Annotated in this window: 103 protein-coding genes, 2 pseudogenes and 2 riboswitches (1 of these 107 cut by a window edge); of the genes and pseudogenes, 44 read left to right on the forward strand and 61 right to left on the reverse strand. The window is 62.2% G+C overall.

Translation table 11 applies throughout. The features are described from left to right. From QM596_RS18380 to dacB, 7 genes are all read right to left on the reverse strand, one after another. The coding region (locus QM596_RS18380) for a DUF7937 domain-containing protein (protein WP_283309613.1) at positions 1 to 1,538 on the reverse strand (1,538 nt) is incomplete at its 3' end. A 46-nt stretch (positions 1,539 to 1,584) separates the two neighbouring features. After that, positions 1,585 to 3,915: an outer membrane protein assembly factor BamB family protein gene (locus tag QM596_RS18385; RefSeq protein WP_283309614.1), complete on the reverse strand. Its 2,331-nt coding sequence runs from the start codon at positions 3,913 to 3,915 to the stop codon at positions 1,585 to 1,587. 22 nt (positions 3,916 to 3,937) lie between these two features. Further along, positions 3,938 to 4,609 carry a DUF4190 domain-containing protein gene (locus QM596_RS18390; RefSeq protein ID WP_283309615.1) on the reverse strand — a complete coding sequence of 224 codons (672 nt, stop codon included), beginning with the start codon at positions 4,607 to 4,609 and terminating at the stop codon, positions 3,938 to 3,940. Positions 4,610 to 4,732: 123 nt separating this feature from the next. Then, positions 4,733 to 5,287, reverse strand: a complete 555-nt coding sequence (gene hpt, locus QM596_RS18395; RefSeq protein WP_019746778.1) for a hypoxanthine phosphoribosyltransferase — start codon at positions 5,285 to 5,287, stop codon at positions 4,733 to 4,735. A 3-nt stretch (positions 5,288 to 5,290) separates the two neighbouring features. Further along, positions 5,291 to 6,268: a tRNA lysidine(34) synthetase TilS gene (tilS, locus tag QM596_RS18400; RefSeq protein ID WP_030534815.1), complete on the reverse strand. Its 978-nt coding sequence runs from the start codon at positions 6,266 to 6,268 to the stop codon at positions 5,291 to 5,293. Continuing rightward, complete coding sequence (locus tag QM596_RS18405) at positions 6,269 to 7,342, reverse strand: Rv3626c family coenzyme F420 biosynthesis-associated protein (protein ID WP_003941120.1); 1,074 nt, start codon at positions 7,340 to 7,342, stop codon at positions 6,269 to 6,271. It lies immediately after the preceding gene. Next, positions 7,342 to 8,751: a D-alanyl-D-alanine carboxypeptidase/D-alanyl-D-alanine endopeptidase gene (gene dacB, locus QM596_RS18410; RefSeq protein WP_029254401.1), complete on the reverse strand. Its 1,410-nt coding sequence runs from the start codon at positions 8,749 to 8,751 to the stop codon at positions 7,342 to 7,344. The genes QM596_RS18405 and dacB overlap by 1 nt, the downstream gene beginning before the upstream one ends. A gap of 103 nt (positions 8,752 to 8,854) precedes the next feature. Between dacB and QM596_RS18415 the strand changes: the two genes are divergently transcribed. Further along, positions 8,855 to 9,346, forward strand: a complete 492-nt coding sequence (locus QM596_RS18415; protein WP_003941181.1) for an inorganic diphosphatase — start codon at positions 8,855 to 8,857, stop codon at positions 9,344 to 9,346. A 108-nt stretch (positions 9,347 to 9,454) separates the two neighbouring features. Here QM596_RS18415 and QM596_RS18420 read toward each other — a convergent pair whose 3' ends face one another. The 3 genes from QM596_RS18420 to QM596_RS18430 all read right to left on the reverse strand — a co-directional run bounded on the left by QM596_RS18420 (position 9,455) and on the right by QM596_RS18430 (position 12,201). Continuing rightward, positions 9,455 to 10,285 (reverse strand): crotonase/enoyl-CoA hydratase family protein, encoded by an 831-nt coding sequence (locus QM596_RS18420; protein ID WP_021333819.1) that lies wholly within the window; start codon positions 10,283 to 10,285, stop codon positions 9,455 to 9,457. Positions 10,286 to 10,331: 46 nt separating this feature from the next. Further along, positions 10,332 to 10,538: a hypothetical protein gene (locus QM596_RS18425; protein ID WP_124568973.1), complete on the reverse strand. Its 207-nt coding sequence runs from the start codon at positions 10,536 to 10,538 to the stop codon at positions 10,332 to 10,334. Between the two features lie 133 nt (positions 10,539 to 10,671). Next, on the reverse strand, positions 10,672 to 12,201 hold the full coding sequence (locus tag QM596_RS18430; protein ID WP_283309616.1) for an LCP family protein: 1,530 nt from the start codon (positions 12,199 to 12,201) through the stop codon (positions 10,672 to 10,674). A 122-nt stretch (positions 12,202 to 12,323) separates the two neighbouring features. Between QM596_RS18430 and QM596_RS18435 the strand changes: the two genes are divergently transcribed. From QM596_RS18435 to QM596_RS18445, 3 genes are all read left to right on the forward strand, one after another. Further along, positions 12,324 to 13,142, forward strand: coding sequence for a polysaccharide deacetylase family protein (locus tag QM596_RS18435; RefSeq protein ID WP_020968335.1), 819 nt, complete (start codon positions 12,324 to 12,326; stop codon positions 13,140 to 13,142). 4 nt (positions 13,143 to 13,146) lie between these two features. Next, positions 13,147 to 15,126 (forward strand): amino acid permease, encoded by a 1,980-nt coding sequence (locus QM596_RS18440; protein ID WP_283309617.1) that lies wholly within the window; start codon positions 13,147 to 13,149, stop codon positions 15,124 to 15,126. Positions 15,127 to 15,211: 85 nt separating this feature from the next. Beyond that, positions 15,212 to 15,646, forward strand: coding sequence for a hypothetical protein (locus QM596_RS18445; RefSeq protein WP_283309618.1), 435 nt, complete (start codon positions 15,212 to 15,214; stop codon positions 15,644 to 15,646). A gap of 613 nt (positions 15,647 to 16,259) precedes the next feature. On the opposite strand, the gene QM596_RS18450 is transcribed toward QM596_RS18445, so the two are convergent. Next, positions 16,260 to 17,156 (reverse strand): SDR family oxidoreductase, encoded by an 897-nt coding sequence (locus QM596_RS18450; protein WP_113682058.1) that lies wholly within the window; start codon positions 17,154 to 17,156, stop codon positions 16,260 to 16,262. 140 nt (positions 17,157 to 17,296) lie between these two features. Between QM596_RS18450 and QM596_RS18455 the strand changes: the two genes are divergently transcribed. The 3 genes from QM596_RS18455 (at position 17,297) to QM596_RS18465 (ending at position 21,000) form a co-directional block, all read left to right on the forward strand. After that, positions 17,297 to 17,890 carry a TetR/AcrR family transcriptional regulator gene (locus QM596_RS18455; protein WP_113682057.1) on the forward strand — a complete coding sequence of 198 codons (594 nt, stop codon included), beginning with the start codon at positions 17,297 to 17,299 and terminating at the stop codon, positions 17,888 to 17,890. A 525-nt stretch (positions 17,891 to 18,415) separates the two neighbouring features. After that, positions 18,416 to 20,017: an ABC transporter substrate-binding protein gene (locus QM596_RS18460; protein WP_113682056.1), complete on the forward strand. Its 1,602-nt coding sequence runs from the start codon at positions 18,416 to 18,418 to the stop codon at positions 20,015 to 20,017. Positions 20,018 to 20,637: 620 nt separating this feature from the next. Beyond that, positions 20,638 to 21,000, forward strand: coding sequence for an ASCH domain-containing protein (locus tag QM596_RS18465; protein ID WP_113682411.1), 363 nt, complete (start codon positions 20,638 to 20,640; stop codon positions 20,998 to 21,000). Between the two features lie 137 nt (positions 21,001 to 21,137). Here the strand turns inward: QM596_RS18465 and QM596_RS18470 are convergent, their stop codons facing one another. Then, entirely contained in the window at positions 21,138 to 21,278 is a 141-nt protein-coding gene (locus tag QM596_RS18470; RefSeq protein WP_154606704.1) for a hypothetical protein, read from the reverse strand. Positions 21,279 to 21,620: 342 nt separating this feature from the next. Here QM596_RS18470 and QM596_RS18475 point away from each other — a divergent pair, with 342 nt between their 5' ends. Further along, entirely contained in the window at positions 21,621 to 22,169 is a 549-nt protein-coding gene (locus QM596_RS18475; RefSeq protein WP_113682055.1) for an AAA family ATPase, read from the forward strand. Between the two features lie 636 nt (positions 22,170 to 22,805). Next, on the forward strand, positions 22,806 to 23,627 hold the full coding sequence (locus tag QM596_RS18480; protein ID WP_283309619.1) for an HAD-IIB family hydrolase: 822 nt from the start codon (positions 22,806 to 22,808) through the stop codon (positions 23,625 to 23,627). Here the strand turns inward: QM596_RS18480 and QM596_RS18485 are convergent. Beyond that, positions 23,627 to 23,833, reverse strand: a pseudogene (locus QM596_RS18485) (lipid-transfer protein); the annotation flags it as partial. The gene QM596_RS18480 and the pseudogene QM596_RS18485 sit on opposite strands and share 1 nt — an antisense overlap. A gap of 307 nt (positions 23,834 to 24,140) precedes the next feature. On the opposite strand from QM596_RS18485, the gene QM596_RS18490 reads away from it, so the two are divergent. Together QM596_RS18490 and QM596_RS18495 are read left to right on the forward strand one after the other, a co-directional pair. Further along, positions 24,141 to 25,367 carry an MFS transporter gene (locus tag QM596_RS18490; RefSeq protein WP_070387118.1) on the forward strand — a complete coding sequence of 409 codons (1,227 nt, stop codon included), beginning with the start codon at positions 24,141 to 24,143 and terminating at the stop codon, positions 25,365 to 25,367. A 118-nt stretch (positions 25,368 to 25,485) separates the two neighbouring features. Further along, entirely contained in the window at positions 25,486 to 25,977 is a 492-nt protein-coding gene (locus tag QM596_RS18495; protein WP_020968329.1) for a DUF6301 family protein, read from the forward strand. 745 nt (positions 25,978 to 26,722) lie between these two features. Here the strand turns inward: QM596_RS18495 and QM596_RS18500 are convergent. Further along, positions 26,723 to 27,853 (reverse strand): lipase family protein, encoded by a 1,131-nt coding sequence (locus tag QM596_RS18500; RefSeq protein WP_283309620.1) that lies wholly within the window; start codon positions 27,851 to 27,853, stop codon positions 26,723 to 26,725. Between the two features lie 216 nt (positions 27,854 to 28,069). Here QM596_RS18500 and QM596_RS18505 point away from each other — a divergent pair, with 216 nt between their 5' ends. After that, positions 28,070 to 28,201, forward strand: a complete 132-nt coding sequence (locus QM596_RS18505; protein ID WP_283309621.1) for a hypothetical protein — start codon at positions 28,070 to 28,072, stop codon at positions 28,199 to 28,201. A 3-nt stretch (positions 28,202 to 28,204) separates the two neighbouring features. Here QM596_RS18505 and QM596_RS29805 read toward each other — a convergent pair whose 3' ends face one another. Beyond that, on the reverse strand, positions 28,205 to 28,615 hold the full coding sequence (locus QM596_RS29805) for a YunG family protein (protein WP_019746764.1): 411 nt from the start codon (positions 28,613 to 28,615) through the stop codon (positions 28,205 to 28,207). A gap of 138 nt (positions 28,616 to 28,753) precedes the next feature. Between QM596_RS29805 and QM596_RS18510 the strand changes: the two genes are divergently transcribed. Then, positions 28,754 to 29,230: a DUF5956 family protein gene (locus QM596_RS18510; RefSeq protein WP_134932037.1), complete on the forward strand. Its 477-nt coding sequence runs from the start codon at positions 28,754 to 28,756 to the stop codon at positions 29,228 to 29,230. 207 nt (positions 29,231 to 29,437) lie between these two features. Here the strand turns inward: QM596_RS18510 and QM596_RS18515 are convergent, their stop codons facing one another. Continuing rightward, complete coding sequence (locus QM596_RS18515; RefSeq protein WP_283309622.1) at positions 29,438 to 30,133, reverse strand: hypothetical protein; 696 nt, start codon at positions 30,131 to 30,133, stop codon at positions 29,438 to 29,440. A gap of 517 nt (positions 30,134 to 30,650) precedes the next feature. Here QM596_RS18515 and QM596_RS18520 point away from each other — a divergent pair. Further along, complete coding sequence (locus tag QM596_RS18520) at positions 30,651 to 30,839, forward strand: hypothetical protein (RefSeq protein ID WP_042953701.1); 189 nt, start codon at positions 30,651 to 30,653, stop codon at positions 30,837 to 30,839. Between the two features lie 296 nt (positions 30,840 to 31,135). On the opposite strand, the gene QM596_RS18525 is transcribed toward QM596_RS18520, so the two are convergent. Beyond that, entirely contained in the window at positions 31,136 to 31,585 is a 450-nt protein-coding gene (locus tag QM596_RS18525; protein ID WP_283309623.1) for a hypothetical protein, read from the reverse strand. Between the two features lie 566 nt (positions 31,586 to 32,151). On the opposite strand from QM596_RS18525, the gene QM596_RS18530 reads away from it, so the two are divergent. Beyond that, entirely contained in the window at positions 32,152 to 32,673 is a 522-nt protein-coding gene (locus QM596_RS18530; protein WP_003941084.1) for a 2-oxo-4-hydroxy-4-carboxy-5-ureidoimidazoline decarboxylase, read from the forward strand. Between the two features lie 56 nt (positions 32,674 to 32,729). Here the strand turns inward: QM596_RS18530 and QM596_RS18535 are convergent, their stop codons facing one another. From QM596_RS18535 to QM596_RS18575, 9 genes are all read right to left on the reverse strand, one after another. Continuing rightward, entirely contained in the window at positions 32,730 to 33,185 is a 456-nt protein-coding gene (locus QM596_RS18535) for a tellurite resistance TerB family protein (protein ID WP_003941110.1), read from the reverse strand. 84 nt (positions 33,186 to 33,269) lie between these two features. After that, the gene (locus QM596_RS18540) at positions 33,270 to 34,826 is read right to left on the reverse strand and encodes a TerD family protein (RefSeq protein ID WP_283309624.1); all 1,557 of its coding nucleotides are present in this window, start codon (positions 34,824 to 34,826) and stop codon (positions 33,270 to 33,272) included. Positions 34,827 to 34,866: 40 nt separating this feature from the next. Then, positions 34,867 to 35,760, reverse strand: a complete 894-nt coding sequence (locus QM596_RS18545; protein WP_283309625.1) for an SGNH/GDSL hydrolase family protein — start codon at positions 35,758 to 35,760, stop codon at positions 34,867 to 34,869. Positions 35,761 to 35,918: 158 nt separating this feature from the next. Further along, positions 35,919 to 37,313, reverse strand: coding sequence for a TerD family protein (locus tag QM596_RS18550; RefSeq protein WP_019746739.1), 1,395 nt, complete (start codon positions 37,311 to 37,313; stop codon positions 35,919 to 35,921). A gap of 27 nt (positions 37,314 to 37,340) precedes the next feature. Continuing rightward, complete coding sequence (locus QM596_RS18555) at positions 37,341 to 38,198, reverse strand: HAD family hydrolase (RefSeq protein ID WP_259117750.1); 858 nt, start codon at positions 38,196 to 38,198, stop codon at positions 37,341 to 37,343. Further along, positions 38,195 to 39,304: a cysteine protease StiP family protein gene (locus QM596_RS18560; protein ID WP_020906052.1), complete on the reverse strand. Its 1,110-nt coding sequence runs from the start codon at positions 39,302 to 39,304 to the stop codon at positions 38,195 to 38,197. Before QM596_RS18560 ends, QM596_RS18555 begins: the two co-directional genes overlap by 4 nt. Next, positions 39,301 to 40,590: a phosphoribosyltransferase family protein gene (locus QM596_RS18565; protein WP_030534831.1), complete on the reverse strand. Its 1,290-nt coding sequence runs from the start codon at positions 40,588 to 40,590 to the stop codon at positions 39,301 to 39,303. Before QM596_RS18565 ends, QM596_RS18560 begins: the two co-directional genes overlap by 4 nt. Continuing rightward, positions 40,587 to 41,744: an HpcH/HpaI aldolase/citrate lyase family protein gene (locus QM596_RS18570; RefSeq protein ID WP_042950575.1), complete on the reverse strand. Its 1,158-nt coding sequence runs from the start codon at positions 41,742 to 41,744 to the stop codon at positions 40,587 to 40,589. The genes QM596_RS18565 and QM596_RS18570 overlap by 4 nt, the downstream gene beginning before the upstream one ends. Before the next feature lie 92 nt (positions 41,745 to 41,836). Then, positions 41,837 to 42,982 (reverse strand): hypothetical protein, encoded by a 1,146-nt coding sequence (locus tag QM596_RS18575; protein WP_007727045.1) that lies wholly within the window; start codon positions 42,980 to 42,982, stop codon positions 41,837 to 41,839. Positions 42,983 to 43,225: 243 nt separating this feature from the next. Here QM596_RS18575 and QM596_RS18580 point away from each other — a divergent pair, with 243 nt between their 5' ends. The 5 genes from QM596_RS18580 to QM596_RS18600 all read left to right on the forward strand — a co-directional run bounded on the left by QM596_RS18580 (position 43,226) and on the right by QM596_RS18600 (position 47,605). Continuing rightward, positions 43,226 to 43,801 (forward strand): TerD family protein, encoded by a 576-nt coding sequence (locus tag QM596_RS18580; RefSeq protein WP_020906049.1) that lies wholly within the window; start codon positions 43,226 to 43,228, stop codon positions 43,799 to 43,801. A gap of 137 nt (positions 43,802 to 43,938) precedes the next feature. Then, positions 43,939 to 45,060 (forward strand): DUF475 domain-containing protein, encoded by a 1,122-nt coding sequence (locus QM596_RS18585; RefSeq protein ID WP_020906048.1) that lies wholly within the window; start codon positions 43,939 to 43,941, stop codon positions 45,058 to 45,060. A gap of 174 nt (positions 45,061 to 45,234) precedes the next feature. Further along, a complete protein-coding gene (locus tag QM596_RS18590) occupies positions 45,235 to 45,711 on the forward strand; it encodes a GNAT family N-acetyltransferase (protein ID WP_283309626.1) in 477 nt (158 codons plus the stop codon). A gap of 18 nt (positions 45,712 to 45,729) precedes the next feature. Beyond that, on the forward strand, positions 45,730 to 46,179 hold the full coding sequence (locus QM596_RS18595; protein ID WP_024487568.1) for a GNAT family N-acetyltransferase: 450 nt from the start codon (positions 45,730 to 45,732) through the stop codon (positions 46,177 to 46,179). A gap of 64 nt (positions 46,180 to 46,243) precedes the next feature. Next, positions 46,244 to 47,605, forward strand: a complete 1,362-nt coding sequence (locus tag QM596_RS18600; RefSeq protein WP_283309627.1) for a lipase family protein — start codon at positions 46,244 to 46,246, stop codon at positions 47,603 to 47,605. Between the two features lie 19 nt (positions 47,606 to 47,624). Here the strand turns inward: QM596_RS18600 and QM596_RS18605 are convergent, their stop codons facing one another. From QM596_RS18605 to QM596_RS18615, 3 genes are all read right to left on the reverse strand, one after another. Further along, positions 47,625 to 48,329, reverse strand: a complete 705-nt coding sequence (locus QM596_RS18605; protein WP_003941187.1) for an MgtC/SapB family protein — start codon at positions 48,327 to 48,329, stop codon at positions 47,625 to 47,627. Positions 48,330 to 48,338: 9 nt separating this feature from the next. Then, positions 48,339 to 51,032 carry a magnesium-translocating P-type ATPase gene (mgtA, locus tag QM596_RS18610; RefSeq protein WP_283309628.1) on the reverse strand — a complete coding sequence of 898 codons (2,694 nt, stop codon included), beginning with the start codon at positions 51,030 to 51,032 and terminating at the stop codon, positions 48,339 to 48,341. Positions 51,033 to 51,377: 345 nt separating this feature from the next. Continuing rightward, positions 51,378 to 51,551, reverse strand: a riboswitch (M-box (ykoK) riboswitch). Between the two features lie 45 nt (positions 51,552 to 51,596). Beyond that, positions 51,597 to 52,181, reverse strand: coding sequence for a TetR/AcrR family transcriptional regulator (locus tag QM596_RS18615; protein ID WP_283309657.1), 585 nt, complete (start codon positions 52,179 to 52,181; stop codon positions 51,597 to 51,599). Between the two features lie 126 nt (positions 52,182 to 52,307). On the opposite strand from QM596_RS18615, the gene QM596_RS18620 reads away from it, so the two are divergent. From QM596_RS18620 to dszD, 3 genes are all read left to right on the forward strand, one after another. Next, on the forward strand, positions 52,308 to 53,411 hold the full coding sequence (locus QM596_RS18620) for a membrane protein (RefSeq protein ID WP_003941129.1): 1,104 nt from the start codon (positions 52,308 to 52,310) through the stop codon (positions 53,409 to 53,411). 15 nt (positions 53,412 to 53,426) lie between these two features. Next, a complete protein-coding gene (locus QM596_RS18625; protein WP_019746727.1) occupies positions 53,427 to 53,900 on the forward strand; it encodes a YbaK/EbsC family protein in 474 nt (157 codons plus the stop codon). A 208-nt stretch (positions 53,901 to 54,108) separates the two neighbouring features. Further along, on the forward strand, positions 54,109 to 54,687 hold the full coding sequence (gene dszD, locus QM596_RS18630) for an NADH:FMN oxidoreductase DszD (RefSeq protein WP_003941189.1): 579 nt from the start codon (positions 54,109 to 54,111) through the stop codon (positions 54,685 to 54,687). Positions 54,688 to 54,739: 52 nt separating this feature from the next. Here the strand turns inward: dszD and QM596_RS18635 are convergent, their stop codons facing one another. Further along, a complete protein-coding gene (locus tag QM596_RS18635; protein WP_283309629.1) occupies positions 54,740 to 56,185 on the reverse strand; it encodes an NAD-dependent succinate-semialdehyde dehydrogenase in 1,446 nt (481 codons plus the stop codon). Between the two features lies 1 nt (position 56,186). Beyond that, on the reverse strand, positions 56,187 to 57,551 hold the full coding sequence (gene gabT / locus QM596_RS18640) for a 4-aminobutyrate--2-oxoglutarate transaminase (protein ID WP_007727077.1): 1,365 nt from the start codon (positions 57,549 to 57,551) through the stop codon (positions 56,187 to 56,189). A gap of 128 nt (positions 57,552 to 57,679) precedes the next feature. On the opposite strand from gabT, the gene QM596_RS18645 reads away from it, so the two are divergent. Next, positions 57,680 to 59,197 carry a PucR family transcriptional regulator gene (locus QM596_RS18645; protein WP_283309630.1) on the forward strand — a complete coding sequence of 506 codons (1,518 nt, stop codon included), beginning with the start codon at positions 57,680 to 57,682 and terminating at the stop codon, positions 59,195 to 59,197. Here QM596_RS18645 and QM596_RS18650 read toward each other — a convergent pair. The 4 genes from QM596_RS18650 to QM596_RS18665 form a co-directional block, all read right to left on the reverse strand. Then, positions 59,174 to 62,380, reverse strand: a complete 3,207-nt coding sequence (locus QM596_RS18650) for an NAD-glutamate dehydrogenase domain-containing protein (protein WP_283309631.1) — start codon at positions 62,378 to 62,380, stop codon at positions 59,174 to 59,176. The genes QM596_RS18645 and QM596_RS18650 overlap by 24 nt on opposite strands. Before the next feature lie 127 nt (positions 62,381 to 62,507). Further along, positions 62,508 to 64,196, reverse strand: a complete 1,689-nt coding sequence (locus tag QM596_RS18655) for a flavin monoamine oxidase family protein (RefSeq protein WP_283309632.1) — start codon at positions 64,194 to 64,196, stop codon at positions 62,508 to 62,510. Then, positions 64,193 to 65,038, reverse strand: a complete 846-nt coding sequence (locus QM596_RS18660) for a carbon-nitrogen hydrolase family protein (RefSeq protein ID WP_256065486.1) — start codon at positions 65,036 to 65,038, stop codon at positions 64,193 to 64,195. The genes QM596_RS18655 and QM596_RS18660 overlap by 4 nt, the downstream gene beginning before the upstream one ends. A gap of 133 nt (positions 65,039 to 65,171) precedes the next feature. Continuing rightward, positions 65,172 to 65,807 (reverse strand): helix-turn-helix domain-containing protein, encoded by a 636-nt coding sequence (locus QM596_RS18665; RefSeq protein WP_020968310.1) that lies wholly within the window; start codon positions 65,805 to 65,807, stop codon positions 65,172 to 65,174. A gap of 146 nt (positions 65,808 to 65,953) precedes the next feature. On the opposite strand from QM596_RS18665, the gene speB reads away from it, so the two are divergent. Next, positions 65,954 to 66,910: an agmatinase gene (speB, locus tag QM596_RS18670; protein ID WP_003941134.1), complete on the forward strand. Its 957-nt coding sequence runs from the start codon at positions 65,954 to 65,956 to the stop codon at positions 66,908 to 66,910. Here speB and QM596_RS18675 read toward each other — a convergent pair. Continuing rightward, positions 66,874 to 67,548, reverse strand: coding sequence for a class I SAM-dependent methyltransferase (locus tag QM596_RS18675; RefSeq protein WP_283309633.1), 675 nt, complete (start codon positions 67,546 to 67,548; stop codon positions 66,874 to 66,876). The genes speB and QM596_RS18675 overlap by 37 nt on opposite strands. 111 nt (positions 67,549 to 67,659) lie before the next feature. Here QM596_RS18675 and QM596_RS18680 point away from each other — a divergent pair, with 111 nt between their 5' ends. Both QM596_RS18680 and QM596_RS18685 read left to right on the forward strand, forming a co-directional pair. After that, complete coding sequence (locus QM596_RS18680; RefSeq protein WP_269577553.1) at positions 67,660 to 68,097, forward strand: hypothetical protein; 438 nt, start codon at positions 67,660 to 67,662, stop codon at positions 68,095 to 68,097. A 168-nt stretch (positions 68,098 to 68,265) separates the two neighbouring features. Then, positions 68,266 to 69,867 carry an ABC transporter substrate-binding protein gene (locus QM596_RS18685; RefSeq protein WP_283309634.1) on the forward strand — a complete coding sequence of 534 codons (1,602 nt, stop codon included), beginning with the start codon at positions 68,266 to 68,268 and terminating at the stop codon, positions 69,865 to 69,867. Between the two features lie 41 nt (positions 69,868 to 69,908). Here the strand turns inward: QM596_RS18685 and QM596_RS18690 are convergent, their stop codons facing one another. The 3 genes from QM596_RS18690 to QM596_RS18700 form a co-directional block, all read right to left on the reverse strand. Continuing rightward, complete coding sequence (locus QM596_RS18690; protein ID WP_223257977.1) at positions 69,909 to 70,175, reverse strand: 6-carboxytetrahydropterin synthase; 267 nt, start codon at positions 70,173 to 70,175, stop codon at positions 69,909 to 69,911. 159 nt (positions 70,176 to 70,334) lie between these two features. Beyond that, positions 70,335 to 70,700, reverse strand: coding sequence for a metal-sensitive transcriptional regulator (locus QM596_RS18695; protein WP_020968305.1), 366 nt, complete (start codon positions 70,698 to 70,700; stop codon positions 70,335 to 70,337). Positions 70,701 to 70,898: 198 nt separating this feature from the next. Continuing rightward, positions 70,899 to 71,705 (reverse strand): DUF8832 domain-containing protein, encoded by an 807-nt coding sequence (locus QM596_RS18700; protein WP_024487558.1) that lies wholly within the window; start codon positions 71,703 to 71,705, stop codon positions 70,899 to 70,901. 251 nt (positions 71,706 to 71,956) lie between these two features. Here QM596_RS18700 and QM596_RS18705 point away from each other — a divergent pair, with 251 nt between their 5' ends. Both QM596_RS18705 and QM596_RS18710 read left to right on the forward strand, forming a co-directional pair. Next, entirely contained in the window at positions 71,957 to 73,387 is a 1,431-nt protein-coding gene (locus QM596_RS18705) for an MFS transporter (protein ID WP_283309635.1), read from the forward strand. A 232-nt stretch (positions 73,388 to 73,619) separates the two neighbouring features. After that, positions 73,620 to 73,742, forward strand: a pseudogene (locus QM596_RS18710) (carboxymuconolactone decarboxylase family protein); the annotation flags it as partial. A gap of 102 nt (positions 73,743 to 73,844) precedes the next feature. Here the strand turns inward: QM596_RS18710 and QM596_RS18715 are convergent. After that, positions 73,845 to 74,012: a hypothetical protein gene (locus QM596_RS18715; RefSeq protein WP_283309658.1), complete on the reverse strand. Its 168-nt coding sequence runs from the start codon at positions 74,010 to 74,012 to the stop codon at positions 73,845 to 73,847. On the opposite strand from QM596_RS18715, the gene QM596_RS18720 reads away from it, so the two are divergent. Continuing rightward, on the forward strand, positions 73,972 to 75,294 hold the full coding sequence (locus QM596_RS18720; RefSeq protein WP_283309636.1) for an MFS transporter: 1,323 nt from the start codon (positions 73,972 to 73,974) through the stop codon (positions 75,292 to 75,294). The two genes, QM596_RS18715 and QM596_RS18720, sit on opposite strands and share 41 nt — an antisense overlap. A 79-nt stretch (positions 75,295 to 75,373) precedes the next feature. Here the strand turns inward: QM596_RS18720 and QM596_RS18725 are convergent, their stop codons facing one another. Then, complete coding sequence (locus QM596_RS18725; RefSeq protein ID WP_020968300.1) at positions 75,374 to 75,652, reverse strand: YHS domain-containing protein; 279 nt, start codon at positions 75,650 to 75,652, stop codon at positions 75,374 to 75,376. A 272-nt stretch (positions 75,653 to 75,924) separates the two neighbouring features. On the opposite strand from QM596_RS18725, the gene QM596_RS18730 reads away from it, so the two are divergent. Further along, the gene (locus QM596_RS18730; RefSeq protein ID WP_283309637.1) at positions 75,925 to 76,884 is read left to right on the forward strand and encodes a DMT family transporter; all 960 of its coding nucleotides are present in this window, start codon (positions 75,925 to 75,927) and stop codon (positions 76,882 to 76,884) included. Here QM596_RS18730 and QM596_RS18735 read toward each other — a convergent pair. Continuing rightward, positions 76,874 to 77,548, reverse strand: coding sequence for a TetR/AcrR family transcriptional regulator (locus QM596_RS18735; RefSeq protein WP_283309638.1), 675 nt, complete (start codon positions 77,546 to 77,548; stop codon positions 76,874 to 76,876). The genes QM596_RS18730 and QM596_RS18735 overlap by 11 nt on opposite strands. Positions 77,549 to 77,706: 158 nt before the next feature. Here QM596_RS18735 and QM596_RS18740 point away from each other — a divergent pair, with 158 nt between their 5' ends. Continuing rightward, positions 77,707 to 79,209: an MFS transporter gene (locus QM596_RS18740; RefSeq protein WP_283309639.1), complete on the forward strand. Its 1,503-nt coding sequence runs from the start codon at positions 77,707 to 77,709 to the stop codon at positions 79,207 to 79,209. A gap of 341 nt (positions 79,210 to 79,550) precedes the next feature. Here the strand turns inward: QM596_RS18740 and QM596_RS18745 are convergent, their stop codons facing one another. Both QM596_RS18745 and QM596_RS18750 read right to left on the reverse strand, forming a co-directional pair. Further along, positions 79,551 to 81,158, reverse strand: a complete 1,608-nt coding sequence (locus QM596_RS18745) for an ABC transporter substrate-binding protein (protein WP_283309640.1) — start codon at positions 81,156 to 81,158, stop codon at positions 79,551 to 79,553. Between the two features lie 159 nt (positions 81,159 to 81,317). Next, positions 81,318 to 81,896: a CGNR zinc finger domain-containing protein gene (locus QM596_RS18750; RefSeq protein WP_283309641.1), complete on the reverse strand. Its 579-nt coding sequence runs from the start codon at positions 81,894 to 81,896 to the stop codon at positions 81,318 to 81,320. A gap of 63 nt (positions 81,897 to 81,959) precedes the next feature. Here QM596_RS18750 and QM596_RS18755 point away from each other — a divergent pair, with 63 nt between their 5' ends. Together QM596_RS18755 and QM596_RS18760 are read left to right on the forward strand one after the other, a co-directional pair. Continuing rightward, entirely contained in the window at positions 81,960 to 82,337 is a 378-nt protein-coding gene (locus QM596_RS18755; protein WP_020906022.1) for a hypothetical protein, read from the forward strand. Between the two features lie 93 nt (positions 82,338 to 82,430). Then, complete coding sequence (locus QM596_RS18760; protein ID WP_019746690.1) at positions 82,431 to 82,775, forward strand: PH domain-containing protein; 345 nt, start codon at positions 82,431 to 82,433, stop codon at positions 82,773 to 82,775. Here QM596_RS18760 and QM596_RS18765 read toward each other — a convergent pair whose 3' ends face one another. Next, a complete protein-coding gene (locus tag QM596_RS18765; RefSeq protein ID WP_283309642.1) occupies positions 82,776 to 83,987 on the reverse strand; it encodes a saccharopine dehydrogenase family protein in 1,212 nt (403 codons plus the stop codon). Further along, entirely contained in the window at positions 83,980 to 84,978 is a 999-nt protein-coding gene (locus tag QM596_RS18770; RefSeq protein ID WP_070387090.1) for an alpha/beta hydrolase family protein, read from the reverse strand. The genes QM596_RS18765 and QM596_RS18770 overlap by 8 nt, the downstream gene beginning before the upstream one ends. Before the next feature lie 143 nt (positions 84,979 to 85,121). Between QM596_RS18770 and QM596_RS18775 the strand changes: the two genes are divergently transcribed. Next, positions 85,122 to 86,000, forward strand: coding sequence for a DNA-binding transcriptional regulator (locus QM596_RS18775; protein WP_060939660.1), 879 nt, complete (start codon positions 85,122 to 85,124; stop codon positions 85,998 to 86,000). Here the strand turns inward: QM596_RS18775 and QM596_RS18780 are convergent. The 8 genes from QM596_RS18780 to QM596_RS18815 all read right to left on the reverse strand — a co-directional run bounded on the left by QM596_RS18780 (position 85,979) and on the right by QM596_RS18815 (position 95,921). After that, positions 85,979 to 86,593 (reverse strand): LLM class oxidoreductase, encoded by a 615-nt coding sequence (locus QM596_RS18780; RefSeq protein ID WP_060939646.1) that lies wholly within the window; start codon positions 86,591 to 86,593, stop codon positions 85,979 to 85,981. The two genes, QM596_RS18775 and QM596_RS18780, sit on opposite strands and share 22 nt — an antisense overlap. Positions 86,594 to 86,803: 210 nt before the next feature. After that, entirely contained in the window at positions 86,804 to 88,129 is a 1,326-nt protein-coding gene (locus tag QM596_RS18785; RefSeq protein WP_019746685.1) for an aminotransferase class V-fold PLP-dependent enzyme, read from the reverse strand. Between the two features lie 53 nt (positions 88,130 to 88,182). Then, positions 88,183 to 88,297, reverse strand: a riboswitch (SAM riboswitch). A gap of 60 nt (positions 88,298 to 88,357) precedes the next feature. Beyond that, positions 88,358 to 89,893, reverse strand: coding sequence for a PucR family transcriptional regulator (locus QM596_RS18790; protein WP_283309643.1), 1,536 nt, complete (start codon positions 89,891 to 89,893; stop codon positions 88,358 to 88,360). Beyond that, positions 89,890 to 90,948: a DUF917 domain-containing protein gene (locus QM596_RS18795; protein ID WP_283309644.1), complete on the reverse strand. Its 1,059-nt coding sequence runs from the start codon at positions 90,946 to 90,948 to the stop codon at positions 89,890 to 89,892. Before QM596_RS18795 ends, QM596_RS18790 begins: the two co-directional genes overlap by 4 nt. Before the next feature lie 6 nt (positions 90,949 to 90,954). Continuing rightward, entirely contained in the window at positions 90,955 to 92,064 is a 1,110-nt protein-coding gene (locus QM596_RS18800) for an S-methyl thiohydantoin desulfurase family protein (RefSeq protein ID WP_020968290.1), read from the reverse strand. Further along, on the reverse strand, positions 92,061 to 93,641 hold the full coding sequence (locus QM596_RS18805; protein WP_283309645.1) for a hydantoinase/oxoprolinase N-terminal domain-containing protein: 1,581 nt from the start codon (positions 93,639 to 93,641) through the stop codon (positions 92,061 to 92,063). Before QM596_RS18805 ends, QM596_RS18800 begins: the two co-directional genes overlap by 4 nt. A gap of 30 nt (positions 93,642 to 93,671) precedes the next feature. Further along, entirely contained in the window at positions 93,672 to 95,039 is a 1,368-nt protein-coding gene (locus QM596_RS18810; RefSeq protein WP_070387086.1) for a purine-cytosine permease family protein, read from the reverse strand. A 150-nt stretch (positions 95,040 to 95,189) separates the two neighbouring features. Further along, a complete protein-coding gene (locus tag QM596_RS18815) occupies positions 95,190 to 95,921 on the reverse strand; it encodes an SDR family oxidoreductase (RefSeq protein WP_070387085.1) in 732 nt (243 codons plus the stop codon). Between the two features lie 244 nt (positions 95,922 to 96,165). Here QM596_RS18815 and QM596_RS18820 point away from each other — a divergent pair, with 244 nt between their 5' ends. After that, positions 96,166 to 96,306, forward strand: a complete 141-nt coding sequence (locus tag QM596_RS18820) for a hypothetical protein (protein WP_003941170.1) — start codon at positions 96,166 to 96,168, stop codon at positions 96,304 to 96,306. Between the two features lies 1 nt (position 96,307). Here QM596_RS18820 and QM596_RS18825 read toward each other — a convergent pair whose 3' ends face one another. Continuing rightward, positions 96,308 to 96,634 carry a hypothetical protein gene (locus QM596_RS18825; RefSeq protein WP_029254362.1) on the reverse strand — a complete coding sequence of 109 codons (327 nt, stop codon included), beginning with the start codon at positions 96,632 to 96,634 and terminating at the stop codon, positions 96,308 to 96,310. A gap of 39 nt (positions 96,635 to 96,673) precedes the next feature. Here QM596_RS18825 and QM596_RS18830 point away from each other — a divergent pair, with 39 nt between their 5' ends. The 6 genes from QM596_RS18830 (at position 96,674) to QM596_RS18855 (ending at position 106,936) form a co-directional block, all read left to right on the forward strand. Then, positions 96,674 to 97,081, forward strand: a complete 408-nt coding sequence (locus tag QM596_RS18830) for a hypothetical protein (RefSeq protein WP_283309646.1) — start codon at positions 96,674 to 96,676, stop codon at positions 97,079 to 97,081. A gap of 425 nt (positions 97,082 to 97,506) precedes the next feature. Then, entirely contained in the window at positions 97,507 to 99,360 is a 1,854-nt protein-coding gene (locus QM596_RS18835; protein ID WP_054187858.1) for a BCCT family transporter, read from the forward strand. A gap of 122 nt (positions 99,361 to 99,482) precedes the next feature. Next, positions 99,483 to 103,376 carry a Pls/PosA family non-ribosomal peptide synthetase gene (locus QM596_RS18840; RefSeq protein ID WP_047269705.1) on the forward strand — a complete coding sequence of 1,298 codons (3,894 nt, stop codon included), beginning with the start codon at positions 99,483 to 99,485 and terminating at the stop codon, positions 103,374 to 103,376. Between the two features lie 11 nt (positions 103,377 to 103,387). Then, positions 103,388 to 104,689, forward strand: a complete 1,302-nt coding sequence (locus QM596_RS18845; RefSeq protein WP_050655931.1) for a M1 family metallopeptidase — start codon at positions 103,388 to 103,390, stop codon at positions 104,687 to 104,689. 148 nt (positions 104,690 to 104,837) lie between these two features. Continuing rightward, entirely contained in the window at positions 104,838 to 105,353 is a 516-nt protein-coding gene (locus QM596_RS18850; RefSeq protein WP_283309647.1) for a hypothetical protein, read from the forward strand. Between the two features lie 11 nt (positions 105,354 to 105,364). After that, on the forward strand, positions 105,365 to 106,936 hold the full coding sequence (locus QM596_RS18855; RefSeq protein ID WP_003941083.1) for a flotillin family protein: 1,572 nt from the start codon (positions 105,365 to 105,367) through the stop codon (positions 106,934 to 106,936). A gap of 49 nt (positions 106,937 to 106,985) precedes the next feature. Here QM596_RS18855 and QM596_RS18860 read toward each other — a convergent pair whose 3' ends face one another. Both QM596_RS18860 and QM596_RS18865 read right to left on the reverse strand, forming a co-directional pair. Next, positions 106,986 to 108,260, reverse strand: coding sequence for an MFS transporter (locus QM596_RS18860; protein ID WP_029254359.1), 1,275 nt, complete (start codon positions 108,258 to 108,260; stop codon positions 106,986 to 106,988). Next, complete coding sequence (locus tag QM596_RS18865; protein WP_020968281.1) at positions 108,260 to 108,904, reverse strand: GntR family transcriptional regulator; 645 nt, start codon at positions 108,902 to 108,904, stop codon at positions 108,260 to 108,262. Before QM596_RS18865 ends, QM596_RS18860 begins: the two co-directional genes overlap by 1 nt. A gap of 175 nt (positions 108,905 to 109,079) precedes the next feature. Here QM596_RS18865 and QM596_RS18870 point away from each other — a divergent pair, with 175 nt between their 5' ends. Further along, complete coding sequence (locus QM596_RS18870) at positions 109,080 to 110,201, forward strand: GGDEF domain-containing protein (RefSeq protein WP_030534865.1); 1,122 nt, start codon at positions 109,080 to 109,082, stop codon at positions 110,199 to 110,201. A gap of 14 nt (positions 110,202 to 110,215) precedes the next feature. On the opposite strand, the gene QM596_RS18875 is transcribed toward QM596_RS18870, so the two are convergent. The 4 genes from QM596_RS18875 to QM596_RS18890 form a co-directional block, all read right to left on the reverse strand. Beyond that, complete coding sequence (locus QM596_RS18875; protein ID WP_269577545.1) at positions 110,216 to 111,013, reverse strand: SDR family NAD(P)-dependent oxidoreductase; 798 nt, start codon at positions 111,011 to 111,013, stop codon at positions 110,216 to 110,218. Positions 111,014 to 111,090: 77 nt separating this feature from the next. Next, on the reverse strand, positions 111,091 to 111,789 hold the full coding sequence (locus QM596_RS18880; RefSeq protein WP_134998487.1) for a class F sortase: 699 nt from the start codon (positions 111,787 to 111,789) through the stop codon (positions 111,091 to 111,093). A 129-nt stretch (positions 111,790 to 111,918) separates the two neighbouring features. Further along, positions 111,919 to 113,379: a hypothetical protein gene (locus tag QM596_RS18885; RefSeq protein WP_283309648.1), complete on the reverse strand. Its 1,461-nt coding sequence runs from the start codon at positions 113,377 to 113,379 to the stop codon at positions 111,919 to 111,921. Positions 113,380 to 113,997: 618 nt separating this feature from the next. Continuing rightward, complete coding sequence (locus QM596_RS18890; RefSeq protein ID WP_069147323.1) at positions 113,998 to 114,456, reverse strand: carboxymuconolactone decarboxylase family protein; 459 nt, start codon at positions 114,454 to 114,456, stop codon at positions 113,998 to 114,000. 49 nt (positions 114,457 to 114,505) lie between these two features. On the opposite strand from QM596_RS18890, the gene pdxR reads away from it, so the two are divergent. Next, on the forward strand, positions 114,506 to 115,343 hold the 5' portion of the coding sequence (pdxR, locus tag QM596_RS18895; RefSeq protein WP_283309649.1) for a MocR-like pyridoxine biosynthesis transcription factor PdxR. It continues 554 nt past the right edge of the window; 838 of the gene's 1,392 nt are visible here — the first part of the coding sequence; the start codon lies at positions 114,506 to 114,508; its stop codon lies beyond the right edge, outside the window.

Below are 115,343 nucleotides of genomic sequence, written 5' to 3' on the forward strand. Positions count from 1 at the left end.
CGCAACTCCGGCGAACTCGATGCGATCTCGAACAGCACCGCCGCCGGAGTCCGCGAATCCGCAGCCTCGAGAGCACGCCTCGAAGGCTGAACGGGCTGTCCGAGATTCGGTACCGCAGCTGTAACCGTGGTGGCCGACGCGAACAGTTGCACCCCCGCATACAAATTCCGAACAGCCGGTGAGACTGTGAGAGCGAGAGCAACCAGAACCACCAGCACCGCCATGGCGAGATCGAATATCCATGCACTGTAATATATTTCGCCATACATGGCCGACTGCACCACGAGACGAGCGATCATCAGGACGAGCAAGCCGACACAGACTCCAAGACCAACCTCGCGTGACGGGCGAGGGTCGAGCGAAGAATACCGAAGCGACAGTGATCTGACTCCGACGACGGCAAGAATCCCGAAGAGTATCGCGAGAACAGCGAGCACCAACGCATCTCCCCACGGCACGATGCCAAATTGCGTTGCTGCCATTGCGATCTGAGAGAATCCAACACCGAAGCTCCACACCGCGATCAACAGCATGCCGTTTCGTGCCGCTGCGAGCCAGACGTATCCGGGGTGCGTCCCGTCGCCGACGGATGCAACACCGAATGGAATGAATGTAATTGCAGCTGCGGCAATCAAGAACGTGATGCCGTAGTACGGACTAGCCGTGACCGTGTGGAACAGCTCGACACTTGTGCCCTCGCTGATCGAGTGGAGTAATCCGGCTGCGAGGAGAGCGATGCCGAGCGCGGCGATGGTGAGGCGCCAGGACGCAAACCGTCTGGCGAGACCGACTGCCGCAACAACCACCACGACGATCGGAACGGCCGACGACACGAAGAGAACGATCAGGCTCTCGAATGTCTGCGGCCCGTCGTAATATCGGTAGCGACTGGCGGAGACCAGGATGTAGATCAGCGCGAGTAGCGCCGAGGCCACTGACGACCCCCAAGCCACAAACACAAGCGGCTTCACCAACGCCAACCATCGCGGCGCGGTTCGAGGGTCGATGCGAATTTCGGCCGCTCGCGGTTGAGCTGCGAGCAGGGCGCCGGCAAGCCCGAACCACGCTCCAGCGCCGACCCCGTTGCCGGTGAAAACACTCGAGCTCTCACTGAATCGGAACATTCCACGAATGACGTCGTAGACGACAAGACCCACGACAGTGGCAATGAGGGGTCCGTTGGCCACCAGACGCAGCACACGTATCTGCCCGACATTCCAATTCGGCCCGAGCATTCCGAGTCGCGCCACGTACGGCAGAGACAGGGACACCAGTGACAGCAGTGTCGGCAAAACCAGAAGCACCACAAGAGCACTCGAACCGACGCGGGTTATTGCGACGGTCGCACTCCACGGCAAGAAGAACGACACGCACAGTAGTACCGCGGCTGTCCCGTCGCGGGTGTAGTCACCGATCCGAATATCCTCGAACGCAGATCGCGCCGGTGAATAGCCCTGCGCCGGTGGGTACACGCCGTGTGGCTGGGGCAAACCGTCTATTGATGGTTCGCTGTGTTGACGCGAGTTGTCTTCGGTCATTCGCCAAGCTCCTCAGATGTGGGAAGTGCGCCGAACGGCTCAGGCACTATCGCCGATATTTGGTGGTCCCCGACGAATCGCGATCGTTGCTGACGATCTTGGCGAAGCATTGATCGTTGGCAATCCGCTTCGAATCGCACCACCCGTTTGCCGCATCCGCATCCGCAAACGTCAAGCCTGCGACGGTTATCCACCAACCCCGGAGATCGAAGGTCCGCCATTCGTCACTCCAGAGCAGACGCACCTCCGGATACATGAGACGAAGTTCGAGATGCTGTCGCAGGATCTGGGCAGCAGTCCAATGCACCTGAGCGCCATTGATATCCGCCGCATCGAGTCCGACCCGCTTGGAGGAGATCTGAGCCACCCACCTGTTCGCGAGGTCACCGATCACAAAGGGGCGATCGGCGTCGGCCTGAGCCCGGAGGGCGTCAAGACTCGCAGATTCGACGTCGCCCGTTGTCGGCTGCGCGCTACGTGTGGGTCGGATCGGCGTATTGGTGTCACTTCGCGATGCCGGCCCGGATGTCAGGCTGGTATCACTCGTCCCCTCGTCCTCGCATTCGACGAGTTGAGCACCTGACGCTCTCGAATTGGTCAGACTCGAAGACTCACCGAGAGTGTTCGGCAGCCTCCAGAAGCTACCGAGGTCGTACAGGAACTCGCGCTGGATCGAGTTCGTCGTGTTCGTCCCATCGGTTCGGGGAAGATAGATCGGCGCATCGGAGAAGTCGAACACCGCCGATGCAACGCTGTGGCCGGTGTCGGTGATCGACACACGAAGCGCGTCGGTGGAGACGATGTCTCCGCCGGGACATGATGCTTTCATTTCCATTAGAACGACGAGACCCTCTGCCTGCGTGCGGTATTCAACCGGCGTCAGGGTCGGTGTCCGTCCGCATTTCGTGACGTACTCGTTGCCTCCGTCGAATTCAGGGACAGCGGGCAGCCTGCCCGGTGTCCCTGACGGTCCGCCGGTCGGTGGGTAGTAGAGGAATTCGTCATTGGAGATCGAGGCGAGTCCGTCGTGGGCCTTCGACCAAGACCAGTGGTTGGTGTGGGAATCGAGTGACCAGCTGATGGAGCCGTCGTCGAGTTCAACGGCTAGTACCCTGCCGTCGTTAGGATGGACGAGAATTCGCTCACCGTCCGAGACCGAGTAAGAGAAGTAGTCGCCGATCTTGGTCGACCACAACTGTTCCCCGGTGTCGATTCGGTAGGCCGAGAGCGTGTCCGAGTCGTTGCCCAACACGATGTCGCCGACGATCCGGCGTAGCGAGAAGTGGTCTCCGCCGATGACCGACCACAACTCGGTGCCGTCGTTCATGTCGTAGGCACCGTGCGAGCCGATGTACGGACGAGAGTTCGATGCCGAGACAAGCCACGGTGCTGCCGGTGCGTCTTCGTCAACTCTAAATCTCTCGGCACCGTCACGGTCGGACACGATGCTGGAGTATCCGTCCGACGGAAATGGCATCGCGCAGAGGACGCCGGCAAAACCTTGTCCTGGAAGTGCCTCGTAGCCACCCAGATTCGGATTCGAAAGCAGTGCGCCATCGACCGCGTTGAGCGCCGTAGATCCGATGCTCGAGTAATAGACGATGCCGTCCACGATCTCGAACGAATGCGAATCGCCGGATCCGACGCAGTCGGTTTCCGGTGGAGTTGTCGTTGTCCACGCCGCGTCGAGATCGTTAGGCGTACCGCGCGAAATCACCAGCCCGGACTGGCTACCGCCGACAGTGAAGACCGCTCCGTCGGAAACCTCGACCAAGGTGGCTGTATCGGTGTCGACACTCGAACGAATCGCCCCCGAGTCGAGCGAGAAGGAAATGACCCGAGCTGTTCCACCAGGGTTCCTGACGACACAAGGTAGGGCTGCATCGATCGCGGCGGTCGCACACGACACCGTGCCGGCGACCGGCGTTTGCCATCGAATGGATCCGCTCTCGGCGTCGACTGCTACAAGTTGGGACTGCTGGCCCTGCTGTGGACCGACCGTAGTGATCAGAGTCTGTCCCACGTCGATGAATCTCGCCGTTCCATAGCTCGCACCGAGCGAATCCGGCCACAGAAATCTTCCGCCCGGCAGAACCTCGTCAACGTCCAACGACCACCCTGGCGTCGGCTGCGTGGGGTAAGTGTTGACCAGCTGGCCTGCCACCGGTCCATCGGTGTCTCCCGACCGGAGAATCGTGACAACGGTGACGGCGCCTGCGGCGAGGGCCGCGACGGCGGTAAGGGATGCAACGGCAAGAATCCATCCTCGGCCACGAGATCGAGAGGGCGGAGGATGTCCGGCAACCGGAGCCTGCGGTGGTGAAGGCGGGGGTGGTGGTGGAGGTGGGGGAGGTGGGGGCGGGGGCGGCAACGTCATCGGTTGTGTCTCCCTCTGTCGATCATTCGTCCGCTAGGCAAAGCACTACGACAGGACTCTCTTTGCGAACCCAATCGGCGGTACACGAAGATGTGGACGTGCCGCGGCTGACTACCCGGTGAGTGGCGCTGCTCGAGCTGCATGAGACCGGACTGACGTATGTCTCGCTGGTCCCGTCGCCCTTGTCTGCCCCGAGCCTTCGTACGATGCAGTCACCTACCGAGGCATTGGCGATGACCGACGCCGTGTCGCTTCCGCTGTACGTCGGCGCCACCGTCCGGGATGTGGTGGTCGCATACGTCGGATAAGTCGTACTCGACGATTCAGATGTGTAGTAGAGAGAAGACGCGCTGTCGTAGTCGTCGAACGCGCGGGTGACTGCATTGGCAATGAGAAACATCCACACAATCGACAGCACCAGAAGCGCGGTGAAGATGTAGCCGATGACCAGACCGGCGATTGCAAGTCCTCGCCCCTGCTCACCGGTTCGTTTGATCTGCGCCAGCGAAATGTGGCCGAGCACAATGCCGACCGGCGCCAGCACGAGCGCCCCGACCAGGGCGGCAATTGCGAGGCCGTTCGTGGTCGGAGGTTGGTACAGAACGCCCTGCGGTTGGGCACTCCAGTACTGCTGCTCCCCACCAGGCGGGGGCGGTGGTGGCGGTGGCGGTGGCGGTGGTGGCGGAAGGGTCACCGAATAAGCCGTCGATAGCGCATTCCGTGAATCTAGCGACGCCTCGGAGACCTGTCTGTCGTCCGTTCGGCGGACTGATGCAGAGGTTGCCGAAATGTGAAGAGTTCTAACCGGCGAGCGGGCTCAGCCGCCGTAGACCTCGGGGTCCAGGGTGCCGATGTACGGCAGATCGCGGTACCGCTCGGCGTAGTCGAGGCCGTAACCGACGACGAACTCGTTGGGGATGTCGAAGCCCACGTCGCGGACGTCGACGTCGATCTTGACGGCGTCCGGCTTGCGGAGCAGGGTGACGACCTCGAGCGAAGCGGGATTACGCGTCTTGAGGTTGCGCATCAACCACGACAACGTCAGGCCCGAGTCGATGATGTCCTCGACGATCAGCACGTGGCGACCGGCGATGTCCTTGTCGAGGTCCTTGAGGATGCGGACGACGCCCGAAGACGAGGTCGAGGATCCGTAGGAGCTCACCGCCATGAATTCCATCTGCGACGGGATCGGCAGGGCGCGGGCGAAGTCGGTCATGAAGAAGACCGCTCCCTTGAGGACGCCGATCAGCAGGAGATCCCCTTCGGGGGCGCCTGCCGGGTAACGCTTGGCGATTTCCTCAGCCAGTTCCGCCGTTCGTGCACGGATCTGTTCTTCGGAGATCAGTACCGATGCGATGTCGCCCTCGTACACGCGTCAAACCCTTCGTCGGTCTTCGAATCCGAGGATCAGCCTGCCACGTCGCCGGGCCGCCACCAACCTCGCCTCCGGTGTTCCGCCCCCGATCGCGACGCCGCCTTGCCCCCGCCAGTCGATCACCAGGGCGTCGACTGCCCGTAACTGTTTGTCCGTCAATGCTTTTGCGCCGCCCTGCAGCAGCCAGGCCCGCAGAGCGCGTCGGCGGATTGCGGTGGGCGCTTCGGCAAGTGTGTCCACTTCCACTTCCCCGTCGACAACAGTCCGTAGAAGTAGTGCCTCGGCGTACTCGTCGAGCGCCTCGCCGTCCTCACGCAACTGCGTCGCGGTTCGGGCCAACGCCTCGGCAACTCCCCCGCCGAGAATTTCTTCGAGCAGCGGCAACGCCTCGTGCCGCAGACGCACGCGAGTGAACTCGGGATTGTTGTTGTGCGGGTCCTCCCACGGCGTGATGCCCAGGTCGACGCAGGCCGCCCTGGTCACCGACCGACGGATGCCGAGTAGCGGCCGTCCCCAGGGGGCGTCGAATGCAGCCATACCCTGAATCGATCGCCCACCGGACCCGCGGGACAGTCCGAGAAGGACGGTCTCTGCTTGATCGTCGAGCGTGTGTCCGAGTAGAACCGGGAGGTCAGTCCTGGCGTCGCGCAGAGCGCTGTACCGAGCCTCACGCGCGGCGGCTTCGAGACTCCCACCTTCGGCTACGTCGACGGTCAGCACCGTCGCGGTCCGGCAACCCAGCGCCAGCGCCTGGTCTGCGGCCGAGCTCGCGACGGCATCAGAACCATCTTGTAACCGATGGTCCACGATCAATGCGTCGACAGAATCGGTTTCCGCCACGGCTGCTGCGGTCAGCGCCAACGAATCGGCTCCCCCGGACAGGGCGACGACCACCCGGCGCCGTGGCTCGAATGCGACCGTCCACGCCCGCACGGCCTGTCGCAGCGCCAGGAGGGCAGGCGTCTCAGGCAGCAGCATCTAGCCGAGAACGCGCTTTACCCACGCGTCGGGATTGTCGATCTCGTCGAGCAACGGCAAGGTCTCGGGCCCGGCCCAGATGGTGTTGAACTGCTCCATACCGACCTTGAGAACTACCGCGTCGACGAAGGCCTTGCCACGCACGTACTGCGCCATCTTGGCGTCCATGCCGAGAAGCATCTTGATGATCCGCTGCACGGGGTTGGACTTGCGTTGCCGACGCTTGTCGAAGGCCGCGCGGATAGTTGCCACCGACGGCACCACGGCGGGGCCGACGGCGTCCATCACGTGGTCTGCATGCCCTTCGAGGAGGGTGCCGAGTACGAGCATCCGATCCAGCGCGTCACGCTGAGGTTCTGCCTGCGAAGCACGCAGCAGGCCGATGATCCCGCCCGCCGTCGCACCGTCACTGGAGTCGGGTTCCTTCCGCGAGCGCAACTCTGCAGCAAGGCGCCCGACAACGTCGGTCATCGACTCGTCCACCGTCGCACCAAGCGTTTCGACGGATTCCTTCATGTACTCCGCTAGCCACGGCGAGGACGAGAACTGAACCCGGTGAGTGACCTCGTGCAGGCAGACCCACAACCGGAAGTCACTCGGGTTCAGCCGAAGGGACCGTTCGACGGAGACGATGTTCGGTGTGACCAGAAGCAGGGTGCCGTGCTCGCCGGTGAACGGGTCGTACTGCCCGAGGATCGCCGAAGACAGGTACGCCAGCATGGCGCCGGCCTGCAAGCCCGCCGGCTTTCCGACGATGAGATTGCCACTGCCGTCAGGGTCGGCGCCGGTGAGATGCGCCATCGACCGCGAGGCTGCCGTGATCCACCCGGCCCGGTCAAGCACGTCAGCGGCCGGGACCGGTAGACCGTCGGCCAAACCGGTCACTTCACGAACCGGCAGTTCGGCACGCTTGGACGCTTCGGCGAGTTCTGCGGTTGCCGTCTCGGCCGTGTAGCGAGACATCGCGGGGCCGCCGCGCGCCAGTTTTATCCCGGCTTTGGCGGCAAGACTCCAGTCGACGGCACCACCGAGCGGAGCCGAGGCTTCATCATCTTGTGGAGTCTTTTCGGCCACTATTGGCACCCGCAATTCCTCAATGCTCCGGCAATCGCGTCCAGGGCAGGACGGCTCACTTCTGGCGGCCGGTCATTGGACATCAGTGCGAAGGTGAGCACTCGCCCGTTCTGATCGACCACGAACCCTGACAACGCGCTGGCCGTCGAGAGAGTTCCCGTCTTGGCCCGTACCCAACCCGCACCGGTTCGGTTTCCGGACGCGTAGCGGTCGGACAAACTTCCTGTTCCGCCGGCCACCGGAAGGTAGTCCAGCAGCGGACGCAGTTTCGGATCACCGTCACCGGCCGCCGCCGTCATGACGCGATCGAGTACCTGAGCGGGAATGAGATCGTCGACGGAAAGTCCGCTGGAATCGTGCAGCGAAACTCCGGTGTAGTCGAACCCGGCGGCCTGCAAGGTCTTGCCGGTCGCGTCGACGGCTCCGGTGAACGAGGCTTCGATTCCGGAGGCAATCGCGACCTCACGCCCGATGGTCTCGGCGAGCACGTTGTCGGAATGTTCCATCATCTGCAGCAGTCGGTCGCTCAGCGGTGCCGACTGCACGGTGGCGATCGGCTTGGCACCGGCAGGCGCCGCGCCGAGACTCACGTTGGCGGGATCGACACCGAGGGCCTGAGCGAGCACCTTGCCCGCGTCCAACGCGGGCGTTTCCGAACGCGGCGACTCGTCTTGAGTGCCGTCGTACCGACCGCCTTCGATCATCACCGATTCGATCGGGGTGATGTAACCGGCCGCGATGTCAGCGGGGAACCACCCGGTGGCCATGTTGTCGCCCTTGAACAAGCTCGAGTCCACCACGACGCTGGTTACCGGCGTACCGGCAGCCTTGATCTGGTCGACGAGATCCGCGATGTGCGCTGCGTTGGCGTAGTACCCGCTCTGCCCCTTCGGCGTCGCCGTCAGCGTCGGGTCACCGCCGCCGACCAGAACGACCTGCCCGGGGCTCGCTCCGGGGACCACCGTCGTGGCCAGCCGGTGGTCGAGCGGCAGCTTCAGCAGTGCCGCCGATGCGGTCAGCACCTTCGTCGTGGACGCAGGCGTCATCGGCGTCGACGGGTCTGCGCTCCACAGAATGTTTCCGGTGAGCGCATCAGCGACTACTCCGGTGAACTTCCCCAGATCCGGGTTGGCCACGGCCGGGCCGATCGCCGCTGCGATTCCCGACGCGCTCGGGATCGGTGCGTCCGTCGGGACGGGCACCACCTGAGGTGACGGCGTCACGAGCGCAGGCTGCGGCGACGTAGTCACGGTCGCGCTGCCGGCTGTGTCGTTCGACGTACCGAGTTTCACGACGACAACTCCGGCGACGGCCAGTACAACCACTGCACCGACCGCCAGAAGGATGCGGAAGTTACGCCGTCGACTCTCTTCCAACGAGCCGATCTTCTTCTTTCCTTGGCCCGCCAACGCCCCTCCGTCTGTGCTCTGCCTACTGGGTGGTCAGGCAACCTTATCCTTGACCCGATATCCTTCCGACGAATCATTACCGACACGACAGCGAGGAATCGGCGTGGAGTTCGACGTCACCATCGAGATCCCCAAGGGTCAGCGCAACAAGTACGAGGTCGACCACGTAACCGGTCGCGTCAAACTCGATCGCTACCTCTACACAGCTTTCGGCTACCCGGCCGACTACGGCTTCATCGAAAACACCCTGGGTGAGGACGGCGATCCGCTCGACGCCATGGTCCTGCTCCCCGAGTCGGTCTTCCCCGGCGTCATCGTCGAGGCTCGCGCAGTCGCGATGTTCAAGATGGTCGACGAGGCCGGCGGAGACGACAAGGTCCTCTGCGTTCCGGCCGGCGACCCCCGCTGGGATCACATCCAGGATCTGGGTGACATCTCACAGTTCGAGCTCGATGCGATCAAGCACTTCTTCGTCCACTACAAGGACCTCGAGCCGAACAAGCACGTCGAGGCAGCCAACTGGGTCGGCCGCGCCGAGGCAGAGGCCGAGATCGAGGCTTCGATCAAGCGTCTCGCTGCCAACGGCGGTCACTGAGCTCGAGTTCTCAGGCCTTACGAAAATCCCCGCACATCGGAAGATGTGCGGGGATTTTTGTGTGCTGTTTTTACTCACCCTTGCAGTTTCTACTCACCCTTGCAGTTTCTACTCACCCTGGAAGACTGGCGGGCGCTTCTGGAAGACGGCGGTGATGGCCTCGGTCAGATCCTGCGACGGCAGGAACGCCGCGTTCCAGGCTGCGACGTAGCGAAGGCTGTCGTTCACGCTCGCGCTGCGGGTGTGATCGAGCACGTCCTTGATCCCGTGGACCACGAGCGGCGGATTGAGCGCAATCTCCTTGGCGGTCGCGCGCGCCGCGGCCAGTACCGCGTCGGCATCTTCGAAAACGTCGTTGACGAGACCGATCTTCTCGGCGCGCGCTGCGTCGATGTCCTTGCCGGTCAGAGCCAATTCACGCAGGTGTCCGTCACCGATGATCGCGGGCAGACGCGCGAGGCTGCCCATGTCTGCGACGATCGCGACCTTGACCTCGCGGATGCTGAACTTGGCATCGGCACTTGCGTAGCGGATGTCCGCCGCCGTGATGAGGTCGACGCCGCCGCCGATGCACCAGCCCTGCACAGCTGCGACGACGGGCTTGCGGCAATCTGCGACGGCATTGATGCCCGACTGCATGCGCTTGATCATGTCGTGGAACTTGGTGCGCGGGCCTGCCTGAGCCTTGTCCGCGAGGACGGCACCGAATTCACCGCTCATCGCCGGCAGGTCCAGGCCGAACGAGAAGTGCTTGCCGGAACCGGCGATGACGATTGCACGCACCTCGGGATCGGCGTCGAGGTCGGCGAAGATTTCGGGGAGTTCATTCCAGAAATCCGGCCCCATCGCGTTGCCCTTGCTCGGCCCGATCAGCGTCACCTGGGCGATGTTGTCTTCGCGCTCGACGGTGAACGCATTCCAGCTCTTCTGTTCAGTCATTACTCAAGAGTAACTAAAGGTCGGGCTCAGCCGAAGACCGCTGCCTTCATCCGAAGATTCCTGCCTCGTCAAGTACCAGTACGACGAGGGTGACGGCCATCAGGGCGAACATGATGAGCATCGCCATCCTGGCCGCCCGCTCACTCGTGGGCGGGAAAACGCGCTGCGCCGGATGCTCTGCCACGTACTCGGACAAGGACATGGTCCTGGCACGTGAGCGTGTCGGATTCTGTACCGCTGCTGTTGTAGCCATGTCGGTGATCCTTTCAACTACGCAATCTCAGTCAGGTACCCCAAAGGTGAAGTACCCGACTGAGTTCGACTTCTCCAATGTAGACCCGCAGACCGAAGAAGTCAGCGTGAGTTTCGTGCGAATTACCTGAGAGTTAGTCCACACAGGGAATGCCGCCATTCGCGTCCGCTCGGATAGGTGATCCCTGTGCTCCCGTGTCGGGAACTGTGCCGGCGGATACCGAGGAGTCCGACTGCGCCGGCGCGGCCGAGAACACGGTCTGCGCATTGTCCTCACCGATCAGTACAGACACTGATTCGGCCGCTGCCTGCTCGTTCGGCACTGCGGCCACGCCCAACTGCTCGGCCAGCGCCTCTGCGACGGCTTTGGCGCCGGCTCCATAGCTGACCACCGACTTTGCCGTCGGAGCTGCAGTGCTCACCTCTCCGACTTCGACTCCCGACGCTTTCATCGCCGCTGCCAACGCGGCGCCCAACCCGTCCGTCGCGGTTCCGTTGCGGATGTCCACAACTTCGTTCCCGGTCGAGATCGCGGTGTCCATCGCAGGTGCAGATGCCGAGTCACCTCCCGCGAAGATCCGCGACACTTCACTACGCAGACGCGCCGGATCGACCATGTTGACGTCCTGGCCGTCGACGGTCTCGTATCCCTCGATGGGCAGGGTGTAGAAGTCGATGTTCCCACCCGCGAGAGCGCTTGCCTGAGAAGCGAATCGGACGGGATCCATGGCGGAATCGATCACCACGTCCTTCTTCACCACGTCGGCCAGTGCCGTCATCTTCGGAATGTTTCCGATGACGCCGGAGCCCTTCAAGTTGGCGATCACCGCGCTGATGAAAGCCTGCTGCCGGTGGGTGCGATCCAAGTCCCCGTTGTCCAGGCCGTGGCGTTGACGGACAAACGAAAGTGCCTGTGACGCATCGAGAGTCTGAACCCCCGCCGGGAAGTTGGCGCCCGAGAAGTCATCCTGAACCGGATTGTTGAGGCACACCTGAACAGGGCCGATAGCCGAGACGACGTCATAGAAGCCCATCAGGTTCACTTCGGCAAAGTGATCGATCGGAACCTTGAGCAGATTCTGCACGGTGGTCAGTGTCGACCGCCGACCGACTTCACGCGCTTGCTGTTCTCGTGCAGCAGGATCCGTCACACCGTCCGCTACGAGTTTGGCGTCCGCATCAGCCTTCGCCATTCCGTAGGCTTCCTTGATCTTGGCCATTCCATAGCCGGGTACAGAGACGTAATCGTCGCGTGGAATCGCCACTGCACTGGCCTTGCCACCATCGCCCGGAACATGGAGCAGGATAAGCGTGTTCGTGTTGTACCCACCCACATCGCTATCCCCTGCGTGCAACTTGTCGGTGACGAACTCTGCCGGCAGGTCACTGCCGTCCATCGCCTTGCGACTGTCGAGACCGATCAACAAGATGTTGGTATCCCCGTCGAGAGAACTGCCGGCGTCGTCACCGAGGGCGGAGAGCGCATCCGACCGGTACAGCCCCGACGTCAGATCCGACTGCACGTACCACCCGATTCCGACGCCCACCAGAATCGTCGTCGACAGGGACGCCGCCGCCAGCTTGCGCCCTACCGAGAGCGTCGACCGCTGCGGTTGACGCCTACGCCTGTGCCTGGTTGCCGAGTGTCGAGGTCGCGGTTCCACGGCCGACACGCTATCGACCGTTCCTGAGTAGAACCTGTCGATACCGGACACAGCTGGTCATTCGCTGAAAGAACGCTGAGAATGAAGTCCGAATTGGGCAAATCTGCTCTAGGCTCCGCCCTGTGGACCGCCGACGCTTCCTCAGCGCCCTCGCAGCAGCAACTCTGACCGGAACCGCCGCAGTGACCATGGGAACCGCTTGTTCGTCACGTTCCGTCGGGACGGCGGTCGCCGCAGCCGACGAGCCAGCAGACCCCGCCGCTGTTCCGAATCTCCCGCCTGCCTTGCTGCCGCCTCCACCGCCGTCTGCCCGGGTGCCGCTGCCCGCCGGCGGATCGTTGACCGCCCTGCCCGGCGGCGGGGATCTGTTGGCCCTGACGGTTGACGACGGGGCCAGCTCCGAAGTCGTGCGCCTCTACACACAGTTCGCAAAAGACACCGGCATCCGTTTGACGTACTTCGTCAACGGGCAATACAACTCGTGGACCGAAAACGCCGGACTTCTCAGACCTCTTGTCGAGAGCGGACAAATTCAGCTCGGCAATCACACCTACTCGCACCCGGATCTGACGTCAGTGTCGAAGCAGCAGATCGCCGACGAGCTGACGAAGAACGGCACGTTCCTGCGCAACACCTACGGCGTGGACGCGGCGCCGTACTTTCGGCCGCCGTACGGAAGGCACAACGCGACAGTCGATTCCGTGGCCGCGAGCGTCGGCTACACCGTGCCCACCCTCTGGTACGGGTCGCTGTCGGATTCTTCGTTGATCACCGAGGAGTACATCCTGCAGATGGCGAACCAGTACTTCAATCCGGGGGCCATAGTGATCGGACACCTCAACTATCTGCCGGTGACCCACGTGTATCCGCAACTGGTGGACATCATCCGAAGCCGGAACCTGCGGACGGTCACGCTCAACGATGTCTATCTGAAGCCGTGACGCCGTGGTGACCGCAGCCGACAACGAGGTTCCGGCCGACAACACGGCTCCGTCTGTGAAACAACGCACCGAGGCCTGGCTGCTCGCGGACATCACCGAGGAACCAGCCGGACATCTGGGGCCACACCGGATGGCGCCGAAGAAGGAGAAGCGCCACCCGTGGTGGAAGGTGATGTGCCTGACGGGTGTCGATTACTTCTCCACTCTCGGTTACCAACCCGGTATCGCGGCACTGGCGGCCGGCACGTTGGCTCCCATCGCGACAGTCGTGTTGATTCTGCTGACGCTGTTCGGTGCGCTCCCGGTCTACCGGCGAGTGGCTCGCGAGAGCCCGCATGGCGAGGGTTCGATCGCCATGCTCGAGAAGTTGCTGCCCAAGTGGCGCGGCAAGATCTTCGTTCTCGTGCTTCTCGGCTTCGCGGCCACCGATTTCCTCATCACTATGACGCTCTCGGCTGCCGATGCCACGGCGCACCTCGTCGAGAATCCTTTTGCTCCAACCTTTCTCTCCGGACACACCGTCGCCGTCACCCTGGTTCTGCTCGCGCTCCTCGCTGCGGTATTCCTCCGCGGATTCACCGAAGCGATCGGTATCGCGGTCGGATTGGTCGCCGTCTACCTCGCCTTGAACGTGGTGGTCATCTCCGTAGGTTTGTGGCACATCGCGACCGCGCCGTCGTTGGTCACCGACTGGACGCGCGCCATGACCACCGAGCACGGAAACCCGGCGATGATGATCCTGATCGCGCTGATCGTCTTCCCGAAGTTGGCGCTCGGCTTGTCCGGCTTCGAAACCGGGGTCGCGGTCATGCCGCAGATCAAGGGCGAGCCGCACGACACGGAACAGAATCCACGTGGCCGCATCAAAGGTGCGCGGCGCCTGCTCACCACGGCGGCGCTGATCATGAGCGGATTCCTGCTGACGTCGAGCCTGGTCACCACCATCCTGATCCCAGAAAACGAGTTCCAGCCCGGAGGCGCTGCCAACGGTCGCGCGCTTGCCTTCCTCGCGCACGACTATCTGGGTGAGATCTTCGGAACTGTCTACGATCTCAGCACGATCCTGATCCTCTGGTTTGCCGGTGCGTCGGCAATGGCAGGGTTGCTCAATCTTGTTCCGAGGTATCTCCCCCGCTACGGCATGGCGCCGTCGTGGGCCCGCGCCGTGCGTCCGCTGGTCCTCGTGTTCAGCGTCATCGCCATCACTGTCACGATCTACTTCGACGCCGGTGTCGACGCTCAGAGTTCCGCGTACGCAACCGGTGTCCTCGTGCTCATCTCGTCGGCGACCGTCGCCGTTGCACTGTCCGCTCGTAAGCACGGTCAGCGAAAACTGTTCGTGGGGTTCAGCTTTGTTGCAGTTTTGTTCGTCTACACGACGATCGCGAACATCTTCGAACGTCCAGACGGTGTGAAAGTGGCGTCGTTTTTCATCGCCGCGATCATGGTGGTGTCCTTCCTTTCCCGGATCTCGCGAGCCTTCGAACTACGGGCAACCTCTGTCGAATTCGACGAGACTGCACTGCGATTCATCGCCGAGGCAGCCGAGAAGGGTTACCTCGCGATGGTGGCGCACGACGTCGATCGTCTCGACGAGGACGAGTATCGGCAGAAGGAATCGCAGCAGCGCGCCGAAAGCAACATCCCGGAGGCGGAGTCGATCATCTTCATCGAGGTCAACGTCACGGACTCCTCCGAATTCAGCACCGACCTCCTCGTCCACGGCCGACAGCGCGGTGAGCACCGGATCCTCTGGGTCGACAGCCCTGCCGTCCCCAACACCATTGCGGCGGTTCTCCTGCGGACGAGAGACATCACCGGCGTGATTCCCGACGTCTACTTCGAGTGGACCGAGGGAAACCCGATCATGTACCTGCTCCGCTTCCTGTTCATCGGCGAGGGCGAAACCGCTCCCGTGACCCGTGAGGTTCTCCGCCGAGCCGAACCCGACCAGTCCCGACGGCCACACGTCCACGTCGGTTGACGCGGCAAACGACGAGCAGAGGGATGGTCCAGGCCATGCCGATGGACGACACCAGCAGCGCCGGCTACTGGAACGGAAAACCGCAATGCTCATGCGCGGTTACCCCTACTCCGCGGCCGTCAAGGACAAGGACTTGATGGACCTGCGGATCTGGGCGTCCTCCGGCAACGTCAAACTGGTGCGCACCGTCTTGCAAAGGGATCTGCCGGACTGGCACGCCGAACGGCCAGGCGTCGGACTCGAAGTCCGACTCCTCCGACGACGTGGTCAGCGCATGTGCCGGATGCTCGAGCCGTTGGCGTCCCCGAAGTTGATGGGCGCAATCAACGTCCCTCGTAGCGAGTCCGCTGATCTTCATGCGCTGATGACCGAAGGCAAGAACACCGTCAAATCGCGTCTCGAAGGGCACAGCGCATCGGCGGCCGCGTTCACCACCGTCCTGTCCGCCGAGCTCTATCCCGTGGCGAAAACGCACTGCCTGACCAGGCCGGACGAAAAATCGATCCTCCGCTACGGATGAACTGATGTTCGCTCGGTCCTGAAAGTCACGACCCTACTTGAACGAGAGTGATCGTATGATCATCGCCGATCGACCGTGAATTGCGCAGGAACGCGCATCCGGAGACCGGCCGCGTGCCGCCCGCACGATGCCAACAACCGAGCCGCTTCATAGAATTCGACCAAAGACAGGGAAGATCGCACAGAAAGAAGTGCTGCGTGCCTATATTCAGGCGAAACTCGCGAATATCACATCTTGCGTGCGAGGCTCGCCCTGAAATCCATTGCGATGGTGCGGATCTATAGGACGATCGGCCCCCGCTGCACCCACACGTCGAAGCGACTGGCTATCGCAGGTTCGATTCGTCTGTCACCAAGCGATAAAGGACGTATCCAGAAAACACTATTATGGAGACGACGCAGAGTACGAGCATGATGTCGAAGAAGATAGTCATGTTTCCCCTCATGGGTTCGACCAGGATCGATTCGTTTATCCCCGCGAAAGTTTCTCCGCGAAAATGTCCTGTTCCGCAGCTCCAATCGTGTGAAGGCGATAGTGCCTCACCACCCGAGGCACGGCTCAGCACTACTCAGAGTGAGGGCTTGGCAGTGTCATGCGCTGCGCGAAGGGTCACTTACGATTCCTGATCCGCTGACACGAGGTCGCGGAAGTAGTCGGAGAGACGGTGAGTGCCAGTCCGCTCGCCCACCGACTCACGTTGGAGCCCTTCGATGAAGAATCGAGCCAGCGACGACGGGCGCGGCCCCAGGCGATCCGCGGTCCAGATGACAGGCCGGACGAATCCGGCAGGGACCGAGACCATTCGGGGCCGCTTGTCCACCGCGGCGAACGCCAAGTCCACGATGTCGCGATACCTGTAGATGTCCGGGCCACCGACATTCCACTCACCGGACTCGTCCCCGAGTCGGTCGACACAGAAGGCTGCGAGGTCGGCGCCGTGGATCGGGTTCAGTCGCGCAGTTCCGGCACCGAGGCCGAACGCAAGGCCGCGACGGGCCATGTCGAGGAACTCGGAAGCGTCCGAGAAGTACCCCGAGGGATTGACGATCTGCGAAGCCGCCTCGCTCCGCCGCAGCGCCTCCACGAACGCCGCCTTCGACCGCATCACCATCGAGGTGCCCTCGTGGACATGCATGACGTTGACAAACAGAAACGACGACACCGAGTCCAGCTCCGCCAACTGCAGCAGACGCAAGTTTGCTTGAAAATCGATGTCCCAGGGGTCAGCGTGTTGCCTCGTCACACCCAACGCTGAAACCACCCGGTGCACACCGTGACACAAATCTGGAATCGTACTGCGATCGCCGATGTCTCCGATCACCCACTCGTCTACCAGGCCGCTTAGAGATGGAGCTCCGAACGCCCCCGAGCCCTCCGCCCGATCGCGTGAACGCACCAGCGCTCTCACCCGATAGCCGCGTTGATGGAGCTCACGCACCAGGTACCTACCCATATACCCCGTCGCCCCGGCAACTAGTACGGTCTGCGCTTCCACGTGCACCCCTTCCATTCATGTACTGCCTAGTCCAAGAATACAGTACTGCCATGCGATGACTTCGACACGCCAAAGGAGGTCCTGTCGGCCCACCTGGACAATGGGAACGTCGGGCCACCTCGGATAGCCGGCAACAATGAGATGGAGGAAACGTGATGGCGCGTCCCGCACGACCGTTGGACCCGGCGCGCTCTCGCGCGCTACTCGATGCCGCCGGCGTCGCATTCGCAACACACGGTTTCGAGCGGGCCTCGCTCAACTCGATCCTGGCCGAGGCGCGATTCCCGAAGAGCTCCTTCTACCACTACTTCGGGGACAAGACGACACTGTTCGAGCGCGCCGTGGAAGCCGGAATGGACGCGCTGCGCGCAGCGGTGACACCACCGAACATCGACTCACTCGATCAGCACAGCTTCTGGCCGCAGATACGTCAACTCGGTGATCAACTCCAGATCGCCGCCACCTCGGACCCACGCACCCAGATTGCCGGACGCCTGCTTCACGCCGCCGACGTCCCGCCCTCACCCACGCTCGACGCTCTTCGCCACTCGATAACGAACTGGCTCACACACGCACTCGAAAGAGGCCGCGACCTCGGCCAGATTGACCTCGACACCCCCCTGGAGCTTCAACTACACCTACTGATCGCCGTCCTCACGGAAGTCGACCGATGGGTGCTCGCCCACAACGCGCACACCGACTCCACGTCCGCGGCACTGCGCGTACTCGAACGCTTGCTCGTCGCGTGATCATGACTCCCGCACCGCCGCCGATATGTTGCAACGACCAATGGAATCTACCAACAGACTTGGGGGCCAAACCTTTTACCTACGGACTAGGGCTTATCCGACATATTTGAGGTCGAACACCGAAATGAAATCCCACTCGAACTGCCTTGTTCTCGGTGACGGTGGCTCGTATTCCGCGCTCGTGTAACGCCGCCGCCCTGAATTCGCGACCGCTGGCTCGATGCGACTCTGTTTCAGGTCCACGCCCATGCAGAAATCTTCATTTCCATATAGGTCGCTTCTGTCTCGCACCTCTACCAGCGGGCGGCGGCAACCGACTTAACCCGCCTGTTTCACCGGTCGCTGCCCGATTGTCGACAGGTAATTACTTGTCAATTCAATTCTCGTGGGAACGGACAAAAACCGACCGGATTCTTGTGAGAATCGACTGAGATGGGCGTCACGTCATGCGTCAAGATTTAGCGGTCAACACTTAACCGCGCCCTCATCTTTTTGCTCGGGCCCCGGCTCCATCACGGAGGCACCATGAAACACCGCTCCTATCCAACACTTGCAGCGGCCGCAGGGCTCGCTCTCGTGTTGTCCGCCTGCGGCTCGGGAGGCACTTCCTCGGGCCCCGGCGGCGGTGACCCCCTCATTGACGGAACCTTCCGATTTGCACTGGAGGCCGATCCAGGCGCACTCAACCCGGTCATGACGGCATCCTCTGCTACCGGCGAGATTTCGCGGTTGGCTTACGACTCCCTGGTTTACCAGGATCCCGATACCAGCAAAGTCGGACCGTGGTTGGCAGAAAAGTGGGATGAAACCCCGACGTCTGCATCCTTCACCATCCGTGAAGGCGTGACCTGTACCGACGGGTCCACGTTGACCCCCCAGACCGTCGCGGACAACATCAACTTCGTCGCCAATCCGGACAACGGTTCACGGTTGCGTGGCTCGGTTGTCCCTACTGGTGCATCGGCGACCGCTGACCCCGCTACGCGTACCGTCACGGTGAACACTGCGACTCCCAGCCCGTTCCTGCTCCTTAATGTCGGGCGCCTCCCGATCCTGTGCGAGGCCGGAGTGAAGGACCCGACGGCATCGAACAAAGCCTCGCTCGGCACCGGCATGTTCCAAGTCACCGAAATCGCCGCCGGCAGTCACTACACATTCGAGCGCCGCGAGGGCTACAACTGGGGGCCCGACGGCACCACCTCCGACACACCAGGTGTCCCCAAGACCGTAATCGCCTCAGTAGCACCGAATGTCAGCACTTCCGCGAACCAGCTTCTGTCGGGCGAACTCCACGCAGCACCGATCGACGGGCCGGACAAGAGCCGAATCGAGGCCGCCAATTTTACCTCGATCAAACGACCGATGTCAGCCGGTCAGATGTACTTCAATCAGACAGCAACCAACCCGACCAGCGATCCCGCCGTCCGCACGGCACTGATCCAAGCGGTCAATCTCGATGACCTCGCTCAGGTCGTCACCGCAGGAAACGGGATTCGGGCAACCAGTCTCGTCGCCGTCGAACCGCGCGCCTGCGTATACGACTCTGTGACCGCCAATCTTCCCGAGTTCGATCTCAGTGCGGCACAAGCAACCCTGGACGCCGCTGGTTGGACCGCCAACGTAGACGGCAAGCGAAGCAAGGACGGAAAGCCGCTGAACCTGCGCCTCGTCTACGACGGTGTCGACGATCCGCGAAATGCAGCAGCCGAACTCGCGCAGTCGGCGTGGACCCAACTCGGTGCAAACGTCGAGGTGACAGGTGGCGACGAAAACCGGATCATCGACATCATTCTCAGCGGTAAGGACAACACCGCGTGGGACATCGCGTGGATCCAGATCAATTCTTCGCTCCCGAGCACGTTCACCGGATACTTCAGCGGACCCGTTCCCGCAGCCGGTAAGAACTTCTCGTCTATCAGCAACCCCGCATACGACGCAGCAGTAACAAAGGCCTCCGGATTGACTGGCGAAGCAGCCTGTGATGCCTGGGCCGACGCAGAGTCGGAGATCGTGAAATCGGCTTCTGCTGTAACCTTTGCCGACGCGATCACGAACCTGTACTTCAACAAGGCCGGGCTCTCATTCGGTAAAACGCTCAACGGTTCTGCTCTCCGCCTCTACCAGTAAACGAGTTACTCACTCAATTTCCTTGCGGTAGAACTACTTCCACTCCAACGACCGGAAGCGGTGCGACTCCCCTGAACGTCCAGCGCGAGCTCCGGACCTCTGTCGTCCAGCTCATTCTTCAGGATCGGGAACTGATCTAGCTACTCTCCGCACCTTCGTCACTTCGATGCCCCCTCCGCCCACACTGGAGGGGGCATCGAAGTCTGGGCACTCGACCACCTCTTCGTCACTTCAGCAGCGGCTGCCGATCTCTAACCGCGCAGTTTCCGGTGAGAACGTGGCACCGCGGATGACAGGAGTCGTAGCACTAGAACCCAAGGGTTAGATGCGGGTGGAGCCAGATGACAACCAAATCCACACGCTGTCGTGCGGCTTCCGCTCTCGTGCTCGACGCTCGAGCCCTCGCACCAGAAGTACTCCGAGGTTCAGAAGGCCTCCTATGACGTGACTTTGGAGACGGAGGAGGAGGATTCCCTCCGCTCTACCGACCAGTCCCTGCGCGGCGATGCCTGCCGGGAAAGCCGGCCGACCCTGCGGGGGCGCGAAGGCCACGCTTTCGGCCGCCGCCATCGAGGGTAGGACCGCCTTGGTGCTGGCCGTGCTTAGTGGACAATGCGAACATGACGACCTGCGCTCCTGCTCAAACCGTGCACTTTCATCAGAAGCATTACACGGCAGTGGTTTCTGGCGCGAAAGTTTCCACCGTCCGCTGGCGCGAAGACATTCACGAAGGGCCGGCAATTTTCATCTTCGACAATCACCCGACCGCCCGCCCCCTTGCAGGACAGGTCACCGCTGTAGAAACGTACGATCTCGCTCATCTGTCGCCGCTAGCAGCTCACCAGCCACCCGGCACCGACATGACGAATTTCGCAAGACAACTCCGGGTCAACTACTACCCCGAGATGCCTGAAGACGCTGTTGTTCAGGTGGTCGTCATAGCCACCGGTCACCACGGGGATTCATCACTGCCCACGACGTAGTGCGACCGACCTCAGCCATCGAAAACGTCTGTTGTACTTCCGTGTGCGTCGAGGTCTGCACTGCCGGCGCCGATCAGGTAGTTGCGGCCAATTCTGGCTGGGTTGATCGGTCCAGGCGCGCTGGCACTCGTCCGGGGTCAGCGTTGTCGTGGATCCTCTGCGACAGGGCCGCCTTCGTTTTCCCACCGATCCAGTGCGCGTTTTTCCTGCTTGGCGGCGGTGTCTTTGCGTGATCCGAGTGATTTTACGGACTTGAGTAGTTCTGTGAGTCGGCCCATGACCGGACCATACTCGACTTTCCGGCGAAGCTGACCCAGGGTTGGACGTATCTCCATCTGAGATGCCATAGGAGACTTCGACGGCGTCGACAACCACGAAACCTCCGCCCCGCCCTGCTTGCACTACCCGCACGAGAACGCACGATCCGGGTGCATGGCGGCGAATTGCCAGCGCGGGCCAACTCGGAGTGCGATTTCGGGACCGAAATGTTCGCGGCCAAACCGCGAGCACGACGGCGGCGACGCTTCGCACGACATCGCCGCGTCGTTCGGCGAGAATACTGGACCTAGGCCGGGAAAATCGGGTGCTTCAGCCGTCGAGATAGGGATAGGTTGTCGTGCGTGAGCGCACAAGTGATCATTCTGACCGGCCCACCAGGGGCAGGGAAGTCGACCCTCGCCGCGAAACTTGCCCGCGGTTACAGCAAAGGCGTTCATCTGCACACAGACGACTTCTGGCACTGCATCGTTTCGGGCGCGATACCTCCGTACGAGCCCACGTCCGATGCGCAGAACCAGACTGTCATGGATGTGATCGCCGGCGCCGCCTATACCTATGCTCGCGGCGACTTCACCACGGTGATCGACGGAATCATCGGGCCGTGGATGCTCCCCCACTTCCGCACACACGCGACACAGCACCCGAACTTGGCGGTCCACTACATCGTGCTCCGGCCGCAGCGCGACATCACGCTGAAGCGAGCCCAAGCCCGAACCGCGCCAAGCGCCTTGATCGATGAGGGGCCAATCCTCTCGATGTGGGATCAGTTCTCCGACCTCGGCGAGCTCGACGATCATGTACTGGACACGTCGGGCGACGCGGAAGAACAGAGTGCCCAACAAGTGGCAGCGGCCATTCGCGACGACCGTTTCCGACTCTTTGCACAGTAGCGGCTCAATCCGCCGGAAACCGTCTTGTTGCAGGCCATCTCGCGGGCCATACGAGGCATACCAGCCAGGGACCCTTCAACCGGAGTGGAAAGCCCGCTTTGGTTCGCCGACTGCGGTCTCGGCTTTCGCTGTCAGTCTCAGAATCGGCCGTGAACTGTTGAGACCAAGGCTGTTTCTGAGGCACCGGAGGATGAGACATGTTCCCTGATGTGACTGAGAAATGAGTGCAGGTCACCAGCTAACCCTCGTCCGCCGACAGAAAACGGTTCCGGAGCGAAATCGATTTCAACAGTTGCCGAATCGACAGCGTGTCCGAGAAACCCGTCTCACCTTGTGGGGAGTTCATTAACCAGGTCTGACATTTCTGATTCGGGCATTTCATGGCCGCGGGCGACCTCGCGTGATCCGGTGACCGCAGCTCAGGAACCACCGTCCATCCTCGGTGGTGTCGAATCCTTCTGTGAGGGAGCGGAATGCGATGCCTCGCCCGCTGAGTGTGTGGACGGTGCCGATGACGTGGCGGACACTGCTTCTGTTTGGGCGACGAATACCGATTCGAGTATGTTGCACCCGAACCGACCTATCACACGGTCTACCGATGAATTTTGTCGAGTTGACACTATCGAAGGATGACCCTTGGTTTTCGAATCCGGCCACCCGATGATGATTGCCCTCGACATTGACGGCACCCTGCACGTCGCGGAGGACACGAATCCGCTCGCGCACGAAACGATCAGCATCGCAGTCAGATCGGCTGTGCGGGCCGCTGTTCGATCCGGAGCCCACGTCGTGCTGTGCACCGGCAGACTCGCCCCCGCCACACGACCGTTCCTACTCGAGCTCGACATCATGACGGGGTTCGCGATCTGCTCCAACGGGGCCGTGCTGATCGATGCCGCAACCGGGAAAATCGCGGAGCAAGTGGTCTTCGATTTACGCACTCCCATCGCGGCACTACGCGAACAACTACCCGGCGCGATCTTCGTAGCCGAGAACCCGGGCATCGGGGTCAGAGCAACCGGCCGTGTCGACGACGCGGATATGCACCACGGCGAGGTCGAGCTGGTCGATATCGACGAACTTGCGACCACGCCGACCACTCGACTAGCGATCCACTGGCCTGGACGCAGTGGGCAGGAGCTGACCGAAATCTTGTCTACTCTCGACCTCCCCGGCATTCGAAGCCTGTGCTACGAAGACGAACCACTGGCCGACTTGACCGCAGCCGGCGTAAGCAAGGCTGCGATGCTGGAAAGGCTGCGCATCGAGCTGGGCGTCGCCGCAACACGGACCCTAGCCGTCGGTGACGGCATCAACGATCTGGAAATGCTGGACTGGGCAGCTCACGGCGTGGCCATGGGTCACGCACCCGCTTCCGTGCTTGCCGCAGCCGACCAGATCTGCCCACCAGGCACCGAGAACGGTCTTGCCACCGCATTGTCGACATGGTTCCGATAGAACATCTGGGCTGTGCGCGGCGCGTCGTGGACGCCTTGGATCTCGGTCATCAGATCGTCGAAACGGAACATCGGCGCTGGGCGGTCGTCCCAGACCCGCTTGAGTGCGCCGGGTTTCATCTGCTCGAAGCCGACAGCCAATGCGCATTCGACGGTGCCGCTGGCGACGGCTTGGCGTGCGAGGAAAAGGGCCGAAGATCCTGTGGCGCCCTGACATCCAGCGGTGGAACATGCCTTGGACGTAATGGGTGAAGCACTCATTCTCGTACCCGTCGCGTTCTTCAGTGCGGGGTATCAGGAAAATGCGTGTGGGAGAGCCTGTTTCGACCATGGTGATGCCTTCCCTCGAATCGGTAGAGTCGCCCCCCTGTCGCCATGTCGAGTACTTCTGTCAACTTCGCAATGCCAAACAACCGTCCCGGGCTCAGCACCATATCGGGCGTGCTCGACTACAGTCCCCTTCATGGGACGGACCTGCGGAGTCGGACATGTGGCGGCATCGTGAGTAGAAGCGATGAGTGAGGTTTCTCCGGCCGTCAATCGTTCATCATTTCGCCGCTTCCTCACGGCCGCGGTGATCAGTTCGGCCGGCTCGTCGGTGACAGCGGTGGCGATGCCCATTTTGGTAGTGCAGCTTCTAGACGCGACGCCCTTCGAAGTCGGTATGGTGAACGCGGCTCAGTTGATTCCTTATGCGGTGCTCGGGTTGTTCGCGGGGGTTTACGTCGATCGGTGGCGGCGAAAGCCAATCCTAGTGTGGGCCAGCGTCGGTCGAGCGGTAGCACTCGGCACTGTTCCGCTTCTGTGGCTCGCCGGCCTTCTGCACATCTGGGTCCTGGTCATCGTGTTGCTGTTGTTCGGCTCCTTCTCGGTGTTCGGCTTCGCTGCGATGCAGTCCTTGTTACCCCGACTGGTTCCACGCAGCCAACTGGTGAAAGCAAACGCTCGACTCGACCAAGCCGACGCAGCAGCAACGACATTGGGGCCAACGGTCGGAGGCGCACTCGTAGGCCTGCTCGGCGCTCCCGTGGTGATTGCCGTCGACGCAATCAGCTATCTCGCTGATGCCGCACTCAATTCCGGTCTCGACGTAGACGAGCCGCGACCCGCTTCTCGCTCCCGCAACCTGATGAACGAAGTGCGTGAGGGTCTGAGATTCACCTACCGCCACCGCACTCTCAACCCACTCGCAATATCGACACACGTGTGGTTCCTCGCCAACGGAGCCGCGCTGACTGTGCTGTCTCTCTTCGCCCTCCGCTCACTCGGGTTCAGCGCCTACACATACGGCTTGCTTCTGACGACGTTCGGTGTCGCAAGCCTCCTCGGAGCGTCCAGTGCACATGCGATCGGCACGCGAATCGGACCAGGACGAACGGTCATCCTCACCCGCTCGCTGTATCCCCTCACCTGGCTTCTCGTTACCTTCGCGACCGACACAATTGTTGGCCATCTCCTGCTCTTCGCAGCTCTTGGCCTGCAAGGCTTGGCGGCAGGCGCGGAGAACGCGAACGAGATGGGCTATTGGCAAGCGCTCACTCCGGATGAGCTTCTCGGGCGCGTGAATGCCGCCCGGCGTTCCGTCAACCGCACCATGGCCGCCCTCGGCGCCGTGACAGCAGGCCTGTTGGTCGGCGCGATCGGCGAACGCCCCACCCTGATCGGCGTCACCATCGTGTTCGCCATCGCGGCAGGCACACTGGCGTTCTCGCCGCTGCGACACTCGGCGCGGGATCTCTGACCTCGACGTTCAGCGCAGGTCTACCTCCGCGGCGGCCGAGTTCTCTGACAGCGTGTAATTCCTAGGAGCGTCCGTTCCAGGTACGGGTCATGTTGACACTCGCAGATAGCATCCACGCATGCACGTCGACATCGAGGGCGCCGCCCGCATTGCCCGCCTCGCCGCAGAATTCAACTGGACCTGGGCCGTCGACGACCTCGAACCCTTCTGCGCACAAGCTGGATGGGAGCTCGTTGAATCGGATCAAACCGGCGCCTCGATTCGGACCGGCCTCCGTGTCGGTCGGCCCGAATCGATAATGTTCGGGCGGCAACACAGAATGAATTGGATCTCGATCTTCGTCACGGACGTGGCAGATGACGCTACGCCCATGACAGTGGTGCGCCCGTTGCTGGACGAAGGGTTCACGAACCTCGATGTGGCATTTACCGCACTCCTGGGGACAGCCACGAGCGCCGAACCCGAACCAAAGGCAGCTCTCCGGTGGGACCTGCCGAAAGCGGTCATTTCACTGCACCTAAGTGTCAGTGCGATCGACTTGCGTCTGACGAGTCCGGGATATCAGTCATGGATGGATGAGCCCGAACCGGAGTACGAGGACGAGGACTAGCGATCGAGTCCATCTCCTGACCAGGTTCAGTCGAATTCTGTTGCCAGGAAGAATATTTCAGCAGATCGGTCAAAGTCGGTACGTCTGGTCGCATCGCACTGTGGCTGGAATGGATCGATGCCGTCGACGGCCTCCGACCAGTCGAATTCTTCCTGAAGACCGGCGAGGTGGGGCGGTGCACACGTATGCGCGGATAGGGTGGCTGTAGTGATATCTGCGTGCTACACCTCGTCGTCGGGCTCTAATTGACGATGTACTCGTCGATTTGGTCTTCATCTGCTCGGTATTGAGGGCTTGCAATGTTCACGAAGTTGTCCCGCTTCCCCCGATAGGCAGTGACCACCACGGTAGACAGGTCCCACCGCATGCTGTCCTCCCCACGACGAGGAGGTAGCCCAAGCTCAGTCGACAATCGATCAGTCAGTCCGTTGAACCACACCCCTGGCAGCCCGCTGGATTCAGCTTCCTGTGTACCCAAGCGATCCGTAAACGTCGAAGTCGATCGCCTGGACGCTGTACGTGTCTAGATCCGCGGCCCCCAGGACATGCGATGTTGAGGTCTATGGTTATTGACGCGCCTCGCTCCCGATGTTAGGTGACGGTCCAACCTGCGGCGGGGGCAAGGGCCTCGACGCCATAGCTGCAACGCTCGGCTTCGGCAGATCCTCGGTCAACCGCGCACTCCTGACGGTGCTGAGAAGATGAAAAGTGGGTCGGACAAGCTCTCACGAAACGCATGATTCACCTATGGCTGGAAGAGATTCCGGACGAAGGAGAGGCTTTCGAGGAGCGCTGCCCGCATCGTCTCGATATGACCGGTCGGATATGTGCGGAATGTGACTGGCTGGCGGTTGGCGGCGAGTTCGGCCGCGAGTTTCAAAGCCAGCGGTGCCGGCACCATCTCGTCCGTCAGCCCCTGCCCGAGGAACACTGGCCGGTCGTACCCGGTCGTCGGGATCTCCAGCATGCCGCGAGCAGCAGCCAGCACCGCGGGATCGTCGAGGGGCCGGTTCACCAGATCGCCGATCGTGACGTCGCCGAGGCCCGATGCCATGTCCTGGTAGCAGTCGGTTTCGGCTCGGGCCAGGGCATCCGTGCCGCGTGGTGTCAGGTAGCGATCGATGTCGAGATCGGGTCGCGCCGCCCGGAGTCCGGCCAAGAGGTACGAGACGAACACGATGCTGCCGGTCAGTGGCAAGCGGGGAAAGTCCGGCCCCACGAGTGGTGCAAGGTTCTCCAGATTGGACGGCGCCCCGGTCGCGACCGCGCCCCGGTAGTCCAATTCGGGTGCGTACCGTGTGGCCATCGCTGCCGTGACCATAGCGGCCTGCCCGCCCTGAGACTGTCCGAGTGCCAACCACCGCGGTGAGAGCGACGGTTCGACCGCACGCGCGGCGCGCACCATGTCGATCACGCTGTGCGCCGCCGACGGTCCGTCCAGGTACGCGTGGATTCCCGGCGTGCCGAGCCCCACGTAGTCGGTCGCGACGATCGCGTAGCCCTGCGAGAGCCAGTTCGTGAGGTACGGACTGCCGACGGTCCCGGTCACGGTGGGAGCGCACTGGTCGGAAATACCTACAGTGCCGTGAGCCCACGAGATGACCGGCCAGCCGCCTTCGGGTGGATCGCCGGGGGGCAGGAAGAGCGCGCCCGTACTCAACGCGGGCTGGTTCAGCGGTCCCGTGGACCAGTACGTGAGCTTTGATGCGTTGGCGGCGCCGGGAATCCAGAAGGAGTGCGGCAGGGAAGTTGCCGCGGTCACTGTACCCGGCGTCGTGATTGACGACGGTTCCTGCGCGTGGACGGGCGCGGTCGAAACGGCCGCGGAGGCGAGCGCGATCACCATCAATGCTTGGCCGAGCCGTCGTCGGATCATCGCATCGCTCCCGTGGTTCGTCGGTGTCTGCGCCGACTTCCATTCTGCGCGAACCGGAGGTGCCGGTATACCGGTTCGACCATCTTCGGGTGCCGCTCCTGCAGTCGAGGGGCCAGCGGACCGTGCGCGACGAAGAACTTAAAGTCGAGGTCAGCCGTGTGCGTACCGAGAATTATTCGGTCTACGGCGCACACAAGGTGTGGCTGGAAATGCGTAGTGAGGGCATTGATGTGGCACGGCGCACGATTGATGGGTGTCTTCGGGCTCGAATGCGCACGAAGAGGCATGACCAAGCGCACCGCCATCGCCGATCCACAAGTACATCGCGCGGACGATCTGGTGCAGTGAGGTTCAACCCTGTGACGCCAAAAATGTTGTGGGTGAGCGCTTCAAGTGTTCGGCGACTCGGCCTGAGAGGAGTGAGTATTCATAATCGAGCCGCGTCCAACCCGTCGGACGCGGAACATAGACACCACCGATCACGCTCTCCTGCACCGAAAATTGTTCACGCGTGAGATCAATCTCCGACCCGTCTGGTAACCGGTTCCACCAGTGAAAGTCCACTCGTTCACCTCGAACGTGCACCTCGCCGCGAACCAGGTCACCACCGAAATAGTCGTGCACCACCACCGCAGTAGTCGCACATTGCCCGCGCGCGGGATTCTCCTCCGACCAATCCCCGATGTCTTCTGGAGCGCACGTATCGGGTCCCCATGCAGCGTTCAGTGCTTCGGTCACGCGGACCAAGGAGACGGAATCCATCGACGAAAACTACCATGCAACGTGAACGGCATTTCCTTAGGGAATTCAACTCTGGCAGAGAACGATTGCATCCGTTGCACCTTGCTGCGTCTGCTCCCTTAATGCCGAAATCACAGCTCGCGCACGATAATGGACGACATGGCGCAGTACTGGAGCGAGTATCCATTGTCCGAGGTCGACGGTCAGGTGCCCAGTGCCCTGCCTGTGGGTCGCTACGTCAGCGTCATTTCGAATGGACACGGAGCGCTGACCGCGTGGGTTGCGGGGCCAAGCCGGTGCTACAGGACACCGCATCCGGCATCCGCGCACCCGCCCGTACGGGTTACTCGCGGTGACCCGAGCAGGGAACCCGAGGAAGTCTGGTTCGAGCCATACACCGAAGAAGACCTGCGGATGGTCAACGACGACGTCAACTCCTACCTCGCGGAGGCCGGAGTCCGGTTGCAACCCCGGGGGTACAAATGGCACGTGCTGGTGCCTGAAAGCGTTCGCGATGGCGAAGAACTGGAATACGCGCTGCGTGAGAAGAACCAATACATCGAACCGGCCGAAGTCCTAAGAGCAATAGAGCGATTGTACGAATCACTGGTCAGCCAGATACCGCCGACTTCCTGACCAGTCTCGCCGGTCTACGGTCTCAGCCAGACCAAATCTGTTGCACGATCATCCACAGCCACTCACGGACAGGCTGAGGAAACGGGCTCCAGTACAACCACCAATTGTCCACAACGAACCTTCCTCAATTGTGCTGTTGCACTGAATCAGTGACGACCCGGCGGGTTGACTGGCGGATGTGCAGTATTCGAAACGTGCAGTGTTCCCTCACAGCAATTGCGGTAACTCGAATTCGATCGTTGTCGGAGCCAGGCCGAACTCGGGATATGACACGGTGATCCACAAGGGCCCCTGAGGGGGCGGGCTGAGAAAGTATTCGCCGCCGGTGGTGATGCCGAACAGGTTCTCGGCGACACCACGCCATGAACGGCCACTGTACAACCACGGCTCATTCGGGTCGTCGGGGTAGTCGCCGGGGTGGGTCGAGTTCGCGAGAATCGGCCCGGTGATGGTGTCGACAATGAGTCGAATTCTGTGCGGTTCACCGGGTTTGATCCGGGATCCGAAATTCATCTGTTCGTTGCTCGGCTGGGCGAGGGAGGGCATCTCCTCGGGCGTGGGTTCGTGCGCTACGACATGGAATGCGAGCCCAGTACGAAATAGCTGCAGGTTGGTCAACCGGAGATCGAGGCTGGGGTCGGCGGGGAACGGTAGGGATATGTCGTATGAAGCGCGAAGGTTGGAATCGGCTTGCGGGAGTCGCCGCCAGTCGGGGAGATCTCGGCTACGAATCAGTTGTTCGGTACGAGATCGTTCAGGACGGTTCAGGGCATCGAGCTTCTCCCTCAGTACCGGGTCCGGAATTTGTTCGCCAGCCAGCCGCAAGACCTGACCACTGCGCAGTACGTGCGCATCCCACTGCGGAGTGGACCGTACGTAGGCGGAATTGATGCGTTCCGACATGTTGTGATCCTCTCGCCGCCGGGTGTTACAAGATCGTATTCCGCCGCCGACCGGCTGCAGACTCAGCCAGACCAAATCTGTTCCACAATCATCCTTCATCCTTTACCTTGGAGGACCATGGAAGGATGCTGAGATGCGTACGTTGATCGCAGCGGGGGCTGCAACCTTCTTGATTGGTGGTCTTATCTGCGTTGGCTTCGTGCTTTGGTGGCTCGGACAACCGACCCATTGCTCTTCGTACGCACCTCTGACATCGCAGATCACGGATCCGACCAACTTACCTACGATCTCCCTCTGCCCTGGCAGTGATGAGAGCCCGACGCTGTTTCTCATCGTCGGGCCACTGGCCAGCGCTGCGGTCGGAGCGCTCACTGGGTTCGTTGTCTGGCGCAGCGGAGTTCAGTTGTCGCGCACCCGGTAATTTTTACCCTTCTGACTACCGACCTCGCGGCCTTGTGCTGAAGCGGCATGTGCTTCACCAACCCAAATTCACCACGTATGGAAGCGATACCGCAGGTTGTCGACTCGATGCGCTCGGCGACGACCTCAAGAACTGCTCTCCTATCTAGACGCCTGGTCCGAGGCGATCGTCGATGCCAACTTCTATCCCACGCGGATTTCCGGGATCTACTACCTCGGCGGTGGCCCGCACGGTTCCGGGTTGACCATCGATATCGCAGCTGATCTGTACGAGGGCAGGGCGTGAATGATGGCCGTAACCCATTCTCAGCTAGGCCAAATCTGCTGCACGATCATCCACAGCCACTCACGGACAGGCTGCGGAAACGGGCTCCAGTACAACCACCAATTGTCCACAACGAACCTTCCTCAATTGTGCTGTTGCACTGAATCAGTGGCGACCAGGCGGGTTGACTTCGTCAGCGGACTTGTCGAGCGCAAACCTTTGAATGCTGGGTGTCTGAGTCCGCCGTCGGTGCACTCCCGGTATTCCACTTCGCACACCTAAAGCGGTCCAAATCCGCGTTACCAGACCAGCGCGGCTCACGGATGGACGGACGTAGCACGATAACGGTAGCCATCCTGGTGCGCGTCGGAACCGTACTGCGCAACAAGATCCTCGTATTCAAGGTCCACTAGCTGGCCTGGAGTCAGGACGCGGTACCCAGTCGCCACAATCTCGGAGTAGAACACCCAACAACCGCCGGGAATTTCGGCTGCGTCGAGTACACCCCAGCCGTCCTCGGCGTGGAACTCACGGACGACCGCGCTTGCCCGGAGCGGCGGCGGGTCCTCGAACGTGGTTTCGGCAACGAGGTCCGAATCCGTAATCTCAGTGATGGTGCCGTCGGGATCGATGTTCCAGACTTTGGCCCCGGTGAATGTCGGCTCTCGCCCCGGAAAGCTCTGTGGGCCGAAGACCGAGATACCGGCCGCGATGACCGCGAATGCCGTCAGCGCATATCCCCATCGCCGGGAATTTCGGGAGCCCATGGCATGGACGCTACAGGCACCATTACGCCTAGTAGGGGGCTGCTCGAATCGTGGGTCGTCGAGCACGGCGTCGATGCGGCAGTCCGCAACAATCTGCGCGATTGCCGCTCGTCCGCAACGATGGTGGCGAAATGTGGAACATCGTCGTTTGTTCCCTGGAGCAGTGGGTGGCCGCAATCTCGTCTTCCACGCATCCTCGAGTGCGGCTCGTAGAACCGGTCCCGGTGGTGGCCGAAGGAAGGTACGAATGCGCCAGGCGGTGATGCCGAGGGCAATGACGATCGCGAGAGCGAGCGCCTTGGCTGGATATAGGCCGGCCGGCGAATAGCGTCAGTCATGATCGGGTTTTTCCTTCTAGAGATTCCCGATCTGGAGCCTCGCCGGTTGTCGCCGGTGGGGCTCCTGCGTTGTGTGAGTCAGCTCGTTACGCCGCGTTAAGAACCTGAAAACTCGGTGAGCAAACCTTCCTTTCCCAGGTGAAGCGGCGGATTATCGAAATGGTCGCGCATCTGGTTACCGCGCGGCATGTCGAGCGCGCCTGAAGGCACAACGGGCCGGGAGGTCACATGCTGCTACATCAATCGATCGGGTTGGAGCGCTTCAACGAACTACCGCGGCAGAAGGCAGTTCACGCATTGTTCGAGTGCTGCTGCTCTCTGACCTGGGCCGGGTGGGTCAGCGACGGACGTCCGTTCGCCGATCACGCGGAGATCCTCTCGCGCGCCGAGGACGCGATTCTCAACCTCTCGGACGTCGACGTCGAACGCGCCCTGCAATGCCATCCACCGGTCGGCGTCCGTAGGAACAGCGTGCCGTCCCACCTCGAGCAATGCTCGATCTGGGTTCCGGACGACGCCGTCATGGCAACCATCTATCGCGCCGGCGAGGAGTACGAGCGGAACTTCGGCTTCCGGTATCTGTGGTGTTCGCACGGCCACGACGCCGACGACCTGCTCGAGAACATCGGCCAGCGCATGTCCAACGAGCGGTCCGTCGAGCGCAAGGTCTGCGTCGACGAGCTCGCCAAGATCACGCGGACGAGGATCGAGCGCATGCTGGGACCCGAGGACGGTTATCCCGAGTACTGAAAAGAAAAGCGGGTGCGGCGCTTTCGCGCCGCACCCGCTTTCATGCTCTGAATCGATCAGAGATCGAACTCGGCCGGAGAGATTCCGACTGCAAAACACATGTCGCGTACGACGCCGCGCTCGTGCTCGTCGAAGTTGCCGTCCGCGCCGCCGATGATGATGCCGATCTGGATGACCGCGCGGGCCTGATCCTGCTTCGACTTGAGCTTGGCGATGGTCGCGGTTGCCTCGACCTTGCCGAACTCGTAGTCCGAGGACAGCTTGCTGCAGTACCAGTCGAACTGCTCACGAAGCTCGTCCGGCGGGAAGACCGCGAGCGACTCGTTGCTCATGATCAGCGCGGCGGTCTTCTGACGCTCCGACGGATCGATCGAACCGTCTGCGGCGGCGATCAACGCGCACATTGCCATGCTCGCGTTCTTGAATTCCTTGTTCTGGAACTGGCTGGTCTTTGTCTTGAGCTGGCCGTTCATCTCCTGAGCCTTAGCCTTCAACTGATCCCAGAATGCCATGAGTCTCCTCGAGTATTGCCGCCACACACCGCGCGTGGTCGTACCACCACTCTGCCTGTGCGCTCGGCAATCCGCCATCGGCCACTAGGTGCGGTCGAACACTGCCAGAATTCGCGACTCGGAGATCGGGTCGAGCACGTCCGGGGTGAAGTGCCATTGCGTGCGGGTCCACGGATCGTGAACCTCCGTCTGCCCTGCTGCCGAAAGATGTTGGCACCCCTCGGACAGTGCGGCGACGGATTCTTCCGCGAAGTTCGACTCGTCCTCTCCGACAATCAGTATGGACAAACCGATTGCCGGCCCGCGTTCGGCGAGGAACATGATGGTCTGTGCGTCTTCGGCGGAGTATCCGTGCGGGAAATCGCTGAGGATCAACAGGCGCAGGGAACTCGGGCCATCTGCGACACCGCTCATTCGCGCGAGCTCGCCCATGTCGACGGCCTCGGCCAGTGCCCGCAAGCGCGCCGAGATCTCGGTGTGAGCGGTGATGACCGGGCCCGCGAGCATCGGTGCCAGTCTGTCGGTCAGTGGCGTCAGCGAGCCGGTCAGGTCGACGACGTCGAGTAGCGGCATCGGGCCGGCGGCCATGACGCGCACGGTGACGGCGCTGATCAGTCCGAGCGCTGCTTTGCTCGACGTGCTGTCCACCCAGATCGGCCGGCGCAATGGCAACGGGACGCAGTAGGGAACGGTGAGCGTGCCGCGGTCCGGAGCCGACAGCTCGCCAAGACGCATACCGTCGCTGACGGCCGTGATCTGGGCCGGATCAGTTGTTCCCGCCCACGACACCGACTTCCACGACGCCATCGACCGTGGGAGCACGCCGTCGATCACACCGAGTTCGTGCGCAAGCTGAGCGCTGTCGCGGGCGTGATTGTCCCGCGCGAGTGAGACGAGGTCGTCGTGACGCTTCTGTGCGGCATCGCGCGCCGCCACTCCCGCTGCCGAGTTCCGCAACGACGGATCTGCGACGGCTGCGGTCAGATCCTCGTCCAAACGGGCAAGCGCGTACTCACTGCTGGAGACGAAGGAAGCGGCAGATCGGGAGGCGTCCTCGAAGATCATCCACGCACGCTCGAGGCCGCGGCCCACCTCCAACGGCTCCACCGCGGAGTCCCACGCGGGCGCGGCTGTCGGGGCTGGTTGTGCCGGCTCGTCGTCGACCTCGACGCCGTGCACCGAGATCAGTTCCGCCAGACCACCCGCATAGCCCTGCCCTACGGCCCGAATCTTCCAGGCACCGGACTTTCGGTACAGCTCCCAGCAGATGACCGCTGTCTCGGTGCCTGCGGTGGGGATCGCGAATTCGGCCAGGACCGAACCGGATTGATCGCTCAGGGTGGCGGAGAGCCCGGCCGTGCGAAAGGCTCCCGCGGCCGTCGCTGCCGGATCCACGCTGACGATGCACAACACTGCTGCGGCATCGGGGTGAAGTCGATCGAGTTCCACCCGGATGCCGCTCTGGTCGAGTTGCACTCCAGCGGTGGATAGTTGGTTGTAGAACACGAAGTCCGCGGACGTCAATGCCCGCAGGTTCGCGTCCGCTACCAGCGCCGACACGTCGAACGGCGTCTGGCTCTCGGCTCGAAACGTCACCACGGGCGCCTGCAGCGGCGCGTTCTGTCCGGGAACAAAAGTCATACCCACAGCAGCGAACTATGCCATGACCGGGCTCTCTCGGTCAGCCTTGCAGGTCCGCCACCACTAGATCGGCCACTGCGGTCATCCCGGCGTCCGTGAAGTGCAAGCGCTGCGCCGTCGACTCCGAGAACAGGCCTTCGAACCAACGCTGATCTGCACTCGCGCACGCGTCGTGCCCGCCGGCGATGCTCGCCGCCGCAATGTCGACAGTGCGCACACCGTGGGCGTGGGCGACCTCGTCGAACTTCGTGTTGTAGCGAGCGAAGTAGTCCATGAACCAGGATGCGTCGGCGTCTGAGAACGGGATGTTCGGCCAGCATCCGCGAGAGGAGATCATGCCGCCCTCTCCGATCAGGTAGATGCGAGCGTTAGGCGCGCGCTGCGTGACCGCGGTCAGGATGCGATCCAATTCTCCGGCAGCCCGGTCGATTCCGGACTGGGCGACGGAATTCGCGAGCGGGTCGTACCGACATCCACGATCGGTTCCCGGTCCCGGAGCGACGCACAGGGGGCCGAGGAAGATGCTGTTGGAGTCGTTGCCGCCGATCGAGATGGTAATCAGGTCGATGTCCGGGTGAACAGCATCGAGCTGGACGGGCCAGTAGTTCGGAATCAGCTGTGGGGTGTCGATGATGTTCTCGGCGCGTGCCGCGCTGCAAGAGACATCAGCGAACTCGGCCACGTCGAGCGCCCGCGAGATTTTGCCCGCGAAGTTCTCGTACGAACGCGAGCAGGCGTCGGGGTACATCGGTTCCAGCCTTGGACCGGAGGCGCGGGAGTCACCGAGGGCGACGTACTTGATCCCGGTCTCGGAAAAACCTGCCGGCGGTGCCGACTGGGGCACCGAAGCCTGCGCGATTCCGGTGCTCACGAGCGCCAGCACAACGCCTGCGACGGCCGCCGCCCGACCGAGAAGTTTCCCTCGAGTGATCATCTACTGTGCCAAGTCCTCTCGCGCACGGCCGCTCGACTGACGGCTCGACATGCCGCATGAGGTTAACGCACGGAGGGGACAACGATGTCCGGTTCGGCGGACGGCGATCGAAACCACCTACCGCCGAACCGGATTCATCTCGACTATGCAGTCTCGACTCAAGCAGTGAGGAAACGGCCCAGCTGCGGCGCAGCTTCTCCTGCGTGCTTGGCCTGGATACCTTCACCGATGGCCTGCAGCTTCCATTCGCCGTTCGCGCGGTACACCTTTGCCATCACCATTCCGGTGAAAGCCATGCCGCCCTGGAGCGTGTATCGAGCGAGCTCGGAGTTGGTGGTGCTGTCCACGAGACGGCAGAAAGCGTTGGAGACCTGCTCGAACGTGTGTCCGCGGTACGAGGTCACGGTGAAGATCACGGTGGTCACGTGAGCCGGGACCCGCTGCAGATCGACGAGCATGACCTCGTCGTCGCCGTCTCCGTCGCCGGTGAGGTTGTCACCCATGTGACGGACCGAGCCGTCCTTGGACGTCAGCTGACCGTAGTAGCAGACGTCGACGAGGTTGCCGTCCGCGTACAGGAGCGCCGAAGCGTCGAGGTCGACGTCGGCGGTACGGCTTCCGAACAGGCCGCTCTTCTTGATCGGATCCCAACCCAGACCCATCTGGATCATGGTGAGCGCGACGCCGCCCTCCTTTCGGAGCGTGACCTTCTGGCCCTTGGTCAGGCTGACGGGGCGTCCCTTGACCAGGCTCACCTCGGGCTGCTGCGCCGGCGGCTGGTTCTGCACGGGAGGCGCCGGGGGTGCCTGGTTGTAAGTCGGCTGCTGGTTGTACGCAGGCTGCTGCGCCGGCGGGTAGGCCGGCGGCGTCGGTCCCTGGTTGTAGGCAGGCGGCTGGTTGTACGCGGGCGGGGCCGGCGGAACCGGCGGCGCGTTGTACGAAGGCTGCTGCTGCGGCGGCTGGTTGTACGCCGGCGGAGTAGGAGCGACGGACGAGGGCGGGGTGATCGGAGCCGGAGCCGCGACCGGAGTGGGCGGCGGCGGCGCGGGCGCATCGTCGACGGACACACCGTGATCGGTGACCAGCGCGGCAAATCCACCCGCGTACCCCTGGCCGACGGCGCGCACCTTCCACGCACCCTGGCGTCGGTAGACCTCGAGCGCGATGACGATGGACTCGGTGGTGAGACCGTCGATCACGTACTCGTACAACACGTTCCCGGCCGCGTCGGAGACCCGAGCGGTGGGTGCAGCGCTGCGCCCGAAGTTCGACGAAGCGTCGTCGAGCGTGATGACGGCGCGAACCTGCTCGATATCGGCAGGGACGCCGGCGAGCGAGACTCGGAGTGAGGCAATGCCACCCGGGTTGGGCACCAATTGCACGCCGGGTCCGGTCGGCTGGTTGAAGAAGACGAAGTCGGCGTCGGAACGAACTTTTCCGTTGCTCGTCACGAGGAGCGCAGACAGGTCAGCGGCTGCAGCCAGCTGAACCGACACAACTACATCCGAGACGTCCAGCGGGCCGTTCTGCCCTTTGGCAAGCGATACAGACAACTAAATCCCCTTCATAGAGAGCGTGTATTACCCGAGCGCGGAAGAGAACCACCGCAATATCTCCGCGCTCGCTGCGATACCGGACCTTTCTGTCACAGTAACGGTCGGCCGTTGCCAATTCAGTTCTTCCAGCTCACCGTGCCTCGGCCGGATCGCGAAATCGGAGTATTCGAGCATGTCCGCATCCAATGCGCCGTCACCTGCCGAGATCACGACTGCGGATTGATCCAGATCACCCGACTCGACCAGTCTGCGGCGCACCTCTGCCAGTGCGCGTGACTTCGACACGGCGTCGGGCATCGTGTAGATCTTCCGGCCTTGACGCGAAACGTTCCAGCCCCGCGTCACGCACCAGTGATTCCATTCGGTTTCGAATTCACTCGGCATCACGGCCAGATCGACGACCAGGTACGGAAACAGGTCGTCGGCAACACGAATGGAACTGACCCAGCTCGAGTCGATCCGCGATTCCAGTTCCGCCTGAACCTGCGGCAACTCGGCGCCGGACTTGCTGGTCGAACGGTCGATCTCGTTTCGCCACTCGCGATCGGCTTCGCCGTCCACCAGGATGTTTCCGCCGTTGCTCGTAATGGCGTACTTCCACGGTCCGCCGGGAAGATCGATCCGCTGGAACTGTGCGATGGTCCTGGTGGTTGTCGGAATCACCGGAGCCCGCGAGCTCAGCGCGGTCAGCAGTTCGATCGATTCGACGCTCATGTGTGAGAGCGGACCGCCGTTGTAGTACTCGACGCACAACGGGCTCGGCGCCGAATCCAGGTCGGAGCCACTGGGATCGCCGCCGATCGCGGCCTGCGAATAGATCATCGTGCGGTCCAGATCCGTAGCGATCAGGACCTGGGACGCAGCGGTGTCCGCACGGCTCACGTGATGTCCTTGATCAGCCCGACACACGAGTAGGCGAGGTCGGGTACCACCTCGACCGGAACCCCGCGGGCCTGCGCCAACAACCGAATGTGTGCATGCTCCGGGGCGTCGAGTTCACGCACCAGAACCTTCCAGGGGAGCCGGCGCAGCAACACCCTGGTTGTTTCTCCGACACCGGGTTTGACGAAGTTGACCGTCGAGATCCCGTACTCGGCTTGCACCTTCTCCACCGACTCCCAGCCGGCCCAGGTTGGCGTCCGGTCGGAATCAAGCACTGCAGCAAGAGAATCCGCTGCGTCGCCGCGAACCGAATCGAACTCGGCCGAGACCACGTCGAGCAACCTGTTGGAGACGTCGACGTCGGCAAGGTCGGCGTAGAACTTGGCGCCGTGGAAATCGCCGGGCCCGATGAGGGTGTCGTTGAGGACTGTTCGTGAGACCAAGCCGGACACCGTCGAATTGAGGCACGCCGACGCGATCAGGAAGTCGTCGCGGGTTCCGTACGTTCGCACGCAGTGTCCGGGGTCGGCGAGAACAGCCAGATCGGAGTCGAACTTCGCTCCGCCTGCCTCGTGGTACTCCGTCAACGCTGTGTCGAGTTCGCGGGCGATGGCGCCCTTACCTGTCCAGCCGTCGACGAAGACGACGTTCTCCGAGTCGTGATGGTGCGCAAGATAATCGAGTGCGACGGAATCGATACCCTTGCCTCGGACGATAGACACTGCATAGTGCGGCAACGTGAGCCCGCGGGTCTGCTGGGCCCAGCGCCGCATCAGAATCCCGATCGGTGTTCCGGCCCGGGCGAGTGAGACCAGCGTGATGTCACTCCCCCGCTCGGCCAAGACCAAGTCCATCACGGTCCCGACAGCGCGCGCCAACCGTGGAGCGCTCTCGGCGAGCACCGTCTCGAACAGATCCCGGTATGCCTGATCGGGTTGGTACTCGATGGGAAGCGACTCGGCATAGTGCGCCTCACCCGACTGAATACGCTTCTCGCGCACGGATACATCCGCTTCGAGATCCACGTGCGAAAGATCCTTGAGCAGCCACTTCACTTCGCCCGGCGCGTACGAACCGAATTCGGGCCCGACCAATGGTTCGTTCATGACGAGCCTCCTGCTCTGGATTCGCGCAGCGCCGACGGATCGGCCCCGCGAACGGTGGCGACCAGGACGTCGGTGCCGGAGTTCCGTAACACCTCGATCACCCCGTCCATCGCCGTCAACCGATCGGTATCGGCGGGCTCGTCCACGACGAGCAAGGCAAGGGCGTCGACCGCCGCGTCAGGCCACTGCGCGTTGTAGACGTATCGGGGTTCGTTCTCGCCCAGTTCCGGTGCCGGAAAGGTGAACCCGCGACGCAGCGGGTATCCCGGCACGTCGACGACGTAGGCGGGTGAACGCGTCGTGGTCTGGTACCGAACCGCTCGCCCAGAGCTTTCCAAGCCCGCGGCGATGCGCAGTGGCAGGTACATCAACTCCTCGTGACCGATCACGATCACAGCACGCGACGCGTCGATCGACGATCCGAGAATGGACACCGCTGCCTCGACGGCTGACTCGAATGCCTCGGTGTCGCCATCGAGAAAGCCGTGCCGGCCTCCGTCGGGGACATGTGCCGGCCACGGCAGATCCATCCGGGACAGCGTGCCGCGTCGGTCACCGATCGGATTGAGGTCCGGAGCATCCAGAGCCGTGACGCGCTCGGTCAGGCCGTCGGGCAGAACCGTCGAACCCGAAGCAAGAGAGACGTAATCGATCCGCACACCCAGTTCCGTGGCCGCGGCTTCGCTGGCGGCTCGGTGTTCCTCGGTTCTCATGTCCACCAGCGAGGCCACGACATAGCGGCTGCGCGGGCATTGCCCGTGCAGTGCCCGGATGGCATCGATCGCGGTGGCGCCGGTGGAGATCTCGTCGTCGACGAGGACCAGTGGCAGGTCGTTCTCGAACAGTTCGGCGGACGTCGGCTGCATCAGATGGCTCGTGGCGTGCGAGTGCCCCTCCTCGAACCCGGCGAGCGTCGTAGCACCTGGCACGTCGCGACGAGTCGAGTGCAGGTAGCAGTGAGCGCGCAGACGGGCCGCAACGCAATGACCCAAACCTGTTGCGGTTTCGGCAAACCCGAGCACGACGACGTCGACACCCTCACCGAGGGTTGTCCGCACCAGATCGCCGAGGTCGTCGGCAGCACCGATGACCACGGACGGCTCGGTGGGCACGTGCTTTCCCAGCACAGTGGACACCAGCAGGTGAGCGCGACGCGGATTCCGCCGAAGACCCGGGATCACCAGATCGGGCACCGAATGCCCGAGCGACGAATCACCGTGAACGAGGTCCAAGCCGAATTCTGCTGTAGCCCAGGGAACGTCCCGGGACTGGACAACCTCTGTCATCGATCGACCAACGCCGTCAGCAACTCGACAAACGTGATCCCCTTGTTGGTCACACCGAACACGTGAGCGCGGAGCGCAGTCTGATGGGCCCAATTGCGGTGCGGCTTCATCTCGTTCATCTTGTTCCGGTAGCCGGAGGCCTGAACTCCCCCGGCGTCGGCACCGAGAATGTCGAGGGCATCGTGATATTCCTCGTGCGTGACCGCGGAGAGAGCATTGACCGCTGCGACGTGCGACGGGTGGATGACCGTCTTGCCCTGGATTCCGTTGGCTCGGTCCAGCGCGATCTCACGGAGCAGGCCGTCGAGGTCGCGGCTGACGAGATGCTGACGGAACCGGACGGCGTCATGTTCCTCGAACGGGGTGGCGCGCAGCATCGGCCGGAACATGCGTTCGTGATCGGCGAAGTACTCCCACACCGGCCCGGTGATGACAAAACCTGAACCGTCGGCACGCCCGAGGTAGTTGACGATGTCGGCGATGACATCGACCACCACGCGCACGTCGTAGATGGTCAGATCGCGGTCGCGACGGATGCCGAAGGTGCTGCACATGTCGGTGGCGCCGATGCGGACGGCAAGGATTCGATCGCGGTGTTGCGCGAGAATCCCACTGATGGTGCGCAATTCGAGATCGCGAGTATCGCGGTGCACAAGCGCGGGTGATTCGAGTACCGGCATCGCGTAGAGATGCTTGCCCAGCAACTCGGATGCGTCCGCGACGGCGTCGAGGAACACAGGGCCGGACTCGCTGCCGAACTTCGGGATGACGAACCCGGTGAGCGCGGCGCGCCCCTCGGTCAACGACGCGGCCACCTTGTGGATGTCCGCGACTTCACGAACCCGAACGAACAGCAGCATGCCGACGGCGTCGGTCGACGCGATCTTGTCGAGAGCGTCAACCGCGTTCGCTCGCGCTGACTCCACCTCGTGATCCGCGACGGCGTCCTCGAGATCGAGCACCATCGAGCTGACGCCCTCGGACGCACGCTTGACCACGATGTCGGCCAACCCGGCTCGGGTGGCAGGAACGTAGAGAGTTGCACCCAGAGCAATCGCGAGCAGATCCCTCTCGTCGGAATCCGCGAACGATCGAGGCGCATGCAGGAACAGTTGCTCCCGCACGTCGTCCTCGAGATGTTGAAAGTGCTGCATTTCTCTTCTCTCTGTAACCGCAATCAAGTCCATGAAACGACCCCCTGTGCCAACGCGTCGAGCAACTCCGATCCCCCGATCGGCCCGACCATTCAGTTTTTGCCGGCTCGCGCCCGCATCTTCTCGACAACTTCGGTGATGAACGTCGATACCGAGTCCAGCTGTAATACATACGACCAGTAGTCCGGATGAGTTCCCGACAGTGACGCACTCGCTCGCTCGATCCTTGCTAGTTGAGCATCGAGTACGGAGCCCCACTCCGCCACCAACCCTTGGTTAACAGCGAACATCTGGGCGTCTTTCAGCCGGAAACGAACCTCACGTTCCTTTTGGCTCGGATCTGCCCGAACTGCACGCAGAGTAGCGAGACGGTCCGTCACGGCGTCGGCACACGCTTCGGCGTCGGCGAGGTGCACGCGGGCTTCGGCCATCAAAGCCAGTGCATGTTCGGGGTTTCCCGCAGCCAGCGACTGCTTCGCTTCCTTGAGATCGATGTCGGCCTGATCGATATGCGCTCGACTGCGACTGCTGTTGTCGACGAGGTCAGCGGAACTCGCGGCGTTGAACTCGCGCAGCAGTGCGGAGTACGCCGGGTCGAGGCGGTCCACTCGAGTGCGCACTGCCGACAACCTGGTCGAGACCGAGGAGATCGTCATCTCGGCACGGTGCTGGGTCGACGGGGCTTCTGCCAATGCTTCCTCGAGCGCCGATACCGCTTCGCGGACACTCTCGGCCCGCGTGCGGACTGCGTCGGCGCGACCGGATGAGCGCGCGTTGTCGAGCGCTGCAACTGCGTCGTCGAGGTGTTCGGAGGCCGTCACCACCGACGGGTACTCGCGATAGCGCTGATCGGTGGCAGCAAGTTTTTCCCGGACGGCGTTTGCCAGGGTTCGGGCCTGTTGGCCGAGGACGGGAATGGCGGACATCGTGACCGTCGCCTGCTCGAGGTGCGCACGATGCCCGTTGTAGAAGGCGTCGACGCCCTTCGCCGCCTCGACGAGTTCGGCTACCGACTTTTCGAACGCCGCCCGAGCACCGTTCGGGTTCTGGTGGAGTACCTGATCGTTGCCATAGCGCTCGGAGGTGTCGAGGTAGTCCGACGCAGCCTGGAAGCACCGATCCCGAACGGGTTCCCACGCAGCGCGCAACCCTCGCTCGGGATACAGCTCGGCGGAAGCGTCGACTGCTGCCGACGCGATGGTCTGCCGCTTGTCCATGTCGAGGAACGCCGAAACCATGGCCGTCTGCGCCTCCCGCGCACGACTGACCGACTCCCCCACTCTTGCCCCCCGATTGAAGCGCTCCGACCATCTTCCCACCACGATTGAATCCTACGGGTCCAGCACTTCGCTTCTCGGTTCGTAATTCTGCTGTTACGGCGAACACACCGGAACTGCGGTTAGGGTGGTGGAGGTAAACACACTCCCAAGACGACTTCGCGTCGTAGTGGGCCTTGTCTCTCCTCTTGAAAGGACCCCTGAATGGGCGTCAGCTTGACCAAAGGCGGCAATGTCTCTCTCACGAAGGAGGCCCCGAACCTGACTGCAGTGGTCGTCGGCCTGGGCTGGGACGCGCGTTCCACCACCGGAGCTGCTTTCGACCTCGACGCCAGCGCAATCGGCGCAGGCTCGAACAAGAAGGTCCTCTCCGACCAGCACTTCATCTTCTTCAACAACCTCCGCTCGCCCGACGGCTCGATCGAGCACAAGGGTGACAACACGGACGGCGAAGGCGAAGGCGACGACGAGCAGATCGACGTGAACCTCGCTGCGGTTCCCGCCGAGATCGAAAGCGTTGTCTTCCCCGTCTCGATCTACGACGCAGAGGCTCGCTCGCAGTCCTTCGGTCAGGTCCGCAACGCGTACATCCGCGTCGTCGACAAGGCGAACGGCAACGAGCTCGCTCGCTACGACCTCTCCGAGGACGCTTCCACCGAAACCGCCATGGTCTTCGGTGAGCTGTACCGCAACGGTGCAGAGTGGAAGTTCCGCGCAATCGGCCAGGGTTACGCATCCGGCCTGTCCGGCATCGCGCGCGATTACGGCGTCAACGTCTGATCTTCGCTCTCGACGAGCTGACTCGGGGAAGGTTCCGCAGTAGTCTGTGGAACCCTCCCCGTTTTCACGTTCGGATGCGGTGAGAGACCGCTTGCAGTAACCACTCTGCATTGACCAACTAGAAAGGGCCACGCTCCGTGGTACTGCGAATATTCGGTTTATCCATCGCGATCTCCATCATCGCGATGATCGTCGCGTTCATCTACGGCGGACCCGAGGCACTGTTCCTCGTCATCATCCTGTCGATTCTGGAAATCTCGCTTTCCTTCGACAACGCCGTCATCAATGCCACCGTTCTGCGAAGAATGAGTGACTTCTGGCAGAAGATCTTCCTTACCATCGGCATTGTCATCGCCGTCTTCGGTATGCGTCTGGTGTTCCCGCTCGTGATCGTCTGGGCTGCTTCCGGGCTCGGACCCGTCGCTGCGCTCGACCTCGCGCTCAACCCGCCTGCCGACGACGCCGCTTACTTCGCCAACGGCGAGCCGAGCTACGAAACCATCCTCACCGACGCTCACCCGCAGATCGCTGCCTTCGGTGGCATGTTCCTGCTGATGCTCTTCCTCGGCTTCATCTTCGAAGAGCGTGAGATTACCTGGCTGTCCTGGCTGGAGAAGCCCCTCGCTCGCATCGGCAAGCTCGATCAGCTCTCCGTCGTCGTAGCCGGCATCGTCCTGGTTCTCAGTGGTTCTTTCCTCGCCGCTGACGACAAGGTCTCCACCGTCATGATCTCGGGCGTTCTGGGCATGATCACCTACATCGCGGTCAACGGATTGGGTGAACTGTTCAACTTGCCGGAAGAAGGCGAAGAAGAGGAGACCACCAAGTCCGGTGGTCCCACCGAATTCGCGAAGGCAACCGGCAAGGCCGGCTTCTTCCTGTTCCTCTACCTCGAAGTCCTCGACGCGTCCTTCTCCTTCGACGGCGTCATCGGCGCATTCGCCATCACCGCAGACCCGATCATCATCGCCCTCGGCCTCGGCTTCGTCGGCGCGATGTTCGTCCGTTCCATCACGGTCTTCCTGGTCCGCAAGGGCACGCTCTCCGATTACGTCTACCTCGAGCACGGTGCGCACTGGGCAATCGGCGCTCTGGCCGTCATCTTGATGGTGTCCATCGGCGTTCACATCAACGAGATCATCACCGGCCTGGTCGGTGTCTTCTTGATCGGCGCTGCTTTCATCAGCAGCCTCATTCGCAACAAGCGAATCGCGAACGCAGATCCGAAGTTGGACGAGAACACTCCGGCAACTGTCTGACGTTCTTTCTCGAAACGCCCGCGACCAATTGGTTGCGGGCGTTTTGTTTGTAATGCCTGAATTGAAACTCTCTGCATTCACAGCCGCGCGCCAATTGTTCAGCCGCGCGCCAAATTCAGCCTGCGGGTGAACAATTGCCCTGCGGGTGCGAAGAACCTATTTGTAAGGGAAACCATGAACGAGATAGTCATAGAGCGCGCAGCGGACGAGGACGCCGCGGAAATCCTTGTTCTACAACGCTGTTGCTGGGTCTCGGAAGCAATCTCGAACAACAGCATGGACATACCCCCGCTCCACGAGGACCTACCCACGGTCCGAGCCTGGGTTCAGGAGTCGACTGTCTGGACCGCACGACGCGGCGGCCGACTCGTCGGGGCCGTCCGCGGCACAGCCGACGGAACCGCATGGCAGATAGGGCGCCTCATGGTGGCACCGGACTTGGCGGGCAACGGCCTCGGCCGACGCCTCTTGCAGCACGTGGAACAGAACGCTCCGGAGCACACCACAAGTTTCGAGCTGTTCACCGGAAGCAAGAGCGTGCGGAACATTCGCCTGTACACCCGAGCGGGCTACTCCCAATTGCCGCCGGACCCCAGCCACATCCCCGGAGTCGTCTACCTGTCCAAGCCGAACGCCATCAACTCCGACTGAACGGCGATACTGACTTCTGTGGTGAACATTCGCGTCGCAGCGCAGACAGACTTGCCGTTCTTACGTGAGCACGACTCACACATCTCAGCCGAGGAACTCGCGTCAGTGGTCCAACGCGGCCGGATACTCGTCGCCGAGGACAGCGGGAAACCAATCGGATGGCTGCGCTGGGGCTTGTTCTGGGACGAGATTCCGTTCATGAACATGCTGACCGTCCTGTCTTCGAACCGCGGCCAAGGCATCGGGCGCGCTTTGGTCACAGATTGGGAAAAACGCATGAGCCGCGCGGGACACTCGCAGGTCCTCACCTCCACACTCGCCGACGAATCAGCCCAGAACTTCTATCGCGCAATGGGATACACCGACGCGGGAGTTCTGTTACTCCCAGGCGAGCCCTCCGAAATCTTCCTACGCCGAGACCTCGAGCCTGCGCCCGATCTGACCGATCCCCACATTACCCGCGAGTAATATATGGTGGTCGTCACACCGCGATCTCAGGGTGGGGCGTGGCACACCAATGTGGAGGACGAGTATGTCGTCAAGGGTCTTATCTCGCACAGTTGTCGGAGTACTCGCGGTTGCACTGACAGGCGTCGGTGCACCGGCAGCACTCGCGCAGCCGGCTCTTGCCCAGTCCCCTGATGACAGTTTCTACAGCTACGAGGGCGCGGCGCCTCTCTCGTCGTATGCTCCAGGCGCGGTCCTCGAGACTCGCACCGTGCCGTACAGCATTCTCAACATCCCGACCCCGATACAGGCAGTGCAGGTTCTCTACCGATCAACCGACGCCCTCGGTCAGCCGTCGGCCAACGTCACCTCGATCCTGCGCCCGGCCAACGCTCAACCGGATAAAGTTGTTTCGTACCAATCCTTTTACGATTCACTGAACCCCGACGACAGTCCGTCGCGGGCCATCGCGGGCAACACCCCGATCGGAGATTGGACGCCGAGTGGGCGCAATTTCAACGTCGGCGGAACCTTCACGTCCATCGAGGCAGCCTTGTTCGGGCCGCTCTTCGCCCTCGGCTACACGATCGTCGTCCCGGACACCGAAGGCCCGGATGCAAACTTCGCTGCCGGACCCGAATACGGGATGATGACGCTCGACGCTCTGCGTGCGGCCAAAGATGTCCCGGAAACCGGAATCACCGACGACGCAGAGATCGCGCTGATGGGGTACTCCGGCGGAGCGATCGCCACCAACTGGGCTTCGATCCTCGCTCCCGCGTACGCACCGGAGATCAACGACAACTTGATCGGTGCCGCGCAAGGCGGCGTGCTGGTCAACCCAGCCAACAACCTTCGCTACGCGAGCGGAAGCATCGGGTGGGGCGGCGTCGTCGGCATGGCAATCGTCGGCGTTGCGCGTTCGTACGACATCGATTTCGGAAAGTATCTCAGTGACCGTGGACGCGACGTCATGGCTCGACTCGAAGACGCGTCCATCGGCAACGTGCTGGCACAGTACCCCGGTCTAACCTGGCAGGAACTGGTCAAGCCCGAGTACGCCGATCCCAATACGGTTCCCGAGTACGTCGATGTCGTGAACAAGATCAACATGGGCACCGCTGCGACACCGACGATTCCGATGTTCATCGCTCAGGCGGCCAACGGCACCATCGAGGGCACCCAACCCGGTGGCCCCGGCGTCGGAGCGGGCGACGGCGTCATGATCACGGGCGACGTCCGTACCCTCGCACGCAAGTATTGCGACGCCGGCCTGCCGATTCAGTACGACCAGTACGACACCATCAGCCACTTCCTCGGCGCCATGCTCTGGCTCCCCGGTGCGCTCACCTGGATCGACGACCGATTCACCGGTAAGCCTGCTCCGTCGAACTGCGCGAATATCGCACCCGGGAACTCCCTTGCACCACAGGAACATGCCCGCTAGCTGACAGAGACGTCCGATTCTACTTCGACGGCTCCACCTCCCAGCGAACGTGAGTCACCAACGGTTCCAAGCTCAGCCGGCTGACGGCGGATTCCAGGAGTCCGTCGTCACGCTCCGCTGCGGCCAATTCCGCGACCACTCGTACGCGGTCGCTGTCCGGGATGTCGAAGGACTGCACTGACCGGAGCTGGAACTCCGGCCTCGAAATGGACTGCACGGTAAGCCCTCTGATGTGAGCTTCGGCGTCACCGTGGCAGGTCACCTCGAAGGTGTAGTCAGCCGGCGGTTCCTCGCGCCCGGTGCGGGCAGGCTGGTGATCCATCATCCGGCCCAACGGCCTCAACAACGTATTCGCCAACATGATTGCACCGGCACCGAACACCGCAACCCAGTACATTCCGCCGCCTGCCAGCGCACCGACGGCGGCCGTGGCCCACAAGGTTGCGGCGGTGTTCAGGCCGGTGACCGAGGCTCCCTGCTTCATGATCACCCCGGCACCGAGGAAGCCGATCCCCGAGACGATCTGCGCTGCGACGCGCGTCGGATCAGCGTCCGGCCCCTGAAACCCGTACGCGCCCATGATGACGAAGAGCGTCGCACCCAAGCTCACCAACGCGTTGGTTCGCAGACCCGCCATCCTTGCGCGCCATTGCCTTTCGATCCCAACGGCAGCGCCGAGGACGAGTCCGAGCGCTATCCGCACAAGGATGACGTGGATTTCCACGGTGAACTCCTAGAGCCAGGTCGCGAATCGACGGATGAACATTCCCTTGGCCACCTGCGTGACGACGCAGTAAGCCGCGAGAGTGAGGACCAGCCACGGGAAGTAGTTCCACGGCAGTGAAACCAACCCGAGGGAATGGCCCCAGGACGTGAACGGGAACACCAGCGCGAAGACGCAGGCGGCGCCCGTGCTGAGCAGTACCGGAAGCGAAGCACGCGACTGGATGAATGGGATCTTGCGGGTGCGGATCATGTGAACGATCAGCGTCTGCGAGATCAATGACTCGATGAACCAACCCGATTGGAACAGCGCTGCATGCTCGGGAGAGTTGGCAGCGAACACGAACCACATCAGCGCGAAGGTCGAGATGTCGAAGATCGAACTGATCGGGCCGATGAACACCATGAACCGGCGAAGGCTCTTGGTCTCCCACTTGCGGGGCTTCGCGAGGAAGTCGTCGTCGACGCGGTCCCACGGGATCGTGAGCATCGAGAGATCGTAGATCAGGTTCTGCAACAACAGAACTACGGGAATCATGGGGATGAACGGCAGCAAGGCACTGGCGACGAGCACCGAGAAGACGTTCCCGAAGTTCGACGACGCAGTCATCTTGATGTACTTCTGGATGTTTCCGAAGGTACGACGCCCTTCGATGACTCCTTGTTCGAGTACGCCGAGGTCCTTCTCCAGCAAGATGATGTCCGCGGATTCGCGGGCGATGTCCGCCGCTGTGTCGACGGAGATGCCGACGTCCGCCGCCCGAAGTGCGGGTGCGTCGTTGACACCGTCACCAAGGAAACCAACCGTGTGGCCGACCCGGCGCAGCGATTCGACAATGCGTGCCTTCTGCATCGGATCCGTCTTCGCGAAGACGGTTGTCCGCTGCACCAACTCGTCGAGGGCGTCGTCGTTCAACGCTTCGATCTCGGCGCCGGAGACCACGGTCCCGACATCGATACCGACTTTGCCGCAGACGGTTTCGGCGACCAATTCGTTGTCACCCGTCACTACCTTGACCGCGACTCCGTGGCTCGCGAGGGCTTCGATCGCCCCGGCCGCAGATTCCTTCGGCGGGTCGAGGAAGGCCAGCAGTCCAACCAGGGTCATACCCTCTTCGTCGGCCGTCGAGTACTCGCGGCGCTGCTCTTCGACGACTGTCTTGGTTGCCACCGCAAGCACTCGCTTGCCCTGACCGTTCAGTTCCGCGACCAGACGGTCGACTCGGGCCAGCCATCCCGGCGTCAATTGGTGGGTCACCCCGTCCAGTTCCACCGATTCACAGACCGAAAGGAGCTCTTCCACTGCACCTTTGGTGACGATCAGATCGGCGTCGCCGTGGTCGACCACCACGGAGAGTCGACGGCGCTTGAAGTCGAAGGGAATCTCGTCCACCAACCCGTGCCGACGCGAGATCTCCTCGACCACTTCGGGACCGGCGGCCTCGATCACCGCGTCGTCGAGAAGACTGCGCAATCCGGTCTGATTCACGGAATTGACTGCCGCTAGCCGCAATACGTCCTCGGACTTACGTCCGGCAGTATCGAGATGCTCACCGAGAACGATGCGGTCCTCGGTGAGAGTTCCGGTCTTGTCCGTGCACAGAACGTCCATGGCGCCGAAGTTCTGAATCGCGTTGATCTGCTTGACGATCACCTTCTTGCGCGACATGTGGAGCGCACCCTTGGCCAGGTTCGCAGTCACGATGAGCGGCAACATTTCGGGGGTCAACCCCACTGCGGTGGCGACGCCGAAGAGTAGTGCTTGGCTCCAGTCCTTGGTCAGTCCGTTGATGATGAACACCGCGGGAACCATGATCAGCATGAACTTGATCAGCAGGTAGCTGACACTGCGCACCCCGACGTCGAAGCTGGTTTCGGGTCGCTTGGACGCCAATTGTGCTGTCATGGCGCCGAAGTAAGTCCGCTTGCCGGTGTGCACCGCGACGGCGGTGCCGCTGCCCGACACGACGGAAGTACCCATGAACCCGATGTTCTCGGCCTCGAGCAGCCGATCGACGTCGATCCCCGTCGACGGTTCCGCCGACTTCTCGGCCGGCATCGACTCACCGCTGAGCATTGACTGATTGACCTGTAGATCCTTGGCCCGGATGATGCGGACATCGGCCGGGATCATGTCGCCTGCGGCAAGCTGGACTACATCACCTGGCAGTAGCTGCTCGATCGGAATCTCAGCCGTGACCACGGTGTTGTTGATCTTGCGGGTGGCCGCGACAGTTGTCGTGACCATGGCCTTGAGTGCCTCGGCGGCCCGAGTCGAACGGTATTCCTGCCAGAACCTCAGGGACACACTGACAAAGATCATCAGCCCGAGGGTGATGATGCCCTCGTAGGAGGGACCGTCTTCCGGGTCTGCCCACACCACGTCGGTCCCGACCATGATCAGGGCGAGGAACACCAGGATCAAGATGAACGGATTCTTGAAAGCTTGCGCGAACTGCACGATCGCCGGCGCCGGGCGATCGTGGCGGACATCGTTGCGCCCGTATCGCCGACGAAGATCGTCGATCTGATCGTCACGAAGGCCGTTGGCCGTCGTAGTCAGATCTGCGAGAACGGTGCGCGTGTCCGAGGCCGAGTAGTCGACCAATTCCTGTGCGCTTTCTCTTGCCAGGACCGTTGAAGGTGTTTGTTGTGCACTGTTTCTCGTGGGCCGTGGCCGCAATGCGAGAACGGAAAATGACATGACGAATCTCCTCGACTGCCAGCGCGCACGGGACCATGCCAGTGCATGAGGGCAGCAGAATGCGCTGAACGACAACGGAAGTCGTCAGCGGACGCGACAAAGCCGCGCAGATGAAACCGAGGGTGCGAAGGTCAGAGACTGACGAGCAAAATGCCGGGGTGAGCACCGTCGGTAAGAACAGAAGGATGGGTCGAATATCGACTCGGCGGGTCGTCCACGATGGTCACCTCCTGAAAGTTCGGGGCGTCCGTTGACGCCACACAAAGTACATGCACAGCACACGCCAGGAGAACCGAATATCGACGTACTCTCGCCTTCGCCGGAAGAAACCGGCATCAAGCTGCGAAAACACCTCCACGTCCGAGTTTTGGCACTGCACGACGTGTCCCGATCAAGACCGGGAAGCCACTTTGGATCACCCCTTAAGCCGGGGAGATCTGTCCTAACCTTGGGCGTCTCTCGACGTCGTGAGATCAGTGGCCTGTGTTCGTGCAGAAGCCTCACCTAACGAGGTACTGCACCCAGAGGGTAGTTCTCAAATCTGTTGCCTGTCAACCGAGCAACTCAGACGGCGGGCAATCCTGCCCGTGCGACGGCGCCGGCGAAGAGTGCCGTCACGGCGGCACCCATCACGCTCTGATCAACTTCTTCCGGATCCACCGAGTGCTCGAGAACGAGCCCGGATATCAAGGCCATCAACGAGATTGCAGTGGTCCGCACATCGAAGGAATCGTCCACTCCCCATTCGCGGGCACGTTCACCGATCAACTCCACGAGTTGACTGCGCAAGTGGCGACGCTCACGTAAGTACGCCTGAGCGATATGCGGATCACGTCCGGCGAGCACTCCGAATTCGAGGACGAGCAGTGACCACCCCGGGTCGTCGACCATCCACGTTGCAATGGCCTCGCCACCTTTGCCTGCCGCGTCGGCCGGGTTCATCCCGGCGATCTCGGCAAGCACACGGCCGGCCAGTTCGAGAGACCGTTGCGCGAACAGTTCGGCGAACAGATCCTGTTTCGACTCGAAGTTGGAGTAGACAGCCCCCTTGGTGAAGCCCGCTCGGCGAGCAACTTCAGTGAGACGTGCAGCACTGAATCCGCGCTCCGCAAACTCTTCCGCCGCAGCGTCGAGCAGTCTTTGCCGCACCACGTCACGTCCGGGGCGGGTTACCGGCGTCCAGTCCGGTTGACGAGATTCAGTCACGATACCTAGAGTATTCAATACCTCGGGTATTGACAAGCTCTTTACTTTCGACAAGATCAGGACTCTTTCGTGACCACTACGCATCCGGCACACGCCGCACCAGACAACAGCTCCACCCACGACGAACACCACCACGACAATCTGCTGGTGAAATACGGCGCACCCAAGGTGATGGCCGCGCTGTTCGTCGGCGTGCTCCTGCTGCAGATGGGCTTCATCCTCAGCTACGTCGCCGCCTTCCATCAGCCGACTCCGCGAGACATCGAAATCGCGGTCATCGCCGATCAGGGCACACCGGACGGCATGGATCAGCAGATCGCCGACAAACTCAATGCCATCGACGGCAGCCCGCTCGACGCTCAGGTGGTCGACAGCACGGCGACCGCTCGCCGCATGATCAACGACCGCGAGATCCAGGGCGCGTTTGTCATCAATCCGGCCGGACCGGACACCCTGATCACCGCGAGCGCGGGCGGCAGCTCCATCGCGACATCACTCGAAGCGGTGTTCACGAAGGTCGAGGCGACGCAGGACCGACAGTTCGTCGTCCGCGACGAGATCCCCGTCGGAGCGCACGACAACCGCGGCCTCTCCGGCTTCTACCTCTCGGTCGGCTGGGTCGTCGGCGGCTATCTCCTTGCGGCAGCCATCGGACTGTTCATCGGTGCGCCGAAGACCCTCCGCCAGGCAAGCGCACACACGGGCGTGATCGCCATCTACTCGATCATCTCGGGAGCCCTCGGCGCCCTCATCACCTCACACGTGCTCGGAACTTTCGCGGGCCACTGGTTCCCGCTGTGGATCCTGGGAACAGCCGTGGTGTTCGGCACCGCCATGTTCACACTCGGATTGCGCGCTGCCATCGGCGTTCTGGCAGTCCCGCTGGCTATCGCCGTCTTCGTGATTCTCGGCAATCCCAGTGCGGGAGGCGCATTCGGCTCCAACGTGATTCCCTCGTTCTATGCCGCCATCGGCCGATGGATCACACCCGGCGCCGGCACCGAAGGCGTGCGGAGCATCGTCTACTTCAACAACGTCGGCGTCGGCCAGCCTGCTCTGACGCTTTTCCTGTACGCACTGATCGGTGCGGTCATGCTGTTCGGCTTCACGATCCGTCGCAACCGAAAGTCCACCGACACGACGCCGACTCCAGCTGTGGCGAACGCCGACTAGTCCTAGTCTGAACTCATGACGAGCCTCCTCCACCCCAACGCCTCGCACGTCGCCGAAACACTGATCTCACGGGGTCACCACGGCGTCATCGTCACGCAGCCCGAAGCCACGCACACCGCGGCCGAGGCAGCGGCGGCCGTCGGGGTGGAGGTAGGCGCGATCACCAAGTCGCTCGTGTTCCTTCTCGACGACGATCCGGTCCTACTGCTGGTCTCCGGCGCACATCAGGTCAATCTGAAAGCCACCGGCGAACGCCTCGAAGGCAAGCTCACGCGGGCGCCGCTGGAAATGGCGAAGTCGGCAACGGGCCAGCCGATCGGTGGGGTCGCTCCGCTCGGGCATCCCACCAACCTGCCCACCTACATCGATACAGCCCTCGAGCAGTACCCCGAATTGTGGGCTGCTGCCGGGCACCCGAACACGGTCTTTCGCACGACGTACTCCGAACTCCTCCGAATCACGGCCGGCCTCGCCGTCGACATGGACTGACGCACTTCAGCCAACCCGGCCCGAACCCACTCAGACGTGCGTCCACCTATAGTTGGACGCACCATGTGCACTGCAACCAGGACCCCGGCCGGTAACCACTGGCGTCGACGACACGTAGATCTGTGCCGCACCGACGCATGTCTGTGTATGCCGAGCGCAGTCACCTCGACCACACCGCACACCTCGAGTTCCAGCCGGAGAGTTCCCGTTGTCTGACAAGCCGAATGCCGTTTCCAGCCACACCACCCCCGACGTCCCCGAAGTAGCAGCGACGCCCGAGTTGTCCACCGGCATCTGCGCCGGTGACTACCGTGCAGCGCTTCGCCGCCACCCCGCAGGTGTCACCGTCGTGACCCTCGATTCGGGTACCGGCCCGGTGGGTTTCACCGCCACCTCGTTCTCGTCCGTCTCCCTCGAGCCGCCGCTCGTCTCGTTCAACATCGCGGAGACGTCGTCGAGCATCAATGCGCTCAAGGCAGCCGAGTCTTTGGTGATCCACCTTCTCGGCGAACATCAGCAACATCTGGCCCAGCGCTTTGCGCGTAGCGCCGATCAGCGTTTTGCAGACGAGTCTCTGTGGGCAGTGCTCGACACCGGGGAGCCGGTTCTGCACGGCACCCCCAGCTGGATGCGCGTCAAGGTCGACCAGTTGATCCCTGTCGGCGACCACACGCTGGTCATCGGACTCGTCACGCGGGTTCACGCCGAAGAGGACGACGAATCCGCTGCCGCACCGCTGCTCTACCACGAGGGCAAGTACTACCGCCCCACTCCGTTAGGTCAATAGACAACTGTGCGCCTTTATTAACCGCCCGCGGTTAATAAAGGCGCACAGCAAGTTACAGCGCTACGTACTTGGTATCGAGATACTCGTCGATACCCTCGGTTCCGCCTTCACGGCCGAAGCCCGATTCCTTCACGCCACCGAACGGCGCCGCAGCATCGGAGATCGCGCCGCGATTGACGCCGACCATGCCGGTGTCCAGCTTGGCCGAGACGCGCATCGCCCGGTCGATGTCGCGGGTGTAGAAGTACGCCACGAGGCCGTACTCGGTGTTGTTCGCAGCCGCGATCGCTTCGTCTTCGGTGTCGAAACCGACCACTGCCGCAACGGGTCCGAAGATCTCTTCCTTCAGCAGGCGCGCATCGGCGGGCACCTGATCCAGAACGGTCGGGGCGAAGAAGAAGCCGGCTCCTTCGGGCGCCGATCCACCGGTGCGAACGCGAGCGCCCTTGGACACCGCGTCGTCGACGAGTCCGGTGACGGTTGCGAGCTGCTTGGTGTTGATCAGCGGTCCGATGTTGGTGCCCTCGGCGTCACCGGCGCCCACCTTCAAGGCCGCGACCTTGGCGGTGAACTTGTCGGTGAACTCCTCGCGCACCGAGTTGGCGACGTAGATGCGGTTGGCCGCGGTGCAGGCCTCGCCGCCGTTGCGCATCTTCGCGAGCATTGCGCCGTCGACAGCTGCGTCGATGTCGGCGTCGTCGAAGACGATGAACGGCGCATTGCCACCGAGTTCCATCGACGTGCGGAGCAGCTTGTCAGCGGCACCCCGCACCAACAGCTTTCCGACGCCCGTGGAGCCGGTGAAGGTGACCTTGCGCAGACGCGCATCTTCCATCAGCGGTCCACTGATGGAGGCCGCGTCGGACGTCGGGAGGATCGAGAGCACACCGTCGGGCAGACCGGCATCGGCGAACACCTGACCGAGGAGCTGCATGGTCAGCGGCGTGTCCTCGGCGGGCTTGACGATGATGGTGCAACCGGCAGCCAGCGCCGGTCCGATCTTGCGTGTGCCCATGGCGAGCGGGAAGTTCCACGGGGTGATCGCAAGGACCGGTCCGACGGCTTCCTTGGTGACCAGGATGCGACCGTTGCCGGCCGGAGCCTGCGTGAAACGTCCGCCGATGCGTACTGCTTCCTCGCTGAACCAGCGCAGGAATTCGCCGCCGTAATTGACCTCACCGCGGCTCTCTGCCAACGACTTACCCATTTCCAGGGTCATCATCAGCGCGAAGTCCTCGGCGCGGGCGTGCAGCAATTCGAAGGCGGTGCGCAGGATCTCGCCGCGTACACGTGCCGGCGTGGCCGCCCAGTCTTCCTGCGCCGCAGCGGCGAGGTCGAGCGCACGGATACCGTCGGCAGCGGTGGCGTCGGCTACCTGGGCGAGTTCCTCACCCGTTGCCGGGTTGTAGACCGCAAAGGTCTTCTCGGCCGGGACGAGCTTGCCGCCGAGCCAGAGACCCTTGGGTACCGAGTCGAGAAGATCCGAGACGTTGGACATGTCAGTTCCCCTGTGCTGCAGTGCGAATAGCGGTCTCGAGGACGGTCAACGCGTCGTCGAGCAGCTCTTCGGAGATGACCAGCGGCGGGAGCAGACGGATGACGTTGCCGTAGGTACCGCAGGTGAGGATCACGACGCCGGCAGCGAGGCATTCGGCGGCGATCTTCTTGGTGATATCGGCGTCCGGCTCCTGCCCACCGGGCTTGACCAGCTCGATGGCGAGCATGGCGCCGCGACCGCGAACGTCACCGATGACGTCGAGTTCCTTTGCCAGTGCGTTCATTCGGCCGACGACGGTCGACTCGATGGTGCGTGCGCGGCCACAGAGGTCGAGCTCGCGCATCTGGTCGATGGACGCCAATGCAGCGGCGCAGGCGACGGGGTTACCGCCGTAGGTGCCACCGAGGCCGCCGGGGTGGACGGCGTCGATGAGCTCGGCGCGGCCCGTGACAGCGGCGAGCGGCATGCCGCCTGCGATGCCCTTGGCGAGAGTGACCAGGTCGGGAACGATGCCCTCGTGATCGCTGGCGAACCAGGCGCCGGTACGAGCGAAGCCTGCCTGAACCTCGTCGGCGATGAAGACGACGCCGTTCTCCTTGGCCCACGCGACGAGCGTCGGGAGGAATCCTTCTGCGGGAACGATGAATCCGCCCTCGCCCTGAATGGGCTCGATGAGGATGGCGGCCGTGTTGGCAGCACCGACCTGCTTCTCGATCATCGTGATGGCGCGCTGTGCGGCCTGCTCACCCGTAATCTTGGAGCCGTCGACGTTGAGGCCCTCGCGGTACGGGTAGGACATCGGTACGCGGTAGACCTCGGGGGCGAACGGACCGAAGCCGCTCTTGTACGGCATGGACTTCGAGGTCAATGCCATCGTGAGGTTGGTGCGGCCGTGGTACGCGTGGTCGAAGACGACGACTGCGTCGCGACCGGTTGCGTGACGGGCGATCTTGACGGCGTTCTCGACGGCTTCTGCGCCGGAGTTGAACAGCACGGAACGCTTCTCGTGGTCACCGGGGGTGAGCTCGGCGAGACGCTCGGCGACCTCGACGTAGCCCTCGTACGGAGCGACCATGAAACAGGTGTGGGTGAAGTGCGCGACCTGATCCTGAACTGCGGACACGACGGCCGGGTTGGAAGCGCCGACGCTGGTCACCGCGATACCGGCACCGAGGTCGATCAGCGAGTTGCCGTCGACGTCGACGATGACTCCGCCGTCTGCGTCGGCGACGTAGACCGGGAGGGTGGATGCGACGCCGGCGCCGACGACCTTCTTACGGCGTTCGGCGAGCGCAGCCGAGCGCGGGCCCGGGAACTCCGTGACGATGCGACGCTCCTGCGGAAGCCGGTATTCGATTGCACTCATGTGACCACCCTCTCGGTTGTGTATTGCATTCGAGTATGCGACGCGCGAAGCATCGCAAGCACTGCCGAAATGGATACCCGAAGCTCCAGGGCTACTCCATATCGGCAACGACAGCTAGCCTTGATCAGGTGACGGTTCCGATCTCGTGGCTCTTGCGCCAGAAACACCTCTCGCTGGCCCTGCTCACCGACCGAGCAGCTGCCACCCACCCCGTCACGTTTGCGCAGGCCACAGAGCTGACGGACCCCACCCCGTGGCTTTCCGGCGGCGAATTGGTGCTCACCACCGGGCTGGCACTGGTGGGCGCGGACGCCACCGACTACAGCGAGTACATCGACCGTCTGGCCGCCGCAGAAGTATCGGCTCTGGGTTTCGGGACCGGCCTTTCCCACGAGAGTGTGCCCGCAGACCTGATTGCCGCCGCCCGCAGTCGCGGGCTCCCCCTGCTGGAAGTGCCGTTCACGACCCCGTTCGCGGCGGTCACGCGCGCGGTGATGACCCGTCTGAGCCAGCAGGAATACGAATCGGTACTCCGCGCGGCAGAAGTACAGACACGCATCACCCGCGTTGCGCTGCGCGGTGGCGTGTCGGCGATCGTGCGTGAACTGGCCACGGCCACAAAAACTTCGGTGGCGTTTGTCGGAGATCGGATCACCGCGGTGCATCCGGCAAACCAGAAGTCGTTGATCACCGAGGTTCGCGCGGTCGCGGCCACCACCCGCGATCCCAACGCTCCGGCGTCGATCTCGCAGAGCACACCCGAACGGACGCTGACACTGTCCCCCGTCGGCGTCACCGACAGCTGGCACGGCTACCTCGCCATGGCGGGCGCCGGGCCCCTGAGCAATATCGACAGAGTGTTGCTCGGGCATGCGGTCTCGCTGCTCACTCTCGAACTCGAGAAACCGGTTCGACTACGGGCCGAGCGAACTCGACTCAACGCCATGGCTTTCGGGCTCTTACTCGACGGCCGAATCCCCGAGGACGGTGTGCCGTCGTACTTGGACGAAGCGAGCGACACGCACGGCAATGTCCGTGTCGTCCACGTTCGCGGATCCGGACTCGGCCCTGTTCTTCGCGAACTCGACAACGCTCTCGCGCGAGCAGGCCGGCCGTTGTTCGCGCAATCCGAGGACGGTTCGCTGACCGTCCTCCTTCGCGGAACCGACACAATCGACACTGCCAAAACACTACTGGCGCAGCTCTCCCCCACCGAGGCGAAGACGGTGCGTGCCGGAATCAGCACCCCTCACCGTCTTCTGGACGCACCGCGCGCTCTCGTCCAGGCCCGCGCCGCGGCCAATCTCACGACTGCCACTGCCCGCATTCTCGAGTTCGACGCTCTGAGTGGTTCGACGATTCTGGCATCCGAGCCTGCCCGTGAGGCACTGATCGCAATGGCAGCGGACACCATCCCGGTGCTGACCGAACACGACCAGGCACACGGGACCGCACTGGTCGCGTCTTTGCGCGCCTATCTCGAGGCAAACGGCCAATGGGAATCGGCCGCATCCGAACTCGGTGTTCATCGGCACACCCTCCGAGGTCGCATCGCACGCATCGAGGAACTGCTGCAATGCGACCTCGGACAGGCCAGAGTCAGAGCCGAACTGCTGCTATCGCTACTCGCCTGGGAGGGTCGCTGAACGCTCCGCGGCGTGCACCGAAGCGAAACTGGACGCACCGCGAACGAGTAGTTCGAGTTCGGCGTCGACCGTGCAGAGACGGGCGGTGTCCAGCGCTCCACTGCGGCTCACGCTCGACATCAAAGCCGTGAACCGGCGCACCGCTTGCGGATTGGCGGCGGTCCACAACTCGACGACCTCCGGAATACCTTCACCGAGCGCTCCGGACACGAGGTCCGCGAAACGCGCCGTCAACCTGGCGTGGACGGCAGCGCTGCCCATGACCTCCCAATGCGAGGCACCGACGGCAACGTCGACGCCCCCGAGAACGTCGCCCAGATCGAGGGTGTCGGAGAGTTCCCGGTAGATCGCAGCCGCGGCCTGAACCGTCGTATTCTCCTGCAAAGCAATGTCAGCCAGGGCGAGCGCCCCGAAAGACGCCTCGATGCGGTCGCTGGCCGACAGCCCTTCGGTGAGAGCCCGCACCGGCGCGGCCCATCGATCGATGTCGGCTCGCGGGTTCACGGTGAACCGGCCGGCTGCTCCCGGACGACGCAACACCCAGCTCATCTCGGATTCCAACAACTGCTGCAAGCGATCGAGAGCCTGCAACTGCTCGGTGGCGCGCAGCTCAGAGTTCAAGATCTCGCGCCGAAGTTCCTCGGTGCCGAGCACTTCGCTGACCACTGCGTAGGCCAGAGCCGCTTCCGGACTGTGGACTCCGAGGTGTTCCTCCAGCCGGAACAGCACGCCGGGTCCGACGCGGTTGACCAGTTCGTCGACCACCGAGGTGATGATGATGTCGCGGCCCAACCGATGTGCGCGGACCGCGTCCGGTGCTGCCTCGACGACGGAGAGCGGGAAGTACTGCGGGAGACGATCGGCGAAGATCTGATTGTCCGGGACGGTCGACGCCCCCAATTCCGCCGTCAGCACGTTCTTCGACTGCGCCACCAGCACAGCAAGTTCCGGACGGAGTAGGCCCTGCCCGGCTCGCGCCCTGACCGCCAGCGCCTTGGCGTCCGGCAATGATTCTTCGAGGCGCTTCATCGCGCCCGCCGAGACCAGGTTCTCGATCAACCGTTCGTGCTGATCGAGTAGGGCGGGAGCGCGGTGCTCGGCCAGGCTGATCGCGAGGGTCTGATCTTCACTGGCCTCGAGTACCGATGCGGCTACCTCGTCCTGGGCCGCCGCAAGTAGTTCATTGCGCGAGGTCGCGTCCAACTCTGCGAGTGCGATCTTGATGTTGACCTCACGGTCCGAGGTAGCCACGCCGGCCGCGTTGTCGATGAAGTCGGCGTTGATTCGTCCTCCGCCAGCGGCATATTCGATGCGGGCACGCTGGGTGAAACCCAGGTTGCCGCCCTCACCCACCACGGTTGCACGCAACTCGTCAGCGCTGACGCGAACTGCGTCGTTGGACGGATCGGCCGCGTCGACGTTGCTTTCGGTCGACGCCTTCACATAGGTACCGACGCCGCCATTCCACAACAGGTCCACCGGAGCGCACAGGATCGCTCGGATCAGTTCCTGCGGAGTCAGCTTCTCCTCGGCGATACCGAGGACCTGACGCGCCTCGAGCGGAAGGCGGATCGACTTAGCGCTACGCGGCCAGACGCCACCACCAGGCGACATCACGGTGCGGTCGAAGTCGTCCCAGGACGAGCGCGGCACGGTGAAGAGGCGAGCGCGTTCGGCAAACGTCGTCTCGGTGTCGGGGTTCGGGTCGATGAAGATGTGGCGGTGATCGAATGCCGCGACCAAACGGATCTTGTGCGAGAGCAACATTCCGTTACCGAACACATCGCCGGACATGTCACCGATGCCCGCGACGGTGAACGGATCGGTGTCGACGTCGAGGTCACGCTCGGCGAAGTGGCGTCGAACCGCTACCCAGGCGCCGCGAGCGGTGATGCCCATCGCCTTGTGGTCGTAGCCGGCCGAACCGCCGGAAGCAAAAGCGTCGCCGAGCCAGAAACCACGTTCGACGGCGATGCCGTTCGCGACGTCGGAGAACCGTGCGGTCCCCTTGTCCGCCGCCACGACGAGGTAGGAGTCTTCACCGTCGTACTCGATTACTTCTGCCGGGTGCACCGCTGCGCCGTCGACGATGTTGTCCACCACGTCCAGCAAGCCGCGGATGAAGGTGCTGTACGACTCCTGCACCTGCGCCGGGGTCGGTGACGACGTGCCCCGAACCACGAACGCACCCTTGGCTCCCGAGGGAACGATCGGCGAATTCTTCACGCTCTGGGTCTTCATCAGACTCAGAGCCTCGGTGCGGAAGTCCTCGTATCGATCCGACCAACGCAGGCCACCACGGGCGACGGAGGAGCTACGCAAATGCACGCCTTCGACATTGGGTGCGCTGACGTAGATCTCGCGGAAAGGAACTGTCTTCTGCGGGGTGGAGAGCAACTGCGAGTCGATCTTGAACGACGCGTACGGCAGCGGCTCGCCGGCCTCACCGCGCAGGTACCAGTTGGTGCGCAGAGTCGCCTGCAAGAATGAACGCACACCGCGCAAGACGCGATCCTCGTCGAGAGTGTCTGCACCGTCGACTGATTCGTCGATGGCCGCCGCCGCGGTGGCCACCGCCGTCTCACGCGAACCTGCTACTGCGGGATCGAAACGCGCGGTGAAGAGTTCGATTGCCTGCCGTACGAAGAGCGGCTTCGCTGCCAACACTCCGACGATGTAGCTCTCGGACAACCCGATACGAGCCTGAGCGAGGAAACGGCACGCAGCGCGCAGCAACTCTGCGTCGCGCCACGTGATGTCTGCTCGTCCGATCAGACTGGAGAATGCGTCCATCCGGGTCTGTCCGGCGATGACGGCTTCGAAGGCGTCCGCCATCTTCTCCAGCGCACTGCCGTCGAAGGTGCTCGGCTCGAAGGTGAAGTAGTGTGCCGAACCCAGAACGGTCGGAAGCGGGCGGTGCGTCGAAACTCGGAGTCCGAGGGACTCGAAGTTCTCGCACAGATCGGAGAGGGAGGGCTCTCCGGACGGCCACAGCACCACACAGGTCAGATCGTCACTGTTCAGGGCATCGCTGGTCAAGTCGTCGCCCTGACGGAAGACGAGTCGCTGGCCCGCTGCTGCCAATTCGGCGACCAGTTCGAGCGCCGGGTCACCGGATCGATCACCGCCCGCGGGTCTCGATTCTGCAGCTGCGGTCTTGGTCGCCGATGATGTGCTCGCCATTGAACACCCTCCTGGAAATTATTGGATCCGAACACTTTCCAGTGTTGCGTGGATCACCGGAAAGAGGTCGTGCCCGATAGGAGTACCAACCCCCATCGGGCACGACATTTCGGCAGTTGCGGTGAGCTCAGTCGCCCAACCTGATCGGAGCGAGCTCCTCGAACACGTCGCCGGGTCCGGGATTCTCGGTAGGTGCAGCGCCGCCGAGATGGTTGACGACGCCCCATACCGCGTTGATCGCGGTCTGGATCGCGCCCTCGGCCCAGCCGGCAGTCCACGACACGTCGTCTCCGGCGAGGAAGATTCCCCGATGACGCGGTTCGAGATCATTCTGCACGAAGTGAGAGAACAGGCGCTCCTGGTACCGGTAGTGCCCCGGAAGGTTCGCCTTGAACGCACCCATGAAGTCGCGCTCGGTTTCCCACGACAGCGTCACCGGGCTCGAGATGATGTGGCTGCGGAAGTCCACGCCTGGGTAGATCTCTTCGAGAGAGCGCAGCATGATGTTCATGCGCTCGGTGGCGTCGAGCGCCAGCAGCTTCAGCGAATCGTCCGACCAGGTGTACGACAAGCAGATCAGGCCTGGCTTGCCCTCGCCCTGATCGAGCAGGTAGGTGCCGCGACTCATACGGTCGGTCAGTGTCATCGACACCGAATCACGGCCGGTCACGGGGTCCTTGTCCTTCCAGAACGGGCGGTCGACGAGAACGAACACCTTGGTCGAACCCATGTAGTGAGTTCGCTCGATCGCAGTCCAGTGGTCGATCGGGAACAGATCGTCGTCACACCTGATGTTGTTCAGCAGCATCCAACTCTGCACTGTCACAACGGCACTCGCATACGTGCGAATGAAACCTTCGGAGTCCGTCACCGTGACGTTGCCGGGCTCGGTACGCCGGAGTTCGGTGACGCGGGGACGCGTCTCGCCGTCGTTGAGCGAAGCGACCGTAGTACCGGCAGGCCAATGCGCCATGTGCTCCGGGGCGCGGTTCCACAACCGCATCGGCAGTTGCTGCGATCCACCCACGATGCCGCGGTGGTCGTCGTCGGCGGCCGTGATGACCACACGAAGGATTTCGAGGATCGAGTTGGGGTAGTCGGTATCCCAACCACCCGTACCGAATCCGACCTGCCCGAACACTTCCCGCATATGGAAGGACTTGAAGTGCTTCGACGCGGCGAGGAATCCGTAGAACGTCTGGTCGTCGTAGCGCACCACGAGGTCGTTCCAGATCCGCTTGATCTCTGCGGTGTCGCGGTCACGAATGGCCTGCTGCAACGGAATCAGATCGGCGTGCTCTTCGAGAGTGCGCTGCCAGGCCTGCGCCACCTCGGTGTAGATCGGCGGCAGATCCTCGAGAGTGTGCGCGTAGTGGCTCTCACCCTTGAGATCGATGACCGTGCTCGGCGTGACCTCGGCAAGGGGATTGGGGAACTCCTCGGTCTGCAGACCCAGTTCGTTCAGGTAGTGGAACAACGTCGTCGACGACGGTGGGAAACGCATTGCGCCCATCTCGGCGACAACCCCGGGGTGCCCGTCGAACTCGACCGACCGCATCCGGCCACCGATCTGATCAGCTTCGTAGACAATCGGTTTGAGACCGACCTTGAGCAACTCGTAGGCCGCGATCATGCCGGAGAGTCCACCACCGATCACGGCAACTTCTGTACCCAGTGCCAGATCGGGCACCGAGCCGAGTCCCGCCGGACTGGAAACGTAGTCGTCGTACGGGAACGGAAAATCCGGCCCGAACATCGTGAGGGGCGGCTGCTTGCCGGGTTCCGAGGAACTGTCCGGAGCTACTGGGATGGTCATCTACGGTTCTCCTTGGAGACAGTCGTGACAGAAAGGTCTGGATACAGATCGAGGCGTCGATCGTCGAGATGCGTGTTGAGGGTGCGCGATTGCGAGACGCTGGCGGCGGCGATATCCGCGAAGAGCAATTCCTGGCCGCCCTCTGCCCGCGCCAACTCGGCACCGTCGGGTGCGATGGCGCACGAGAGACCGCAGTAGGTCAGCTCGGTTTCGGCGCCACAGCGATTGACGTAGGTGACAAACATCTGACTCTCGTATGCGCGGGCCGGAACCACTTGCTGCGCAATGTGTTCGTACGGAGTCATCAACCCCGTCGGCACGATGAGCCATTCGGTACCGGCGTCGGCATGGGCCCGAACCGCTTCCGGAAATTCCACGTCGTAGCAGATCAACAATCCGCAGCGGATGCCCTCGAAGTCGAACCCGATCACCAGGGTCTCACCTGGCCGGAAATGTTCGCGGTCGAGCGTGCCGAACAGGTGTGTCTTGCGGTAGTGCGCAAGCGAAGTGCCATCGCGGTCCACCACCTGCACGCTGTTGTAGACGTCTCCCCCGTCGAGTTCGGGGTAGCCGTAGACGACGGCGATGCCTGCACTTCGAGCAATCTCGGCGACGGAATCGAAGATAGGGCCGTCGGCCGGTTCCGCGCGCAGCGACACCAGTTCGCCGATGTCGTAGCCGGTTGCGGACATCTCCGGCGTCAGCAGGATCTTCGCACCGGATGCCGCAGCCTCGCGGGCAGCGGTGTCGATTGCAGCGAGGTTGAACTCCACCGACGCAAAGGTGTCCGGGGTGGTGAGCGGACCTTGGAACAGGCCAACTCGAACTGAATCGACATGCATGGTGCGCTCCTTCAGGAGTTCCGTGACGCCAATTTTCGACGGTGTGTGTGACGGGGACAACTACCAGCGTGACGGGTGCCGCCAATCATGTCAACTCTTGTTTCCTAAGAATCAACATTCACAGATTCGGGTCTCACGAAGGCGACGCGCGTGGCCCTTCCGGCAATGCCGGATTCAAGACCCACAGAACCTTCGCCAGAACCGAGCCTTCGGCCTGAAAACTATGGTTGTGCGTCGGCGTGAATGTGAAGGAATCGCCCGCCGCAAGCACGACGTCCTCGGCATCGACGGCCTCACCGTTCGGATCCGTCCGACCGCCCTCGAACGAGACCCGCAAGCCGCCCTCCAGCACGTGCACGAAGTTCACGTCGATCGGCAGACTGTAGAACTCCTGACCACTTCCGCCGCCTGGTTCCAGCTCGCCGAGCAGCACCTGAATTCGACGCTCGTTGGTAGGCGTGAGCAGGTACTCCGTCATCTTTTCGCCGCCGAAGCTGATTTGCGGCATGGCGTCGGCGCGGACTACTTCACCGGCGGACGCATTCTCGAACAGGGATCCGACGGGGATCTCGAGCACCGCGCACACCTTGATCAGGGTCGCCACCGACGCGTTGACGTGATCGCGCTCGAGTTTCGAGAGATACCCCTTGGTCACACCACAGGCCTCGGCCAGGTCGTCGAGGGTCAACCGCTTCGATTGACGTGCCGCCTTGAGCCTCGCCCCGATGCGCGGTCCGACCGGCTCGACCGCTTCCTTCGCCTTGGCCACTGAACCCACTCCTTCACGACCACCGTGTCCCTTTCAGGAAACAGGGGTTGACAACCGAGCCTCTTGAAGAAACCATACTTGCTCAGAGAGCTACATCACTGAAGGGCGCCCGGTGTGCGCCGAATCGAGAGCAGGGACCTCTGCACATGGCTACCAACAACCCCGGATCGTTCATCGGACCCGTCGACGCCACGCGCGTCCCCCGCTACGCCGAGCCGACCACTTTTGCGCGTCTGCCGCGCCTCGACGAGGTCTCGCGCGCCGACGTGACAATCCTCGGCATCCCCTTCGATTCGGGTGTCAGCTACCGACCCGGCGCTCGGTTCGGTCCGGGGCACATCCGCGCTGCGTCGAAGCTGCTGCGTCCGTACAACCCCGCGCTCAAGGTCTCCCCCTTCGCCAACCAGCAGGTAGCCGATTTCGGCGACATCGGAGTCAACCCCTTCGACATTCAGGAAGCTCTCACGACGGTTCAGTCCGCCGTCACCGACCTGCGCGCCGACGGTTCCTCTGTGCTCACGCTCGGCGGCGACCACACCATCGCACTTCCGATCCTGCGTTCACTGGCCCGCGATCACGGCCCGATCGCCGTCCTGCACTTCGACGCTCACCTCGACACCTGGGACACCTACTTCGGTCAGCCTTTCACCCACGGCACCCCCTTCCGCCGCGCCAGCGAAGAAGGCCTGATCGACATGGAGCGTTCGCAGCACATCGGCATCCGTGGACCGCTCTACAGCGAGAAAGACCTCGAAGACGACCGCGTCCTCGGCTTCCAGGTGATCCGCAGTGACGACTACGAGGTCGACGGCGTCGCCAGCATCGTCGAGCGCATGCGTAAGCGCCTCGACGGTGGCCCGGTGTACGTCTCCGTCGACATCGACGTGCTCGATCCCGCCCACGCTCCGGGTACTGGAACACCCGAAGCGGGCGGCATGACCTCTCGCGAATTGTTGAACACACTGCGCGGGTTGGTGGGACTCAACGTGGTCGGCGCCGACATCGTCGAGGTAGCGCCGGCGTACGACCACGCCGAGATCACCGGTATCGCAGCGGCTCACGTCGCTTACGAGTTGCTGTCGGTGCTCGCACTCAATCGCTGAAGCAGCACAACGGTATCCGTCGTGTGATGCATCTCGGGGTTCGCGGGAAGATCACGTTCCCGCGACTCCGAGACCAACACCTTCCAACCATCGGTGAACAGCGACTCCACGTATTCGGGTGTATGGAGCATGGCCCGATGATGCTCGGTCGGCGACTCGTGTGGCGAGTGGCCCACGATCAGCAAATGCCCGCCCGGCGCGACCAGATCTCCGAGAGCACGGAACAATTCCCCGCGCGCGGGTTCGAGCATGTGGAAGAACTGCGCGGACACCAGATCGAACGATCGACCCTGCGGATCCCACTTCGTCAGGTCGGCTTCCAGCCATTCGATGTCGACGCCCTCGCCCTCGACGTGAGCCTGGGCGCGACCGAGCGCAACCGACGATATGTCGGTGCCTGTGACCTTCCACCCGCGACGTGCCAACCACAAAGCGTCGGCGCCTTCGCCGCAACCGACGTCGAGTGCAGTGCCCGGTTCGAGGTCGGAGGCTTCGGCAATCAACTGTGGGTTGGGATTTCCGCTCCAGCGCGCGGGACGTTCCTCGTACAGCGAGTTCCAGAACTGTGCGTCCGCCTTGGCGTACGGATTCTCGGTGGTTTCAGAGTTTTCGTGGTGATTGTGGTGTTCGTGGCTCATGCACCCAGGATGAACGACCTTCCACAACTCACGCAACCATCTTTGCCGAAACAGCAACTTCTCCATTTCGACGCTCTGCTAACGTCACGCTTCGTGGCAGGTGGATTTCCTGTGTTTCGTCTCTACTGCAACTCAGAGGGCTCACACGTTTTGTGTTGTGCGCATTTCCCCGAGTTCAGCGGTTCGAACGCGGACGAAGAGTTCACCACCCAGCAGAGTTTCGACCGCACAGTCGAGAAGATGCTGCGCGAAGCGTCCTTCGAACCGACAACCCTGACGTTGGTGGGCGAGCAACAGGGATATCCAGTCGGAGACCACCTGTTCGATGCGACGGTTCCGCGAACCGGCAGCGTCTCCTTTGCCTTTCAAGAAGCCGGACCGCCGTGGATCGTTCTCGGCCTCGATGTTTCTTCTGAAAAATTCTGGTCCGAGATCGACGAAGACGAAGATCTCCTCGCCCTCGGCCCGATCTCTCCGTTGACGTCGGTCCCCGCCGTTGTACTCACTACAACCGGGTGGCCACAGCGAAATGACCTCGACTCGCTTTGAGCCAGACTGGTTCATCACCCCGGTTCTCGTGAAATCGGACAAAAATCCACCCCTTTTTCGTGAAGATCGACCGAGATGCCCGTCACGTCCTACGCCAAGATTTAGCGGTCACACTCGACCGCGCCCTCTCGAACTTCGCTCGGGCCCTGGCTCCTTCACGGAGGCACAATGAAACACCGCTCTTATCCGGCACTTGCAACGGCAGCGGGGCTCGCACTCGTGTTGTCGGCTTGCAGCTCGGGAGGCACGTCCTCGGGCTCCGACGGCGGTGAACCTCTGACAGACGGAACCTTCCGTTATGCGTTGCAAGCCGATCCGGGTGCACTCAACCCGATCATGTCCGGCTCCGCGGCAACCGCTGACATTTCGAGGCTGGCCTACGACTCCCTGGTCTACCAGGACCCGGACACCAGTGAATTCAAACCGTGGTTGGCAGAGAAATGGGAAGAGACGCCGACCTCCGCATCCTTCACCATCCGCGAGGGAGTGACCTGTACCGACGGGTCGACGCTGAACGCGCAGACCGTCGCGAACAACATCAACTTCGTGGCCGATCCGGCCAACGGTTCACAACAACGCGGCACCACGGTCCCCGTAGGCGCTTCGGCCACTGCCGATCCCGCGACCCGCACCATCACGGTCACCACTCCGGCGCCGAGCCCCTTCCTCCTCCTCACGGTCAGTCGCCTCCCGATCATGTGCGACGCCGGACTCGCGGACCCGACCGCCTCGAACAAGAAGTCTCTCGGTTCCGGGATGTTCGAAGTCACCGAAGTCGCCGCCAACGACCACTACACGTTCGAGCGTCGTGACGGCTACAACTGGGGCCCCGACGACACCACCTCCGACACACCAGGTGTCCCCAAGACCGTCATCGCTGTCATGGCACCCAATGTCAGCACCGCCGCAAACCAGCTTCTCTCCGGCGAACTCAACGCATCTCCGATCGCCGGTCCGGACAAGGACCGGATCGAAGCCGCCAATTTCGCCTCGATCAATCGCCCGATGCCGTCCGGTCAGATGTACTTCAACCAGATCGCGACCAATCCCACCAGCGATCCCGCCGTTCGCGAAGCACTCATTCAGGGAGTCAATCTCGACGATCTGGCAGAAGTAATCACTGCCGGCCAGGGCACCCGCGCAACAAGTCTCGTCGGTGTAGAGCCCCGCGCCTGCGTGTACGACTCCGTCACCGGCAACATTCCGGACTACGACGTCAGCGCAGCGAAGGCAACCTTGGACGCGGCAGGCTGGACCGCCGGGTCGGACGGAAAACGAAGCAAAGACGGAAACCCGTTGACACTCCGCCTCTTCTACGCAGGAGGCGAAGAGGCTCGCAGCGCAGCAGCCGAACTCGCTCAATCTGCATGGTCGGATCTCGGCGCAAACGTCGAGGTAACGGGAGCCGACCAGACCAAAGTTGTCGACGTCATGCTCAGCGGTAAAGACAACAATCAGTGGGACATCGCATGGATCCAGATCAACAATTCGATTCCCAGCGGGTTCACCCCGTTCTTCACCGGACCTGCTCCGGCAGCCGGTAAGAACTTCTCTTCGATCAACAACCCCGCCTACGAAGCAGCGGTGGCCAAGGCTTCCGCGTTGACCGGCGACGCAGCGTGCGCAGAGTGGGCAGACGCCGAGTCGCAGATCACCAAGACGGTGTCCGCGGTGCCGTTCGCGAATACGAACATGAGCTTCTACTTCAACAAGGCCGGGCTCGCATTCGGTAAGTCCTTCATCGGGTCTGCACTGCGTCTCTACCAGTAGTCCGATCGATCGAAACCCCTGTGGCAACGAGATATGTCAGATCAGTGCGATCTGACGTATCTCGTTGCCACACCTATCGTCTCGTTGTCCAGCTCGACGTAGGTCAGCTGAGGAATCGTGGACGCAAGTTCCGTGAAAGACCACTTCGCAACGTTCTCGAATGACGGACGGAAATCGAAAATCTCCGGCCAGACACCGCTCGCCAATCGCTCGGCGCACCGATCGACGGACTCGTCGAGAGCGTCCGTGTCGACAAACCATCCACGTTCGCCGAGTTGGTCGTCCTCGAACGAGAACCCGACTCGCATCGTCACGCGAAATCCCTCGGCAGGCATCAGCGGCGGCAAATTCTTTGCGTCCCGCACGGGTGCCGGAAGCCGCCGGAAACCCTTGCCTCACAGCGAATGTACGACGGATCTCGATGCTGAACATGACGACCACGGTATCAATGTTCGTCGAGCACAGTTCTACGAGCGAACGAGCCTCGCAATCGCGTCGGTCGCTTCCTTCACCTTTGCCTCCGCCTCGGGACCACCGTCAACGGCAGCTTTGACGACGCAGTGGCTGATGTGGTCCTCGAGCAGCCCCATGGCCACCGCGTGGAGAGCCTTGGTCATCGCCGAAACCTGCGTGAGAATGTCGATGCAGTACTTGTCCTCGTCGACCATGCGCTGCAGGCCGCGGGCTTGACCCTCGATGCGACGCAGGCGCCCTAGGTAGTCGTCCTTGGCGGTGATGTAGCCGTGGGAATCACCCGTGCAGCACACATCGCCGGTCGTATCATTGCCCGGGGCACTGCTTGGAGCGTTGCCCACTTCTGTCGCTTCCGACATTCGATGTCCTCCTGTTCGTCAACGCGTGACTTCGCAACAATTCTCGTTACCGGGGCGATTTGCGGTTACTCTTCGACTTCCGTTGTCTTGCAGAGCAATCACTGCGCACATCGCCACGCATTTCGCTACTGCACGAACAGATGGGTGCATGGTGATCGCCCATGCCCGTTTTCCCGTTGCTGCGAAACTCATTCGGTCTCAGTGCCCGTGGTGCGAGTGGCTCGAGTGTTCGGCCCCAGGCGTGGTCGCATTGTCGGCAGTCAGAGTGAATTCCGCCGTACGCACCACTTCGCCATGTTTGAAGTCCAGGAACAACCGGTAGTCCTCAGCGCTCGGCATGTTGGCGTAGAAGGTGATTGCCGGTCCAGCCGGCGTGACACCGTCACCCGGATGACCATCCGGATGCACATGGAGATAGGCGAGGTCGGAGGCACGCAACGCGACCAGATGCCCGTACGCGGCAAGGTAGGGCTGCAAGTCTGTGACTGGGATTCCGTCACGACTGACCGAGAGCGTGAGCTTCGATGTCTGGCCGGCATGGGCCGCGCCTTCGAGAGAGACGGTATAGCCGTCGACCGTCGTGACGGCAGCAGCGGCGGGCAACGGCCGAGGATCATAGGACCCGGCGACGCGTACATCCGCACTCAGCGTCATTCCGTCACCCCCGTCCGGGGTGAAGTCAGCGAAGACTCGGTAGTCTCCCGCGTGATCGAAATCGACTGACACACGCCAGTTTCCGTTCTCGTCCAATTCGGGATGCACGTGTTGGAATCCGGTCAGGTCCAGACCGACCACGATCAGATGCAACTGCTTGTCGTGGGTGTCGGTGTACCTGGTCAACGGAGTTCCAACCGAATCCAGGATCCGGAACTGCAAGGGGACATGGCTGCCGACGGCCGCCTCCGACGTTGCCAATTCCAGTGTGTAGCCGTTGCCGCTGAACATCTTGCCCTCCAAAGTTTGGGTCGGCAGCACTTCCGTTGCCGTCTGCGTCGGGTTCGACACTCCTTGAATTCGAACCTGTTGCAATTTGTACCATACCCCCCTAGGGTATGCAACGAACTACTCGAACACCCTGAATTCACTCGAAGGAGATCCGATGCGCATCTACGCAGAGCGCCGGCCGAATGAGTTCCAAGAACAGCATTTCCCCGCGCACCTCAACGAAGCGCTGCGCCGATGTCGCCCAGGCCCGCTTTCGACACCCCCTGACCACACGAGCATCATCTATACCCCGTACAGGTAAGGAACTCAGAATGTCCACACAACCGAAATCCACCCGTAAGTGGTGGGCGTTGGCGTTGATCGCCGCCGCTCAGTTCATGGTCATCATGGACACCTCGATCATCGGTGTCGCTCTCCCCCAGATGCAGAGCGATCTCGGCTTTTCCCAGGAAGGCCTGACCTGGGTCTTCAATGCGTACGTCATCGCATTCGGTGGGCTACTCCTCCTCGGCGGCCGCCTGTCCGACCTGTTCGGCGCCCGCAGAGTGTTCTCCGCTGGTTGGCTGATCCTGCTGATCGGTTCCGTTGTCGCCGGTGCCGCCGGTAACGTTGCCGTCGAACTTGCGGGCCGCGCCGTTCAGGGTGCCGGTGCCGCACTCATCGCACCATCGGCGCTCACCTTGCTGATGATGCTGTTCGGCAGCACGCAGAAAGAGATGACCAAGGCGCTGTCCATCTACGGCGCTGCCGCCCCGGCAGGCGGTACGGCCGGAGTGTTCCTCGGCGGCGTCATCACCGAATACACCAGCTGGCCTTGGGTGTTTTACCTCAACATTCCCATCGCCGTCATCGCGCTGATCACTACTCCCCTCCTGATGCCGAACGCACCGGCACGTACCGGGTCGATCGACTTCCTCGGCGCACTCGCTGTCACCGCAGGTCTTGCTGTGGGAGTCTTCGGCATCGTCAGAGCACCTGATGTCGGATGGGGATCCGGGCAGACGTGGCTGGCGCTCGCCGTTTCGGCCGCTCTGTTGGGTGCATTCGTGTTGATCCAGTCCAAGCGTCGGGAACCTCTGGTGCGTCTGGGAATCTTCAAGGCGCCCAACCTCGGTGCCGCGAACATCGCTCAGCTCGTCCTCGGCGCTGCCTGGATACCGATGTGGTTCTTCCTGAACCTGTACCTGCAGCAAGTGCTCGGATACAGCGCCTTCCCGGCCGGTGCGGCGCTGCTGCCGATGACGATCTTCGTCATGCTCGGCATGGTCGTCGTGGCACCACGGGCCATGGCACGCTTCGGTGCAAAAGCGATGATCGTGACCGGATTGCTGGTACTGGGAATCGGTTTGGGTTGGATGTCGTTGATCCGGCCCACCGGCAACTTCTGGGTCGACGTACTGCCGGCGTCGCTCGTGGCTGCGGCAGGTATGACGCTGGCGTTCATTCCCTCACTCGGTACGGCGATTTCGGCTGCACGCCCGGAAGAGGGCGGATTGGCTTCCGGCATCGTCAACGTCAGCTACCAGGTCGGCTCGGCTGTCGGCCTCGCGGTGATGACCGCGATCGCAGCAGTGTTCGGCGCTGATCAACTCGGTGACCTGACGGAGTTGACGAACGGTTTCTCCGCCGTGTTCCTGGGAGCAGCCGCCATCGCAGTGGTGGGCGCAGCAATCACCGCGGTCGTGATGCGGTCGACCAAGGTCGACGATCCTCGAACCGTTCAATCCACCGTCAATTCTTGACCAACTCCGGTGGTGGGTTCGGCCGGCTGTCACCAGCCGAACCCACCACCGGCGGAACCACTTAGGACTCGTTATGTCGCGCCTTGCATCTCTCACACCCGCCACCGCTGTCGGTGCATCTAAAGACCTTCTCGCCGAACTCGTCAACCGTCATGGACAGGTCGGTGACATGGTCGCGGCGATGGCTCATTCGCCCGCCGTACTGGGTGGCTATCTGCAACTCAGCCGGGCAATGAAGCGAGCGAAACTGAGCCGCAAGATCACCGAGCGAATCTCGATCGCCGTGCAGGTCCAGCAAGGTTGCGCTGTTTGCCTCGAAGCCCACGTTGCCGCCGCGCACGCCAACGGCGTCGAGGCGGACGAGATCGAGCGTGCCCGCGCGGGCACGTCCGCCGATCCTGCCATCGCGGCAATGATCGACCTCGGACTTCGCGTCTATCGGGAGCCTGCCTCGATTTCAGACGAACACATCGCGGGCCTTCGAGCGCACGGCTACGGTGATCGCGAGATCGCCGACGTAGTCGGAATCGTCGCCCTCAATGTCCTGACCGGAGCTTTCAATCTTGTCGCGGGAGTGAAACCAGATGAACCGGACCGCTGGGACCGCACCGGAACGGAACAGCATGCGTCTGTTCTTGATTCGCGACTATCGCCTGCTCTTCAGCGCCCAGATCATCGCGCTGTTCGGCACCGGATTGGCGACGGTTGCGCTGGGTCTACTCGCCTACGAACTCGCTGGGCCGAGCGCCGGAGCTGTGCTGGCCACCGCGCTGACGATCAAGATGTCCCTGTACGTCGTGATCGCTCCACTCGCGGCGGCGTACGTCGACCGGTTGCCGAGACGGGCTTTCCTCGTTGCCCTCGACGCCCTTCGTGCAGCGGTCGTGATCGCATTGCCCTTCGTCAGCGAGATCTGGCACATCTACGTGCTGGTAGGCGTTCTCCAAGCTGCGTCGGCAGCGTTCACTCCCACGTTCCAAGCGGTCATCCCTGACGTCGTGACCGACGAGGCCGATTTCACCCGCGCACTGTCGGCATCGCAGGTCGCTTACACGATGGAAAGCCTGCTCAGCCCTGTTCTTGCCGCAGTCGCACTGTCCTTCATGACATTCAACCTGTTGTTCGTCGCCACCTCCGTGGGCTTTGCGGTCTCGGCACTGCTCGTGCTGGCCACCCGAATCCCCAACGCTCGTCGGAGTACTCACCGCAAGGCGTGGGATCGGATCGCGTCGGGGGTGCGAATCTTCGTGACCACACCGCGACTCCGCGGCATCATGGCACTCAATCTCGTGGTGGCAGCAGCCGGTTCGATCGTCGTGGTCAACACCGTCAACTACGTCCGCGACGAGCTCGGTGGAACCCAATCCGACGTGGCGTGGATGCTTGCCGCGTCAGGCACCGGCACGTTGGTGACCGCGCTGCTTCTTCCACGCGTTCTCGACAGAACCGCTGAACGCACCGTGATGACAGCAGGTTCCGTTGTCTTGGTCGTCAGTGCCAGCGCGGCAGCAGCCCTCGCCGTGGCCGGTGTATTCACGTGGATGCTCACTGCCGCAGTGTGGGCACTCGTCGGCGCCGGGATGGCCATGATCGTCACGCCGACCGGAAAAGTACTTCGGCGCTCCGTCGAACCCGCAGGTATACCGGAGGTATTCGCAGCCCAGTTCTCCCTGTCGCACCTTGCCTGGCTTGTCACCTATCCGATCGCCGGATGGGTTGGTTCGAGCGCGGGATTTGCGGTCACTTGGAGCATCCTTGCAGCGCTTGCCGCAGTGGGAGCCGTTGCAGGATTTGCACTTTGGCCTCGGGAGACAGTTGCTGAATTGCCCGTACAAGCGACGTACGAAACCACGCGAGGCGAATGCACCTTGGCGGCCACCCAGTGCGCATGCGCTCGCACCGTCTGATGTCGACGGTCTGCCCGAACCCCGATTGGGCCTCAACGAAAGTGGTGGTGCAGCCATCGCCTGCACCACCACTTTTCGCTCAGCTCACGTCAGCGTACTTCCGCGGATTTGCGTCGAATCGAGGACCACAACCCTTGCAGCAAAACCAGTACCGATTACCTTCGTAGTCACGGAACAGGCCTTCCGCTTCGGCACGCGCCTTTTCGATCACACTGCCGGGCATGACCCGACATTCGACGAGTTCACTACTGCCAGAGTTGAGTAGGTCTTTCCCACCGGTCGGCATCGCCGTACCGACGGTGCCTACAGCGCCATTGGCGTCGGCCTTCGGGGTATTTCCACAGCCACAACTACTCATTGGGATTCCTGTTCTTTTGCTGGACGGATGTGGCCCGGAAAGCGAGCCCGACACAACCACCAATATACCCCCTATAGGTATATAGGAGATAACTTGAAGGTCTGCGCGTACAGCGCCTCGACACATAAACCATTGCAGGAGAACGAATAATCCGTCCTCAGTCTCGGATCAACTACAGCATCATGACACAAGAAGCATCATACCTACTGGGGGTATAGGGTAGGTCTGGCATCGACCATCCATGTCCGCGAGGTCGTCGACGAAGAGGCGCAATGAAGAACTGGAAAGCAATCGGCAGCAGCCGATTCGCCGTAGTTGGAGCTTTGCTGTTGGTCGGCGCGCTCTGGGGAAGCTCGTTCCCCCTCGTTGCTGTGGCAGCACCAACACTCGGCGCCGTCGGCACGACGCACGGCCGCTTCATTGTTGCAGCGTTGGTTCTCGCACTGATAACGGCTTCCAGCAGATCGACCTGGCGCGCGGTCGGTCACCGGTTTCCTGCATTCCTACTGCTGGCAGCCCTCAACGTCGCTGGGCCCCTGACGCTTGTCGCAACTGCGATCGTCGGCCTCAACTCGTCGACGGCGTCGATCCTGAATGCCACGACGCCGATGTTCACCGTATTCGTCGCCGCTTTCTGGCTTCGACAAAAGATCACCTGGCGAAAACTCTCGGGGGTCGCGATCGGCATCGTCGGCGTCTCGGTGCTCGTCGGTGGAATTCCGTCAGCGATCGACAGTCACGCAATGCTGGCCATTGGCGCATCTTTGACCGCGGCGCTGCTGTACGCAGTCGGAGGTGTTTACGCACGAAAGTCGTTCCAGGACACTCCGCCGATGACACTGGCCCTCGGCCAGCAACTTGCCGCGGTCGCCCTCTTGATGCCCGTGTCCGCCGTCGCGCCCCCGCCAGGGCCCATAACCGTCGGTCCACTCATCGCCGTGGCAGCCCTGGGGCTGGGGGCTACCGCCGGTGGCTACCTGGTCTACTTCTGGATAATTCGTCAGGCGGGTCCAGTCGCGGCATCGGCCGTCACTCTTCTCGTTCCGATTTCGGCATCAGCCATCGGAGTGCTGTGGTTGAACGAGCCTGTTACCTTCGCGCTCGTTGGCGGTCTTGTCATCATTCTTGCCGGAGTCGGCTTGCTCCTGGATCTTCCGCCGACGCGAGATCCATTGCGCAGGGTTGCCCCGGACCGGGCGGCTAGCGCGGACAAACGGCCGGTCAGCGGCTGATCGGAGCCGTCCAAAGTCCGACCAGCGCGTCGACGAGGTCGGTCGTGAAGTCCTCCCATGACGTGACCGCGTCCGGCCCCTTTTCGGCAAGCGTGCGCTCACGTTCGGCGAACATGTGCACGATCGCATTGCGTCCGATGTCCGCGCGGGCGCGTCGAACACTCATCGGCATGTCGGCCAGACAGTCAGAGAGTCCCCGAAGCGTCTCCTGCAGGGTGGGCGAGGCCAATACCTCGTCGTAGACGATTTTCCGCAGGACCGGGTCGGTGAGAATCTGTGCACTGAACCGCGCGTACCAAGTCGGGCCACCCATTTCGGCGTAGTGATCGGTCGACGCCCGAACCAGACACGAAATCCAGTCACGAACGTTTGTGGACCCTTCGATCTCACACAGCAGTTCGCCACGCTTCTTCTCGACCTGCTGGGAATGCTTGTTCACGATCGCGCGGACCAGATCGGTCTTGGTCCCGAAGTGGTATCCGACGGCTGCATTGTTGCCCTGACCTGCCGCTTCACTCACCTGGCGGTTCGAAACCGCGAAGACTCCGTGCTCGGCGAACAGCTGCTCGGCGACGGCGAGAATGCGGTCTCGGGTTGCAGCAGAGCGCGCGGAATTTGCGGCGCCGCCGACGTCGGCCGACGCGTCCTCAGTCCTCGTAGTCATGGACACCATCATCCTCGACCATCCGAAGCTGCTCGGCACCGGAGATATTCGTCACGATCGGAGGCGCACCCTTCCGTTAAGTCAGTCACTTGATTTAACTTTAGTTCAATCAACTGACTTAAACCATTATTCGTTCTTCCTCCGATGGAGTTACCGCAATGTCGTCAACCACTTCTCCACCACCGACAACGCCGCCACAGACAACGAAGTCGCCAGCCACCACCGCAGTGGTGGCTGTTCTGGCGTTTTCCGGCATCGTCGTCTCGCTCATGCAGACGCTGGTCATCCCGATCATCCCGCATCTGCCCGAGTACCTGAACGCGCCGGCGTCCGATACCGCGTGGGCTGTGACCGCCACGTTGCTCGCCGCCGCCGTCGCCGTCCCGACCATGGGCCGCTTGGGCGACATGTTCGGCAAACGGCGTCTACTCCTGATCAGCATGGCGCTGTTGGTAACCGGTTCGGTGGTCGGAGCACTCAGTTCGAGCGTTATCCCCCTCGTTGCCGGCCGAATCCTCCAAGGCCTTGCTGCCGGCGTCATCCCGCTGGGTATCAGTGTGATGCGCGATGTACTTCCGCCCAAGAAGCTCGCCGGCGCTGTTGCGATGATGAGCGCTTCGCTGGGAGTCGGTGGCGCTCTGGGGCTTCCGATCGCGGCTTTGATCGCCGAGTACGCCGACTGGCACGTCCTGTTCTGGGCATCAGCCGTGCTCGGCGCGCTTGCGGCCGTTCTTGTTGTCGTCCTGGTCCCCGAATCGGCGGTTCGCACAGGAGGCACGTTCGATTTCGGCGGAGCAATCTCACTCTCAGCCGCCCTCATCGCTCTGCTACTCGCAATTTCCAAGGGTGGCGACTGGGGTTGGACGAGCACGCTCACGCTTTCCCTGTTCGGCGCCGCGATCCTGATATTCGGATTCTGGGCATGGTGGGAACTACGCACCCCCAAGCCGCTGGTGGATCTACGCGTATCCATCCGCCGCCAGGTGCTCTTCACCAACCTCGCATCCATCGTGTTCGGATTCGCGATGTTCGCCGCCAGCATGGTCTTTCCCCAGGTAGTCCAGTTGCCTGAAATCACTGGTTACGGCCTCGGCGGTTCGATGCTCACCGCAGGTCTGGTCATGGCTCCCTCCGGCATCATCATGATGCTGATCTCTCCGCTGTCCTCACGCATCACCAATTCGCACGGCCCCAAAGTGACGCTCATGCTCGGCGCCATTGTGGTCGCAATCGGTTACGGCATCGGCATTTTCGCCATGCACTCGATTTGGGAACTGATCGTGATCGCAGTGATCATCGGCGCCGGTACCGGTATGGCTTACGGCGCAATGCCCGCTCTCATCATGGGGGCTGTTCCTCCGTCCGAGACCGGAGCGGCCAACAGCTTCAACACTCTGATGCGCTCCCTCGGTACATCATTCGCCAGCGCCATCGCGGGTGTCGTCATCGCCCAGATGACCATGTCCGTCGGTGGGGCAACGCTGCCGTCGGAGAACGCTTTCCGCGTCGTCATGGCCCTCGCTGCCGGATCCGCCGTCATCGCACTCGTCCTGGCCGGTTTCCTCCCTCGGTTCAACGGCTCGAACTCCCGCAAGGAGATTGGTAGCCAGCACACCGATACGTCCCCGACCACGTCGAAGGAATCCGTCTCGACGCACTGAGCAAGTGCGCAACACACACAGCACGGCCCCGGCGGAGTCCAACTCCGCCGGGGCCGACGCGTTTCACACATTTTGCGGTTGATACACCTGCAGACGACCGTTTCGTGACATGCTCCGTTGAGATGGGTGCTCGTTCGATACTCGGGGAAAGGATGCCGCGATCGCCGCTCCTCGTGCTGACGTCGCCCTTGCCGTCGCCGCTGCTGCCGTCCTGGGCATAGGCGTCGGTGTTCTTCTTGCCGATGTCGTCGCCGGCCTGGCTGCAGGTGCCGGTGCTGCAGTGGTATTTCGGTTTGCACTTCGGATGATCAATACCCGAAAGTGAGCGTTTGCCGAGGGTCCTACTTCAGGACACGGATCGCCGAGCCAGGAAGGATTCCGCTCGACGGCGGGTAGATCGACGTTGCGCCGTTGAAGAACATGTGAGCGGGAGTCGTGGATACCGGCAGCAGGTCGATGTCGTTGAACAACGCGCGCTCACTTTCCTCCCAGACCTTGCAGGACTCGTCACCGGGAAGAAGCGAAGCCTCAGTGGACAATTCGATGTACTTCTTGTTGTCGAGGGAAGCGAAGTTCACTCCTTCAGGTTTGGGCGGGCCGGTGAAGTACTTCGCAAAGATGCTCGGCGTATCACTCCCCAGCGTCAAACCGATGGAAACGTCCCACGACGACAGGTCGGTGGTGCTGAATGTGTTGGCAATGACGAAACTGTAGTCGCCGCCAGTCAGTTTCACCTTCGCGCCCAGTCCTTCCCACTGTGTTGCTACGTATTCCGCGGCGGCAGAGTTTGTATCGCGTGAGTTGTTGAAAATTACGTTGAGGGCAAGCGGTCGACCGTCCTTCGTCAGGAGGCCGTCGGGACCCGCCTTCCAACCTGCGTCGGACAGCGTTTTCTTTGCTGCATCGACGTCGAAATCGGGGATCGTCCCTTCGACACTGTTGTAGTCGCAGGCAAGGGGTTCCGAAACCGCGAGGGCGCGTGCACGGGTTCCTTTACCGCCGGTGGTGATCTCGGTGTAGTCGTCCAGGTCTACTGCCTGCACAAGGGCCTGCCGTACAGCACGGTCTGCCGTGGGTAGGGCCGCGAAATGATTGAAGATGAACTCGCCGGACAACGTGGTGTAGGTCTTCGAATCCAGACCCGCTGCCAAGACTCGTTCCTCGTCCGAACCGGTCACCGCCGCGGCATTCACTCCGCCGGTGAGAACAAGATTCGCCGCCGTACTCGGATCGGTGACAATCTTGATCGTCACTGTCTTCGGCACCCCGAGAGTGTCGGAAGTGGTCTCACCGTTCGGACTCCAGGTGTAACCGTCGCGGCGTTCCATCGTGATGTGATCGTTGGGAACAACTTCGGTGACCTTGAACAGACCCGTTCCGTTACTACTCGAACGGATACTGGCCGGGTCTTCGAGCGTCGCAGCGCACGGAAGCCGCATCGAGCCTATTCGGGAGAGCAAGAAGGGTGCCGGTTCGGCTGTAGTGACCGTCAGTTCGTCACCGTTCGCGGACGCGACCGTCGACGACGGTACGGTGGATCCTCTTAGCGGTGAAGCGTTTTCAGGGTCCATGACCCAGTTGATGTCATCGGCTGCGGTCTGCGCGGTGAAGGAAGAGCCGTCCGCACAAGTGACGCCCTTCTTGAGCACGAACTTCAGCGTGTTTCCTTCTTCACGCCAACTCTCCGCCAGATACGGACGCACCGTGCGGGTTTGCGCATCGATGTCGATCAACGAATCGTACGAGTACGCGTTCACGATCTGAGTCGACGTAAGGTTGGTGATCAGAGGGTGCAGATTTCCGGGATCGGCGTTGATGACAGTCGTGAAACTGCCGTCCTTTGCATACTCACCGACCGAACCTTCGGGACTGGATGCGCCGCCACACCCGGCCAGAGTGAATACGCCAACGCTGATAACTGCTGTCGCGGAGACAGAACGGGCTTTCATACGAGCCGCCATCTACTAGGAGTTGCCATGGCGACAATCGTGCGGGACTGACGTGGTCTGTATCTCGTTGAAGTTCCCCATACAGTCGGCCGTACTCTGTTCGATTGTCACTATCGACCGGGCAATCGCAGGCGCTAAGTGCGACGCCATCGTTGACGACTAAGTACGACGCTGCCGTTGACGGTGATTCGCGACGTTGATTCGGTTGCCGCACAACGCCGGCATGCAGTAGCGGCGTCGCCCTCCCCGGCTTGTATCGACAAACACCCCGTTGCACGTCGGCGACGCGCATGGGCGGAATCGTTCGTACCCCAATGTGCGCAGAGTCCCCAGCAACGAGTAGCCGATCAATAATGTTAGTTCGCCCGTGAGATCGATTCTTCTGTCCGGTAACGCATTCCATCGATAGCCGAACTGGGCATCAGGCACGAGTCGAACGTGATGCGGGACAGTCTGCAGGAGTTGATCAGTGCGATCAACGAGCTCATCAGAAGTCGGAGCATCGAGAATCGAACGAATCTCCTCTCTGAGTGCCTGCACGTCGGCAAGTTCACCGCCGGTAAGCCGACGCCCGTTGCGGAGCGCATCCGGCGAGAGTCCATGTTCATCCAGTAGATCGTGAAGCGCCTGAGGATCACGCAACGCGTCGCCTGCCTCCACCCACACGCGGGGCGAGGTGTTGACCAGGTCGGTCGCGAACGACGCACCGACGACGTAATCGTCTAAAACTACTTGCATCCCTTACCGTCCTGCCTTACCGTAATTGAATAACCCAACTTTACACCTTACGGAGGCGGCGGGATGAAACATTGCGCAGACCACAGACTGCCCGAGATACTCCGAGACACTCATCACCGATTGCGCCGCGCCGGCACCGTGGCATCGGAGACGCCTGTCGTCGCCGCCGATCTCTACTGGTCGATCGGCGCACTCGCCCAGTGCCTGACCGCGATGGACGAGGTCATTTCACAACTTGGAATCAATGCCCGAAAGCAGTTGCGAGCTGGAAAGTTCGACGTCCAGAGCGGACCGTTCGAAGGAGAGCCCGACGCCGCCTTACTCACCGCAGTTCTTGCGCTCGCCAGAGCATCGAGTAGTTGCGAACCGGTTCAGGCGGCAATCGGCAACGCTCAGATCGCGGTGAGCGATCTCGTCGTCGCGAGGACTACCAGCGCCTGAGACTCGGGCGGGCCACCCGCTCCCAGTAGAGACTGTATGGTTGGTTTTCGGCATCCGCCGAGAGCGTCGAACAGCAGGGACCGGGTTTTCACTGTGAGTACAGGGACATCAACGATCTACGAGGACAGGACCGTCCGAATCGACGATCAGGGCGTCACGATCCGCCACTATTACTTCCCGTTTGTCAGCAAGTTCGTTCCGTACTCACAGATCGAATCCGTCGACCTCGGAGTCATGTCATGGCTGAGTGGACGCTTACGAATTTGGGGAACAACAGATTTCAGCTCGTGGTACAGCCTGGATCTTTCACGCCCGTGGAAGGAGACCGCGGTGGTACTCACCCTCGCCGGCCGCGGAGCGCCTTCATTCAGCCCCAAGGACGCAGATCGCGTCGAGACCGAAATCCGCAGTCGCATCGGATCGCACGCCGCGAACTGACTAGCGAAACTCGGATTCGACGGTAACGATGTCACGCCAGTCGGTTCGACCGAACAACCGCGCCAGTGCAGTGAACAGAACGTCCGGGTCGATGACACTCTCGGCTGAGTGCACACCGACCCGATCCCGAATCGTTCCGTCGGCCAGCCGGGACACCACCTGAGCAAGGCCGAGCGCCAAGGGGATTCCGGTTGCACCGGCCATGTCCGACAGTAACTCCGATACCGGTGAATCGTCAGCGATCCGTGCCACGACGCGCATCTCTCGACCTTCGCGCACCCCGGTCGCCGAGGCGAAAAACAACGGCAAGGATCCATGACCGGCACGCGTGAGCATTCGAGGCGCAGCACGGATCATCCGCCGGAGCGAGGGCTTGCCCAATTCTTCAGCAGCCGAGTCGAGATCGATTCTCCCCTTGTCGATATCGGAGCGGAGAACGTCGAGGAACGCCACGGTTTCCGGTGTGATCACCATCAGATTTGCCGAATGCCCTGCAGGATTGATGGTCCGATGAAACATCACCGGCTCCGGATGCCCGACCACGTAAGCGTTCCCCCGACGTCCGCCGGGCAGTTCGAGTGCGATGGAAAGCAACGGTTCTTCGTTGACGATTCGCCCCGCACGAACCACTGGAACCGTGCCGCTGATCTGCTGCATCCAGTGAACGGCCGCTGCACTCAATGTGTCCACCGACTCGTCCTCGCCCTCGACATCAACCGGCCAGGCTGTATACAGATCGTCGACCACGTCCAATCGCGAGACTGCCATCGCGGCCAGGAGGTTACTCATCCCGGGACTTGCGCCCATGCCGACTACCGCACAGATTCCGGCTCCCCTCGCGGCACAGTCCAATTCCAGCATGTCGACGGCCGGCTCCCAGTCGTCGCAGATGTCGAGATAGTGAGTCCCGGTCTCGATCGCTGCCTGGAGAATGCCGACGCCGAAACGGAAGAACGGTCCGACCGTATTGACGACCACGTCTGCGCCGTCAAGCAATTCACGTAGCGTGCGACCGTCCGTGACGTCGATGCTGCGCGCCTCGACTTCCGCTGACGCCTGCGCCAGTTCAACTGAAAGACGCTTCGCAGCATCGATATCGCGATCCGCGACTACTACCTTGCCGATTCCCGGCAATGTTGCGGCCAGACGAACTGCTGCCGAGCCCATGGCACCGGCACCACCCAGTGCGACAACCGTGATTCCGTCAGCCATGAATTCCCTCCAAAAATGCAGTCTGATCCGCTAGATAGCCGGGAGCGAAGATCGAACGGGGAGCAAGAACGGCCACCAGAGCCGACATCAATTCCGAGTCTTCGAGGTCCTTCTCCACAATCGAGTGAGTGGCGTCGGGGTACTTCTTGACCACCAGTTGCCCTGGCGAGTCGAGTAATTCGCGGTACACCCTTTCGGTATCAGCCACGTCGACGTTGACGTCTTGTCCGCCGATGATCAAGAGCACCGGAACCTTCACGGTTTCGAGATCGGCTCGCGCATCCGAGAGGTAGTTCTTTCGGATGAAGTTCCACCGGTCTTCGGTGAGACCGTCGGCCTCGCCGGAGGCCACGAGATCGTCGAACGATGCATCACGGGCCAACTGATCCAAGTTCTTCGCACGATCGACCCGCGCTTTCTCGAACTCGTCGGCCGACGCATTTCTCTCGGAAAGTTCTGCAAGGGTATTGAATTCGCCTTGTTGGAGCCAGTTGATCGCGGGACCCACGGCAATGACGAACGCTACGTCCGGGTCGAGGTTCACCACCTTGGGCATCACCCACCCTGCCTGGCTTGCACCCCACAGACCGATACGAGACGGATCGATATCCGAACGTCCCCGCGCCCACTCGATTGCCGCTTCCGTTTCTGCCGCGCGATCGTCCATGCTCTGATCGAGCCAATTGCCCGGTGCCCCATTCACCCCCGGCTTGTCCCAGGAGAGTGACGCGTACCCCGCCTTTGCGAACGCCTCCCACACCGGTCGATAGAACGTCTCATGTGTTGCATCGACCGGGCCGTCTCCGTGGACGAAAACCACGAGCCCGAAGGGACCGTCACCGTGTTCGGGCAGTGCAAGGACTCCCTGGAGCGGCACCGATCCCCCGTTGATCGTCACTTTTTCCTCACGGATGTCATAGGTGTTCTGGTACAGCGTCCAGCCCACCAGAGTCGCGATCAGAACAACGACCACCGCCAGGGAAGTAACCATCCACCTGCGTAAACGAGGCTTACTCTTGCCCTCGCTCATCGATTCCGCTGCCATCTTCCCGCCCTAACGTACGAATTTGAAACGATCGTATTGCATTCGATAGTACAGTTGTGGGCGAAGATGTCGAGAAGCGAGGAAAGGACATGGCGATGACCGACAGGGACGTCGATGTACCCACGAGGATCTTGATCGAGGGACTACTGCGCACGGACGGAACTGTCGACGGACGCACCCTTTATGCCACCGCCGACGCCCTCGGCAAAACTGATCAACAGGTTCGGCTGTGCATCAAGCGGTTGGTCACCGAGGGGAAGTTCACTCAGGAAGGTCGCGGGCGGCAGGCCACGCTACGAGCAACGCCGAAAGCCCTGCGCGAGATGGAACCCGACGTCGAATTCGTTCGGCTGGCCTATCAACAAGACCGCGACACTGTGACGCCGTGGGACGGGTATTGGCACCTGGCCGGATTCGCAATTCCGGAGTCGTCACGGAAAGCGCGAGATGCGCTGCGTACCAGGGTCGTTTACCTCGGCGGCGCGCTCGTCCAGGGCGGTCTGTACGTCTCGCCGCACGCCTGGGAACCGTATATTCGCGATGCGGCCGCCGAACTCGACGTCGAACAGCACCTGTCTTCTCTTACCACTCGAGATCTGAAAGTGGGCATGCTCGAAGACCCTGTGAAGATTGCCGCGCAGTTGTGGCCACTGGACCAGATCGCTGACGGATACGAACGGCTACTCGACGTAGCGACCGCACGCCTGCACAAACTGCAGAACAGTCCGGGTACCGATGCTGTCACGATGACCATCGAACTCGCAGCGGAATTCACGCGAGCCATGGAACCGGATCCGCTGTTGCCACCGGAACTACTGCCCACCAACTGGATCGGCACGAGGGCTCGGTCGATCACTGCGCAATGCTGGACACTTCTGGCACAGGTGGACGGTGCCGACGACTTACCGTCGCTGTTCCACCTGTACTCAGATGCAATCGGTGACGATCAAGACGCGAGCGTGCGCTGACGGGGTGGCAGTCCGAAACGCCCGAGAACCTCGTCGACTGCGGTGGACGGTGTGACAAGTCCGCGATCCTGAAGCCACGGAATGGTGCTGTCCACCAGATGCTCGAGCGTGCGAGGCAATGCGAGAGGCAGCAACGTAACGCCGTCGGCGACCTCGGCAGCTCGGATATCGGCGATCAAACTGCCGAGACCGGAAGGCGTTCCGACGTAGTGAAGCGAAACGGGAACCCGCGGCGCCGTCAACGCGCTGTCCAACTGTGCAAGCTCTTTACGGGCGGAGCGAGCTTCCGGCGCGATCAGAATCTCGAGATCGACCAGTACTGCGACGCTGTCGGGATCGCGTCCTTCTTCGGCGACAGCAGCGCGTATCCGTGCACGTTCGAGCTGTGCCTCACGCAGGTCCGCAGCGCGAATCCGAACCACATTGGTAGGGAATGAAGCTAAATCGAGAGGCTTTTCGCCCTCGGTGAGGTCCACCCAGTAGTCGCCGCCGATGATGGGCAGGTTGCCGGGTGCGCCCTCAGCTGCCGGATGGTGACCGGATCCGGTCAACTCGACCGCTACGTGCAGAGAATGCGAAGCGCGTGAAGACATGTGAGACCTCCGAAAATCAGAAAAGTATGGGATGAGCGAGACGAATCGTCAGCTCGAACACATTCCTGACGAGGTGCGGCACAGATCGACATGGCGACGGCACCACTGACCGAGAGTGATGCTCACTCTCGAAGGGGTGGCGGGGAAATCCGCTGGTGCCATGGCTGCCATGCTAGTTGTCCGTTCGAGTTTTCGGGGACCGAGCTCAGCTCAGACGCACTCGGCTGCGCCAGCGTTGTCGTCTGCGGCTCCGAGGAAGGGGCGGGTCTCGGGCACGGGGTTCCACGCACCGGCAGTCTTGGCGTAGTTCCAATCACGCTGATTCGAAACCAGGATGTTCACGGCGTCTACCAACCGCGTCACGTCGTCCGAGCTGCTACCGAGGCCGAGGCTGGCGCGAACTGCACCGCCGGAGAGGCCGAGGCGTGCGAGAACCGGGTGTGCGCAGAAGCGACCGTCGCGAACTCCGATGCCGTGCTCGGCGGAGAGGAATGCGGCGATTTCGCCGGCTTCGAATCCGTCGACGGTGAAGGTGACGATTCCGACGGCGTCCGGTGCGTCATTCCACAGTCGCACGAGCGAGACGCCCTCGATGGCGGACAATCCGTCGGTGAGCTGGGCCGTGAGTGCCTTCTCGTGCTCGGCGATGACGTCGAAGTCCAGCGCGTGCAGGGTTTCGCATGCGGTCGCGATGGCTGCCGCACCGAGAACGTTGGGGGAACCTGCCTCGTGGCGGGCAGGCGCGCAGGCCCACTCCGTGGACTCGATGGTCACCTCACGCACGGCGCCGCCGCCGGCGAGGTACGGCTGAGCCTCGTCGAGCCAGTCACGGCGTCCGACCAGAACACCCGCGCCGAAGGGCGCATAGAGCTTGTGACCGGAGAAAGCGATGTAGTCGACGCCGCATTCCTGCAGGTCGATGCGACGGTGGGGAGCCAGCTGAGCTGCGTCGACGAGGATACGTGCGCCGCAACGATGAGCGATGTCAGCCAAGCGTGCAATCGGCAGGATCTCGCCGGTCACGTTGGAGGCACCGGTGATTGCGAGCAGCGCTGCAGGCTTGGTGCACAGTTCACCGATCAGACGCTCGATCGTCTCTTCGATGGTGTCTGCAGCGGTGACGATACGAGCGTCGTTCCACGGCAACAGGTTTGCGTGATGCTCGACGTCGAGGACGACGGTGCTGCCGGGGACGCACTGCGCAAGCAGGTTCAACGAATCGGTGGTGTTCCGGGTGAAGACGACAACCTGATCGTCGGCACAGTTCACGAAACGAGCAACGGATTCACGAGCGTTCTCGTAGGTGAGCGTGGAGATCCGAGACGCGTAGCCGGCACCGCGGTGGACGCTGGCGTATGTCGGCAGCAACTCGGCGATTCGGTCAGTGACCTGGGCCAATGCCGGCGCACTCGCGGCGTAGTCGAAGTTGGCGTAGGAGCATTCGCCACCCTGAACCAAAGGAACCTGCAGGTCAGCACCCGAAACCTTGGCAATCGCGGTGGTGCGGCAGGTGTCGGCACTCAATACAGCAGTCATCGAAGACAATCCTCACGTTCAAGGACTCGTTCGTCGGGTGATGGCCCCGGAAGAGTCCGCGCTTGCCGCATTCGTTTTCGAACGCAGCCGGGTCGTCACCCGGAGCACCCCACCGCGGAGGAGGGTTGCCGACCAGCAAGCCGGGGCTGAACACTGGTACTCGTGACCTGGCAACGAGGATGGCAGGAACCTCCCGTGCTTGTCAAGACGAAGCCGCGAAGATCTCCGTCAGGGCGCGATGGTCCGGCAAGCAAGGTGGAGCGCGAGTCTCGTTTCCGGATCTGCGAGATCCACCGAGAGAAGGCGCTGAATTCTATCGATCCGACTCGATACGGTGTTGCGGTGCAAGCCCATTCGGGTTGCGGTGTGAGCCAGAGACGATTCTTCGTCGAGGTACGTCGACAGAGTCTCGAGCAACTCTCCATTCGAATCGCGTAGCGGCGCGAGCAGCGCCGCGGCTGCGGGCTGAAACGTGTCGGTTCGCGTCCACGCCAGCAGCAACTGCGCCAGCCCCAGGCGGTCCACGTGCAGGAAGCGGCCTGTGTGCGACCTCGAACCCGCGAGCCGAGCGGCATCCCCGGCCTCAGACAGGGACGCACCGATTCCAGCCGGACCGTCGTGTGCGCGTCCCACACCGACCCAGGTCTCCATCGTGGGTTCCAACCTCGCCTGAGCTGCACGGATACTCTCGGCGATCCTGGTGATCGACTCCGGTCGCGGCTCGCCCGGCAGAGTGGTCCACGCTGCCCAGCCGTCAGCCTGTTCCACGACATTGGCGTCGATTCCCTCGGCGGCGAGGGCGTCTGCGACCTCACTGCGCCTGGCCACCAGGTCGACCTCACCGACCGCCAGGACTTTGATGCCGATATGCCATCCGTCCAGTGCCCAACCCGCGTCGAGTGCGCGCCGGAGCAGTCCGGGTGTGGCGTCTGCTGACGTGTCGATCAGTTCACCGAGTAGCGCGCTACGCCGGCGCGCTTCACGCTCGTCGACCATGCGTGCAACGGCCAGTCGGTGCCCGGCAGCCAACGAGGCCACGTCGAGAACCACTGAGAGAGAAGCCTCTTCGACGCTTTGACGCACCGGGAGCAGCACCGCCAGCCAGGGCTCTCGGGCTGCGCCGGACATCACCGGGCACGCAATCAGGACCCCGCCGGAGTCCAATTCAACGGTGGTGGGCGCCCCGCGGCCCGACAACATACCGGCGGCTGCTCGATCAGCGTCGGACAACAAATCGGCGCCGGTCAGCGGGCGTCCGGACGCGTCCAGGAGGATGAACGAACGCTGAAATGTGTTCAGCAGCACCGACAGAAGATTCTCGACGCTTCCGCCGGCCCGCTGGCCCGCGTGTGTCGCCCGCAGTACCGCGTCGGCCATCACCGCCCGCGAATTCGAGAGAAGATCACGAAGATCCACGCTGAACTGCCACGGGTCGGATACTCCGAGCACCACCAGTCCGAGACGGTCGGCAAGCAACGAGAGATTCGCATCCTCCGCCGCAGTGCTGTGTACCGCGAGCACCTGGCAGCCGGTCGCCGCCGTGCGTCGAAGGAGAGCGTCGAATCTCCACTCCCCGACGTCGATTCGATCGAGAATCACCAGAACTGATCCTGCACCCGCCGCACCCGACACGGCCTCGGCTGACTGTGCCGATTCCCCGGTGAGTGCTCCCACTGTCGTCACGACGGGATCACCTTCGCCGGCAAGTCGATACAACCCGACAAAGATCGGGTTGTTCAGCAACGCCGACACACTCGCGCTCATTGCGCCTCCATCAGCACTGCGTCGTGGTCGATCCCGAAGGCCCGCGGGCCGACAACTTTCAACCTGCTCACATCTTCCGCCCACCACTGAGGGCCGGGCAGAACCAACACGGCCACATCTTGCCCCTGGTGCACTGATTCGCACGAGACGAAGGCACCGGTCCGGACGTCGAGCAACGTCACGATGTCCGGACATGTCGCAATCATCTCGCCGTCCGACGCGACGGTCAGGAACTCACTTTCGAATTCGACTCGTATCACCGCAGAATCGTGTTCGAGAATCACGTTGCCCCGACGATCGCCGGCGTTCGGGCGACTACGACGCACCGCACGCACCCGGCCTGTCCCCATTACTCGCCCCCCGGAGCTTTCGGCGATCTCCCGCCAACTGCCGAGGGTCCCGACGTGCTGACCCAGTTCATATGCTCGGGACAGAGTTCCCGGAATGCACGCCTCCTGCACAGTCCGCGCATCGATCGACGCGATCGCCAGAGCGCCCCAACCGCTGGTTCTCCCGATCAACGACCGCACTGCTACCTCGGCGCCCAGCACATCCACTCCGTCGACGACGGTAATGAGGCCGCCGGGCTGGGCGAGGGTGACCGGGCACAATTCCAACCCGGCTGCGGCGAGAGAGAAGTGATCGAGCCGAGGCATCGCTCGACCGAGCAGGTCCGCGTCGACCACGGGAATTCCCAACGCCAACGCCGCCGCAATGCCGGAGAGAGCGTTGAGTCCACCGCCTTCGAAAGTCATCACCGCGGTCGGACGCTTACCAGTCCACCGCGTCAAAGCTGCTGCAGTGTCGGCAAACTCATGCCCGGAGGGCAGTTGCTCTTCCAAAGCCAGGGCCGATCCGACGATTCCCACCGGCATGATCAGCGCCCCGGACGGCAACTGGTCCGGCGCGATGACTTCCACGGGCGTTGACGTCATCAGTGGACGCAGCATTTCCACGAACAGGCGTGGATCGCCGCCCCCACCGCAGCCCAAGACCACCGCCCCCGCTGCGATCGCGTCGAGGTCGGCCTCCCGGACCGCGTGCAGCCTGCTCACGGCTCGCTATTCTGCCAGTACAGGTTGCTCGAGTGTCTCCACCGGCAGGAACGGGCGATCGAGTCCGAAGCTTGCCGGGCCGAAGACCGCCAGTGCCTCCGGTGTTCTCATGATCGGCGGAGTCGCGATCCCGATGACCGCAACTCGCTGCCCGTACCGCAATCCCTCGGTGGTGATGGGCTCGGCAGTGTCGGCCTCGACGATGCAGATAAGGTCTGGCACGATCGCCACCATTACTCCGGATTGCACGGCGATCAGATTTTCGTTCTGGAATTGAACTTCCAGCTCTTCGTCTCCGACGCCGGCGATCCGCACCGAACCTCGAGCGAACCCCTCATCGGTTCGCCGGTCGACATCGATCACCTTGCCGTGAAAGAGAACTCGCCCGTATCCGTAAAGCGTGTCGGAGAGACCGTCCACCAGCGCCTGAACCGGGTCCACCCGCTGCTCACGTGAAAGCCTGATGGACCGACCGATGGCCAAGGCCAACGACAGAGTCCGTGGGATCGCCGTCCGCTTCACATCTGCACCCGTCATCGAGTACTGCGCGATATGCGCCATCCCACCGAACCTCGACGTCACCCCGCGAGCGAGGCCCTCCAATCTGCTGTTGTCGCTGCCGGTGTCGAAGATCGCCACCTCGTCGTGCTCGTTCGCCATGGCGAGCGGACTCGCCGAAATCCCGTACACCGAGAAGGTTTCCATCTCGAGCTGAGGAAAGGCTCGTCCCATCCCGTCGGCGTCGACAACCGGCAGTCCGCGCCGCGCTGCCACCAGCAACGGAATCATCGAATTGATCCCGCCGCACTCCATCGGCATCGTGGCATCTGCAGTTCGCCCCGTGTGCTTCTCCAACGTGATCAGCGCCAGCTCGGGTTCGGTTCCGCGCGGCATCTTCTCGACCACGACGGTCGGTGCACCCATCTGCGCGACGGGGATCACCCACGCGTCGTCGTCGAGCTCCTCCGGATCCAGAATCGTGATTTCACCGGCTTCCCCGAGCGCCTGCGTGACCAACATCTTGCCGACGAACGGATCTCCCCCGCCGCCGGTCCCCAACAAAGCTGCGCCCCTGGCGAGGTCGTCGAGGTCTGCCGTTCGTAGTGTCCAACTCATCGTGAGCCTTCCTGACCGGTGGAGACCAGACCACTGTGCAGTGCCAAGTCACCGACTGCCTTCACTCGAATACGTGTTGCGTTGCCCGGCAGATACGGAATCGGGACCTCGTCGAACTCCACGATCTGCACCGACTCGGGCCGTGCGCCTGCTGCGACTGCCCGATCGATCGCCTCCTGGCGAGCGTCGTCGGCAAGAATCTGCCTGCGCCCGTCCCGTACCGCTTCGACTCGATCTACCTCACCACTGACCTGCGCGATCGCAGCGCCGATCGCATTGGCAACGTCGAAGCGCTCAGGACGAATCACCGTTCCCAGGCCGGGAAGTTCGTGCTCCAGCAAAACCGATCCCCCGCCAACCGCCACAACGGGAAGTGGATCCGACGTGGTCCGCATCTGTTCCACGGCGTCGGCGACCCGGCGCGAGATCCGGTCGAGTGCCGTCGACACCAGACCGCGGTCCAGGTGCGCTACCGCACTGCGATCTCCGACGTCGGCCAAGCCTGCCGCGACGGCGATGTCGGTGGCCGTCAACGTGTCACCACCGAATACGAGTGCCCGTGAACCCAATTCGTATCCCACAGATTCGGGTCCGACTGTGAGCCCGTCCGGATCCACCAGCGAACCACCACCGATACCGATCGAGAAGACGTCCGGCATACGGAAATTGGTCCGTACCCCCGCGACCGTCACCTCCGTGGTGGCTTCTCTGGGGAAACCGTTGGTCAGTACGCCCACGTCGGTAGTGGTGCCCCCGATGTCGATCACCGCACAGCTGGCCAGACCGGACAGAACAGCGGCGCCTCGCATGGAGTTGGTCGGTCCCGACGCGAAAGTCGCCACCGGATAACGCCTTGCGTACTCGATGTCCATCAAGGTTCCGTCGTTCTGGCTCAGATACAGCGGTGCGGCGATGCCGTGCTCGACCAAAGAACTGGCAAGACCGTCGACGATGTGATCGGCAAGCTCGCGCAGCGCAGCGTTGATGATGGTCGCGTTCTCCCGCTGGAGTAGACCCACTCGACCGATCTCGTGAGAGAGCGAAATTGCGACGTCCGGACCGAGTTCCTGACGCACGATCTCCGCTGCCGCCGCTTCGCATTCGAGATTGACCGGAGAGAACACCGACGATATTGCGACCGAACGAGTACCGCTGCGAGCCATGTCGGCGGCATGGCGACGAATCTCGTCGGGATCCAGCGGTGAGATACGACGACCGTCGAACTCGTGCCCACCGTGAGCGAGGTAGCGCCTTCCTTGCACAGCGGAGACCAGGTCTCGCGGCCACCCCACCATCGGCGGAAGCGCTGCGGTCGCCGGAAGCCCCAATCGCAGAGCCGCTGTTGGTGCAAGTCCTCGCTGCTCGATGAGAGCGTTGAGAAAGTGCGTCGTGCCGATCATCACTGCTTGAACAGCGCTGGGAGAGAACGAGTACTGCTGCTGCAGCGCCGCCAGAGCTCCGCCGATTCCGCCGGTGATGTCCTTGCTGGTCGAGTGTTTGACATGCCCGATGACGGTGGTCCCGTCCATCAGGACCGCATCGGTGTTTGTACCACCGACGTCGATTCCGATTCGCATCGCGAACTCCCTTCTACAGTGTTTGCAGTGCTAGTGCGTGAGCGCAGATGTTCCCGAAGGCTCTTGCGGCGCTTCGGTTGTGGTGCGTCCGACCCCGCGAATCAGGCCGAGTCGACCCGCGACGACGTAGAGAACGAATGCCGAGGCCACCGCGTTGATGGACGGCAAACCGAAGGTGCTGTAATGCCCGATCAGCGCCGAGACGATCCAGATCACCAACGTGGCCGGCACCCAAGTGGGCGCCGAGTTCGGGAGGGTACCCGCGGCTCGACTCTCTTCCAGGTCCTTGCGCCAGGTCTTGACGATGAAGTACTCCGCCACCATGATTCCGGCGATCGGCGGGAATCCGACGCCTAACAGGATCAGGAAGTCGGTGAACGAGTTCAGGATTCCGGCAGCCGCGAGGATCGAACCGGTCACGCCGACCACAGCGGTGACGACGGCGCGATTGATGCGTCGCCCGAACACTACGTCGATGAAGTTCACGATGCCGAGCCCCGAGCTGTACAGGTTCCAGTCGTTGATCTTGAAAGTCCCGAGAACAATGATGAGAACGCCGACCCAGCCGACCGACGACAGTATGATCGTGGCGATATCGGAACTGCGAACGGCATGCGCAAGAAGTACGCCGGTCAATCCGATCACGTATTCGCCCAATGTGATTCCGACGAGTGTCTGCTTCACGACGTCACCCGCCGTGCGGTTGAATCGCGTCATGTCGGGTGTGATCACTGCTCCGGCAATGAAACCGCCTGCGACGATGGTGGTTCCGGCGAGGAAGCTGAGCTCCGGCCCGGCCGGCGCAGATGACATCAGATCGGACAGCGAGTGATTACGCAGTTCGGCGATGACGGCCCAACCCACCAGAAGCAGGAACAGGGGAACGGTGATGTTTGCGATCAGCTGCATGGAGCCGAACCCGCGAAGGACTATCGCGGTGATCAGAAGGCCGAAGACCAGTGCCCACGCCCACTGCGGCAGAAACGGCATGATTCCGTGCAAACCTGATGCAGAGACAGCAGATTGGATGCCGAACCAACCGATCAGGCTGACTCCGATCACCAGGCCGATCACCGCGGAACCCGCGTGCCCGAATCCACACCAGCGTGCGACCACCGACGTGTTGAGCCCTTCACGAACCCCGATGATGCCGATGAAAATACAGACGACCTCGAGAATCACCGCCCCGACTGTCAATGCCCAGAAGGCATTCCAGAACGTCATGCCGTAGCCGAGCGTCGCACCGAGCAGGAACTGTGCGAGTGCCGATACCTGACCGAATCGCTGTACTGCCACCGAGAACCACGAATACCGTGCTTCGTCGGGAACGCGGGTGAGCGCGTAGTCGTCACCGTCGGACACTTCACCGCCGGCGGCGGTCGTTGATGTGTTTTTCATGACGGACTCCTCGAATAGTTGGGAAGTGTTCTCGGAGAAGACGGTACGAATGTGGTCGGGGTCACGCCTATGGGCGAATTGGCGTTTCTTCGTGTTACGACAATGCATTTCGCACAGTCGTCATTTCACACAGTCGTCAAATGGCACGGTCTAGCGCAACGCGTACCCGCCGTCGGGGTACAGCGTGGAACCCGTTGTGTACGTGTTGGTGAAGAGATAGAACACCGCTTGTGCGATCTCGTCTTCGTTCCCGACGCGGCCGAGCACGTTGTTCTCCGCACTCCAGGTGAACGCCGCCTCCCGAACCTCCGCCGGACGCTGAGCCCACAGATGCCCGTCGATGGTTCCGGGAGCAACGGTGTTGACGCGAATCGGCGACAGCTCGACCGCCAGCCCCCGCCCGAGCCCCTCGATTGCCGCATTGGCCGCAACGTAGGCCGCGGCAGCCGCGGGTGGCCGCACACTGGCAGCACCGGACATGAGGACCACCGATGCGGTGGGTGTCAGCTTGTCGAGCGCAGCGTGCACGACGCGGTACTGCCCCCAGAACTTGGAGGTGAACGGCGACGCCGCTTCCTCGACGCTCTGTTCGCGGAACGAGCCGACCTGGTAATCGGCAGCCGTGGTGAAGAGAGCGTCGACGCTGGGGATGTTGGTGAAGAACGCTTTCACCGAGTCGTCGTCGGAGGTGTCGACTGTGAACCAGTGCGCCGCCTCACCCAGCTGCGTGGCCGCTGCTTCCAGCTTGGATGTGGTTCGGCCACCGAGAACTACCTGCGCGCCGGCGTCGACGGCAAGCTGCGCCACCCGCAGCCCGATGCCTGTTCCGCCACCGATCAGTACGACGGTCTTGTCTGAGAGAGGAGAAGGTGTCGTTGTCATTTAGCGACTGTAAGGCTCACCGAATTGTCCCGACATGTGCAGAATGCACAGATTTCACTACGCCACGGTGCTAAGTATCCAGACTAAGCCGGTAGAGACTGCCGCCCCCGGGGATCTCACTTGACTGAGTTTGCTGCGTCGAAACTGCCGTCACATGCACTCCTCCTTCGAGTTCGCTTGTAACAAAACAACTCCCACGACCGAAAATGTCGGTGAACCACAACCGCGAAGGGAAGTAACGAATATGGGATCAGCAGATGTCATGGCCTGGCTCGCCGAGGGTTACCTCGCCGGCGACCCGATTCGCTATCCGCTCTACGTCGGATCGATGTTCCTCGCGATGCCGTTCCAACTGATCGGCGTAATTCTGGGTCACCCCTTCTGAGTCACCCCTTCCGAATCGTCACATCAGGCCAGGGCGGTCGACGTAGAACTGCCAGGGTTGCGATCACCGCGGCCGCCAACCCGATGAACTCCCCCATCAAGGCCGCCCTGGTGTGATCGACGGCCGGTGACCACGACGGCTCACCCTCGTGGATCGAGAACACTCCCACTGGCACCGGTATCGGGTCGCCCCGCCACTGCCGGTGTAGTCGCGAAACCGTGATGATCGTCGATCCGTCGCTGGTCTGGTGCGGTTCTCCGAAGATCATCGAGGTCCCGGAATCCGCCCGAAGTCGCTCCACCGCATCACGAATCTCCATGATCACCATCGTCGCACCGAAACAGCAGCCCTGTGCGAGTATCGGTCGATGGCCGAGTGGTGGAATCCGAGCAGGCGCGTCGAGCGATGGTGGCAGACGATCGTGCTGGTTTGGCTACTCGTTTTCTTCGGCCCAAGCACCATCGACAAGGTCATCACAGAACCCACAGCTTGGAATTGGACATTCCTCGCAATCTGGCTTTTCGCGACGGTCGGGTCTGCTTACTACGCAGTCCAAGCCTGGCGAAACAGGAACAAACCTCAGTCGGTGTGGTGGGAAGGGACAACTGCCCCCACCGAAATACCCGCCGACGACGTCCGTAGTGCACTCGCGTCGACTGACGACCGTATTCCGGCAATCAAGGCACTACGCGAACTGCATCCGGGCTTGGGTCTGAAGGATGCAATGGATCTGATCGACGCTCAGCGGGGCGAACAGGGCCCGCATCACCGATAGTTGCGACCATCACAATCACAGTTAGGTATCGACACCTGACCGCCACGATCGGGCAAGCACGCCAGGAGTTAACCACCTGACAGACAGGCTGTTTCGCCGAGTTTGACAAATGTGGTCAATCGGTGAGCGTCGACTCGACCGATTCAACTCACCGTACCAATCGAATTCGCCGTTCAGCATTCCACTCATGGCCCAATGCCACTATTACCCAACGATTTACAACCGGAACTACGGCATCCAGTGAAAACTTTCGCGACAGTGCAGCATCTTTCGTCCAGTTGAGTTGACCGAAACTTGACGTTACGTTGAATTTCAAAGCAATAGCCCGGTCTTGACCTGCGATGGTGCGAGCGAAACGCCCACCTACGCGTGACACGTGGCCGCCCTGATGGGCGCTGTGAATGCCTGAACGTTCGAGGAGTGGAATGACTGCGGTCAAAACTGCGTGGCGTGAACTACGGAAACCCGTGTTCATCCCCGCGTCGATAGTGATCTTTGCCCTGATCGCCTTTGCCGTGATCTACGCGGGAACCGCCGCGGATGCTTTCGAAACACTCAACAACGTGATCAGCGACGGCGTCGGCTGGTGGTACATCCTCTCGGCCACCGGTTTCGTGATCTTCGCGCTGTACTGCGGAATCAGCCGCATCGGCAACATCCGATTGGGACGTGACGACGAGCAGCCCGAGTTCGGGATGCTCTCGTGGTTCGCGATGCTCTTCAGCGCCGGCATGGGCATCGGGCTCGTGTTCTACGGAGTAGCCGAACCACTTTCGCACTACGTGACCCCACCCGTCGCCGGGCAGATCGCCGGATCCACGGACGCCGCAGCCAATCAAGCCATGGAACTGACGCTGTTCCACTGGGGCTTGCATGCATGGGCGATCTACGTCGTCGTCGGCCTCGGTCTGGCGTACATGACCTACCGAAAGGGTCGCCCGCTCTCGATCCGTTGGCTGCTCGAGCCGCTCCTCGGACGGGCTCGCATCGAAGGAAAGATCGGCCACGCCATCGACGTCGTCGCCATCGTCGGCACACTGTTCGGTGTCGCGACGTCGCTGGGCTTCGGTGTCCAGCAGATCTCGGCCGGCCTCGACTACCTCGGCTGGGTGGAGACCGACAACTGGTTGGTCATCACCATCATCGTCATCGTGACGGGCATGGCGACCTTCTCGGTCGTCTCCGGTGTCACGAAGGGCCTCAAGTGGCTCTCCAACATCAACATGATGCTCGCTGCCGCGCTGGCACTGTTCGTCCTGATTCTGGGACCGACGCTGTTCCTCATGCAGTCGTGGGTGCAGAACCTCGGCGGATACGTCCAGGCCTTGCCCGAACTGATGCTGCGCACCTCCCCGTTCGCCGAAGACGGCTGGCAGGGCGCATGGACCATCTTCTACTGGGGTTGGTGGATGAGCTGGGCGCCGTTCGTCGGCATGTTCATCGCGCGCATCTCACGCGGCCGCACCATCCGCGAATTCGTCTTCGGTGTGCTGCTGGCCCCGACGCTGGTTGGTTCGTTGTGGTTCACGATCTTCGGTAACTCCGGCATTCTGCGTCAGCGCAACGAAGGCACGATGCTCGACGCATCCGGCGCAGTGGACACCAACACGTCGCTGTTCACGCTTCTCGACGGACTTCCGCTCGGAACGATTTCGAGTGTTCTCGCGATCGTCGTGATCGTCTTCTTCTTCGTCACGTCCGCGGATTCCGGCTCGATCGTCATCGACATCCTTGCGACCGGTGGCAGCTTGGAGACCTCCAAGATCACGCGTGTCTACTGGACGTTCCTCTCCGGTGCCGCGGCCGCAGTTCTCCTCATCGTGGGTGGCAGTGGATCGCTCACGGCGCTGCAAACCGTTGCCATCGCCACGGCGGTACCGTTCTCGGTCATCATGGTGCTGGCATGTCTGTCGATGCTGAAGGCGTTCCGATACGAGGTCGCTTCGGCACCGCGCTACCTGCGGGTTTCTACAAATACCTCGGCATCGACCGACGTTCCGCAACCCACCGAAAAGCGGCTCCGCGATCTGAAGATCTCGTCGACCTTCGCCGGGCTCACTCCGTCACAAAGCGGGATCATGACGGATCCCTCCGACGCCCACATGCTCGTCGCGGTCCACGAAGTCCCCGCCCATGCGGTCAACATCGACCCGGATACCGGCGCCGTCGACTTCTCCGAGGAATCGAAGGTCGTCGATCCACTGGGCGGAGAGGTGTTCGACACACCCGAGTTCGCCGACTCGGCAGAAGGCCACGCGCAAGCTGCCAGTACGGACTGACCGGCACGTTCGGCATGTTGCATTAGGCATATCTGTTCACCAACTCGCAAACTTGTCATGAGACTTTCAACTCGACAGTTCGCAGGACTCTAAGTTTCGTGAGTAGAACAGGACCAACGGGTTTGCCACTCCAGTCGCAGTCGGAGACGGAACAATCTTTCGGGATTCCGTCCGTATTCCTACGGTCGGCGCATGCACCTGCGCCGCGCACGCTCATCGACATCGTGCGGGCCTCAGCCGAGGCCAACCCGGAAGCACCTGCCATCGACGACGGCGACACCACACTGTCGTACTCGGAGTTGCTCGACGAGATCGAGCTCGGTGCACGCTGGCTCGGTGATGCCGGCGTCGGCGCAGGTGACCGCGTCGGAATCAGGATGCCGTCAGGTTCGCGTTCGCTGTACGTCGCGATCCTGTCGATCCTCGCGGCGGGCGCCGCCTACGTTCCCGTCGACGCCGACGATCCGGAAGAGCGCGCCGAGTTGGTGTTCGGCGAGGCGCAGGTAGCGGCAATCATCACCGGCGACGGAATCCAGCCGGGGACGGCGCCGAAGCGGCTCGAACATCCACCGGTTCGCGAACCCGAACCCGAGGACGACGCCTGGATCATCTTCACCTCAGGATCCACCGGCACCCCCAAGGGCGTCGCGGTCACTCACCTCAATGCCGCAGCCTTCGTCGACGCCGAGGCGCGCATGTTCCTCCAGGACGAGCCCATCGGGCCTGGTGACCGCGTCCTCGCGGGACTCTCCGTGGCATTCGACGCGTCCTGCGAGGAGATGTGGCTCGCGTGGCGCCACGGCGCCTGCCTCGTCCCGGCTCCTCGTTCGCTGGTTCGCAGCGGCATGGACCTCGGCCCGTGGCTGGTCTCGCGTGACGTCAGCATCGTCTCCACTGTGCCGACGCTTGCGTCTCTGTGGCCGGCCGAGGCCCTCGAAGCCGTTCGACTGCTGATCTTCGGCGGCGAAGCCTGCCCACCCGAACTGGCCGAACGCCTGGCCGTCGAGGGCCGCGAGGTCTGGAACACTTACGGCCCCACCGAGGCAACCGTCGTCGCCTGCGGCGCACTGATGGACGGCAAGAGCCCCGTCAGCATCGGCCTCCCCCTCGACGGCTGGGACCTTGCCGTCGTCGACGCCCAGAGCAATCCCGTCGCGGTCGGTGAGGTGGGCGAACTGGTGATCGGCGGCGTCGGCCTCGCCCGTTACCTCGACCCCGCGAAGGACGCCGAGAAGTACGCGTCGATGCCCTCGCTCGGGTGGGAACGCGCCTACCGAAGTGGCGACCTGGTCCGGCTCGAGACCACCGGCCTGATGTTCCAGGGCCGCGCGGACGATCAGGTCAAGCTCGGCGGCAGGCGCATCGAACTCGGTGAGGTCGACAACGCCTTGCAGAACCTGCCGGGCGTGAGCGGCGCTGCCGCAGCCGTGAAGAAGACTGCAGCCGGCAATCAACTCCTCGTCGGGTACATCGCCAGCACGGATCCCGACTTCGATCTCAAGGCCGCTCATGCACTGCTCAGCGAGCAGCTACCAGCAGCCCTCGTGCCGCGTCTGGCGTTGATGGACGAACTTCCGACGCGTACGTCAGGCAAGGTCGACCGCAATGCGCTGCCGTGGCCGTTGCCCGGCGCCGGTGAAGATGCCGGGGCCGCGTTGGGCCTCGACGGCACCGCCGCCTGGGTTGCCGGTCTGTGGGGATCGATCCTGGGAGCCCAGATCACCGGACTCGACGACGACTTCTTCGAAGTGGGCGGCGGATCCCTCTCTGCTGCTCAGTTGGTGACCGCCCTGCGCGAGCGGTTCCCAGAAGTGACCGTCGCACAGCTCTACGACCATCCACGGTTGGGATCGCTCGCCGAATATCTCGACGAATTGGCACCCACCGAAACTGTGGAGCCGCGCATCGTCGCTCCAACACCCTTGAAAACTCAGCTGGCGCAGATCGCCGTCACCGTTCCACTCACGACGCTCACCGGACTGCAGTGGGTGACGTGGCTGGCGATCGCGAACAACGTCCTCGGCTGGTTCGTCGACGTCAGCTGGGCGCCCACGGTCTCGTGGTGGTGGATCCTGTTGGCGTTCATCGTGTTCATCACGCCGATCGGCCGTATGACCATCGCCGTCGTCGGGGCGCGCCTGCTCCTACGCAAGTTGGAACCAGGAACGTACCCGCGAGGTGGTAGTGAACACCTGCGTCTGTGGATCGCGCTGCGACTCACCGAAGCCAGTGGCGCAGCCAATCTTTCGGGCGCACCGTGGATGCTCTATTACGCCCGCGCCCTCGGCGCCGACATCGGCAGCGGCGTCGATCTCCACACACTTCCTCCCATCACCGGCATGCTCGAACTCGGTGACGGTTGCTCCGTCGAACCCGAAGTCGACCTCTCCGGCCACTGGATCGACGGCGACGTCATTCACATCGGTGAGATCAAGATCGGTGACGGCGCCTCCGTCGGTTCACGCTCGACGCTTCTGCCCGGCGCGCGTATCGGTCGGGACGCCGTCGTCGAACCCGGATCTGCGGTGTTCGGCCGAGTGAAGGCAAACCAGCAGTGGGCCGGATCCCCCGCCACCAAGGTCGGGAAAGCGAATCATCCTTGGCCGGCCGAACATCCGAAGCGCGCACCCGGCTGGGTGCCGGTATACGGCGTCACCTCGGTCTTCCTGGCCGGTATGCCGATCTTCGCTCTGATGGCCGGAATCGCCTTGATCGGTTGGTGGATCCGCGACACCGACACGCTCGCGAGCGCAGTGCTCCAATCGCTGATCATGCTTCCCGTCGCGACCATTCTGAGTTTGCTCGTCTTCGCAGTCGTCACCCTTGTGGCCGTTCGTCTTCTCTCGATCGGGCTGACCCCCGGTTACCACCCTGTCCGCAGCCGCATCGGCTGGCAGGTGTGGGCGACCGAACGCCTGCTCGACTCGGCCAGAACCTTCCTCTTCCCGCTGTACGCGAGCCTGCTGACACCGGGATGGCTCCGCCTTCTCGGCGCCAAGATCGGCAAGAACGTCGAAGCCTCCACCGTGCTCCTCCTTCCCAAGTTCACGACGGTCGCCGACGGCGCATTCCTCGCTGACGACACCATGGTTGCGAGCTACGGCCTCGGCGGCGGCTGGATGCACATCGAACAGGCGAAGATCGGCAAGCGCGCGTTCCTCGGCAACTCCGGTATGACCGCCCCCGGTCGACGCGTCCCCAAGAACGGTCTGGTGGCGGTTCTGTCGGCTACCCCGTCCAAGGCCAAGTCCGGATCATCGTGGCTGGGTAGTCCACCGGTACGTCTGAGAAGGGCTGCCGGAGACACCGACGCCGCCCGCACGTTCAATCCGCCCATGCGCCTCAAGATCGCCCGCGGAGTGGTCGAAACCTGCCGACTGATCCCCGTCATGGTCACGTTCGGCATCGGTCTCGGTGTTCTGTTTGCACTCGAAGCACTGGTCGGCGCAGTCGGATTCTGGTTCGCGGCTCTGCTGAGCGGCGTAATTCTGCTCGTCGCCGGCGCAGTGGCGGGCGCGATTACCATCGCCGCCAAGTGGATCGTCGTCGGACGCATCGCCAAGGTCGAGCATCCGCTGTGGAGTTCGTTCGTCTGGCGAAACGAGGTAGCCGACGCCTTCGTCGAGACCGTCGCGGCGCCGTGGTTCGCTCGCGCGGCGACTGGTACGGCCGTACTGAACATCTTCTTGCGTGGACTCGGGGCCAAGATCGGTAAGGGCGTTTGGTGTGAGTCGTACTGGCTACCCGAGGCAGATCTTGTGACTTTGGGCGACGGAGCGACAGTGGAACGGGGGTGCGTCGTGCAAACTCATCTCTTCCATGATCGGATCATGTCCATGGACACCGTCACTTTGGGAGCAGGAGCAACGCTGGGACCGCACTGTGTCGCGCTACCCGCAGCCGGCATCGGCGCGGGAGCGACGGTAGGGCCTGCATCTCTGGTGATGCGAGGTGACACCGTTCCGCCCTCCACCCGCTGGCAGGGCAACCCGATTGCACCGTGGGTGGCGTCGTGAAGCCGAACCGAATGCTCGAGGAGCCGATCGATCCGTACCTGCCGCTCAACGGCAACCGCGGGTACCGCGTGTCCCGGTACGAACTGGAACTGACGTACAAGGTCTTCAGCAACCGTCTCGCCGGCAAAGCTGTCATCACCGCTGTCACCACCGAGAGCCGATCCAAGTTCAGCTTCGACCTCGCACAGAACCTGCAGGTGTCCAAGGTGTCCGTCAACGGTGCCCGCGGCACCAAGTACGCGCACTTGAACAACAAGCTGATCCTCACGCCGTCTACCAAGATCCCCGCGGGCGGTGCCCTGTCGGTCACCATCGCGTACAGCGGCAACCCCGAGCCGATCAAGAGCCTGTGGGGCGAAGTCGGCTGGGAGGAACTCGACGAAGGAACTTTGGTCGCAAGTCAGCCCAACGGCGCGGCGTCCTGGTTCCCGTGCGACGACCATCCGATTTCCAAAGCGTCGTACCGAATCTCGATCACCACCGATTCCCCGTTCTATGCCCTCGCCAACGGCAAGCTGATCCGCAAGCAGACCCGTGCGAGTCAGACGACGTGGGTCTACGAGCAGACCGAACCGATGGCAACCTACCTGGCAACCATTCAGATCGGTCAGTACGAGCACCGGCAGGTGAGCGCCGGGCCGGTACCGGTCTTCGCCGTTCACCCACCTCGGCTGCGAGCAGCGTTCGACGTCGACTTCGGGCGCCAACCCCAGATGTTGGAGGTCTTCGGAAAGCTGTTCGGGCCGTATCCCTTTGCCGACTACACCGCTGTGGTCACCGACGACGAACTCGAAATCCCCATCGAAGCGCAGGGACTCTCGATCTTCGGAGCCAACCACTGCACAGGCAGACGCGGTTCCGAACGTCTTGTCGCACACGAGCTTGCCCATCAATGGTTCGGCAACAGCCTCACTCTCGGGCAGTGGTGCGACATCTGGCTGCACGAAGGCTTTGCCTGTTACGCGGAGTGGATCTGGTCCGAGAATTCCGGTGGCCCGTCCTCGAACCAACTCGCGACAAACGCCTATCAAGGGCTCGGGCGTAAATCTCAGGACTTGATCGTCGCCAATCCCGGGCCTGCCCTGATGTTCGACGATCGAATCTACAAGCGGGGCGCGTTGACTCTGCACGCCCTGCGCGGCGTTCTCGGAGACGAGAAGTTCTTCGAACTGATCCGTCAGTGGACCACGAAGCATCGGCACAGCACGGTCAGCACCGAGCAATTCACCGATCTCGCTTCACGTTTCACCGACACTCCATTGCGCCCACTCTGGGATGCATGGCTGAATCAGCGCTCCCTGCCTCGTCTCTGACGCTCTCTCACCGCGATATCACCACGCCGAAACATTCCGAATGCGCCGATTATCTTTGTCTTACCTTTACTATAGAGGTGGGCCGAGGGACGACCCCGACAACACAATTCTCAGGGCACGCTTCCTCGACAGGTAGATCGGGGGATCGATGTTCGTTGTATTCACAATATGTTTCGTGATCGGGGTCGTGGCCCTGGTCGGAGCCTTTGCCGTCGGCGAGGTTGCAGATCTGGGCGGCGGCCACGCAGACGGGCTGCCATTTCTGAGCCTGACAACCTTGGCCACAGCACTTTTCGGCTTCGGCGCCGGCGGCGTAGCTGCCACTCTCGCGGACGCTCCGACATTGGTAGCGGCGATTGCAGCACTCGCACTCGCCGTCGTTCTCGTTGTCGTCACGCGCGGCCTACTTCTCCCCTATCTCCTTGAACAACAAGATAATTCGCACATCGGACGAGCTTCGTACTCCGGGCTGTTGGGCACGGTCACTCTCACCATTGCAGCCGAAGGTTGGGGAGAAGTCTCGTTCGTCGACGCCGAAGGCAATCGCGTGCAGGCCAAGGCCGTCAGTGCACAGCCGATGGCGCTCACCACCGGCACCACCGTCTACATCGCCGATGTAGACGATCAATACCTTCACGTCGTCACGGTTGACGACGCGATCTAAGGACTCGATACATGCTGCCAATCATCATCATTGCGGTTGTAGTCGCAGTAATCATCTTCATCGTTCTCCCCGCGATCTACGTGAAGAACTACGTCAAGGTCCCGCCGAACGAAGTGGCGGTTTTCACCGGACGAGGCAAGCCGAAAGTCGTCCGCGGCGGAGCCCGGTTCAAGATTCCGGGAATCGAACGCGTCGACATCATGTCGCTCGAGCCGTTCAACGTCAGCATCAATCTCAAGAATGCGCTCTCCAACGACGGTGTTCCGGTCAACGTCGAGGCAGTCGGCCTGGTACGAATCGGTTCCGCCGACGAAGCGGTTCAGACAGCGGTGCAACGATTCCTGACCTCCGACCTGGACGAACTCCAGCAGCAGATCAACGAAATCCTCGCCGGCAGTCTGCGCGGAATCACCGCGACCATGACGGTCGAGGATCTGAACTCCAACCGCGATTCGCTCGCGCGCAGCGTGGTCGAGGAGGCAGGCGGCGACCTCGCCCGCATCGGCATGGAAGTCGATGTCATCAAGATCGCGGGAATCTCCGACTTCAACGGCTATCTCGAATCGCTCGGTCAGCGCCGCATCGCCGAGGTCAAACGTGATGCCGCGATCGGAACTGCTGAAGCAGAGCGTGATTCGCAGATCCAGTCGGCAAAGGCGCGACAGGCAGGCTCCGTCGCACAGGCCGAGGCCGACACTGCGATCGCGAGCGCAAATCAGAAGCGCGACGTCGAACTCGCTCGCCTTCGAGCACAGACCGAAGCCGAGAATGCCGAAGCCGACCAGGCCGGACCACTCGCGCAGGCAACGGCCGAGAAGGCCGTCGGAATCGCACGTGAGCAGGCCGAGGCGGCCCGCGTCGAAGCTCGCACCGAGGTCGAGCGTCGTCGCGCCCAGCAATCGGAAGCGGCATTGCAGGCAGATGTCATTGCACCGGCCGAGGCCGAACGCCAAGCCTCCATCGCACGCGCAGAGGGTGAGCGACAGGCCGCGATCCTCCGCGCCCAGGCACAGGCCGAGTCAGCAAGGCAGGCCGGCGGCGCTCAGGCCGATGCACGAAAGCTCGTCGCCGACGCTGTTCGCTCCGAGCAGCAGGCTGATGCCGACGGCCTTCGAGCACGTCTGGAAGCCGAAGCTGACGGCCGCAAGGTAGCGGCCGACGCCGTTCGCGCCGAACAGCAAGCCGAAGCGGATGGTTTGCGCGCCAAGCTCGAAGCCGAAGCTGCCGGTAAGCGTCAGATCGCCGAGGCGCTCAATTCCTACACCCCGCAGGCCGCGCAGTTGCTCACTCTGCCTGACGTTCTGGCAGCACTGGTCGACGCCACCGCAGCAGCAGCGAAGCCGGTCGGCGACATCGATCGGATCTCCATCGTCGGCGGCAGCGACGGGGCGCAGGGTTCGATCGGCTCGATCCTGGGCATCAGTCCCCAGGTGATTGCCGGTGTCATCGAAACTCTCGAAAGCTCAGGCGTCGATATCACCGGTTTGCTCAACGGCCTGAACAAGACCGCATCGGTTCCGGCTGGTTCGGTACACAATTCGGTCCACAGTTCGGAAAACGGTTCCGCAACCGTAGACGCGTGATTTCGCCCCGGTCCGCCGACTCTCGCAGGGGTCGGCGGATCGGACGGCATCACGCGCTCGGAAGATGTGAACGCGACTTGAAGAGAATCAGAATCAAGCAGGCAGCGGCGGCGGCTGATCCGAACAGAAGAGTCACCGTGTAGCTCAGCGCCGGAATGCTTTCCGACAGCATCGCCAGCAACGCAGGCACAGCAAAACCGATGTAGGTGATCGAGTAGAACACCGCGGTCAGTCCTGCCAGATCGTCCGGCCCCGCGATTCGCTGGATCTCCAGCAGCCCGGAAACCAATGCCATGCCGTACCCGCAACCGAGGATCGCTGCAGCCACGATCGCGATCGCCACGGTCAGCGTCGACGCAACCAGAGCAGCGCCGGCCATACCAACCACCAGAAACACCAGAGCCACAACGGCGCCGCGCGCGCTGCGGTCGGTATCGATCTTTCGCCCCAACGACTGAATCGCAAATCCGCATGTCAGCGCGACCATGCACAGTAGAGCCGAAAAGGCCACGGGCGCATCGCCACTGTGCCCGGTCATGAGCGCCGGAATAACTGCATACGCGACACTGGCAGCACCGAACACCCACGGCGCCAACGGAACAACAACGTAGAGGAATCGACGATGACCTGCCGAAGGGATCTTGAGGTCGTCGATCAACCTGCGACGGTCGGATTTCGCCTGTGCCGGTCGTGTTTCGGGAGCACGCCACAGCGCCATGGCGGCGAGGACGGTGATCGCGATGTGCAGGACGTACGCCAACACACTCGGCAGGGGCGCCCACTGCGCCAAGATTCCCGCGGCACCCGCCCCCAAGGCGAAGCCGGCAGTCAGACTCATCGCTGCTCGCCTGGCACCTGCGCCTTCCGACGCCGTCGAATCCCAAGGTTGCGTGGACAACTCCTTGACCCAGGAGCCGCCGACGGCCATACCGATCCCCAAGGCGATGCCGCAGAGGATCCTTCCCAGAATGAGAGCGGCAGCGGAGTCCGCCCCGAAAGCGAGCAGTGTCGAACCGGCGATCGCGATGATCGGCGCGGGGAGCATGATCGGGCGTCGACCCAATCGATCGGACAGCGGGCCGCCGAGCAGCAGGGCCGGCACAATTCCGACGACGTAGGCGAAGAGGAAGAAGTCGACCATCACCGGCGAATAGCCGTGATCGAGTCGGTACATCACCAGCAGTGGCGTGAATTCGTTTCCGCCCCAGGCCGCGGCGAACATGCTGGCGGCAACGGTCAGCCACAGCCATTTTCCGCCGGTGCCACGTTCACTGCCTGGACGACGTTCGGCTGCGGTCCCAGCGTCTATCGTTTGGGTGCTCATCACAGAGTTCCTTCGAAGCCGAGGCCGTGCACCTGGCGCATGTGTGTGAGGACGGCAGTGTTGTATCCGTCTGCATCGCCTGTTTCTACGAGGTCGGTAAGCGCGGTGTGGTCGGCAAGGATGCGAGACAGTTGGCCGGGGTCGCGTGAGATCGACCGCGCTGTCATCCGTCGTTGCCTGTCGCGCAGACTCGCGTAGAACGAGTCGAGCAAAGGGTTCCCACCGGCGGCAACGATCATCTTGTGAAAGTCGGCATCGATCGCGCTGAACGCGGCAACGTCCCCGCGATCAGCAATCTCACGTTGCTCGATCAGATTCGCGCGCAACGCTGCGACAAGCGTTTCACGTGCGTGCGGTCGGACCGACACCACTCGAACGCTCTGAGTCTCGACGAGCTGTCTGGCACTGACTACGTGTTCCGCTTCCCCATCCGCGACCGGGACGATCAGCGCCCCCTTCTTCGGGTAGAGGCGCATCCAACCTTCCGACTCGAGACGCAGAAACGCCTCACGCACCGGCGTTCGGCTCACATTGGTCCGAGCGGCGATGTCACCCTCGCTGATCAGCTCCCCGCCGGCGAGTTCGCCGGAAAGGATCAGCTCTTTGACTTCGCGGAAGACGTTTTCCGAAGCGGAATACAACATAGACACAAGATGTATTTATACTCCATGCTGGCGGAACCCAGACATTCGGGTCGCCGATCCGAACATCTCGGTCCAACACGGCATCGATCCAGCTAGCATTGCAAGGTGCCAGACAGAAGAGGAGTCAGTTCACGATGAACGGCGCACGCTCCCGCCATCGCAGACTGACGCACTCATGACGTCGCAGATGAAGTCCATGAGGACCCTGACCCGCGAGTGGCTGGCCCTCCCCGATCAATACGACCGATTCACTCGCTATCTCCGCGACAACGGCCTCACGACCGCCACCCGGCTATTACTTGGCATCATTGTCATCGGACTGGGCGTGTGCGCACTACTCAACAGATTCAGTCCGGCCGGTCCGACAAGCACGATTGCGCTGTTCTTCAACACTGTTGTCGTGATCTCGTGCTTCATGGTCGGAGTCTCATGGTGGGTCTTCGGCCCGACAAAGCGCCGCTCGTTCGGTTTCGTAGTCTTCTGCGACATCGCAGTCACAATTTCCGTACTTGGAGATTCCTCGCAGCTTGCGCGATTACTCACCTGTGTCATCTACGCGCTGATCGGTATCTACATCGCCTATTTTCACAATCCGAAGTTGCAGATCGCACACCTGACCTTCTCGGTTGTGATGATCGTGGTGGCTGCGCAGCCGATCCTCTTCGGGCCGGAGCGAGATCCCGCGCTCGGTGTTTCGAAAGTGCTGGTTGTCGTCACCGCACTCGTGGTCTGTGCGTTCATCTCGCAGATCGTGCTGACGATGCTCAGCATGGACGCGTCCAGCTCCGACCTCGATCCCCTCACCGGGCTCCTGAACCGTCGTGGCCTCGACCGCCACGTCGAGAAGGTACTCGCGGAGTTCCAGCGTCAGGAATCGGCGGCACTACTCGTGATCGCGATCGACATCGACCGGTTCAAGACGATCAATGACGTACACGGTCACGACGTGGGCGACCGCATAATTCTCCGGGTTTCACAGCGGTTGTCCGCCTGGGCACATGCCGATGCTGTTGTCGCACGGGTCGGCGGCGACGAATTCATCCTCGCTCAAAGACTTTCCGTGCCGGCCATCGGCCCGATGCTCGACTCGATCGGACCGGCAATGCACTCGAATACCGACGAGATACCGTCGACATCGAGCATCGGAATCGCCGTGCGTACCCACAAATTCGTCGCCGGAGAAGAGCGTGCAAGAGCGTTCACCGACATGCAGAAAGTCGCCGATTCGGCGATGTACGAAAGCAAGAGACTCGGCGGCGGACGCGTTCACACGATCGTCACCACTGCGAGCAGGTAGCAGTACGTGAGTTATCAGTAATAAACCGGCCCCGGCACTCCTCCACCCGCTGCCACCGCGTCACCGGTGATCGCGATGCTTCGCGGCGATGCCAGGAAGGTCACGACATCAGCCACCTCTTCGGCGTCGATGATCCGGTGTATCGAATTCGTCGCGATACCCCGCTCCACCTCCGCCTGCGAGCGGCCGGATTCTTCCGACTCGCGCGTAATCCGCGCGGTCAACCTCTCGGTCCGCGTCACGCCCGGATGGACGACAGTGACGTTGATTCCCTTGGGGCCCAGCTCGTCTGCAAGATTCTTGGTCAGCGCAGACACACTGACGTTGCGGATCGTGTGGGCGATCGAGGTTGCCTGTCTGGCGCCCAAACCGCTGATGTTGATGATCCGACCCCAACCCTGATCGATCAGATACGGCGCCACAGCACGCGCAGTGCGCAGGTAGCCGAGCACTTTCACTTCGACTTCGTCGCGCACGACGTCGTCGGTGGTCGCCTCGAAATCCGTCGGCTTTCCGGCGCTGAACGGAGTCGCTGCCGAGTTGACCAGAATGTCGACGCCGCCGAACTCCTTTACTACTTGCCGCACCGACGCCTGAACTGCGTCGTCGTCTCGCGTATCCGTCACGACTCCGATCGCACGAATTCCGAACTCCGAAACCAAATCTCGTGCAACGCTTACGACGGTTTGCTCAGTGCGCGCGAGTATCGCGATGTCGACCCCTTCAGCAGCCAGACCTCTGGCGATTGCCAGACCGATCCCCTTGCTACCACCGGCAACGATCGCACGCTTTCCAGACAGGTGAAGATCCATACCTGCGACACTATCCAACAGGCGATCCCCGATCTCTACGAAGAGGGATCGGGGACCGACTGGATTGTTTCTGTGTCTCAGACCATCAGATCCGCGTACAGGTAGACGTTGTCGGCGTAGTTACCCACACCGTCCTCGAATTGCAGTTCGCCGCCGCAGGTTACGACTGCCAACTTTCGAGGGCCATCCGGGCCGGCCAGCACGCTTTCCTCCACGCCATCGGCCTTCGGACGCGTCGTCACCGCAGTCACCTTCCACGACGTGCTCTTGCCCGTCGCGTCGGATGTACGGATCACTTCACCCGGTTCGATCGTGCCCAGGTCGAACAGTGCACCGTTACCCTGGCCGGTCAAATTGACATGTCCGGCAATCAAAGTCGTGCCGGTGACCGAGTCGAGCGAGGCGCCGTCGAGCCAGATTCCGACGTTCTTGACGTTCTCCGGCGGAGTGAGAACTCCTTCCGGCACGGTGGCGTCCACGATCGGCGCCTGAACACCGACCGGGTCGAGCGAAAGGGTGTTGGGAGTCATCAACTCATCCGAAGGCGCTGCCGGATTCGCGGAGTGCGACATGACAACTCCCGGACTCGGCGGGATCGCAGCATCGTCATCGGAGGATCGCAGGCCGACGAAGGCCATGGAAGCACCGGCGACAAGCACCGCGACGAGGGCCAGGATGAACGCGACTCGACGCCCCTTGCCGATGTTCGCGGGCTGATCGTGGTTGGGATCGTCGTATGGATTGGATGGATTGGGATCCGACTCGTGCATGGTCATCGAACTGTCTCCTGCGGGATGAGGCACCCCCGGCGCCTCTTGCGAATTGACGCCCCCTGCGTCTGATCTGTGTCGGCACCGATCACACGAATCGTGACCGGTGCCGACGTCTACTACATCTGCCTGGCGTCAGGAACGCTTGCGGCGGAGAGCAACTGCTCCGGCAGCAGCCATACCGACAAGCCCGAGGCCCGTCACTGCGACGGCGACGTTGCGGCCTGAATTCTGTTCAGCGGCACCACCGTCGATGGCAACCGGGCGAGGTCCGGTGGCCTGCTTCGGAACCGACGGCGCCGGAGCAGCGGGAGTTGCAACCGGCTGCGACGGAACAGGTGCACCCGGAACTACGGGCACGACCGGCACAATCGGAACAATCGGCACGATGGGCACAATCGGAACGACCGGAGTTGCAGGCGTCGTGGTTGCCGGTGTCGTTGTTGCCGGTGTCGTTGTTGCCGGTGTCGTCGTTGCCGGTGTCGTCGTTGCGGGTGTCGTCGTGGGCGCTGCTGCATATCCGACGCTGGCAGACGCATTCATCAAAGCCGGCCGAACGGTGTCGAACGACGCGAAGATCTGGCACTGTGCGCCTGCCGTGTTCCAGTGCAGGTTCTCGACCGAATCCGGAATGACGCTTGCGGTCACGGAGTAGTCACCGCCGTCCGCAGCGGTGAGGCACAGATCCACGGCAGTCGGTGCGTCGCCGCGGCCGTCGACCGTCAATTGGTTTGCACTCAACGTTGCCTTGGCGTTGTCGCCACAGACGGTGAGTTCGGTGCCCGCCGAGGACTGAACATTGATCGGCTTCCGGTACATATTCGTGTTCAGGGTGAACACGGCAGTCTCGCCGGCCTTCAGAGTTCCCGTCGCGGGTGTCTTACGAACGAGGTCGAGCGTCTGCGTGACGTTCATGATCTCGACGATGCGAGCTCGCTCGTCGTCGCCGATGTTCCTGTCGCACAGGCTTTTGAAATCGGCCATCAGCGGATTGTCGTAGTCCGAAACGCACCACACCAGCGTCTGCCGCGCCGAACGCGCATCCTCACTGCCGTTTCCCGAAACGGCGCCGTCGAGCTTGGCGGGATTCTGCAGCAACCAACTGATGACAGCGAGATCGTCGGCTGACAGATCGGGATTGCCCGATGACGGAACCGTCGCACCCATCTCGTCGTTGTGCTTGTCGACGGGCAAACCGTTTTCGTCGACGCCGGCACATGGATCGAGATCGAAGTCCGTGCAGTACATCCATTCCGACTTCGCAATTCCGTCGACGTCGCGGACACCGCAGACCGGCGCATCCACCGCGGCCGAGGTACCCCGATCCGTGGTGCCGTACATCGGCACGATGTTGCCGTCGTTGTAGTGATCCAGCCGAATGCCGGAGATGTCAAGCATCTGCTCTGAGGGCGTGTACTCAGTGCCCTCACACAACCCGGCGGTGAACGCCGGAGCAGCCGCGGTTCGCACAGGCATCGGCGCGGACACAGCTGGTGAAGCAAAAGCAACGCTACTACCGGCCACCGTTGCGGCAATAGCTGCAGTTAGCGAGAGCCGGAGAACAAGCGGCCTACGCCGTGAACCAGACACAGTCATCAAAGCTTCCCTTTCAAGACATTTCGGTAGCGGGAAGGTTGCTTGGATTCCCAAGGCCACGCCACCCAGCGCTCACTTCCGAGAGGATCGGCTGATCGCTTTTGGCAATCAGCCAGTTACTAGATGGCAATGTAGTGCATGTTTCAAGAAAGTCCACCCGATCGTCGAGCCCCCGTAGGCAGCTTGAACCTCCGGACGACGAGTTAGCCAACAAGATGACTGCACCTTTGTCCAACCGCACAACTATCACGATCAACTCAAAATCGGCTCACGTAACCGGGGCGTTCCCGGCATTCCCCCGACGCTAGCCGGTCGGTAACTCGGACATTCTGGGGAAACTCACAGGAAGGGGCGTTTTCAGCGCGCACACAAAAGAAGGGGCCCGCAATGCGGACCCCTTCACCGGAACTTCCAACCGAGACTGCTTTGTCTGGATTCAGACAACTTGCAGATACTCGGAACAATCCACCGATTCACAAATGTGATTTGCCTCACATTTAGAGAATCTGTTGGTTTTGTTCACACTCTGAACCAATCTTTTGGTCCTCTTTGTGTCGATTACCCAGATCTTCGACGGCGGCAATCTGCCCCCGACAGAGAGCGGAGACGAGCCTCGGATCAGTCTCGGACCGGAGGCGCCTTCCTTGTGGTAACCGCAATGCGATTCCACGCATTGATCGTGAAGATGACGCTGATGAGCTGGGCCAGTTCCTCCTCCGAGAATTCGCCGGCCGCCTCGCTGTACACCTCGTCCGGAACGAAACCGTCGGTAAGGACTGTCACGGCCTCGGTCAAGGCGAGTGCGGCGCGTTCGCGATCGGAGTACATCCCTCGCGCTTCTTCCCACGCGTTCAGTAGGTAGAGCTTCTGCTCCGTCACGCCGACCTTTCGGGCGTCGCGAGTGTGCATGTCCAAGCACCACGCGCAATGATTCAGCTGTGACGCACGCGTGAGGACCAGCTCGACGAGCGTCGGCTCCAGCCCCTTGCGCGCAGCGGCATCCAACGCAATCATCGCCTTGTAGACCTCGGGCGCCAGCTTTGCGATATCCAGTCGTTGTCCTGTTGCTGTAGTCATACTCAAACCGTAGTCCCGGAAAGACCCCGAAACATGGTTCAATCCGGTGATGAATTCATGGGCCAATCTTGGGTTCGATCTGCATATCGAGCTGCCACAGGGAATCGGGGTTCGCGCTGCGCTGCTTCAGACGCTTCGCGACGCGATCGACAGTGGACTGTTGAAGCACGGCACCAGACTCCCGCCTTCTCGCACCCTCGCACTCGATCTCGGAGTTGCCCGAAACACCGTTGCGGACTGCTACGCCGAGCTCGCCGCCGCCGGTTGGCTTGTCACACGGCCGGGTTCCGGGACCGTGGTCGCCACGCTCGCCAGCACACACAGTCGCGAGGTCGAGCCATCACCGACCCGACGGCGCTTGACCTACAGCCTTCTCCCCGGATCGCCGGACGCGTCGGCGTTTCCCCGGACTGCATGGATTTCGTCCGCCAGACGTGCTTTGACCACTGCGCCGACCGACGCTTTCGCGACCAGTGATCCCAGAGGCCGAGTCGAACTCCGAAACGCCCTCACCACATACCTGAGCCGCACCAGAGGCGTTCGCGTCGATCCGAGCCGCATTGTGATCAGTGCCAGCTCGGGTCACGGGATCTCCCTCCTCGCCCGTGCACTCGGAGGAACGATTGCGGTCGATGCTTTCTGCCTTCACCTGCACCGACAGTTGCTCGTCGACGAAGGACTGCTGACAATTCCCATTTCGGTCGACGAATCAGGCACTTGCACAGACGAATTGGCGTCAACACCTGCTGAGAGTGTTCTGCTGACGCCGACGCATCAGTTTCCCCTCGGAGGTCCCCTCACACCGGCGAGGCGCGCGACCGCTCTCGAATGGGCCTCGACTACCGGTGGCGTCATCATCGAGGACGACTACGACGGCGAATTCCGTT

This window comes from Rhodococcus sp. IEGM 1406 (assembly GCF_030056745.1).
Classification (GTDB): domain Bacteria; phylum Actinomycetota; class Actinomycetes; order Mycobacteriales; family Mycobacteriaceae; genus Rhodococcus_F; species Rhodococcus_F erythropolis.

Excerpts from the sequence above, each read along its gene's own strand:
- QM596_RS18655 (WP_283309632.1), bottom strand. The coding sequence starts at position 64,196 with ATGACCATCCCAGTAGCTCCGGACAGTTCCTCGGAACCCGGCAAGCAG.
- QM596_RS18815 (WP_070387085.1), bottom strand. The coding sequence starts at position 95,921 with ATGACAACGACACCTTCTCCTCTCTCAGACAAGACCGTCGTACTGATC.
- QM596_RS18695 (WP_020968305.1), bottom strand. The coding sequence starts at position 70,700 with ATGTCGGAAGCGACAGAAGTGGGCAACGCTCCAAGCAGTGCCCCGGGC.
- QM596_RS18775 (WP_060939660.1), top strand. The coding sequence starts at position 85,122 with ATGGCGATGACCGACAGGGACGTCGATGTACCCACGAGGATCTTGATC.
- QM596_RS18725 (WP_020968300.1), bottom strand. The coding sequence starts at position 75,652 with ATGAGTAGTTGTGGCTGTGGAAATACCCCGAAGGCCGACGCCAATGGC.
- QM596_RS29805 (WP_019746764.1), bottom strand. The coding sequence starts at position 28,615 with ATGGATTCCGTCTCCTTGGTCCGCGTGACCGAAGCACTGAACGCTGCA.
- QM596_RS18450 (WP_113682058.1), bottom strand. The coding sequence starts at position 17,156 with ATGGAAGGGGTGCACGTGGAAGCGCAGACCGTACTAGTTGCCGGGGCG.
- QM596_RS18530 (WP_003941084.1), top strand. The coding sequence starts at position 32,152 with ATGCTGCTACATCAATCGATCGGGTTGGAGCGCTTCAACGAACTACCG.
- QM596_RS18755 (WP_020906022.1), top strand. The coding sequence starts at position 81,960 with ATGAAACATTGCGCAGACCACAGACTGCCCGAGATACTCCGAGACACT.
- QM596_RS18625 (WP_019746727.1), top strand. The coding sequence starts at position 53,427 with ATGACGAGCCTCCTCCACCCCAACGCCTCGCACGTCGCCGAAACACTG.
- QM596_RS18830 (WP_283309646.1), top strand. The coding sequence starts at position 96,674 with ATGGCCGAGTGGTGGAATCCGAGCAGGCGCGTCGAGCGATGGTGGCAG.
- QM596_RS18685 (WP_283309634.1), top strand. The coding sequence starts at position 68,266 with ATGAAACACCGCTCTTATCCGGCACTTGCAACGGCAGCGGGGCTCGCA.
- QM596_RS18750 (WP_283309641.1), bottom strand. The coding sequence starts at position 81,896 with ATGCAAGTAGTTTTAGACGATTACGTCGTCGGTGCGTCGTTCGCGACC.
- QM596_RS18855 (WP_003941083.1), top strand. The coding sequence starts at position 105,365 with ATGCTGCCAATCATCATCATTGCGGTTGTAGTCGCAGTAATCATCTTC.
- QM596_RS18805 (WP_283309645.1), bottom strand. The coding sequence starts at position 93,641 with ATGCGAATCGGAATCGACGTCGGTGGTACAAACACCGATGCGGTCCTG.
- QM596_RS18715 (WP_283309658.1), bottom strand. The coding sequence starts at position 74,012 with ATGCTGTTCCGTTCCGGTGCGGTCCCAGCGGTCCGGTTCATCTGGTTT.
- QM596_RS18865 (WP_020968281.1), bottom strand. The coding sequence starts at position 108,904 with ATGTTGTATTCCGCTTCGGAAAACGTCTTCCGCGAAGTCAAAGAGCTG.
- QM596_RS18800 (WP_020968290.1), bottom strand. The coding sequence starts at position 92,064 with ATGAGTTGGACACTACGAACGGCAGACCTCGACGACCTCGCCAGGGGC.
- QM596_RS18690 (WP_223257977.1), bottom strand. The coding sequence starts at position 70,175 with ATGCGAGTCGGGTTCTCGTTCGAGGACGACCAACTCGGCGAACGTGGA.
- QM596_RS18770 (WP_070387090.1), bottom strand. The coding sequence starts at position 84,978 with ATGGTTACTTCCCTGGCGGTGGTCGTTGTTCTGATCGCGACTCTGGTG.
- QM596_RS18540 (WP_283309624.1), bottom strand. The coding sequence starts at position 34,826 with ATGACTTTTGTTCCCGGACAGAACGCGCCGCTGCAGGCGCCCGTGGTG.
- QM596_RS18785 (WP_019746685.1), bottom strand. The coding sequence starts at position 88,129 with ATGACTGCTGTATTGAGTGCCGACACCTGCCGCACCACCGCGATTGCC.
- QM596_RS18825 (WP_029254362.1), bottom strand. The coding sequence starts at position 96,634 with ATGGTGATCATGGAGATTCGTGATGCGGTGGAGCGACTTCGGGCGGAT.
- QM596_RS18465 (WP_113682411.1), top strand. The coding sequence starts at position 20,638 with ATGACGACCTGCGCTCCTGCTCAAACCGTGCACTTTCATCAGAAGCAT.
- speB (WP_003941134.1), top strand. The coding sequence starts at position 65,954 with ATGGCTACCAACAACCCCGGATCGTTCATCGGACCCGTCGACGCCACG.
- QM596_RS18870 (WP_030534865.1), top strand. The coding sequence starts at position 109,080 with ATGACGTCGCAGATGAAGTCCATGAGGACCCTGACCCGCGAGTGGCTG.
- QM596_RS18780 (WP_060939646.1), bottom strand. The coding sequence starts at position 86,593 with ATGTCTTCACGCGCTTCGCATTCTCTGCACGTAGCGGTCGAGTTGACC.
- QM596_RS18420 (WP_021333819.1), bottom strand. The coding sequence starts at position 10,285 with ATGACTGAACAGAAGAGCTGGAATGCGTTCACCGTCGAGCGCGAAGAC.
- QM596_RS18490 (WP_070387118.1), top strand. The coding sequence starts at position 24,141 with ATGAGTGAGGTTTCTCCGGCCGTCAATCGTTCATCATTTCGCCGCTTC.
- QM596_RS18495 (WP_020968329.1), top strand. The coding sequence starts at position 25,486 with ATGCACGTCGACATCGAGGGCGCCGCCCGCATTGCCCGCCTCGCCGCA.
- QM596_RS18845 (WP_050655931.1), top strand. The coding sequence starts at position 103,388 with ATGCTCGAGGAGCCGATCGATCCGTACCTGCCGCTCAACGGCAACCGC.
- QM596_RS18385 (WP_283309614.1), bottom strand. The coding sequence starts at position 3,915 with ATGACGTTGCCGCCCCCGCCCCCACCTCCCCCACCTCCACCACCACCC.
- QM596_RS18850 (WP_283309647.1), top strand. The coding sequence starts at position 104,838 with ATGTTCGTTGTATTCACAATATGTTTCGTGATCGGGGTCGTGGCCCTG.
- QM596_RS18885 (WP_283309648.1), bottom strand. The coding sequence starts at position 113,379 with ATGACTGTGTCTGGTTCACGGCGTAGGCCGCTTGTTCTCCGGCTCTCG.
- QM596_RS18425 (WP_124568973.1), bottom strand. The coding sequence starts at position 10,538 with ATGGCTACAACAGCAGCGGTACAGAATCCGACACGCTCACGTGCCAGG.
- QM596_RS18510 (WP_134932037.1), top strand. The coding sequence starts at position 28,754 with ATGGCGCAGTACTGGAGCGAGTATCCATTGTCCGAGGTCGACGGTCAG.
- QM596_RS18660 (WP_256065486.1), bottom strand. The coding sequence starts at position 65,038 with ATGCATGTCGATTCAGTTCGAGTTGGCCTGTTCCAAGGTCCGCTCACC.
- QM596_RS18745 (WP_283309640.1), bottom strand. The coding sequence starts at position 81,158 with ATGAAAGCCCGTTCTGTCTCCGCGACAGCAGTTATCAGCGTTGGCGTA.
- QM596_RS18705 (WP_283309635.1), top strand. The coding sequence starts at position 71,957 with ATGTCCACACAACCGAAATCCACCCGTAAGTGGTGGGCGTTGGCGTTG.
- QM596_RS18470 (WP_154606704.1), bottom strand. The coding sequence starts at position 21,278 with ATGGGCCGACTCACAGAACTACTCAAGTCCGTAAAATCACTCGGATCA.
- QM596_RS18565 (WP_030534831.1), bottom strand. The coding sequence starts at position 40,590 with ATGACAGAGGTTGTCCAGTCCCGGGACGTTCCCTGGGCTACAGCAGAA.
- QM596_RS18765 (WP_283309642.1), bottom strand. The coding sequence starts at position 83,987 with ATGGCTGACGGAATCACGGTTGTCGCACTGGGTGGTGCCGGTGCCATG.
- QM596_RS18860 (WP_029254359.1), bottom strand. The coding sequence starts at position 108,260 with ATGAGCACCCAAACGATAGACGCTGGGACCGCAGCCGAACGTCGTCCA.
- QM596_RS18890 (WP_069147323.1), bottom strand. The coding sequence starts at position 114,456 with ATGACTACAGCAACAGGACAACGACTGGATATCGCAAAGCTGGCGCCC.
- gabT (WP_007727077.1), bottom strand. The coding sequence starts at position 57,551 with ATGAGTGCAATCGAATACCGGCTTCCGCAGGAGCGTCGCATCGTCACG.
- QM596_RS18535 (WP_003941110.1), bottom strand. The coding sequence starts at position 33,185 with ATGGCATTCTGGGATCAGTTGAAGGCTAAGGCTCAGGAGATGAACGGC.
- QM596_RS18590 (WP_283309626.1), top strand. The coding sequence starts at position 45,235 with ATGAACGAGATAGTCATAGAGCGCGCAGCGGACGAGGACGCCGCGGAA.
- QM596_RS18600 (WP_283309627.1), top strand. The coding sequence starts at position 46,244 with ATGTCGTCAAGGGTCTTATCTCGCACAGTTGTCGGAGTACTCGCGGTT.
- QM596_RS18740 (WP_283309639.1), top strand. The coding sequence starts at position 77,707 with ATGTCGTCAACCACTTCTCCACCACCGACAACGCCGCCACAGACAACG.
- QM596_RS18580 (WP_020906049.1), top strand. The coding sequence starts at position 43,226 with ATGGGCGTCAGCTTGACCAAAGGCGGCAATGTCTCTCTCACGAAGGAG.
- QM596_RS18515 (WP_283309622.1), bottom strand. The coding sequence starts at position 30,133 with ATGTCGGAACGCATCAATTCCGCCTACGTACGGTCCACTCCGCAGTGG.
- QM596_RS18835 (WP_054187858.1), top strand. The coding sequence starts at position 97,507 with ATGACTGCGGTCAAAACTGCGTGGCGTGAACTACGGAAACCCGTGTTC.
- QM596_RS18875 (WP_269577545.1), bottom strand. The coding sequence starts at position 111,013 with ATGGATCTTCACCTGTCTGGAAAGCGTGCGATCGTTGCCGGTGGTAGC.
- QM596_RS18460 (WP_113682056.1), top strand. The coding sequence starts at position 18,416 with ATGAAACACCGCTCCTATCCAACACTTGCAGCGGCCGCAGGGCTCGCT.
- QM596_RS18525 (WP_283309623.1), bottom strand. The coding sequence starts at position 31,585 with ATGGGCTCCCGAAATTCCCGGCGATGGGGATATGCGCTGACGGCATTC.
- QM596_RS18880 (WP_134998487.1), bottom strand. The coding sequence starts at position 111,789 with ATGACCATGCACGAGTCGGATCCCAATCCATCCAATCCATACGACGAT.
- QM596_RS18820 (WP_003941170.1), top strand. The coding sequence starts at position 96,166 with ATGGGATCAGCAGATGTCATGGCCTGGCTCGCCGAGGGTTACCTCGCC.
- QM596_RS18735 (WP_283309638.1), bottom strand. The coding sequence starts at position 77,548 with ATGACTACGAGGACTGAGGACGCGTCGGCCGACGTCGGCGGCGCCGCA.
- QM596_RS18455 (WP_113682057.1), top strand. The coding sequence starts at position 17,297 with ATGGCGCGTCCCGCACGACCGTTGGACCCGGCGCGCTCTCGCGCGCTA.
- QM596_RS18650 (WP_283309631.1), bottom strand. The coding sequence starts at position 62,380 with ATGGCGAGCACATCATCGGCGACCAAGACCGCAGCTGCAGAATCGAGA.
- QM596_RS18575 (WP_007727045.1), bottom strand. The coding sequence starts at position 42,982 with ATGGTTTCGGCGTTCCTCGACATGGACAAGCGGCAGACCATCGCGTCG.
- QM596_RS18570 (WP_042950575.1), bottom strand. The coding sequence starts at position 41,744 with ATGCAGCACTTTCAACATCTCGAGGACGACGTGCGGGAGCAACTGTTC.
- QM596_RS18730 (WP_283309637.1), top strand. The coding sequence starts at position 75,925 with ATGAAGAACTGGAAAGCAATCGGCAGCAGCCGATTCGCCGTAGTTGGA.
- tilS (WP_030534815.1), bottom strand. The coding sequence starts at position 6,268 with ATGCTGCTGCCTGAGACGCCTGCCCTCCTGGCGCTGCGACAGGCCGTG.
- QM596_RS18635 (WP_283309629.1), bottom strand. The coding sequence starts at position 56,185 with ATGTCCAACGTCTCGGATCTTCTCGACTCGGTACCCAAGGGTCTCTGG.
- QM596_RS18675 (WP_283309633.1), bottom strand. The coding sequence starts at position 67,548 with ATGAGCCACGAACACCACAATCACCACGAAAACTCTGAAACCACCGAG.
- QM596_RS18445 (WP_283309618.1), top strand. The coding sequence starts at position 15,212 with ATGCTCATGCGCGGTTACCCCTACTCCGCGGCCGTCAAGGACAAGGAC.
- QM596_RS18790 (WP_283309643.1), bottom strand. The coding sequence starts at position 89,893 with ATGAGCGCGAGTGTGTCGGCGTTGCTGAACAACCCGATCTTTGTCGGG.
- QM596_RS18720 (WP_283309636.1), top strand. The coding sequence starts at position 73,972 with ATGAACCGGACCGCTGGGACCGCACCGGAACGGAACAGCATGCGTCTG.
- QM596_RS18545 (WP_283309625.1), bottom strand. The coding sequence starts at position 35,760 with ATGATCACTCGAGGGAAACTTCTCGGTCGGGCGGCGGCCGTCGCAGGC.
- QM596_RS18560 (WP_020906052.1), bottom strand. The coding sequence starts at position 39,304 with ATGAACGAACCATTGGTCGGGCCCGAATTCGGTTCGTACGCGCCGGGC.
- QM596_RS18500 (WP_283309620.1), bottom strand. The coding sequence starts at position 27,853 with ATGATCCGACGACGGCTCGGCCAAGCATTGATGGTGATCGCGCTCGCC.
- QM596_RS18810 (WP_070387086.1), bottom strand. The coding sequence starts at position 95,039 with ATGAAAAACACATCAACGACCGCCGCCGGCGGTGAAGTGTCCGACGGT.
- mgtA (WP_283309628.1), bottom strand. The coding sequence starts at position 51,032 with ATGTCATTTTCCGTTCTCGCATTGCGGCCACGGCCCACGAGAAACAGT.